Source organism: Pseudomonas sp. BIGb0381 (genome assembly GCF_024809815.1).
Taxonomy (GTDB): domain Bacteria; phylum Pseudomonadota; class Gammaproteobacteria; order Pseudomonadales; family Pseudomonadaceae; genus Aquipseudomonas.
Genome location: NZ_JANUEN010000016.1, coordinates 1 through 84,083, shown reverse-complemented (window position 1 = coordinate 84,083; position 84,083 = coordinate 1). Strand labels below are relative to the sequence as shown.

The window sequence follows — 84,083 nt, the reverse complement described above, 5'->3', positions numbered from 1 at the left end:
CCCGAACTCAGTAGTGAAACGATGCATCGCCGATGGTAGTGTGGGGTTTCCCCATGTGAGAGTAGGTCATCGTCAAGATTAAATTCCGAAACCCCTGTTTGCTAACGCAGACAGGGGTTTCGTTTATGTAGAAGTCCATGAATTTCATCGGTACGTTGCTAAAGCAACGCTCCGATACACAGAATTTCTTGACGACCATAGAGCATTGGAACCACCTGATCCCATCCCGAACTCAGTAGTGAAACGATGCATCGCCGATGGTAGTGTGGGGTTTCCCCATGTGAGAGTAGGTCATCGTCAAGATTAAATTCCAGAACCCCTGTCTGCTCATGCAGACAGGGGTTTTGTCGTTTAGAGGGTTTATAAACTTTGTAAGCGAGCAGATACGCCTACCCAGCTCCAAACATCAGGTTCATGGCGCCAGTCTATTTTTTAAAAGCGCGACACAGGTATTAATGAAAATTTGTCGCACCGTTTGAAGGGATGAAGTCTTACACCTACATCTTGTACGACAACCTTTGGTCGGCTTCCTACGTAAAAAGACGATTCGTCCCACAATTCCCTAAGTTTTCCTCCTGCTTGGCCGACAGCCTGATGAGCCATGAGTGCACCGAAATAGAGCGGCCCAAGACGCCGCCTATACCGTTACATGGAATGTTCCTCTCGGCACGCTCACCCCCTTTGGCAAAAAGAAGTCGATGAAATGAATCTCAAGTTCAGTCATAAAATTCTGTTGGCCGCGTCAGGCGTTGTGGTTCTGGCCTTCGCGTTATTCACCCTTTACAACGATTATCTGCAGCGCAGCACAATCAAACAGAATCTGGAGTCGTCTATCCAGCAATCCGGCGAGCTCACCGCCAGTAGTGTGCAGAACTGGCTCAGTGGTCGAATACTGGTGCTCGAAAGTCTGACGCAAAACGTTGCCCATCAGGGTAGCGCTGCTGATCTCCCGGGGCTGGTCGATCAACCGGCGTTCACTTCGAACTTCCAGTTCACCTACGTTGGTCAAACCAACGGTGTGTTCACCCAGCGCCCGGACGCAAAAATGCCTGACGGCTACGACCCTCGTCAGCGTCCCTGGTACAAGCAAGCCGTGGCTGCCGATAAACCCATGCTCACGCCGCCCTATATGGCCGCCGTAGGTGGGCAGATCGTAACTATCGCTATGCCGGTGAAAAAGAACGGTGAGTTGCTCGGTGTGGTCGGCGGAGACCTGAGCCTGCAAACTCTGGTGAAAATCATCAATTCGGTGGACTTCGGCGGCATCGGCCATGCGTTTCTGGTCAGCGGAGACGGCCAAGTCATCGTAAGTCCTGACGAAGACCAGGTGATGAAAAACCTCAAGGACATCTACCCAGGCACTAACGTCCGTATTGAGAAAGTTAATCAGGACGTAGTTCTCAAGGGCCAGGATCGCATTCTGTCGTTCACGCCTATCAGTGGCTTGCCCGGTGCAGATTGGTATATCGGCCTGTCGATTGATAAAGACAAAGCCTACGCACCGCTGGGTAAATTCCGTACGTCTGCATTGATCGCCATGCTGATCGCCGTAGTCGCGATTGCCGTGCTGTTGAGCCTGCTGATTCAAGTGTTACTGCGGCCCTTGACTACCATGGGCATTGCCATGCAGGACATTGCCCAGGGTGAGGGCGACCTGACTCGCCGCTTGACGGTCACCAGTAAAGACGAGTTCGGTGAAGTGGGCAGCGCGTTCAACCGGTTCGTGGAGCGTATCCACGCCTCGATTTCCGAAGTGTCTTCTGCAACACGTCAGGTGCATGACCTGTCTCAGCGTGTGATGGCATCATCCAACGCCTCGATCATCGGCTCTGATGAGCAAAGCGCACGCACCAACAGCGTGGCCGCCGCAATCAACGAACTGGGGGCTGCCACCCAGGAAATCGCGCGTAACGCCGCCGATGCTTCACAGCACGCCAGCGGTGCCAGCGAGCAGGCCGATGATGGGCGTAAAGTGGTCGAGCAAACCATCCTGGCAATGTCGGAGCTGTCGCAGAAGATCAGCCTGTCCTGCACTCAGATCGAAACCCTGAACGCCAGCACCGACAATATCGGCCACATCCTTGATGTGATCAAAGGTATCTCCCAGCAAACCAACCTGCTGGCACTGAACGCTGCGATCGAAGCAGCACGTGCCGGGGAAGCCGGACGCGGGTTTGCCGTGGTCGCCGACGAGGTGCGTAACCTGGCTCACCGTACCCAGGAGTCGGCTGAGGAGATTCATAAAATGATCACTTCCCTGCAAGTGGGTTCGCGTGAGGCAGTGACCACCATGAATGCCAGCCAGACCTCCAGCGAGGAAAGTGTCCAGGTTGCCAACCAGGCCGGTGAGCGCCTGGTCAGCGTAACGCAGCGAATTGTCGAGATCGACGGCATGAACCAATCCGTCGCTGCGGCCACCGAGGAACAAACTGCCGTGGTGGAAACCCTCAACGTCGACATCAACCAGATCAACCTGCTGAACCAGCAGGGCGTGACCAACCTCAACGAAACCCTGAAAGACTGCGATGCGTTGTCGCAACAGGCCAATCGGTTGAAGCAGCTGGTCGACAGCTTCAAGATCTGACCCGCTGAGTGTACGAGTAGGAGCGAGCCGTTTCGCTCCTACCGCTTACCCAGCAAGCGGCGGACATTGTCCAGCGCGCTGTCGGCGAAGCCCTGCACAAACTGTTCAAATCCCACCTGTGCCGTGTCCAGGGGGTCGGCAATGATGGTCCAGGTTGCTCTGGAGCAGTGCGCTCCAACCGCTTCTACTTTGATCGACGCCCACAACCTGGCCACGCCCAGGGTGTTGTAGATCATGGTCCAGGTCATGTGCATCGCGCGCTCTTCCCGGCTATTGAGCTGTTCTACGACGCGGTTGCCATCGCGGAAAAATTTCGTGCGTAAAGCGCCCACTCCGTTGCCGGTCATTTCGATATGCGTCAAGGAAGGGATGAACGCATCGAAGCCTGCAAACTGCCCCACTAGGTTCCACAGGCGGGAAGCATGGCAGTCGATCACCACAGAGGACATTATCGGCTGGCCGTTCGGGTTATGAATTAACGTATCGGGTTGCAGCGGTTTCATGAAGTTGTCCTGAATCGGTTCAAAGAAAGCCGATGGCCTTGAGGTAGTTGCAGCCTTTACTCAGCAGTGCCGGGTCTTTTTCGGGGTATTGCTCACCCATCTGCTGAACGCCGCGTCGCGCGTTGTCATGGAGGATCATCGAGGTGTCACCGATGTCTTCATCCAGTCGATCAAGGTAAAACCCGAGTACACCAAACATCGCATTGTCCTGGCTCACCGTTCGCAGCGTCTGCTGCCAATACGCAGTACTGACCCGCTCGAACCTGTGGCCCGCCCGGTTGAATGCATCCAGGTAGTGCTCCCAGCTCAGTGGTTGTGGGTTGTGCAGGTTGAATACGCTTCTATCGGCTTGAAAGCGATTGCAGTGGAACGCAATGAAGCGAGCCAGAAAGTCCACGGGCATCAGGTCGAAATTCAGATCCAGCCTCGGCAGCATGCCCAACTGCAGCGACCCCTTGAGCATCAACATCAGGCGATTCTTCTGTGGCTGGCAGACTCCGTTATGGCTGTTGAAGCTGATATTTCCAGGGCGATGGATGTTCACCCAAGCTCCTTGCTCAACTGCACGTCCCAGGACCCGCTCGGCTACCCACTTGGAGAGGTTGTAGCCATTTCGGATGTACAGGGGCAGGGTGTCTGCCGCCGGAGCTTCGAGCACATGCCCCATCGTGCCGATGCTGCTGGCGGCCGACAACGTCGAGACAAAGTTGAAGACTTTTTTGCAGCGGGTTTCGCACAGGCGCAGGCATTCGAATATGGGGTCGACGTTGTCTCTGGCCAGTGAGGCGTAGTCCATTACGTGGTTGACCCTTGCTGCGTTATGCACCAGCGCGCCAAAGTCTGCGGCGAGTGCGTCATACGCGTCACAGGCCAAACCCAATCGCGGCCGGCTGATATCGGCGGCAAATACTCGTACCCGGCTCAAGTCCAGATGTTCCAGTTGGTAGTCACGCAACGCCTGGGTAAAACGAGCCATCGCAGGATTCCCCGGCAAGTCACGCACCAGGCACGCGACCTCGCTGGCACCGGCGTTCAACAACGCCTCGACAATATGGACGCCGACGAAACTGTTGGCCCCCGTCACGATCACCTTGTGCGGATTGCCTGCGCGGTCCCCTTGCAACGGATTGATCATCCACTCCCGTTGAGCGTCCATGACCGCTTGGGCAGAGGATGCGTCGGGCAGTTCACCATCCTCCATCAGTGTTGCGAGCGTACGGATAGTCGGTACTTCAATGAAATGGCTCAACGCGAAACTACGGCCAAATTGCTCGCGAACACGCAACAACAGTGTCGACAGCAAAATCGAATGGCCGCCCAGTGCGAAGAAGCTTTCATCGATGGGCAACTGGCTGGTGGGCAAGCTCAGCAGCTCACCCCAAAGGTCGCTCAATCGCGCTTGAAGTGGCGTGTGCGCAGCGCGGGGAGTGGCCTGCAAAATGGGGTGGAAGGGGCGCGACAGCAGCCCCTTGCGGTCGACTTTGCCGTTGTTGCTGTGCGGCATGGCTGGCAGTTCCACCCAGAAACCAGGTTGCATGTAGTTCGGTAGCCACTGGCGCGCATGCTGCTGCAAGGCCACCAGCGTAGCGTTGGGTTCGGGCTGGGCGACAAAGGCGCAGATCCTGCTTTCATGGTCGATCACCACGGCCAGCTCACGATACAGCCTGCTGCTGCGCAGGCATTGTTCAATCTCCCGAGGGTCGACCCGAAAGCCGCGGATCTTTACCTGATCGTCGCGACGCCCTCCCAGCACAATGCCTTCGGCGGTCCACTGCGCCAAGTCGCCGCTGCGGTAGGCCCGCAGCGTTTGGCCGCCTGGCACCAGCAGTTCGACGAACGGGTTGTCAGCCTGCCGCGGCGCATTCACATATCCCAGGCTCACTCCGGGCCCGACGATGTACAGCTCGCCCATCACCTGCTCGTCCACCGGTTGCAGATCGTCATCGAGGATCAGCACCTGGCTATTGGCGATGGGGTGGCCGACATTACGATTATTGTCATCGGGGTCGAACGTCCGGTGCGTAATCAGTACTGTGGTTTCGGTGGGGCCATAGAGGTTGTGCAACTGACACTGTCCTGCCAGACGCTCGATTACATGGGGTTCGCAGGCATCGCCACCGGTGAGCAGATGCGTCACGCCCAGGGGGGGATCCAGCGGCAGGATATTGAGCAGCGCAGGCGGCAGGAAGGCATGAGTGACACGCTGTCGGCGGAGCAATTCCACCAGTTGTCCAGGGTCGTGTCGCTGTTCCTCGCTGGGTACGATCAACTCGGCGCCGGCAATCAGGGCGGGGAAGATTTCGATCAGTGACGAGTCGAAACCCAAGGGCGAAAATTGCAGGACGTGGCTCCGTTCATCTAGCGTTATGCACGACCCGAACCAGGCCGTGAAATGTGCCAGGTTGCCTTGGCTGAGCAGCACACCCTTGGGCTGGCCCGTACTACCCGATGTATAGAGCACCATGCACGGTATATGCGCGCAGGGGCGATTGTGCATCAACGAGGATGCTGAGTTGGCGTTGAGCGGCTCGACTGCGCTGACATCCAGAGAAATGAAACGCTCCCGTAATGGATGCTGGCCTGCATCCAGCAATACGCTCGCCCCGGCGTTTTCGAGCATGGCCCGGTGGCGTTGGGCGGGCTGATCAGGTCCCAGTGGCAGGTACACCGCACCACTGCCCAGTACGGCAAGAATGCTGGCATACAATTCCATGGATTTTTCCAGGCATACACCGATCACCGGTGGCGCCTCAAGCGCCTCCAGCAGCGGGCGCAATCGCTGCTGAATCGCCATGGCCCGCAGGTGTAGTTGGCGGTAGGTCACGGTGTGCCCCGCCATGTTCAGCGCCGGCCGGTCGGCGAACAGATTAAGGCTGGCCTGCACCCGCTTGATCACCGGCACCTGGGCTTCCCGGATCAGATCGGGGTCTGCCGTGCGATTGAATCGATGCATGAATGCCAACGGCTCTAGCCCGTGCAAATCGTGCTCGGGCCAGTCAGTGGCAACCGCGCTCCTAGAGAGATACTCGGGGTCACGTGAGAAGCCACTGACGAGTAGCGCGACCCAATCCACCAGCGCAGTTGTTGCCTGCTGACGCAGACGCTGGCCGTTACCACTGGGCTCCTCGGCAATGCCCAGCGCGGCAAACAAACGCCGGTCATGGTCATAGGCGCGCAATTGCAGCGTGGGTAACCCGCTGCTGGTTAACGGGCCCATCCCCAGGCGCAGGCATATACAGGTGGTTTCGCCCAGGTCATCCGGCAACGGCAGGCTACCGTCTTCAATCCACAGGTCGGTGGCCTCATCCCCCGACACATGGCCGTACTGTTCCAGTATTAGCCTGATTTCGCCAAGTGCCTTGCTTGTGCCGCACCAGCCGATGGTCAGGCACCTCATGGCGACACCGACAGGTAGTCGTTCAGCACCTGCCCCACACTCGGCGTTTGCAGCAAGCCGCTGTGTTGCAGGAAGCCCATGATATTGCTCATCAACGGGTGCTGGCGGGTGATGGGGAACGCCAGCGCTGATATTTCATCGCGCAGCACACCGCGCAGGCGCTCGCTGATGTCGAGGTGTTCGATCAGGTGCAGGTCGAAGTTTTTCTGCAGGTCGTTGGTCAGATAGTGCGCCAGGAATGTTGGCAGTACCTGGGCGATGCTGTCACGGTCGTCCGGGCTCGCGGCTTGCCAGTAGATGCGCACCAGCCGCGTCCAGAACTGCGCGTGGCGACCTTCGTCAAACAGGTGGTCGTCCATCAAACCTCGTATGGAGGCCTTGACACTGCGGTCCTTGGAAAACGCTGCTACATCGTGGGTCACGGTGTTTTCGGCGATGGCTACGCCAATCAGCTCTACTGCATCGCTCAGGTGTGTCGGAGCCTGCGCCTGCGCCGCCGGCAGCGCACGACTCAGTTCGATATGCCCGGGGAGGTCGAGCGGTTGTATGCCCGTCATTGCGACAGTCTGTTGCATGAAATCCAGGGCCACCAAGGCGTGGTAGTCCTCGTCCACCACAACCGTCATCGCATCAACGCGACAGGCGAGGGGGAAGGGCAGCGAGAAGCGATTCTTGGCAATGCTGCGCGCGGTCTTGTCGACGATTTCGGTTTCGAAAATAACCACGTCGTGGATGAATTTGTAGAAGCTCTGCACCAGCACGAAGTCGCGCCACTGCGGGCAATGTTCCATGAAGGTCTCGCTGAGTACCAAGGGCTGACGGCACAGTGGGTAGATCAGCTTGTCATCGTCTTCCAGCAAGCGGCGAGGGCGGGTTCGGATGGTTGCGCGGCGTTCCCAGTCGTCGGCGATGGTGGTGTAGCCAGCCGTATTCATGGGTGCACCTCTTGCAGTGCGGCCTGCACCTCGTCCCAGAACGTGATACGGCTTTCTACGGCGGCAAGGGCTGCGTCGTGGGCCTGCTGCGGATAAGTCGGGTTGGCACCCACCAGGCGTTCGAGCAACTGCTCTGCTGCTCGCCCATGATGCTCAGTGTCCACCTCAATGTGGCGCTCGAAGTAACCACACAAGGCGGATGCCTGGCGGTGGATGAGCGTGTCGGGCTGCAGGAGGTGTTCGAACATACTTGGGATGACGCGCTCACGCCCATGAAGGAATGCGGCTGCTACGCAATGTGTAGGGGCTTCCAGCGCCATCCGCAGCGTGTCACTGACGAAGCGCGCTGCGCCAGCAGGAACATCGGCCATGCGCAGGGCAGTGCTTGCTTCCACGCCTTGGTGCTGCAGTGCAATGAAACGGTGTATCGCCGAGGTGCTGGCGCCGACTTCGACCATGGCTTCCAGGTACCACTCGAAGTGGCTGCAATGGCCTTGCCTGGGGTGAGAGTCTGATTCTTCGCCCAGCACAATCTCATTGATCAGGCGTGCAGCTTGCGGGTCGGCCGGTGGCAGCCAGGGTAGGCGAGTGCAGGTCAGGTCCTGTTGCAGGCGTTTGGTGAGCGTCATGAAGTCCCAGACAGCGAAAACATGGTGTTCCATGAATAGTTGTAACTTTTCCAACGAACTTATTTCCAGAAATAACGGATGGCTGCACAACAGCCGTTTTCTTTGTTCCAGCAAAGGTTGGTACATGGTTGATGCCTATAAGTTATTGCGTCTGCCGCTAAAACAGCATTGGACTTTTGTATGCGGCAAGAAGATAAAAAGATGTAAACCAGGCTTTGCGCGCACGAGCGCTCACGCAAGTGGGGCTGCACGGTCGATTTGAGTGTCTGGTCTAGTAAGGAAAGATAATAAGCGGGCTAAACAAATTGGCGAGTATATGAATGCATTAGATGTTTTTCTAAATAATATAAGCTGTCGGCAACTTACTTTATAAGAGTGGGAAGTTTCTTCTGCGCGGGGCGCCACCGGTCAGGTAGGGAACCCCGCGGCGCTCGGCGGGCAAGATAAGAGACCTGACACCTTATTAGAGAGTCTTCGCTCCGCTGGCATCCAGGTTATTGAGATAGGTTGTGATCACTTCCATCCCGCGCATCAAGTGATTACGCAGTGTCAGGATACTTTCCTGGACTTTCTTTTGTGCCACAAGGTTCAGCAGTTCGCGGTGGTCTTCCTGGGATGTCTCGCCCAGCCCCATCGCCTCAAGGTTGAAACGCAGGAAGCGCTCCTCCTCGTTCAACCCGTGTTCCACCAACTTGAGCAGCCGCTGGTTGGGAGCCTTGCTATACAGGGTCATGTGAAACAGGCGATTGAGACGGCCAATCTCTGTGTAGTCTTTTTCCTGTTCCAGGGCACAGATGAACGTGTCTGCCTCGGCGATATCGGCTTCGGTCAGCAAGGGAATCGACAAGCGCAGGGCTTCAGACTCCAGCAACATTCGCAGCTCATAGGTTTCAGCCGAATTGTCTTCGATCAACGGTGCAACCACGGCGCCCTTGTGGGTGACCACGTGCAGCAGCGACTGGGCCTCCAACTGGCGCAAGGCTTCACGCACCGGCATGCGGCTGACCCCGAACAGGCTGGCCAGCTCCTGCTGACGCATGGCGGTACCGCAGGGCAAGCGGCCATCAAGGATGGCATTGCGCAAGGTTTCTTCAATCACGGAGCGAGCAAGATGGGCGGGAATAGGACCGCTGACCTTGATGCTGTTCAAAGGATTCGGCTTCTGCGTCACGGTTACGCTATCGTCCTTATTAAAATAGTGGTGGCTAATTGGATCCAATGCACACTAGAGGCTGCCCATAAGCTTGTCAAACCAGCACAGTTTCGGCTTGTAAGCGTTTCAACGCGTGATTCCGGCGGCCCACATGCAGGCTTTGCGGGGTCTGACGCGCCAGTGCCATGTTGCGACATTCCCCTATATCGATATTCTTTAACGGTATTTAAATTGCCGTTCTTATATCTATAAAGTCACTCTCCTGACTGATCGGGAGTGACCTCATGTCCGCCACCTCTACTGTTCCAACAGCGGCCCTCTGCGCCCAAGCATTCGAGATTCGACCACTGCCTGGCAGCGTGGGTGCCGAAATCATCGGCCTGGACTTGTCCCGCCCGGTCAACGATCAGGATTTCGCCCGCATTCACCGCGCGCACCTGAACCATCACGTCGTAGTGTTCCGCGACCAGCGCATCACCCCCGAACAACAGATCGCCTTCAGTCGCCGCTTTGGCGTACTGCAAATCCACGTGCTCAAACAATTCCTGCTGGCCAACCACCCGGAAATCCTGATCGTCTCCAATATCATCGAAAACGGCCAATCCATCGGCCTGGGTGACGCAGGCAAATTCTGGCACTCGGACCTGTCCTATAAAGAGCTGCCGAGCCTGGGCTCGATGCTCCACGCCCAGGAGCTGCCGTCCGAAGGCGGCGATACCCTGTTCGCCGACATGCACAAAGCCTGGGATCAACTGCCCGAGCACCTGCGTAAAGCCGTTGAAGGCCGCAGTGCCGCGCACTCTTATACCGCGCGCTACAGCGAAACCAAATTCGAAGGCAACTGGCGGCCGACGTTGACGCCCGAGCAGCTTGCCCAAGTCGCGGAAGTGGTTCACCCCATCGTGCGCACCCACCCGGAAAACGGCCGCAAGGCGCTGTTCGTCAGTGAAGGCTTCACCACCCGCATCGTCGGCCTGCCGGAAGACGAAAGCCGCGACCTGCTGGCCCAGCTCTACGCCCACAGCGTGCTGCCGCAGAACATCTACCGCCACCAATGGCAGCCCCACGACCTGGTGTTCTGGGACAACCGCTCGCTGATCCACCTGGCCGCCGGTTGCCCGAGCCATCTGCGCCGCAAGCTCTTTCGCACCACCATCCAGGGCGACGCGCCTTTCTGATTCGGAGCATGACCATGTCCAGGAACATTCCATTCGCACGGCTGCCCGCGACTGTCGGCCTGAGTGTCAGCCTGTTGGCCGGCAGCCTGCTCGCGCCGACGTCCGCGCAAGCCGAAGGCGAGATCCGCATCGCCGAACAGTTCGGCATCGTCTACCTGCTGCTTAACGTGGTGCGCGACCAGAACCTGATCGAAAAATATGGCAAGCAGGAAGGCCTCGACATCAAGGTCGATTGGACCCAGCTGTCCGGCGGCGCCGCGGTCAACGACGCACTGCTCTCCGGTTCTATCGACATCGCCGGTGCCGGCGTCGGCCCGCTGCTGACCATCTGGGACCGCACCCACGGCAAGCAGAACGTCAAGGCCGTGGCCTCCCTGGGCAACTTCCCCTACTACCTGGTGAGTAACAATCCCAAGGTCAAGACCATTGCCGACTTCACCGACAAGGACCGTATCGCCGTGCCGGCGGTGGGCGTGTCGGTACAGTCGCGCTTCCTGCAATATGCCGCCGCCAAGCAATGGGGCGACAAGGAATTCAATCGCCTCGACAAGTACACCGTCGCTGTCCCGCACCCGGATGCCACCGCTGCCCTGATCGCTGGTGGCACCGAACTGACCGGGCACTTTTCCAACCCGCCATTCCAGGACCAGGCCCTGGCCAACCCTAACGTGCATGTGGTGCTGAACACCTACGACCTGCTGGGGCCGAACTCGCCAACGGTACTGTTTTCCACCGAAAGATTCCGCAACGACAACCCGAAAACCTACAAGGCGTTTGTCGAGGCGTTGACCGAAGCCGCGCAGTTCGCCCAGAACGATAAAGGCGCTGCGGCCGACACTTACATCCGTGTCACCAAGGCCAGGATCGACCGCGCCGAGTTGCTGAAAATCATCGACAACCCGCAGTTCGAATTCAGCGTCACGCCGAAAAACACCTACCCGCTGGCGGAGTTCCTCTACCGCGTCGGCGCCATCAAAAACAAGCCTGAATCGTGGAAGGACTACTTCTTCCAGGACGCCAAGCCCCTGCAAGGAAGTTGAGATGAACGCCCCCTTGCAAGGCCACACGGCCAGCAACCTGCACACCCGCTTGCCATTGCTGGCGATGGATAACGTCAGCCTGGAATACCGCACACCGGAGCGCGTGGTGCGGGCCACTCATCAAGTCAGCTTCGAGATCGACCCGGCGGATCGCTACGTGTTGCTCGGCCCATCGGGTTGCGGCAAATCCACACTGCTCAAGTCCATTGCCGGGTTTATCAAACCTTGCGAAGGCGAGATCCGCCTGCTGGGGCAAAAGGTCGAACAGCCGGGCCCCGATCGCATCGTGGTGTTCCAGGAGTTCGACCAGTTGCCGCCGTGGAAAACCGTCAAACAGAACGTGATGTTCCCGCTGCTGGCGTCGAAAACCTTACCGCGTCCCGAAGCCGAAGAGCGGGCACTGCACTACCTCGACAAAGTCGGTCTCACCGCCTTTGCCGACGCTTACCCGCACACGCTTTCCGGCGGTATGAAAGCCCGCGTGGCCATCGCCCGCGCCCTGGCCATGCAGCCGAAAATCCTGCTGATGGATGAGCCCTTCGCCGCCCTCGACGCCCTGACCCGGCGCAAGATGCAGGAAGAATTGCTGCTGCTCTGGGAAGAGGTGCGCTTCACCCTGCTATTCGTCACCCACTCCATCGAAGAAGCGCTGGTGGTGGGCAATCGCATCCTGTTGCTGTCGCCGCACCCGGGGCGCGTGCGCGCGGAAATCCACAGCCATCAATACGACCTGCACAGCCTCGGTGGCGTGGAGTTCCAGGCGTCGGCGCGGCGGATTCATCGCCTGCTGTTCGATGAAGCGCCCGAGGCCGAACGTGAGTTGGGTTTCGCCGATATCCGCATCGCTTACTAAGGGGACAACCCAATGCGCCAGGAATACGAAATTGCCCTTGAGCCGCTGCTCAGCGTCCCCGTTGAACGCGAACTGCCCCTGCGCCAACGCCTGTGGCAACAAGGCTGGCTGCGCAAGGGTCTGATCCTGATCGTGCTCGCGATCCTTTGGGAAGCCGTCGCGCGCTACCAGAACAACGACCTGCTGCTGCCGAGTTTCCTGCAGACCTTTCACGCGCTCTACGACGGCCTGCTCAGTGGCGAACTGCTGAGCAAGGTGAGCATCTCGCTGGTGGTGCTGATCAAGGGCTACCTGATCGGCATCGTGCTGGCGTTTGCCCTGACCACCCTCGCGGTGTCGACGCAACTGGGCCGTGACCTGCTGAGCACCCTGACCTCAATGTTCAACCCACTGCCGGCCATCGCTTTATTGCCGTTGGCGCTGCTGTGGTTTGGCCTGGGCCAGAACAGCCTGATCTTCGTGCTGGTGCATTCGGTGTTGTGGGCGCTGGCGCTCAACACGTATTCGGGGTTTCTCGGCGTGTCCGAAACCCTGCGCATGGCCGGCCGCAACTATGGCCTCAACGGCATGCGTTTCGTGGTGTTCATCCTGATCCCGGCGGCACTGCCGTCGATCCTCGCCGGCCTGAAAATCGGCTGGGCCTTCGCCTGGCGCACACTGATCGCCGCCGAGCTGGTATTCGGTGCGACCAGCGGCAAGGGCGGTCTGGGCTGGTACATCTTCCAGAACCGCAATGAGCTGTACACCGACAAGGTATTCGCCGGGTTGGCGGTGGTGATCCTGATCGGCCTGCTGGTGGAGAACCTGGTGTTCGACACCTTCGAGCGGCTCACCGTGAAGCGTTGGGGCATGCAGCGCTGATACACCCATCCTGCTACGATTGCGGCCAGCTCACTCCCGACTGATCATGAGTGCTTGGCATGCAACTACCCGACATGAACCTGCTGGTCGCCCTCGACGCCCTGCTCGACGAGGGCAGCGTGGTGGGCGCCGCGCGGCGGATGAACCTCAGCCCGGCGGCCATGAGCCGTACCCTCACACGTATTCGAGAAGCGGTGGGCGATCCGATCCTGGTACGCGCCGGTCGCGGGCTGGTACCCACGCCCAAGGCCTTGCAGTTGCAGAGCCAGGTGCGCAACGTGGTGGAGCAGGCGGCGTTGTTGTTTCGCTCGGCGGATCAGGTTGACCTGAGCACCCTGCGCCGTCGCTTCAGCGTGCGCGCCAATGACTTTTTCATCGGCGTGTATGGTGGACGCCTGTTCGACACCATGGAGCGCATGGCGCCGTTGTGCGAGCTGTGTTTCGTACCCGAAGGCGACACCGATGATGAAGCCCTGCGCGAGGGGCGGCTGGATCTACGGGTGAGCAACACTATGCCGGTCACCCCGGAAGTGAAGGTGCAGAACCTGTTTTCCACCACCTTCGTGGGCCTCGCGCGCGAGGACCATCCGTTGTTTGACGAAGAGATCACCGCAGCGCGCTTCGCCAGCTATTCCCATATAAGCATCTCGCGGCGTGGCATCGCCCGTGGCCCGATCGACACTGCACTGAATGCTCAGGGCCTGGAGCGACGCGTGGCGATGATTGCCCCGGGCTTTCACGGTGCGATGTTCATGTTGCCCGACTCCGACCTGATTCTGCCGGTGCCCAAAGAGGCGCTCTACAGCGCCAATCGCCTGAAGCTGCCACTGCGCGCGTTTGCGTTGCCGATCTCGCTGCCGACGTTGGTATTGGCCCAATCCTGGCACCCGCGCTTCGACAAAGACCCGGCTCATAGGTGGTTGCGCGAGACGATGCGTGAGAGCTGCCACGCCACCTGGCTGGAAGCCCAACCAACCTGATTTACAAGCCATGCACGGTCAAAATGTGGGAGGGGGCTTGCTCCCGATTGCTGTGTGCCAGACCCAGATTTTCTATCTAATCCACCGCAATCGGGAGCAAGCCCCCTCCCACAAGGGTTCTATAGTGAATCCAGGATTGTGTCTGGCGCACTTATACCCTGCCAACATGTAACTTTTTGTCATGCATGTGCCTGATTAAACTGCTCGGGTATTTCTAATTCCGAGTTACCTGTTCATGACTTTCCTCGCTGCCCCCACCCTTGCGGCTGCAGCCAAACCCACCGCTATCACCCCGCCTGTATTTGGCTCGCGCATCATCATCGGCCTGGTCGGCGTGTTGCTGGCGGTACTGGTGTCCGGTCTCAACGAGATGGTCACCAAGGTGGCCCTCGCGGATATTCGCGGTGCGCTGTACATCGGTTTTGACGAAGGCACCTGGCTGGTCGCTGCGTACACGGCCACCTCCGTGTCGGCCATGGCCTTTGCGCCCTGGTGCTCGGTGACGTTTTCCCTGCGGCGCTTCACCCTGTGCGCCATCGGCCTGTTCACCGTGCTTGGCATCCTTTGCCCGTTTGCGCCGAACTACGAAAGCCTGCTGTTGCTGCGTACCGTCCAAGGCCTGGCGGGCGGCGCCTTGCCGCCGATGCTGATGACCGTGGCGCTGCGCTTCCTGCCGGCCAACGTCAAGCTGTATGGCCTGGCCGGCTACGCGCTTACCGCCACGTTCGGGCCGAGCCTCGGCACGCCGTTGGCGGCGCTGTGGACTGAATATGTCGGCTGGCAGTGGGCGTTCTGGCAGATCGTCGGGCCGTGTCTGCTGGCGATGGCCGCCGTGGCTTACGGCTTGCCGCAAGACCCGCTGCGCCTGGAGCGCTTCAAGCAGTTCAACTGGCGCGGCCTGCTGCTGGGGTTTCCGGCGATCTGCATGCTGGTGATCGGCATTCTGCAGGGCAATCGCCTGGACTGGTTCGAGTCGGGCCTGATCACTTTCCTGCTGTGCGGCGGCAGCGTGCTGCTGGTGCTGTTCATGTTCAATGAATGGTCGCACCCGATGCCGTTTTTCAAGTTGCAGATGCTCGGCCTGCGTAACCTGGCGTTTGCCCTGATCGTGCTGGCAGGCGTGCTGATGGTGCTGACCTCGGTGATCATCATCCCCTCGAGTTTCCTCGCTCAGGTCCAGGGTTATCGCCCCCTGCAAACCGCGCCGGTGATGCTGCTGATGGCGCTGCCGCAATTGATCGCGCTGCCTCTGGTGGCTGCGTTGTGCAACCTGCGTTGGGTCGATTGCCGCTGGGTACTGGGGATCGGGCTGGGGATGTTGGTGCTGTGCTGCGTGGGCAGTGCGCACCTGACCTCGGCGTGGATTCGCGACGATTTCTACGGCCTGTACCTGCTGCAAATCTTCGGGCAGCCCATGGCCGTTTTGCCGCTGCTGATGCTCTCCACCGGCAGCATCCAACCGGCGGATGGGCCGTTCGCCTCGGCCTGGTTCAACACCGTCAAAGGCCTGGCCGCTGTTGTTGCCACCGGTGTACTGGATGCGCTGACCACCCAGCGCCTGCACTTTCACTCGACCATGCTGGTGGACCGCCTGGGCAACTCGCCGGCGGCCGACGGCGATGCGCCGGGCTTGGCCCACCGCCTGCACGAGCAGGCCGTGGTGCTGACTTCTTCGGATCTTTATTACGTCATGGCTGCTGTCGCGGTGGCGTTGATCCTGCTGATTTTCTGGATGCCCACGCGGATTTTTCCGCCTCGCGCACCGACCTAGCCACAAGGACTTCCCATGAAACGCAAAGACAAAATTGCCGTCTCCGTTATCGCCGTGTTTGCCGTCGGCGTGCTGGTGTACCTGGTCGCGCCCGACCTGTTGGGCAACAAGCGCCAGGCCACCAACGACGCCTTCGTCGCCGCCGACTTCACCCTGGTGGCGCCGCGTGTGGCGGGCTTTATCAAGGAAGTGCTGGTGGAAGACAACCAGCGCGTCAAGGCCGGGCAACTGCTTGCGCTGATCGACGACCGTGATTTTCGCGCCGCCGCCCAGGCCGCCGACGCCGACACCCTGGTCGCCCAGGCCCAGCTGAAAAACGCCACCGCGACCCTGGAGCGCCAAACCTCGGTGATCGCCCAGGCCCAGGCCACCGTGGCGGTAGACCGTGCCGAAGTCGCCTTCGCCGAACACGAACTGAACCGCTACAACCACCTCGCCGGCGTGGGCGCGGGCACCGTGCAGAACGCCCAGCAAGCCAAGACCCGCATCGACCAGGCCACCGCGCGCCTGGCCAACGCAACGGCGGTGTTGGCGGCCGAGCGCAAGCAGGTGGAAATCCTCACGGCCCAGCGCGATGCCGCCGAAGCTGGGCTCAAGCGTGCCCAGGCCGCGTTGGAAATGGCCAGCTATCAGCTGTCCTATACGCGCATCGTCGCGCCAGTGGATGGGATGGTCGGTGAGCGCGCGGTGCGGGTGGGGGCCTATGTGACGCCGGGCAGCAAGATCCTCGCGGTGGTGCCGTTGGCCGAGGCCTACGTGGTCGCCAATTTCCAGGAAACCCAGCTGTCCCATATGCACGCCGGCCAGGCCGTGCAGGTGCGGGTCGACAGCCTCGACGGGGAGCTGCTCAACGGCCACCTGGAGAGCCTTGCGCCCGCCACGGGTGTGACCTTCGCGTCGGTCAAGCCGGATAACGCAACCGGCAACTTCACCAAGGTGGTGCAGCGTATCCCGGTGAAGATTGTCCTCGAACCCAACCAGCCGCTGACCGAGCGCCTGCGGGTCGGCATGTCGGTCGAGGCCAGCGTCGACACCCAGCCGGTCGCGCAGCAGCGTGAAGTGGCCCAGCAATGAAACACCTCGCCTGGCTCACCCTGAGCGTTATCAGCCTGAGCGCCTGCACCGTGGGCCCGGATTTTCAGCGCCCGCACACCTCGCAAGCCACGCAATGGAGCGAACCTCAGGGTCGACAAGCCGCCAGCCGCGCTGTCAGCGAGCCGCTGCAAGAGCGCTGGTGGGACGTGTTCCACGATGAGCAACTGTCGGCGCTCACACGCCGCGCGCTCAGCGATAACCTCGACCTGAAACTGGCCAGCAGCCGCCTGCAACAAAGCCGCGCCGTGCGCCAGGTGACCACCGCCGAGCGCTATCCCACTGTCGACGCCACGGGTGCCTACCAGCGCAAACGCAACAGCGGCAAAGGCTTGAACGACCCCTCCGGCGAAAACGGCCGTTCCGCGTTCAACCAGTGGGACGCGGGCTTCTCGGCGTCCTGGGAGCTGGACTTCTGGGGGCGGGTCAAACGCGAAACCGAAGCCGCCGACGCCACCCTGCAAGTCGCGGAAAACGACCGCCGCGCCGTGCTGTTGTCGGTACTGGCCGAGACCGCCCAGGACTACATCCAACTGCGCGGCGTGCAAAATACCCGCGCGGTGACCGAGCAAAACCTCGACGTCGCCCGCCACAGCCTCAAGCTCTCGCAACTGCGCCTGGCCGACGGCGTGGCCACAGACCTGGACGTCGCCGAAGCCGCCGCCCAGGTCGCCGCCATCGAAGCGCGCCTGCCGGATCTGCAGCAACGCCAGGACCAGTTGATCAATGCCCTCAGCCTGCTGATGGGCGAGCCACCTCAAGCCCTGCACGCGCAATTGTCCAAGGATGCTGCCGTGCCGCAGACCCAACGCCAGGTCGCCATCGGCCTGCCGTCGGAACTCGCCGAGCGCCGCCCCGACATCCGCCAGGCCGAAGCGCGCCTGCACGCCGCCACCGCCAGCATCGGCGTGGCCAAGGGCGACTTTTACCCGCGCATCACCTTGTCCGGCAGCCTCGGCTCCCAGGCCATGCAACTGTCGGATTTCGGCTCCTGGGGCTCTCGCGCGTTTGCCTTCGGCCCGCAAGTGAGCCTGCCGCTGTTCAATGGCGGCCGCCTGCAAGGCATGCTGAACCTGCGCGAAGCCCAGCAACAGGAAGCGGCCCTGGCCTACCAGCAAACTGTGCTGCGCGCCTGGCATGAAATCGACGACCAATTGACCCGCTACAACGCCAGCCAACTGCGCCGCGACAGCCTCGCCGAAGCCGTGCGCCAGAACCAGATCGCCCTGACCACCGCGCAGCACCAGTACGTCGAAGGCGTGGTGGATTTCGTCAACGTGCTCACCGTGCAAAGTGCGCTGCTGGCCACGCAGGAGCAGTGGGTGGAGAGTTCTACCGGCGTGTCGTTGGCGATGGTGGGGCTGTACAAGGCGTTGGGGGGAGGGTGGGAGTCGGTGTATCCGCTGGCAGAGGTTCGGCGCTGAAATTGGAGCAGAAGTCGCTGTGAAGCAGCGAGAGAAACCCAGTGCTACTTCTAAGACTGCAATAGCATGAAGGTAACATCATCTTCCGTTGAGCAATTTTCGAGGGTTTGCCCTGCGATAGCCTTGAACTGGTCTGCGGCTGAAAGCTCGGCCCAGAACCCATCGGTAGCCAAGATCCATGTTGTACCTTGGGTGATCTGCATGGATTGAATATGAGGCTCATGGGCCCGTCGGTGGCTCATGCAGTTGAGCAGCGTTTTGCGCGCGGGGCTGCTGGCGATGAATGAATGGCTCAGATCACCTTTCCAGTTGGGGCCGCAATGAGGTGGGCTCAGCCAGTTCATGCTTTGATCTGTCTCCAGGTAACCCAGACAGCAGTCACCGGCGTGAATGGAGATGGCCGTTTGGCCAACCACCAGCATTACGAGATAGCTGGTGGAGGCAAATGGAAAGTCTGGGCATATATTCGAGTGCACTTCGTCCAGTGAAGTAAGTACCCGTTTCAGGGTGTGATCGGGACAAGACACGACAGAAGGTTGCGCGCCGGAAAAGCACTCAAGCAGATGGTGGCTCAAGGCTCTCGCTAATTGCCCGCTACCTGGTTTTGAGGTGCCGTCGGCAATCACGTAGAGGTACGCACCTGAGTTCTGTGTGGAACCGCTTGCATCGCGATTTTCTGTTCTATGAGTTCCTTTGCGACTGAGGCTCGCGTGCAGGATCAAGCGGCCACTCCCAGCTTAATCAATGCCTTCAGGCGTCCGTAAATCAACGCCTCACGATCGTGATCTTGAGCGGTGCTTTGGATTACGTCGTGAAACGCGGATAGCGACAGTAATGCGGTGAATTGTTCGCTCACGAACTGCCGCAGGTCGATGGGTGCACACTTCCTCTTCAATGAGTTCTTCCCTGCCGTCCAATAGCGCGATGATGTCTTCTATGTCGTTGGACATCAGCACATCGCCACGACCGCGACCCTATAAGCCTGCAGTTTTGCGGCGAGAAACCACGGTGCGGCAAATACCTTGATGAGCGTTCCGTTGGGTAGTGTGTAGTCGACGGCATTTTCCAATCCGCCGATGAACCAAGTATTGGCAAAGCCCAATACCTTCTGCTCGGTGGGCATAAAATCGACTTTCAGATTGCCCAGTCGTAAACGACAGGTTACCGAGTCTTGGCCGGTATTTTTGAAGCCTCGGTGTTTCAGCGTTTCTTCCAGGCGATACCAGTCAGTGGTGCCGGCCAGGTGAATGACCAAATCAACATCATCCGTGCCGCGAATCGATTCCAGGGTGTATTCATCGGTGATAAGCAAAACGGTGGTGCAACCGCCGACGAAGGCGACTTGCGTGCGCAACTCTTCGCCCAACGCCTCAGCAACCTCCTCAAGCATTTGCAGCATCATTGTTCTGTTGGACGTCACAGGATCCACTCCCGCAGCATGGCATCGGCCACTTTGGCTTCGCGAGGGCCCCCGATGCGGATGGCGTCAACGAGGGCCAGGAAATGATAAAGAAGCTCATCTTTCTTCACCGCGCCAGGAACCGTTTTATACAACGGTGTGATTTCCTGACCTTTGCTTTTTCCGTATGCGTCCGGCCAGACGGGAATGAGGTCGCCGCCGCTCATCACTTTTCCCGCCAAGACTGGTGCGGCGAAGGCTGTCGGAATACCGCGAACGATAGGGCCTGGTTTAACCGGGAAAATATAGCGGATGCCGTACGTGACCAAATCAAGCAGTGCCTTGCTTCTTACCAAAGGAATTCCGTCGGTGTGGCTCGTATAGATCAAGCCAATTTCCCTGCAACGATTCAGGGATGAGGAAACCTCTGTTTTGCTTAGGCCCAACGCTGAGGACAGCGCTCTCACAGAATAGGTTTGTGAGCTGTGTCCTTCAAAGTCTTCGTCTACTCCATCCCAGCCCCGCCAGTCATCAATTGACGAAAGTTGAACAGTTTCGAAGTTTTGAATGTAATCCGGAAGATTTTGAAACCCGAGGCTCGCGCTCTCTTTTTCCACAGAGAACACTCGTTTTTTTACGCGCTCCCCTTTGGCCTGTAGTTCCAGGCTGATCAGTTTGAACAGGATGACGATGTCTTGACTTTTCATGGGGCTCCAAAAGCGAGTGTCCTCTGTCCGCGGACAGAGGACACTTTCTTGCACAGGGTTGACACTCATGTCAACGGTTTTGCAAAAACACCACATACCCCCGAAACCACTCACTCTCCTGCAAATACCCCGGCTCCTCCCACTCCCCGCCCTGAATCAAACCGATTTTGAACGGCAGCCCCATCCGGTTCATCCGTGGCAGATACGCCGCGTAATCCGGAATGCTCTGGCGGCCCTGATACGTCTGTACCACCACTTCATCTACCACGCCCTTAAGCTGGGCGATGGCGGTGGGGTCGGCGTTGCTGCTCCAGTCCATCAGGCCGGTGATGCTCAGTTTCAGATCGGCCGGCAGGCGCTGGCGCAGGTCGCGCAGGAAGTCGGCGTACTCGTGCAGGTATTGGGTGCGGGCGTCGAAGTCGAGCTGGATGCCGACCACCGGGTTGCCTGCATCGCGCCAGCGTTGTACCTGGCCGAGCAGTTGGGTGTAGACCTGTTCGGGCCAGTGCAGGGTGTGGGCGCGGTAGACCACCCAGACCTCGCCTCGGGTGAGGCGCGGCACGCTGATGCCTTGGGCGATCAGTTGCACACCACGCTGGGGCGCGCGGCGGGTGGCGTTGATCTGGCCCTGGAGGATGTACAAGGTCTTGGCCTGCTTGAGTACCGGCTGCGGAGTGACGCCGCTCCACAGCCAGAAGGCGTCATAGTCGCGGGCATCGACGGCACCGAATGCCGGGCTTGCCAGCAACAGCACGCCCAGCCACAGGTGTTTCACCAGTAGTACTGCAGCGATTTGCCCCACTGGGTGTCGGCGAAACCACTTTTCAGTTGGCGGAACCAGGCTTTGCGCACGGCGGGCTCGACGTCCTGGCCGCCGCAGCTGTTGTAGCCGGCCGGCGCGTAGCAGTTGATGGCGCGGAACAAGGCGTAGGCCTTGTCGTTTTTTGGCGCCTTGGCGTTGGCGATGACCTGCTTGTAACCGTCGAGCCGCGAGAAGGTTTCACCCTTGAAGTCCGATGCGCTGCTGCCCAGGCTGCCGGCGGCACGGGCTTGTTCCAGGGGCATGCCGTCCAGGCCGTTGCGCAGGATGAATTCGCCGAAGCAGTTCAGGGCCTGGGGGTTCTTCGCGTCGGTCTGCAAGGTCGCGGCGGTTTGCGCGATGCTCGGGCAGGCGTAGCCGGATTCGGCCTTGTCGCCGTTCCACTGGAACAGCTTAAGCGTCTGGCTGGCGCTGTAGACATAACCCAGGCTGGTGCCCAGCTTGTCCTCGGGGGCCTGGGCCGGCAGTTGCTTGAGGTCCTCGGCGAACGTGGCGAACTGGCCGTGCAGCAGGTCTTTGTAGAGCAGCACGAATTGCGCCGTCTGGCGCTCTAACGGATCGCTGGCCTGGGCGATCTGCTGGCGCAGCAATTCAGGCCCGGCGACGTTGCGCAGCAGGATGTAGCGCACTTGTTTGGCGCTGATCGGCGAATCGCTGGCGAACACCTTGGCCAACTGGCCGCTGCGCTCGTAGTTCATGGCCAGGGCCAACTCCAACTGGTCGCGTTGCAGCGGCAGTTTTGCCAGTGGCAACAGTTGCAGCCACAGGGCCTCGGCGCCTTTCCAGTCCTGCTTGGCTTCCAGTGCCAGGGCGCGCAGGGTCTGTTGGCTGAAGGCAAAATAGTTCAGGTTCGACGGCACGCTCTGCGGCAACTGCTTCAAGGCGGCGTCCGGTTGATGCTCGATGTACAGCGCGCACACGGCCAGCAAGTACTCATAGAGCTCTGGCTCGCTGGCGAACACGGCCTTTTGCTTCTCAAGGTCTGCGCGGCTGATGGCCGGCTGGTTGCCGCCGCGCATCACCATCAGGTCGCTGACGAGCTGGATCATCGGGGTCTTGACGGCATCGCTGTTGACCATCAACAGCTTGAGGTCAGCTTCTTCTACCAGCTGATCCTCAGACACATTGCGCTGCTCGTCGGTGGCCGTCAGTGCCCAGGCGAACGCGTCGGCGAGCTGGGTGTTGTCGTCGGCCAGCCAGTACACCCGGCGCAGCAGACCGTGGGCCGAGGCCGCGTACTCGCCCTGTGGATAAGCCTTCAGGTAGGCGTTGAAGCCCTGTTCGGCCGTGGCCAGTGCGGGCTTATCCACACGGTCCAGGTGCGGCATGCCGTCTTCGTCATAGGTGTCGGCCTGGGCCTGGTTGAGCGCTGTGCGGGCGGTCATGTACAGCGCGGTTTCCTTCAGCCACGGCGACTGGGCACTGCCGACGCCAGCAAAGCCTTGCGCGGCCTCGGCGAAGCGGCCGCTGTAGAAATCGGCGGCGGCTTGCAGGTAGGTGCGAAACGGTTGGCCGTCAGCTGACTGGATCTGCTGCGCCTCGGCGATCACCGGGCCATCCCAGGTGCAGGTGGTGAGCAGTTGCAGCCGCGCCTTCGCCAGCAGCGTGCGCTCGGCCGCCGGCATATCGGCCTTGACCACTTGGCGGATAAACGCCGTGGCGCTGTCATCGTCGTTGCTGCGGCAGCGGCTGCCTTCGCCATTGAGGAACGCTTCGCCGGCGGTTTTGTACGCCTCGCGCTTGATGCCCAGGGGCGTCAGCAGGGTGTCCAGCTCAGCGGTAGGCGAATCGTCCGAGTCGGGCTCAGTCTCGGCGCTGGAGGCAGCGGCCAGGCGATACACCGGGAACGGCACCGGGCCGAAACCCTGGGCCAGGTCATCTTCGCTCAACGCCTTGGGCGCCAACGGCGCGGCCTTTTTGTCGGCCAGCAACAGGCGCAGGTTGACCCGGCTGTCATTGCCTGGGCTCAGGAACGGCACGTTGTTGCAAGGGTCCAGGCTGTCACGCGAGACACGCCAGTCGGGGTAGCACGAATCGTCGGAACTGGCCTGGGCCTGCTGGGAAATACCGGCCAGCAGGGCCAGTGCCACGGGAGAGAGAAAACCGATGCGCATGACGTGTCCTTGATCCTGGGTCCTTGGAGGGCGGCAATCATAGCTCGAACGATAAAAGTTCTGGGGTGAAGGCCTACACAAAAAACGGAATTCTCCGGTTATGGTGAGTGGCAATTTAACTGCACTGACCTAGACTGCCGGCTACCACAGGGAGTAGTGATGTATGGAGCAGTTGCGTAGCTGGGCGTTGGGTTTTTCCTGTCTGTTGGGTGTGGCGCAGATGGCTATGGCAGAGGAGCCGTTGCTGGACCATTCCCCGCCGTCAGTCGATGCTGGGACCGCTGGCGAGGCCCGTGGCGTATTGCGCGCCCGCGACCAGGCGATGCTGGCCAGCGAATTGTCCGGACGCATCGTCGACTTACCGTTCAGCGAAGGCGAGTCATTCAAGAAGGGTGACACCCTGGCGCGCTTCGATTGTTCGGCCTACCAGGCCCAGCTCAACGCCGCATCGGCGGCCAGCCGCGGTGCCGGTGAAGAGCTGGCCCATAACAAGCAATTGGCTGCACTGAATTCCGTCGGGCGTTTCGAGGTGGCCCGCGCCGAAGCCAAGCTCACCGAAACCCAGGCCCAGTCTCAGGTCTACCAGGTGCAGGTCAAGCGCTGCAGCGTATTGGCACCGTATGACGGCCAGGTGGTGCAGCGCAAAGTCCAGCGTTATGAAAGCGTTTCGGCCGGCGCGCCGCTGCTGGAAATCGTCGATAACCGCAGCCTGGAAATCCACCTGCTGGTGCCGTCTCGCTGGATGGGTAAGCTCAAGCCCGGCCAGACCTTCAGCTTTACCCCGGATGAAACCGGCCAGGCATTCAACGCCACCGTCAAACGTCTCGGCGCACGCATCGATGAAGGTAGCCAGACGCTCTTGCTGGTTGCCAGTGTGACCAATGCCACCGGATTGATGGCGGGCATGAGCGGTACTGCCCACTTCGCGCAACTGCAATGAACGCCCCGATGCCGGGCAATACCGAGCGGGTATTCGCCCAGTTTTTGGCGCTTGAGCACCAGACTCGTGCCGCCCGAACCACCGAGCAGTTGGCCTACAGCCTGGTCAACGACGGCCAGCCGTTGTTCGGCTATCGCCATGCGGCGCTGCTGATCGCCGGCAAAGTGCGGGCGGTGACGGCGGTGAGCAGTGTCGACCCGAATGCGCCGTTTGTGGCTTTTGTCGAGCAGGCTGTGGCGCAATTACACAAGCAGGCGCTGAGCCAGGCCGCACGGGTGGTACAGGCCGAGCAATTGAGCGCCCAGGTGCAGGCCGACTGGCAAAGCCTGTCCGCCGGCCATGTGTTCTGGCTGCCCTTGATTGACCCGCAAGGCCGTGTGTTCGGTGGTTTGTGGCTGGCGCGGGACATCCCGTGGAACCCTGCCGAGCAGGTGTTGCTGGCGCAGTGGGGCGATACCTGCAGCCATGCCTGGCTCGCCCTGCAACCGCGCCAGCCGTGGCGGCTGCGCCTGATCCGCAAGCGCCAGGTGCTGGTCGGGGTTGCGCTGTTGCTCACGCTGCTGATCCCGGTGCGCCAATCGGTATTGGCGCCGGCCGAAGTGGTGCCGCTGGCCGGGCAGGTGGTGGCAGCGCCATTGGACGGGGTGATTGCCGAATTCCTGGTCAAGCCCAACCAGGTCGTCAAGACCGGCGACCTACTGCTGCGCTTTGAAAGCACCACCCTCACGGCTCAGGCCGATGTGGCGGCGCGCGCCCTGGGCGTGGCCGAAGCGGAACTCAAAGCCAATGCCCAACGTGCCTTTGCCGATCCCGAATCCAGTTCGCGCATCGACCTGCTGGCCGCGCGGGTCGAGCAAAAACGTGCCGAACGTGACTATGCCCGCGAGTTGCTCAAGCGCAGCGAAGTGCGCGCCGAACGCGACGGTATCGCGGTATTCGCCGACGCCGAACGCTGGACCGGCAAACCGGTGCAGACCGGCGAGCGCCTGTTGCAGATCGCCGACCCCGCCCAGGCTGAGTTGCGCATTGAGCTGGCGGTGGGCGATGCGATTGCGCTGGAGCCGAACGCCGAGGTCGCGCTGTTCCTCGACAGCGACCCGTTGCAGCGCCATCTCGCCACCCTGCAACGCGCCGCCTACGAGGCCCAGCCCACTCCGGGCGGGCAACTGGCCTATCGTCTGGACGCGCAGTTCGATGAAGCGCCGCCGCGTATTGGCCTGCGCGGTACCGCGAAGATCTTTGGCGAACGTGCGCCGCTGGCCCTGTACCTGTTGCGCCGACCGCTGGCGGGCCTGCGCCAGAGTGTGGGCCTGTGACGAGCCTGCCCAAGCTGCGCGAGGACCTGCAACTGTCCAGCGCCGGCGCCGCCCTGGATGGTTCGCCGCGCTGGACCCTGGCCGACCCGGTACGCGGGCGCTATTTCAAGCTCGGCGCGACCGCCATCCGCCTGTTGCGCCACTGGGCATTGGGCGACCCGGAAAAAGTCCTGCAAGCCGCCAACTGTGAGCCGGGCCTGCCCTTGGGTGGCAGCGAGGTGGATGAGTTGCTGAGTTTTCTGCGCGCCCACGACCTGATCGCCGCCCTCGACCCCGAACAACGGGCCAGCTACCTGTCTAAAGCCGCCGCGCAGAAAAAAAGCCTGGGGAAAGTCCTGCTGCACCAATACCTGTTTTTCCGCATCCCGCTGTGGCGTCCGGACGCTTTTCTCAACCGGGTATGGCCGTGGCTGGCGCGCTTCGGGCCGGGTCTGTTGCGCTATGGTTTGCCGATCATCCTGGGGCTCGGCGTGTTTCTGGTCGCGCGGGATTGGCAGCGGTTCCTGGCGACCTTCCCGCACCTGTTCAGCCTGGGGGGCGCCCTGGCCTTTGGCACCGCGTTGTTTTTCGCCAAGCTGTGCCATGAGTTCGGCCATGCGTTCATGGCCAAGCGCGCCGGCTGCCGGGTACAGAGCATGGGCGTGGCGTTCATGGTGATGCTGCCGATGTTCTACACCGATGTGAGCGACGCCTGGCGCGTCAATGATCGCCGCTCTCGCCTGATGATCGGCGCGGGCGGGGTGATGGCCGAGTTGTTGCTGGCCTGTGTTGCCCTGCTGGCCTGGTCGCTGTTGCCGGACGGTCCCGCCCGTACGGCGGCGTTTATGTTGGCCAGTGCCACATGGCTGACCACCTTGGCGATCAACCTCAACCCGTTCATGCGCTTTGATGGTTACTTTTTGATCAGCGACTTATGGGGTGTCGATAACCTGCAAGGCCGCGCCTTCGCCCTGTGCCGCTGGCGCCTACGTGAGTGGCTGTTCGGCTACAGCGAGCCGGCGCCGGAGCCCTGGTCGCCGACGATGCAGCGACGCCTGCTGTGGTGGGGCTACCTGGCGTGGTTGTGGCGAGCGGCGTTGTTCCTGGGGATCGCCTTGGCGGTGTACCACCTGTTTTTCAAATTACTCGGGATCTTCCTGATGCTGGTGGAGTTGGTGTGGTTCATCTTCCTGCCGATCTTCAAGGAATGGCGCGAATGGTGGAGCCGGCGCAGCCAGGCCTATGCACCGCGGGTGCTGCTGACCGGCCTGGGGTTACTGTTGATCCTGCTGGCGCTGGTGGTGCCATGGCGCAGCGCCGTGGAACTGCCGACGATGCTCGAGGCGGGACGCGCCAGTGCGCTGCATGCGCCGGTGGCGGCGCGGGTCAAGGGGCTGAAGGTCGTCGATGGGCAAGCGGTGACCCAGGGCCAGGTGCTGATTGAGCTGGAATCCCCCGACCTCGATGCGCGGCAAAGTATCGTGCGCCGCGAAGTGGAGATCCTGCAGTTGCAGATGCGCCGCCAGGCAGGGCGCATCGAAACGGCGGCGGACGCAGGCATCAACGACCAGCGACTGTCCCAGGCGCTGGCCGAGTACCGTGGCCTGGCCGCCCAGCGTGAGCGCCTGCTGTTGCGGGCGCCCCATGCGGGCATCGTGCGCGATGTGCTGCCGCAGTTGAGCGTGGGCCGCTGGCTGTCCCCCAAGGATGCACTGGCGCGGGTGGTGGAAGATGGCGCACGCCTGCGCGGCTATGTGGCCGAAGCCGAGTTGTGGCGCGTGGCGCCGGGGGCGACCGGGCGTTTTATCGCCGATGATCCGATGCACGCCGCCATCGCTGTGGAATTGACCGACATCGACGCCAATGGCGTGGCCTACCTGGATCAAGAGGCGCTGACCTCCGACCACCATGGGCCGATCGCCGTGCGCCGTGACGAAAACCAACGCCCGGAGCCGGTACAGGCCCAATACGGCGCTCGCTTGAAGAGTGTGCAACCGATCCCGACACCCCATCAGCCGCTGCGCGGTGTGGTGGTGTTGCAAGGGCGCAGCGAGTCGGTGCTGGGTGTGGCCTGGCGACGGGCCGCAGCACTGGGCGTTAGGGAAAGCGGGTTCTGACAGGAGTTGAACGCGATGTTAAACAAGGAAGGCGCTTTGGCGCAGGGCCTCTCGGTGCGCCCGTCACGCAGTACCGACGAGCCGTTTTTGCACAGGCTTTACCGCTCGGCACGCGCGGACTTGCAGTGGATCGATGGTGAGCAGGCCCTGGTGGAAGAGGTGATCGCCCAGCAGTTTCAGGTTCAGGAGCGCGGCATGGGCGAGCACTTTCCGGGTGCGCTGCATTACGTGATCGAGAAACTCGATACCCCCATCGGCGCCTTGAGTGCCGACTTCGGGCCTAATGAGATCCGCGTGTTGTACCTGGCGTTTATCCCCGCCGCCCGAGGCCGGGGCTTTGGCCGGGCAGTGCTGCAGGGCGTGCAGCAAGCCGCACAACAGGTGTGTTGCCCGGTGGCCACGGTGGTCTGGGCGAGTAACCCCCACGCGCGCCAGCATTACCTGGCGCTGGGGTTCCGGGTGGAGGAAGAGACGCCTGCCGCTCAGCGCTTGGTGTGGTACCCGTCTCAGTTGAACACGATGCAGAAATAACCGCGCTGCGCGTCACGGCCCATGGCGGGCTCGCGGGACACAAACACGTGTTCCAGGCAGGTGTCCGTCAGTGGCAAACGGCACAGGCCATCGACGAAGTCGGTAGGTTCCAGGCTGTTGAGCAACACACTGAACGCCCCGCGAGGGCTGCCCGGCATGCTCGCTTGCGGCGCATCGTCCAAGCGCTGGATCTGGATCGGCAGCGCCGAACCATCGGGCAGGTACAGCACGCTCGTACGATTCAGCAACGGCCGAAAATGCTCAGGGGTGACCAGGTTCAACATAGGGAGCTCCGCGTCAGAAGGGCCGAGGCCTGCAAGCCTCGGCCACGTGCAGGTGTCAGCTGCGTGATGGAAAGATCCCGTTCAGGGCAATGCTGAAGTTGATCGCCAGGAACGGATTCATCGACCCCATGGGCAGGCCTTGGCCCGTGGGCGCGATGGTTCCCGTCACCGTGGAGGCGACGCCCTTGAGCGGTACCGGGTTGACACCCTGTTGGTCGGAGTAGATCGAGGCACTGCCCGGTCCTGTGCCGGAAGCACCGATAAACGCGTTGGTGGCGGTGGGCACGTTCACTGGGTTGCTGGTGACGCTGGTCAGTTGCACCGAGGTGCTGATGGCGAGGGTCGTTGCATCGTGGGTGTGGGCGGGCAGGTTGGCCAGGGTGGCCGTGATGCTTTCGGTGCCGGCGAATTCGCCCATGACCCGCGGCGACAGCGCTGTACCGTTGCCTTGGCCGATAGGTAGCCGACCTTGCAGGTCAGGCAGCTTGAACGTTTGCACGCCATCGCCGCCGTAGGTGACGCCTATCAGGGCGAACAGCGTTTGGAACTGGCTGAGTGAAAGGGTCTGACCGGCGCACAAGGCCCAGTCTCGTGGGGCGAAATTAAACGCGAAGGGTTGGATGGTGCCGATGAATACTTCCATGAATCGTTCATCCTTGTGTGGGCTTTACGGGGGTGTGACGCCAATCGACCGGGCGTCACCGCAGAGCGTAGACGCCGCTTTTGTTCGCTGCCTGCTGCTTTCGAAACAGCGAGCGAATCGGAGGCTTTTGACCTAGAGTGGCGACTGTTTGTGCATGCACGGGTTTTGCCTTGGAAACAAGCAATGGCAAGGGAATTGAGGTGCGACGGTCTGTGGTAGAGCAAGACGAAAAGGTTGCGGCCGTTGCCGCTTACAACGGCGCTTGGGCAGGTGCCGGATGGCTGAGCCGGCTATGGTGGTTTCCGATTCTGGCGCTGGCCATGGCCCTGCGTTTTTATGGCCTGACGGCGGCGGCGATCTGGGGCGACGAAGGCTCCAGCCTGCTGCTGAGCGAATACGCCGTGGGCGACCTGTGGTTTCACGCCGCGCACGATGTGCATCCACCCCTGTATTTTTTCATGCTGCGTGGCTGGATCGAACTGTTTGGCGACGGGATCTGGTCCATACGCAGCATGAGTGCGATGCCCGGCGTGGTGGTTGTGGGGCTTGGCGTCTGGCTGACACGCCAGCTGTCGACCCAGCGTGCCGCCGTATTGGCCGGCGTACTGCTGGCGCTGATGCCCACGGCGGTGCGCTACAGCCAGGAAGTGCGGATGTATTCGCTGCTTGGCGTGTGGCTGCTGGCCGCCACGCTGGCGCTGGTGTATTGGGTGCGTCAGCCCGAACGCAGTCGCTGCCTGGTGGCCTATGTGTTGCTGATGGCCGCCGGTTTCTACACCCACTACTTCACCGCGTTGTGCGTGCTGGTGCATTGGGCGTGGCTGGGCGTGCTGTGCACGTCCCAGCGGCCTGGCGAGCGCTTGATTCTGCGTCGGCAGTGGTGGCTGGCCAACGTGACCATCGTGCTGTTGTACCTGCCTTGGCTGCCGAACCTGCTGGGCCTGGTGCAGCATGTCGATGAACTCAAGGTGGGCGGCGATGTAGGCTGGGAAGAACCGGTCAGCCTGCTCTCCGTGCCGTCGATGATCTGGCAGTTCCTGCTCCAGGATGAGGGACTGGGCATTTGGGCGCCGCTGTTCTGGCTGTTCCCGTTGCTGCTGCTGGGCGTGGTCGGTGTTACGGCCTGGCGTGATCGCGAGCGTTATCGTCCGGCCAGCCTGTTGGCGCTGTTCTTCCTGTTGCCGCTGTTACTGGTCTACGGCGTGTCGTTTATCTCCCCGGTGTTTATCGAGCGTTACCTCACCGTATACGCCCTGGGGTTGCCGATTCTGGTGGCGATAGCCATCGACCGCTTGCCCTCGCGCCTGTCTTTGCCGGGTGCGGCGTTGTTCGTGCTGTTGGTCGGTGTGGAACTGCTGGGGTTGAAGAATAACTTTACGGTGGATGAACATGACCAGTTCAACGGGCCAGTGGAGTTCGTCAATCGCAACTACCAGGAAGACGACCGCATCGTCCTCAGCGACATGCTGTGGTACCTCAGCTACGTGTATTACGACCAGACCGACGCCCAGTTGCAGCTCTACACCCCGCCCAAGGCCGATGGCACGCCAACCCGGCCGAATGCCTACGGCTTTGGCACCCTGGTGGACCAGGACGGTGGGCGCATCTACCTCGACCGCTTGTCGGATTTGCCGGCCGATACCCGGCGTGTCTGGCTGATCAGCAGCAACGAACAACCGGACGAATTTGCGCCGCTGCCGGCGGATTGGCGACTGATCAGCCAACAAGACGGCGGCGGGGCGAGGGCGCGTCTCTACGTGCTATGCCGAGGGCCAGCGCCCTTGCGCCCGGAAGGTTGCCGCTAATACCTATTCGTTATGAAAGGAATGTCAAAATAGTGGCAACTGCGTCCTAGTGGTGCGTGCAATCCTCAGCTACTCTTCGACGACAAATGGATGTTGTCCTACAAAGTGGTGAACGGATGCAGTATCACTTTATCTCGGGTTTGCCGCGTTCCGGCTCGACCCTGCTTTCTGCGATCCTGCTGCAGAACCCGCGTTTCCACGCCGGCATGAGCAGCCCGGTGAGCCCTTTGTTCAACGGGGTTCTGGCGCAATGCAGCGCTGGCAGCGAGTTCGGCTCGGTGATCGATGCCATCACTCGCCGCCGTTTGTTGCGCGGTTTGTTCGACGCTTATTACGCGGATAAAACCTCCACCCCGGTGGTGTTCGACACCAACCGCCAGTGGTGTGCGCGGATGCCCGCACTGCATGACCTATTCCCCCAGGCCAAGGTAATCGCCTGTGTGCGCAACGTGGCGTGGGTCTTGGACAGCCTTGAACGCCTGTTCCGCGCCAATCCGTTCGAGAACACCAAACTGTTCAACGACGATGACGAGCGCAACACCGTCTACAGCCGTTGCGAAACCCTGGCCCAGCGCAATCGCTTGGTGGGCTTTGCCTGGACGGCGCTCAAAGAGGCTTATTACGGCGAGAACGCCGAGTCGTTGCTGATCGTCGATTACGACTTGTTGAGCCAGGCCCCGGAGCGCGTGATGCGGCTGGTGTATGAGTTCATCGGTGAAGCGTGGTTCGAACATGATTTCAACCACCTGACCTACGACGCGCCGGCCTTTGACCAGGCGCTGGGGCTTACCGGCCTGCACAAGGTCAAGCCCAAGGTCGCCCCACAAGCCCGGCGAACCCTGTTACCGCCGGACCTGTTTGAAAAGTATGCCGCATTGTCGTTCTGGCGCGATGGGTCTGCCAGTGCGGCCAATGTCATTCGTATGAAAACCGACGCCGCGATCAACTGATTGCGGCTTTTCTTTTTTTGCGTGTTCAAAGCGTTCGAGTTCAGGTGATCGTCATGTGGTGGAGCAAAGGCAAATCGCGGGTAACCGAGGGTGCACACGCCCTGGCATCGCCAATGATCATGTTCCTGGAGCCGCGAATGCTGTTCGACGGTGCGGTGGCGGCAACCGTGGCCGATGCCGCGCAGCCGGATGCCCAGCCCACGGCCGAGGCGGTCAAGACCCCCACGGCGGATCAGCCGGCGGACACTCACGCGCCCCAGGGCCAGGTCGATGCGACCCACGCGGCGGTGCCGGGCAAAAGCGTGCTGTTCGTCGACTCCCGAGTCAAGGATTCCGCCAGCCTGCTCGAGGGCGTGGCGCCCGGTACCCAGGTGATACAACTGGATGCGACCAAGGACGGTTTGCAGCAGATCGCCGATTACCTGGACAGCCACCAGGGCGTCAGCTCGGTGCAGATCATCGCCCACGGTAACGCCGGCGATTTGTGGCTTGGCAACAGTTACCTGTCGGCGGATAACGTCCAGACCCGCAGCGAGGTACTGGCGCAGATCGGCCAGGACATGAACGTCGGTGGCGACATCCTGATCTATGGCTGCTACACCGCCGAAGGCGAGCGTGGCTTGAGCCTGGTCGATTCATTAGCGCAGTTGACCGGCCGCGACGTGGCGGGGTCAAACGACCGCACCGGCCTGGGTGGCGACTGGGACCTGGAAATCGCCACAGGCAATATCGAAAGTGCCAACGTGTTGTCGGCCAGCGCCATGAGCGAGTATCAATGGGGCCTGGCCACTTGGACCGCCACCAACAATTTCAATAGCGGCGTGGGCTCCCTGCGCGCCGCCTTGGCGTCTGCACAGAACGGCGACATCGTCACCTTCAATGCCGGCATGACCATCGGGCTGACGTCGGTGCTGGTGGTCGATAAAAACATCACCATCGACGGTGACCTCAATAACGACAACGTTGCTGACGTGACCCTCGACGGCCAGTACCGCACCCAGATCATGAACGTGACGTCCGGCACCACGGCCACGCTTGATGGCCTGGTGATTACCCGGGGGATGAAGGCGGGCGATGGCGGTAACGGCGGTGATGGTGCGCTGGTGTCCCAGGGCGGCGGTATTTACAACGCCGGCACCTTGACCCTGAAAAACGTCACGGTGACCGCCAACGCCGCTTCGGGCGGTGGCGGCGGTGGGGGTGTAACGCCGCAGTACGCCGGCGGCGGCGGTGGTGGTGGTGGCGCGATCACCGGAGGTACCGGTGGCAGGGGGGGCGATACGCTCAACTCCACGGGCTCCAACGGCTCGGCGGGGCAAGGCGGTGCAGGCGGTGGCTTCTTCAACATCGGCGGGCGTGGCGGTTCCACCACCGGTGGTGCGGGCGGCGCGGCGTATCCGGGCTACAGCACCGGTTCGGCTGGCGGTAGCGCGGTCAGTGGCGGATTGTCCATTGGCGGCGGCGGCGGCGGTGACGGGTACAACGACATCGGCGGCGCTGGCGGCGGCGCGGTGGGGGGGATCTACAACGACACCGGCGCGACCCTGCGGATCATCGGCAACACGGTCATCTCCAACAACGTCGGCGCGGGCGGCGGCGGTGGCGGTGGCGGCGCGGGTGGTGGCTACTTGCAAGCGGGCGGAGCGGGCGGCGTCGGTGTCGGTGCCATCTGGAACAAAGGTTCGATCCTGATGACCGCAGCCAACTTCGCTGCCCTGGCCGGCAGCGTCAGCAACGTCGGCGGCAGTGGCGTGGGGGGCACAAGTGCGGGCACTGCGGGTGTTTCGCCTGCGTCGGTGGCCAACATCTACAGTGATGGCGGCACCCTCGACACCAACTATGTGCCGGACGAGACGCCACCCACAGCGACCGTCGTGGTCGCCAATACCAGCCTGAACTCCGGCGGTACGTCGTTGGTGACCATCACCTTCTCCGAAGCCGTGACCGGCCTCACTGCGGCAGACCTGACGGTGCAGAACGGCAGCGTCGGCACCTTGACCACTGGCGACGGCGGAATTACTTGGACGGGAACGTTGACCGCGGCCAGCAATATCGCCGACACCACCAATATCATCACGCTGAACAACACTGGCGTGGCCGACCTGGCCGGTAACGCCGGCGTGGGCACCACCGACTCGAACAATTATGTGGTCAACGATACCGTGGCGCCGACCGCATCCATCGTGATCGCCGACACGGCCCTCAGGATCGGTGAAACCAGCCTGGTGACCATTACCTTCAGCGAAGCGGTGAGCGGTTTCACCACCGCCGACCTGACCGTGGCCAATGGCTCTCTCACGGGCCTGAGCAGCAGTGACGGTGGTATCACCTGGACGGCCACGCTGACGCCGGACGCGGTGATCACCGATGCGACGAATCTCGTTGTCCTCAATAACACGGGTGTGTCGGACCTCAATGGCAACGCTGGCGTGGGGACCACCAACTCCAACAACTACGCCATCGACACACAACGCCCCACCGCCACTGTCGTGGTGAGCGACACCGCGCTGCGCATCGGTGAAACCTCCGGGGTGACCATCACCTTCACCGAGGCCGTGAGTGGTTTCACCCTCGCCGACCTGAGCGTTGCCAATGGCGTGTTGAGTGGGCTGAGCAGCAGCGATGGCGGCATTACCTGGACCGCGACGCTCACCCCGAGCGCCAGCACCAGCGACATCACCAACCTGATCACCCTGGACAACACCGGCTTGAGTGACCTGGCGGGCAATACCGGCAGTGGCACCACCGACTCCAATAACTATGCCGTCGATACTCTGCGCCCGACCGCCACCATCGTGGTGGCCGACAACGCCTTGAGCATCGGCGAAACGTCCCTGGTCACGATTACCTTCAGTGAGGCGGTGACCGGTTTCACCCTGGCCGACCTGACCGTTGCCAATGGCGTATTGAGCGGGCTGAGCAGCAGCGATGGCGGCATCACCTGGACCGCGACGCTCACCCCAAGCGTCAGCACCAGCGATGCCACCAACCTGATCGTCCTGGCCAATACCGGTGTGGCGGACGCGGCCGGAAATGTTGGCAGTGGTACCACCAGCTCCAACAACTACGCCGTCGACACCCAGCGCCCCAGCGCTACCATTGTGGTGGCCGACAACGCTTTGAGCGTCGGCGAAACCTCGCTGGTGACCATCACCTTCAGCGAAGCGGTGACAGGTTTTACCAGCGCCGACCTGACGGTCGCCAACGGCACGCTTACCGGCCTGAGCAGCGGCGACGGCGGTATCACCTGGACCGGCACGCTCACGCCGAGCGCCAATACCAGCGATGCCAGCAACCTCATCACCCTGGACAACACTGGCGTGAGTGACGCGGCGGGCAACGCTGGCAGCGGCACCACCGACTCCAACAACTACGCCATTGATACCCTGCGCCCGACCGCGACCATTGTGGTGGCCGACAACGCGCTGAGCATCGGCGAAACGTCCTTGGTCACTATCACCTTCAACGAGGCGGTGACCGGTTTCACCCTGGCCGACCTGACCGTCGCCAACGGCAGCCTCAGCGGCTTGAGCACCAGCGACAACATCACCTACACCGCGACCTTCACCCCAAGCGTCGGCACCAGCGATGCCACTAACCTGATCACCCTCAGTAACACCGGCGTCGTGGATGGGGCGGGCAACGTCGGCAGCGGCACCACCGACTCCAACAATTATGCCGTCGACACCCAACGCCCCACCGCGACCATCGTGGTGGCTGACAACGCGTTGAGCGTCGGCGAAACCTCGCTGGTGACCATTACGTTCTCCGAGGCGGTCAACGGTTTCGACAATTCGGACCTGAGCGTGGCCAACGGCACGTTGAGCGCGGTCAGCAGCAGTGATGGTGGTGTCACCTGGACTGCCACCTTCACACCGGCCCTCGGTGTCAGCGACACGTCCAATGTGATTACCCTGAACAATACCGGCATCAATGATGCTGCGGGCAACACAGGTACCGGCACCACCAGCTCCAATAACTACCAGGTCGACACCAACGTGCCGACGGCGACCATCGTCATCGCCGATACCACGCTGAGTATTGGCGAGACATCGTTGGTCACGGTGACCTTCAACTCGGCGGTCAGCGGGTTCGACAATGCGGACCTGACCGTCAGCAACGGCACACTCGGCACCATGAGCAGCACCGACGGCGGCGTCACCTGGACCGCCACGTTCACACCGAGCTCCAGTATTTCCGACACCAGCAACGTGATCACCCTGGACAATACCGGCTTGGTCAACGGCGCAGGCAACGCAGGCGTGGGCACCACCGATTCGAACAACTACGCCGTCGACACGGTTCGGCCGACCGCGACCATCGTCGTGGCCGACACCGTCATTGCCGTCGGCGAGACCTCACTGGTGACCATTACCTTCAGCGAGGCCGTGACGGCGTTCACCAGTGCTGACCTGACCGTCGCCAACGGTGTGGTTTCGGGGCTGAGCAGCAGTGACGGCGGCATCACCTGGACGGCGGCCTTTACGCCGACCAATGGCGTCACCGACACCAGCAACGTCATCACGCTTAACAGTGGAAGCGTCGTTGACTTGGCCGGCAACGCCAACGTTGGCACCACCGATTCCAACAATTACGCGCTGGATACCCAGCGCCCAACCGCAACGATCGTGCTGGCCGATTCCAACCTGAGTGTCGGCGAAACCTCGTTGGTGACCATTACCTTCAGCGAGGCCGTGAGCGGTTTCAGCAACGATGACCTCAGCGTTGCCAACGGTACCCTGAGCACTGTCAGCAGCAGCGACGGCGGCGTGACCTGGACCGCAGTCTTCACCCCGACCCTCGGTGTGCGGGACACCACCAACCTGATTACCCTGGACAACACCGGCGTGAGTGACGCGGCGGGCAATACCGGAACCGGTACCACCGATGGCGCCAACTACAGCATCGATACGCAGGTGCCGACGGCAACCATCGTGGTCGCCGATACATCGCTGAACATCGGTGAAGCCTCGCTGGTAACCATCACCTTCAGCGAAGCGGTGAGCGGTTTCGACAACAGCGACCTGGCCGTCAGCAATGGCACGCTGAGCAACGTGTCGTCCTCCGACGGCGGCATCACCTGGACGGCCATGTTCACGCCGAGCGCGAGTATTTCCGATGCCAGCAACGTGATCACGTTGGACAATGCCGGCGTGAGCAATGTCTCCGGCAACGCAGGTGTCGCCACCACCGACTCCAACAATTTCACGATAGACACCCAGCGCCCAACCGCGACGATCTCCGTGGCTGACAACAACCTGGGCATCGGGCAGACCACCACGGTGACCATCGGCTTCAGTGAAGCGGTCAGCGGTTTTGATCTGTCGGACCTGAGCGTGGCCAATGCTGTGTTGTCCAACCTGGCCAGCAGCGATGGCGGTAAAACCTGGACCGCCACCTTGACGCCGACGGCGGCCATCAGCGATGCCACCAACCTGATCGTAATGGATACCAGTCTGGTGAATGATGCAGCGGGTAACGTCGGCAGCGGAATCGTAATTTCCAACAACTTTGCGATTGATGGGGAGCGGCCTACTGCGACCATCAGCCTAGCTGACCCCAGCCTGACAGTTGGCCAGACCACCACCGTGACCTTCACCTTCAGCGAGAAAGTCACCGGTTTCGACCTGGATGACCTCAGCGTCGCCAACGGCACCTTGTCCAATCTGGCCACCAGCGATGGCGGCAAGACCTGGACCGCGACCCTGACGCCGACGGCGAATATCAACGACCCGAGTAATTTCATCACCCTCGACACCAGCCTGGTGGCTGACCTGGCTGGCAACGCCGGCAGCGGTTTTGCCAACTCCGATAACTTCGGGGTCAACACCCTTGCACTGACCGGCGACCCGCTGTTTCGCGTCACCGACCCGGTTGCGCCCCAGGACGCGCCGAACCCGCCGTTGCAGCCCATCATTTTCGGCCGCCCAAGTGGCGACCTGGGTTCACCCATCGGCTTCCCGCCGCTGTTTGAACAACGTGAAATGGGCGCAGGCCTGCCGCCGATCGGCCGTATTTTCATCAACGACGGCGCCTCGTCACCCAGCTATATCGCCCAGGTGTTCAGTACCGATGGCAGTGGCGACGGCAGCGGCAGTGGTTTCCTCGGCTTCGGCGCTGGCGACGGCGGGGTGTTTGGCTCAAGCACGTTGTCGGGCCTGTTCAACCGCGACACCGGTGGCAACGATAGCGGCTTCAAGGCGTTCGACAGCAAGTCGATCAAGGGCGGCGGCGAGGCGGCCCAAGGCCTGCGCGGCGTCTTTGGTGCACCGACCCTTGGCCAGCAATTGCAACAGCTCGACGACAAACAACATCGCCAGGTAATCGACCTGGCCCACGCACTGCAACAGATCGGCATCAGCGAAATGCAGGCTTGAATACAACTAATTTCGAGGCAGGAACAGGGGCAGTACAAGGATGAATACACGTCATAAGGTGTTCGGCGCCAGCTTGCTGGTGCTGGCGATCAGCGGTTGCGCGGTCACCAGTAAGCCGATTGAACGCAGTGTCAGCGAGCAACGCGCCCGCAATGATCTGCAAGGCATGTACACGGGACAGGAACCCCTCAGCGGCCCGCTTACCTTGCACCAGGCCATGGCCCGCGCAGTGAAATACAACCTCGAAGGCCGCTTGAAGGTGATGGAAGAAGCCTTGGCCAAGCGCCAGTCGGACCTGTCCAGCTTTGACATGCTGCCGCGTATGGCGCTGTCCGCCGGCTACGCCGGGCGCAACAATACTAACGCCTCCAGCAGCCAGAGCGTGCTCACCGGTACCCAGTCCCTGGAACCCTCGACCTCTCAGGACCGCGACCGTCGTGTGGCAGACTTGACCATGGTGTGGAACGTCCTCGACTTCGGCGTCAGCTACATCAGTGCCAAACAGCAGGGCGACCAGCGCCTGATCATCCAGGAGCGTCGCCGCAAGGTCATCAACACCATCGTCCAGGACGTGCGCTCGGCCTATTGGCGAGCGGTGGCGGCCGAGCGTCTGCTGACCCAGATCGACAGCCTGATGGCGCGGGTCGACCAGGCCCAGACCGACAGCCAGAGCATGAGCGAGCAGCGCATCGGCGACCCGGTCCAGGCCCTTGGCTACCAGCGCTCATTGATCGAGGCCACACGCCAGTTGCAGGAACAGCGCCGCGCCTTGTCCCTGGCCAAGACCGAACTGGCAACCTTGATCAACCTGCCCATGGGCACTGACCTGAAACTGGCCACGCCGGACGATTACGTGGTGCCCCAACTCAAGGTCAACCTGGCGAGCCTGGAACAGGAAGCCCTGGCCAATCGCCCGGAATTGCGTGAGCAGGACTACCAGACCCGCATCAGTGCTGCCGAAACCCGCAAAGCCATGCTGCGCCTGCTGCCCGGCCTGGAGTTTTCCGCCGGTGGCCACTACGACAGCAACTCGTTCCTGGTGGACAACCGCTGGGCCGACTACGGCGCCAAGATCACCTGGAACCTGTTCAACGTGATCTCCGCCCCGGCCGCCATCGACGTCGCCAAGGCCGGTGAAGAAGTCGCCACTGCAAGGCGCCAGGCCATGTCCATCGCGGTACTGGCCCAGGTCTACGTGGCCAACGCCAACTTCCAGGATGCCGTGCGCCAGTTCAAGACCAACGAACAACTGGCCAATATCGACGGGCAGATCCTCACCCAGCTGCGCAACCGCCACCAGGCGGCGGGCCTGGGCGAACTCGACCTGATCCAGGGCGAGCTCAACACCCTGCAAGCCGACCTGCGCCGTGACCTGGCCTACGCCGACCTGCGCAACGCCTACGGCCAGATCTTCGCCAGCGCCGGGCTCGACCCGCTGCCGGAGCAACTGGACTCCGACCGCGTGCAAAGCATCGCCACCGCCCTGGCCAGCCGTGAATCGGCCTGGGCCGCCGGCAACATCACCGCACCGGTGCCGCGTGCCGTCGCCCAATAACCTGGTGGCGCCGACGGCGAGCATCACGCGCCGTCAACGCGAGGCGCGCAATGGCCATCGCGCAGTGGCGATCCTGCTCACCGGCTTGCCCGCCTCGGGCAAGTCGACCCTGGCCCAGGGCCTGCAGGCCGCGTTCTTCGAGCAAGGGCGCCAGAGCATCGTGCTCGACGGCGATGCCTTGCGCGTGGGACTCAACAAAGACCTGGGCTTTGCCGAGAGCGACCGCCTGGAAAACATCCGCCGCGCCAGCGAACTCGCGGCGTTGCTGGTGGACAACGGGCAGATCGTGATCCTGGCGCTGATTGCGCCCCTGGTGCAATTGCGCGAGGTCTTCGCCGAGCGCCTGGGCGCCGATTATCGGGAAGTGTGGTGCAATGCTTCGCTGGCGGTTTGTGAGCGTCGCGACCCCAAAGGTCATTACGCCCGCGCACGCCGGGGCGAACTACCGGGGTTTACCGGCATTGGTTCGCCGTACGAGCCACCGCCCCACGCGTCGCTGGAACTGGATACCGGCGTGCTGTCGGCACAGCAGGGCGTCGAGCGGTTGTTGGCCTGGTTGGCGCCTGAACTAGACTCTGGGCATTCATCTTCTTAGGAGCCCGCCATGCAATCGCCCGTGCACAGTTTGCCGTCACTGTTCAAACAGCTTGGGCTGCCGGATGACCCGGTCAGTATTGATCAGTTTGTGACCGCCCACTCGCCACTCAAGCCGGATCTGAAATTGGCAGATGCGTTTTTCTGGACGGAGAGCCAGAAAGCGTTTTTGCGCGAGGAAATTCTGGACGATGCGGATTGGGCGGAAGTGGTGGATGAGTTGAATCTGATGTTGCGGGGTGGGCGAGGGGTGTAAATGTGGGAGGGGGGCTTGCCCCCGATGGCGGTGGATCATCTAACGAATCTGTTCACTGACACTCCGCTATCGGGAGCAAGCCCCCTCCCACATTCGTCCAGCGGTGTTGCCACTGAATCGCTCCACCCATCGCTAAATTGTTTCAAAACTTGACGCATCTAGCGCCTTTCTTCATATTGATAGTTAGCAAACTAACTGTATGCGAACTATCCAGTGCCTCCATCCCTCGAACAACTCCAGATGAACCTCAGCAGCAGCATGGTGGTGGGCGCCCGTAACTGGCGCAAAATCTGCCAGAGCACGCTGGTCAGCTATGGCATCTCAGAAGCCTGCGCCGTGCCGCTGTTGATGATCGGCCGCCTGGGCGACGGGGTGCATCAGGTCAAAGTGGCCCAGGCGTCGGGGATGGAAAGCCCGTCGCTGGTGCGTCTGCTCGACCGGCTGTGCCATGACGGCTATGTGTGCCGTACCGAAGACATCCACGACCGCCGCGCCAAGGCCCTGAGCCTGACCGAGCGTGGGCGCGAGTTGGTGCAGGCGGTGGAGGTGCAACTGGTGCGCCTGCGCCGCGAAGTGCTGGCGGACCTTCCGACCGCCGATATGGAAGCCGCACTGCGCGTACTGCGGGCCTTTGAGGCGGCGACGCTTTGAACGGATTTTTTACCGGTTTTCCGCCCGCCCGTGACTGGTTCTATGGGGTTCGTACCTTCGCCGCGTCGATGATCGCGTTGTACATCGCCATGCTGATGCAAATGCCGCGTCCGTACTGGGCGATGGCTACGGTGTATATCGTCTCCAGCCCGTTTGTCGGTCCTACCAGTTCCAAGGCGTTGTACCGCGCCATCGGCACCTTGATGGGGGCGGCGGCGGCGGTGTTTTTTGTGCCGATGTTTGTGCAATCGCCGTACATCCTGGTGGTGGTGATCGCGCTGTGGACGGGCACCTTGCTGTTCCTCTCCATGCACCTGCGCACCGCCAACAACTATGCCTTGATGCTCGCCGGCTACACCTTGCCGCTGATCGCCCTGCCGGTGGTGGATAACCCGCTGGCGGTGTGGGATGTGGCCGAGGCGCGCACAGAAGAAATCTTCCTCGGCATTGCGGTCGCGGCGGTGGTGGGCGCGATGTTCTGGCCACGGCGCCTGATGCCGGTGTTCGATGGCGCGGTGGCCAAGTGGTTCAGCGACGCCCAGGTCTACAGCCAGCGCTTTCTCACCCGCAATGTGCAGCCGGAAGAAGTCAGCACCCTGCGCGGCGGCATGGTTGCCACCTTCAATACCCTTGAATTGATGATCGGCCAGCTGCCCCACGAAGGCGCGCGGCCGCAGACGGTGCGCAATACCAAGGAATTGCGCGGGCGCATGATCCACCTGCTGCCGTTGGTGGAGGAACTCGACGATGCGCTGTATGCCGTCGAACAGCGTGCGCCGCAGTTTCTAGAGCAACTGACGCCGCTGCTGGAAGCCACCCGGCAGTGGCTGGAAAACACCACCGAAAGCGCACCGCTGGAACGCTGGCGCGCCCTGCGTGACCAGGTCGACGCCCAGCAACCCCACGGCGAAGCTTTGGATGACCGCCACACGCTGCTGTTCTCCAACGCCCTCTACCGCCTCGGTGAGTGGATCGACCTGTGGCAAGACTGTCGCAGCCTGCAAGCCGCCATCCAGTGCGAAAGCCAGGACACCTGGCGTGCCGTGTACCGCCACTGGCGCCTGGGCCGGCTCACGCCGTTCCTCGACCGTGGCCTGATGTTCTACTCGGCGTTTTCCACCGTCACCGCGATCATCGTCGCTTCGGTACTGTGGATTCTGCTGGGCTGGACCGACGGCGGCAGCGCGGTGATCCTGGCAGCGGTGGCCTGTAGCTTTTTCGCCTCGATGGACGACCCGGCACCGCAGATCTATCGGTTCTTTTTCTGGACCGCCATGTCGGTGCTGTTCGCCAGCCTCTATCTGTTCCTGGTCCTGCCCAACCTGCATGATTTCCCGATGCTGGTACTGGCGTTCGCGGTGCCGTTCATCTGCATCGGCACGCTGACCGTGCAGCCACGTTTTTACCTGGGCATGCTGCTGACGCTGGTGAACACCTCGTCGTTCATCAGCATCCAGGGCGCCTACGACGCAGACTTCCTGAACTTCGCCAACGTCAACCTGGCCGGGCCCGTGGGCCTGCTGTTCGCCTTTGTGTGGACGTTGATCGCACGGCCCTTCGGCGCCGAACTGGCGGCCAAGCGCCTGACCCGTTTCAGCTGGCGCGACATCGTCGGTCTGACCGAGCCCGCTACTCTGAACGAACACCGGCACCTGGCCGCGCAAATGCTCGACCGCCTGATGCAGCACCTGCCGCGCCTGGCGTTGATCAACCAGGACACCGGCAGCGCCCTGCGCGACTTGCGCGTGGCACTCAACCTGCTCGACCTGCTGGCCTATTCGCCGCGCATCCTCGGCGTACCGCGGGTGCTGCTCAACCAAGTGGTGGAAGGTGTGGGCGGTTACTTCAAAGCCTGCCTCAAGGCGGGTGAACGCTTGCCCGCGCCCAGCGGTCTGCTGATGACCCTCGACCGCACGCGCCGCGCCCTCAACGGCCAGGGCCTGCAAGACGAAGACGATACCCGCCTGCACCTGCTGCACGCGCTGGCCGGCCTGCGCCTGGCCTTGTTGCCGGGTGTGGAATTCATTGGCGGCACGGAGATGGAAGCGCCGCTACCCGATGGAGCGCCTTTATGATCGGTGACCTGGACATCAGCGGGGTGTTCCTGCCCACGCTGCTGGTGCTGATGGGCATTACGTACGTGTTATTCCTGGTGGTTCACGGGCTGTTGACCCGCGTCCACTTCTATCGCCTGGTCTGGCACCGGGCATTGTTCAATGTGGGGCTCTACGCGCTGTTGCTGGGCGCGGTGGACTCACTCAGTCGATACCTGATGACATGAAAAAACCTTTTTTGACCATCGGCCGTGTAGTCCTGACGTTGTTGATCGTGAGCTTCGCGGTCGTCGTTGTGTGGCGCATGGTCATGTACTACATGTTTGCCCCCTGGACCCGTGACGGCCACATCCGTGCCGACATCGTGCAGATCGCGCCCGACGTGTCCGGGCTGATCCAGCGCGTCGATGTACGCGACAACCAACTGGTGACCAAGGGGCAGGTACTGTTTGCCGTGGACCAGGACCGCTTCAAGCTGGCCCTGCGCCAAGCCCAGGCCGCCGTGGCCGACCGCCAGGAAACCCTGGCCCAGGCCCAGCGCGAGTACAAGCGTAACCGTGGCCTCGGCAACCTGGTGCCCAGCGAGCAACTGGAAGAAAGCCAGTCCCGCGTTGCCCGCGCCCAGTCGGCCCTGGCCGAAGCGCAAGTGACGGTGGATTCGGCCCAACTCAACCTCGATCGCTCCGTCATCCGCAGCCCGGTGGACGGCTACGTCAACGACCGCGCGCCGCGTACCCAGGAATTCGTCACCGCCGGGCGGCCGGTGCTGTCGGTGGTGGACAGCAATTCCTTCCATATCGACGGCTACTTCGAAGAGACCAAACTCGACGGCATCCACGTCGGCATGGGCGTCGACATCCGTGTGATCGGCGACAACGCCCGTCTGCACGGCCATGTGCAGAGCATCGTCGCCGGTATCGAAGACCGCGACCGCAGCAGCGGCTCGAACCTGCTGCCCAACGTCAACCCAGCGTTCAGCTGGGTGCGCCTGGCCCAGCGGATTCCGGTGCGCATCGCCTTTGACGATGTACCGGCGGACTTCCGCATGATCGCCGGGCGTACGGCGACTGTGTCGATCATTGGCGACAAACCCAATGAGGGAGCCAAGCCATGAAGCAGCTTTGGGCAACCGCTGCGCTGGGGTTGTTGCTGTCGGCCTGCCAAGTGGTGGGGCCGGATTACAAGCTGCCGCCAACGTCTGCCGTCAACCGCGCTGACCTGCAAGGGCAGCTGGCGGGCGAGGGCAACAACGTGGTGTCGGCGCCAGTGCCGGCCGACTGGTGGAAGCTCTACAAAGACCCGCGCCTGGACGAGTTGGTGCGCCAGGCCATGGCCTCCAACACCGACCTGCGCGTGGCCGCTGCCAACTTGCAGCGCGCGCGTTATCAGACCCAACAAGCTGAATCTGCCGGCGGCTGGAGTGCCGGCGCCAAGGCCGAGGTGCAGCGCCTGCAGGAATCCGGCGAAGCGTTTTTGCAGGCGGACAAAGTGCCGGTGGACAACATCGGCAGCGTGGGCATTACCACCTCGTATCAATTCGACCTGTTCGGCACCTTGCAACGTGGCATCGAAAGCGCCCAGGCCAGCGCCGATGCGGCCCAGGCTGCGGCCGATACCGCGCGCATCACCCTGGTGGCCGATGTGGTGCGCTCCTACACCCAGGTGTGCGCGGCCAACGAAGAGCTGGCGATTGCCAACGAGTCCCTGGACCTGCAAGCCCAGAGCACCAAGCTGACTCAACGCCTGCGCGACGCGGGCCGTGGCGATGAAACCCAGGTCACCCGCTCGCAAACCCAATACAAATCCTTGCGCGCCGACATGCCGCGCTACGAAGCGGCGCGCCAGGCCGGGCTGTTCCGCCTGTCGATGCTGCTGGCCAAGCCAGTGGACCAACTGCCGGCGGGCACCGGCACCTGCGCCGAGCTGCCGCACATCGCCCAATTGTTGCCGGTGGGCGACGGCGCGGCACTGCTCAAGCGTCGCCCCGACGTGCGCCAGGCCGAACGCCAACTGGCCGCCGCCACCGCGCGTATCGGCGTGGCCACCGGCGCGTTGTACCCGGACATCGCCATCGGCGCCACGGTGGGCACCGTGGGCCTGCTCGACAACCTCGGCCAGCCGGCGACCAACCGCTGGGGCTTCGGCCCGATGATCAGCTGGACGGTGCCGACCAACGGCGCCCGTGCGCGTATCCACGAAGCCGAAGCCGCGACCCAGGGCGCCCTGGCGCATTTCGACGGCGTGGTCCTCAACGCCATCCGCGAAACCCAGACCGGCCTGGCGCAATACACCGCCGTGTTGCAACGGCGCGAGGCGCTGGCGGACGCCGAGCACTCTGCCCAAGAGGCTGCGGACCAGACCCACCGGTTCTTCCAGGCCGGCCGCGAATCGTTCCTCGCCGACCTGCAAGCCACCCGCACCTACACCGCGATGCGTGCGCAACTGGCGGCGGCGAACACTCAGGTTGCCATGAGCCAGATCGATCTGTTCCTGGCCCTGGGCGGCGGCTGGGAAAGCGGACGAACGCAAGCGTCACAGCCCGGCAAACCCTGAGCGAATGACTATGCTTTGTCAGGTGGAGCGCACTGCGGTTTGACGGGCAGGTGCTCCCCTGACACTGCTCGCGTTTGCTCATGGGGATTCCAATAATGAAAAACCCTTATGCTCCCGCTTTCTGGTGCGTGCTCTTCGCACTGGTGTTGTTATCGGCCGCGTATTTCTACGGCGTCATGCTCGCCCATCAACTCGACAAGGCCATGGTGTTTCTCGACAGCGCCTGCCTGGTGATCGGCACCCTGTCCATCGGCGTCGTCGCCTGGGCCTCTTACCAAAATCAACGGGTCAAGAAAAAACTCCTGGAACAAGGCAAGACCCGCGTAGCGATCTGGGACACCAAGGTCGCGCTGCGCCGGGTCGAAACCGTGTTCGACCGCTATTTCTGGGGCAGCTATTGGCAGCCTGGGCGCACCTTCCAGGAGGTCATGGGCGACCTTACCGGCACGCCCCTGGAAAAAAGCCTCGAAGTCCTGAAAAAACAGTGTGTATTGCTGGATCGGCAGGTCGCCGAGGGCCGGCATTGGCTCAATAACGCGCGGGAATTGTCCGACGTTGCCACGCAGATGGCCCGTGAGCGCTACCAACTGGACTTCTGCGACCCCAAGTCCGACACCCCCGGCAATGCGGTCATACACCGCGAGTTTGAGGTGCTGGTATACACCTGGACGGCACGCCTGAAGAGTTTCGACCACCAACTCGACGAGATCGAATTGGAGTACTCGTGAACCAACTGCACGCCTGACCCCTCTGAGAAAGCTGGGCCGTTCGCGGCTGCCAGTGCTAATCTTCTCCCCGTTTTCGGCGGGCTTGAGCCAACCCCAACAGGGTTCAAGGAAGACAGCCCACTTCTCACAGGATTTGATCAGGTCACTTCATGAATAAGCCAGCAGTCGTTCTTTTGGGTTTTGTTGTCGCCGTAGGCGTCGTCAGTGCAGGCGGCGCCTGGTACACCGGTAAACAGCTGGAGCCGGTGCTGCAAACCGCGATCCAGAACGCCAACAAGGAACTGCAGACGTCCATGGCCGGCGTCGATGGCACCGTGGCCCTGGAGCTGGTGTCCCTGGAGCGTGGCGTATTCAGCAGCACCGCCCATTACCGCTTGAAAGGCCAGGGTTCGGTCTTCGGCGAAGAAAACCCTAATCCGGAACTGCTGTTCGTCGACCATATCGAACACGGCCCGCTGCCGTTCTCGCGCCTGGTGACGCTCAAATGGCTGCCGGTCATGGCCACCAGTCACTACGAACTGGAAAAGAACGCCACCACCGAGAAGTGGTTCGCCGCCGCCAAAGACGTATCGCCGCTCAAGGGCGTGGCCAATATCGGCTATAGCCGTTCGGTCAACGGCAACATCGAATTGCTGCCCCTGGAGTTCAAGGACGCCGCAGCTTCGGCGAGCTTCTCTGGCGCCAACCTGAATTTCGACAGCACCGCCGAAGGCCAGAAGGTCAAGGCTGACGGCTTCATGAACAGCTTCAAGATCGCCGGGCTAGATGGCAAGGGCGAACACTTCGAAGCTGAATTGTCTGGCCTGACCATCGCCAGCAACCTGGAAAAATCCACCTTTGGCTTCTACACCGGGCAAAACACCGTTGAGCTGACCGACAGCAAGTTCACCTTCGGCCCGCAGAAAGCCGTGTTGACCGTCAAAGGCTTCGAGCAGAAAGACTCCAGCGAAACCAAGGACAACAACCTGGCCGGCCGTGTCGACTACAAGATCGACGAGATCGGTTACCAAGGCAAACCCGTGGGTTCGGCGGCCATGGCCCTGAGCATGAAGAATGTCGACATCCCGGCCATGCTGGTGCTGACCAAGCTTTACCAGGACAAGATGCAGCCGGTGCAAGCCGCCGCCGCAGCGGGCGAGCCTGCACCTGAGCTGCAACTGAACGAAGCCGAGCAGGCCCTTGCCGAAGCGAACGTCAACCAGGTACTGGCCGCCAAGCCGCAACTGGCGGTGGAAAACCTGTCCCTGAAAACCACCCATGGCGAAAGCAAGTTCAACCTGCTGGTGGACCTGGCCAAGCCGGCCTCCATGGAGTTGCCGCCGGTTGAACTGGGCAAGCAGATGATTGCATTGCTGGATGCCAACCTGACCCTGTCCAAGCCGATGATCGGTGACGTGGCTGCCCTGCAGGCGCAAATCGGTGGCGTGAGCGACCCGAAAGCCATCGAACAGCAGTCCCAAATGGCCGCCGAGATGGTCAGCGGCATGGCGGTCGGCACTCAGTTGGCGACTCTGGTCGGCAGCGACGTAGTGTCCAAGCTGCACTACGCCAACAATGAAGTGACCTTCAACGGCCAGAAGATGACCGTCGAGCAGTTCATTGGGTTTGTGATGGCCAAGGTCGGCGCGGTCAGCGGCGCTCAGTAATATTTCGCCATCGCCCCGAAGTAAATAATGTGGGAGGCCCCACTACCTTTGCGACCTAGCGCTGTCGCACAGCAAACTGGGTCTCTGTGGCGAGCGGGCTTGTCCCGCGTTGGGGTGCGAAGCGCCCCTGATGAAGGCGAATGCGCTATATCAAGCACTCCTCGCCTGGTTTTGGGGCTGCTGCGCAGCCCAACGCGGGACAAGCCCGCTCGCCACAAGGCTGGCACCCCGTTATCGCAGGCAAGTCCGCTCCCACATTCACATTTCAGGCGGGCCGCGCAATTCTGAACAATTGTTCTGAATTGGTCTTCTTCCTACTTTCCTGAGAGATAGTTCGCACAGGAAAGCTAGGCCGGGTCATTAGACGCCGGCACCCTGCGGCAACTCGCTCAGGACCACTTATCGTTACAGCTTTCCGTGTGTAAGGAAGCTCACGATATGTTGCGAAACCTACCACTCAGTGCATCAGGCCGGTTGCGACTGCTCGTCGGGGCAGCCTTATGCAGCCAATTACTGATGCCCGCCTTCGCCATGGCCGATCCGGCCTATGACGCGCTGATTATTCAGGCGCGCAACGGCAACTTCACCCCCGCCCTGACCCAATTGCGCCAGTTGTCTGCCGACCGCCAGACGCCAGGCCAGGTCAGCGATCATGTGGTGATCGCCGGTTGGGCCGGCCAGGATGCCGAAGTGTTGAAGGTGTACGAGGCCCAGGGCAAACATCGCAACCTCAGCACCCAGGCGCTTGCCACCGTCGCGCGTACCTATCGCAACCAGCAGCAATGGTCCCAGGCCGAGGCGGTCTATCGCCAGGCGTTGCTGCGTGAGCCGAATAACGTTGACCTGCAATTGGGCCTGGCCCTGACCCAGGCCGACGGCGGCAAGGCTGACGAAGCGCTAAAACGCACCCGCGCATTGGTCGCCGCCAAGCCCGATGACCCTAACCGGCGCATGGCCCTGGGGTACGCGCTGACCCGTGCCGGCTTGGACTACGACGCGCTGTTTGAATTCGACCAGGCGTTTATCCGCGCTGGCGACAAGCCTGAAGTCGCTCGCGAATACATCGTCGCCCTGCAAAAGGCTCGTCTGCCGGAAGCGGCGTTGCGCCTGTCCGCCCAGCGTCCGGGCCTGGTGGACGCGGTGACCCAGCGCCGCCTGGAAGGTGACCTCGCCGCCGAACGGGTGCGCATGGCCGAGTTCGCCACGCGCAGCGAAAAAGAACGCTATGTGATTGCCGACCGCGCCCTGGCGGACTACGACAAACTGCTCGCCCGCTGGACCCCGGACGCCACTGCCCATGACGATGTGGTGCGCTGGCGCATCGACCGCCTGGGTGCGCTCAAGGCACGGGCACGCACTGCCGAAGTGATCAGCGAGTACGAAGCCCTCACGGCCCAAGGTGTGCAGCTGCCGACGTACGCCGTGCGTTGGGTCGCAGCGGCCTACCTCGACCAGCGCCAGCCAGAAAAGGCTGCGCCGCTGTATCGCCAGGCGGTGACCGCTCCGGACGCAGACGTAGGTGATCATGTTAAAGACAGCAGCGCCCTGTTCTACGCCTTGTTGGAAAGCGACCAGGTGGAAGAGGCGCGGGCAGTCGCCAATAACCTGGCCAGCACCGAGAAGCCCCGGGTTGAACTCAAGGGCCTGCCCATCGGCAACCCTAACGATGAATGGATGGACGCCCAGCAGCTGGCAGCCCAGGCCGGTACGTATGGCGCTGACCTCAACGCCAGCGAAGAAAGCCTGGAGGCCCTGGGCAATAAAGCCCCCGGCAGCATCGGCGTACGTCTGGCCCAGGCCGAGATGTACCGTGCCCGTGACTGGCCGAGGCGCGCCGAAGATTCACTCAAGGAAACCGAAAACCAGAGCCCGCGCGACATCGGCGTGGAAATGTCCCAAGGCTTCACGGCGTTGGATTTGCAGGAGTGGCGCCAACTCGACCTGCTCACCGACGATGTCGTCGCCCGCGCGCCGGAAAATCGCCAGGTACAGCGCCTCAAACGCCTGCGCGATGTGCACGACATGGCTGAAGTCCGCGTGGAGGCCTACACCGGTAAAAGCTTCGGGGGCGGCAACGACCAGGAAGCCGGTGCGGTGTCCGGCAGCCGTGACTGGGGCATTGAAACCGTGATCTACACCCCGCCCATCGACGAAGACTGGCGCCTGTTCGCCGGTGTCGGTTATGGCACCGCCGACTTTGCCGAAGGCACTGGTCATCATCGTTGGCAACGCGTCGGCGTGGAGCGGCGTACCCGTGACATGACCCTCGAAGCCGAGGTCTCCAACCATTCCTACGGCTTTGGTTCCAAACAAGGCGCGCGGCTGTCGATTGCCCGGGACATCAACGACCACTGGCAATACGGCGGCAGCCTGGATTACCTCTCGGCCACTACTCCGTTGCGGGCGCTTAATACCGACGTCACGGCCAACGGCGGCAGTGGTTTTATCCGCTGGCGCGCCAATGAGAGCCGGGAGTGGAAACTCACAGTCAGCCCGTCCCATTTCAGCGATGGCAACGACCGGGTCGAAGCCTTGCTCACCGGCCGCGAGGGTGTCTACAGCTCGCCCAAGGTGCAAGTGGAGTTAGGCCTGGACGTCAGCGCCAGCCGCAACAGCAAGGAAGATACGTTGTACTTCAACCCCAAGTCGGACTTCGGCGTGTTGCCCACCGTCACCGTCAACCATGTGCTCTATAACCGCTACGAGACCCAGTGGAGTCAGCAGTTCCAGGTCGGTGCGGGCACCTACAGCCAGCGAGATTATTCCACCGGCGGTGTCGGCCTGATCGGCTATGGCCAACGCTTTCGCTGGAACGACGTGCTGGAAGCCGGCGCCAACCTGAGCCTGGTCAGCCGACCTTATGACGGTGAGCGCGAACGCGATCTGCGCCTGCTCGTCGACCTCACTTACCGTTTCTAGAAGAGCCTGACCATGACCCTCCTCAGCCGTTGCTTGTTGGTCCTGGGTGTATTGCTGGCCGCCGCCTGCGCCCAGCAACCCGCGCCATTCACCCCGCCCGCCGAGCGGCCGATCCTGGCCGCCGAAGCGCCGTGGCCGAAGAACCACTTTTTGGGTATTGCCTACCACGATGTCGAGGACAACGATCCCGACCAGGCAGTGGTGGCTGTGCGCACCGAACGCTTGATCGAGCAGTTGGCCTGGCTGCGGGAGAATGGGTACCAGGCGGTGAGTGTGGACCAGGTCCTTGCCGCTCGCCGGGGCGGGCCGACACTGCCGCCCAAAGCCGTCATGCTGAGCTTCGACGACGGTTATTCGAGCTTCTATACCCGCGTGATGCCGATTCTGCGGGCGTATCACTGGCCGGCGCTGCTGGCGCCAGTGGGTAGCTGGATCGATACACCGCTCAACCAACCGGTGGATTTCGCCGGTACGCCCCGGCCCCGTGGCGACTTTCTGACCTGGCAGCAGATTCGCGAAGTGTCCCAGTCCGGCCTGGTGGAAATCGCTGCCCACACCGATGCCAATCACAAAGGCATCCTGGCCAACCCCCAGGGCAACCTGGAGCCGGCCGCCACCACACGGCGCTTTGATCCGGCGACCAATCGCTACGAAACCGAGGCACAGTTCCAGGCACGGATGCGTGCCGACGTGGTCGCGATTTCCAACAAAATCCGTACGGTCACCGGCAAGGCGCCTCGGGTATGGGTATGGCCGTATGGCGCTGCCGACGGCACCTCGCTGGCGGTGGTGGGTGAGCACGGCTATGAGATGGCGCTGACCCTGGACGACGGCCTCGACGACTCGAAAAAACTGATGAACAGCCCGCGCTTCCTGGTGGATTCCGACCCGGACGGCGAGCACTTCGCGAGCAGCATTGTCTCGGTGCAGACCAAGGCCCCGCTGCGCGTACTGCATGTGGATCTGGATCACGTCTACGACCCCGATCCGGTGCAACAGGCGCATAACCTCGACGTGCTGGTGCAGCGTGTGGTGGATATGGGCTCCGTGACCGTGTTCCTGCAAGCCTACGCCGACCCCAAAGGTGACGGCCTGGTACGTTCGCTGTACTTCCCCAACCGGCACCTGCCGATGCGGGCTGACTTGTTCAACCGTGTCGCCTGGCAGTTGCACACCCGTGCCCGGGCCAGCGTGTTTGCCTGGATGCCAGTACTGAGTTTCGACCTTGATCCCAAACTGCCACGCGTCACACGCTGGGATCCGGAAACCGGCAAGGTCGGCCCTGATCCCGACCAATACCAGCGCTTGTCGCCGTTCGATCCGAAAGTGCGGCAGATGATCGGCGAGATTTACCAAGACCTGGCGAGCACCGGCAACAGTGCCATCGATGGCGTGCTGTACCACGATGACGCGCTGCTCAGCGATTTCGAAGACGCCAGCCCCGCAGCGCTCAAGGCCTATGCCGCCAATGGCCTGCCCAACAGCATCGCTGCGCTGCGCGCCGACCCGGCCATCATGCAACGCTGGACCCGTTTCAAGAGTCGCTACCTGATCGACTTCACCAACGAATTGACCGCCAAGTTCCGCGCCATCCGTGGTCCGCAGATACAAACCGCGCGCAATCTCTTCGCCGAGCCGATGCTCAACCCCGGCAGCGAAGCCTGGTTCGCACAGAACCTCGACGATTTCCTCCAGACCTACGACTGGACTGCGCCGATGGCGATGCCGCTGATGGAAGGCGAGACACTCGAGAACTCCAATGCCTGGCTGGAAAAACTGGTGGCGACGGTCAAGGCGCGCCCCGGCGCACTGGAGAAAACCGTATTTGAGCTGCAAGCCAAGGACTGGCGCACCAAGGCCGCACCCGATATCAGCGGTACGCAATTGGCCGAATGGATGAATGTGCTCAAGCGCCAGGGTGTCACGAGTTTTGGCTACTACCCGGACAACTTCCTGGAAAACTCCCCGGACTTGAAGACAGTGCGTCCGGCCCTTTCCAATCAATGGAACCCTTGACCATGTTCGACAGAATCCTGGCTATATTCGTACTCGCGCTGGTATTGGGTGTGCCCCTGGGCCTGATCTTCCTGGTCACCGGGCAGTTCCTGATGGACTTCGTGTTCTTCTATCCGCTGTTCATGTCGGCGCTGTGGATCGCCGGCGGGCTGTACTTCTGGCTGCACTGGGAGCGCCACTGGCCCTGGGAAGAAGACACCCCGGCGCCAACCCTGGCCGGCAACCCGCTGATCTCGATCATCATCCCTTGCTACAACGAAGGGGATAACGCCGCCGACACCATCCATGCGGCGCTGGGCCAGCTGTACCCGAACATCGAAGTGATTGCGGTCAACGACGGTTCCAAGGACAACACCGCCGCCGTCCTCGATGCCCTGGCGCTGGAGCATCCACGCCTGCGGGTGCTGCACCTGGCGCAGAACCAGGGCAAGGCCGTGGCCCTGCGCATGGGCGCGGTAGCCTCGCGCAGCGAATACCTGGTGTGCATCGACGGCGATGCGTTGCTGGATAAAAACGCGGCGGCCTACATGGTCGCGCCGATGCTCGACAACCCGCGCCTGGGTGCGGTCACCGGCAACCCGCGCATTCGCACACGCTCGACCTTGATCGGCCGCGTGCAGGTGGGCGAGTTCTCCTCGATCATCGGCTTGATCAAGCGCACCCAGCGCGTATTCGGGCGGATCTTCACGGTCTCGGGTGTGGTGGTGGCGTTCCGTAAAAAGGCGCTGGACCGCATCGACTACTGGAGCACCGACATGATCACCGAGGACATCGATGTCAGTTGGAAGCTGCAGCTCGATCACTGGAGCATTTTCTACGAGCCGCGTGCACTGTGCTGGATCCTGATGCCCGAGACCGTCGGCGGCCTGTGGAAACAGCGCCTGCGCTGGGCCCAGGGTGGTGCTGAAGTGTTGTTCAAAAACATCCGGGGTATCTGGCAATGGCGCCATCGCTACCTGTGGCCGCTGATGTTCGAATACTGCCTGTCCACCGGTTGGGCCTTCACCTTCCTGCTCTCGGTGATTTTCTGGGGCCTGGGTAAATTCATCGTGCTGCCACCGGCGATCACCGTGGACTCCCTGGTCCCACCGGCCTTTACCGGGCTGGTGCTGGCGATGGTGTGCCTGGTGCAGTTTGCGGTGAGCATCCTGATCGACCGCCGCTATGAGAAAGACCTGTGGAAAACCCTGTTCTGGACCGTGTGGTACCCGATGGTGTTCTGGCTGGTCAGCCTGTTCACCACCCTGGTCAGTTTCCCCAAGGTGCTGTTCAACCAGCACCAGAAGCGCGCGCGCTGGGTCAGCCCGGATCGCGGTATCAAACCTGTTGAAGAGGAGGCGTGATCATGAAACTGGTCAGAACCCGCCAAAGTACCGTGATGTGGCTCATCGATGTGTTGTTGACCCTGATGGCCTGGGCCGGGTTGGTCTGGCTGCTGGCGCGCGGGATCACCTCGATGCTGAACACCCACGGCGGCCCACGCATCGAGGCGCCGATTTTCGCGGCGCTCAACACCTTGCAGATCTACCTGTGGATCGCACTGTTCAACGCCGTGATCCTGGTCACCTGGGCACGCTACCAGCAACGCAAGGGGCGCAAGTTCGCCCAGCGGCGCGCCGAGGCCAAGGCGCTCAGCGATCAGAACCTGAACGAGAGTTTCAGCCTGGCCGAGGGCGACCTGGAGCAACTGCGCCGACCGGGTGTACTGGTGATTCACAACGACGAAGACGGCGGCGTGGCGGAAGTCAAAGCCCACGTCTCCCGCGACGTGGAAAAACAAGGATTGACCCTGGTGCCCGAGAAAAAAGACGTCAGCTAAGGACTGTAAATCCAATCCAATGTGGGAGGGGGCTTGCTCCCGATAGCGGTGGTTCAGCTAATGAATACTTGGCTGACACACCGCTATCGGGGGGCAAGCCCTCTCCCACAATTGTCTATCCACTCGACCTCGAACATGAATGTCGACAAGTGGGACCCAATTCACAAAAACGCCGCGAACTATTCGGTTCTTTTCGGTACTAACTTATCTCGGAAGAACTTAGTGGCCAAATACTGGCAGTTATAAGTTCATTCGATAAATCGCTATCAAAAGAGCTGCCGCCTGTCGGAATAGTACTTCGAGTTTCAGGCCGCCTGTATTTTTGATGATTATTTATTGTTATTAATCAACTAGTTGTGAGATTAACGAGTGCGAATGTGCAACTGGCTCAGCTTCTTGGGTTGGCGCAAGTTCAATGTTAGTTTCGCGGCCCTTGATTTTCGACGGACCGAATATGTTTTTTTTATTGCCACGGACTCGGTATTTCCTCTGCACGTTGCTGCTCGCCTATATGAGCGCAAACAGTGCCATGGCCGCTCCTACGCCCGGGGACCAGGACCTGATCCGCGACCGTCAGAATCGCCTGCTCGAAGAGCAACAGCGGCGCCTGCAGGAACTCCAGGATCTGCCCGGCAAAGCGGCCAAGCCCGAGGCCCCGGCCACGCCGGCAGATACCCGTTGCTTCCCCATCCAGGACATCGAACTCAAGGGCGCCGACAGCCTGTCCGCCGCCGACCGTACCCGCCTGCTCAAACCGTACATCGGCCAATGCCTGGGCGTTACCCAGCTCAACGAACTGCTCAAGGTCATCACCGACTACTACATCGCCAAGGGCCACGTCACCAGCCGCGCCTACCTGCCGCAGCAGGACCTTTCCAGCGGCCATCTGCAGGTGCTCGTAGTCGAAGGCAAACTGGAAGGCATCAAGGGCGCCCAGGGCAGCACGGTCACCGACCGCGAGCTGGCGATGGCGTTTCCCGGCAAGGTCGGTGAAGCGCTCAACCTGCGCGAAGTCGAACAATTGGTGGATCAACTGAGCCGCCTGCCGTCCAAACAGGCGCAAATGGAACTGACCCCCGGCACCCAGATCGGCGGCAGCGAAGTGCTGGTCAAAAACCAGCCGCAAAAACCCTGGCGCGCCAGCCTGTCGCGCAACAACGACGGCCAGAAAAGCACCGGCGAACAGCAATGGGGCGCCGGCCTTGAGTGGGACAGCCCGCTGGGCCTGGCCGATCAACTGATCCTGCGCGGTGGCCACGACGCCATCAGCGACCATCAGAAAACCTCGAAAAACAGCATGCTGTATTACAACGTGCCGTGGGGCTGGTGGAACTTCAGTTACACCTACAGTGAGAGCGAGTACCGCACGCCGGGCGACCTTGACGGCTACAAGTACAAGCAAACAGGCGACAGCCAGAACCACCAGCTCCGTGCCGAGCGCGTGGTGCATCGAGATGACGTGAGCAAGACCTCGGTCAACGTCGGCCTGACCCATCTGCGCACCAACAACTACTTCAACGACGAGCGCCTGGACGTCAGCAGCAACCGCCTCAGCGAGTTCCAGGTGGGCATCAACCACGGGCGCCGCATCGGTAGCGCCTTCGTCAACCTGGATGTCGGCATGCAGAACGGCACCGGTGCCTTTGACGCCCAAAAGGACGACCAGGAACGCATCCGCGGCAACCTCACCCCAACCCCGCGCTACCGCAAATACACCGCCACAGTGAGCTACCTGCAACCCTTCATGCTGTGGGGCGAATCGTTGAGTTTTTCCAGCCTGGCCACCGGACAGCGCAGTGAAGACGTGCTGTATCCGGCGCAACGCATGAGCCTCGGCGGCTCGTACTCGGTGCGCGGGTTCAAGGACCAGCAACTGACCGGCGACAGCGGCGGCTACTGGCGCAACGAAGTGCGCTGGGCACGCCCGGTGACCCTCGACTGGATGCGCCCCGCCTTTGCCGAATACGGCGCCAGCGTCGGCTATGACCAGGGCGTGATTCGCAACGATCGCTACAACGATGACCAGCACGGCAGGGTGTCGAGTAACTCCCTGGAGCTGTTCGCTCGCGGCAAAAACGTCAGCACCAGCGTGACCTTTGCCCACTCCCTGGAGCGACCTGGCGTGATGACCGAGCGCGAAGCGCCGATCTATTTCCGCCTGGATTTCTACCTGTAATTCAACGCCCCCAGCCTTTGAGATTTTGAATATGGACGTTCGCCCCGTTACCGCCCTGAAAACCCTGAGCCAACGCGGCCTGGCCTTGATCCTGGCCAACGCGCTGTTCTGGCAGCCACTGCTGGCCCAGGCCGAAGGGATCGTGGTCAGTGGCCCGGGCACCACGGTCGGCCAGGCGGGAAACGGCGTGCCGGTGGTGAACATCGCCACGCCTAATGGCAGCGGCCTGTCCCACAACCAGTTCAAGGACTACAACGTCGGCCCCAACGGCGTGATCCTCAACAACGCCAACAGCATTGTGCAAAGCACGCAACTGGGCGGGATCATTGTCGGCAACCCGAACCTCAAGGGCGGCGCGGCGAATGTCATCCTCAACGAAGTCAAAGGCGGTAGCCCCAGCCAATTGCGCGGCTACACCGAAGTGGCGGGCCAGTCGGCCAAGGTCATCGTCGCCAACCCTTACGGCATCAGCTGCAACGGTTGCGGCTTTATCAACACCCCCAACGTCACCCTGACCACCGGCAAGCCAATTATCGATCAGGCCGGGAAACTGAAAAGCTACCAGGTCGACGGCGGCGCCGTGACCATCGACGGCCAGGGCCTGAACGCCAGCAACGTCGACCGCTTCGAGATCATCACCCGCTCGGCCAAGATCAATGCGCAAATCAACGCGCGCCAGTTGACCGTGATTGCCGGGCGCAATGACGTCGACGCCCAAAGCCTGAAAACTACCGCGCGCGCCGACGACGGCAGCGCCAAGCCGGAACTGGCCATCGACTCGTCGGCCTTGGGCGGCATGTATGCCGGTGCGATCAAACTGGTGGGCACCGAAGCCGGTGTGGGCGTGAAGCTCGACGGCACCCTGGCGGCCAGTGGTGGTGATATTCAGCTCGACGCCAACGGCCACCTGAGCATGGCCCAGGCCGCCGCCAGCGGTGCGGTGGACATCAAGGCCGCGAGTCTGGAGACCAAGGGCGCGGTGTACGCGGGCACCACCCTCAAGGCACAGACCAAGGGCACCCTGAAAAACAGCAAGACCCTCGCCGCGCGTGACAGCATCACCCTGGCCAGCAATGGCCAGTTGACCAACAGCGGCATCGTCGAGGCCGGGGTCAACGCCGACAACACGCGCAACACCGTCGGCGACGTCAAGCTCGAGGCCCAGCACATCAGCAACACCGGCACGATGATCGCCAATCGCGAGCTCAGCGCCACCGCCAATACCCTGGACAACCAGGGCGGTACCTTGAACGCCAAACAGGTGCTGAACGTCACGGCCGGCAGCGTCGATAACCGCAACACAGGTCGACTGCTCAGCGACGGTGCACAAACCCTCAACGTCAGTGGCCTGCTGGACAACAGCCAGGGCGGCATCATCGACAGCACCGGTGCCTTCACCCTGCACGGCGATACCCTGGACAACAGCACCGGTAGCCTGACCGCCGGCGGGGCGATCACCCTGGATTTGATCGGCGACCTGATCAACCGTAACGGCAAGCTGGCCAGCGCCGGGCCGCTGCTGATCCAGCGCGCCGCGCACATCGATAACCAGAGCGGCAAACTCGCCAGCCAGGGCTTGCTGACGGTATTCGCCAACAGCATCGACAACCGTAACACCGGCACCCTGGCCGCCAACGATGGCCTGACCCTGACCACCAGCGGCCTGTTGCAAAACAGCGGCAACGGCCTGATCCATAGCGAAAACTCTGGCGTGACCATCACCGCCGGTACGCTCGACAACGACGGTGGCCGCATCGCCGCCAAAGCCGGTGATGCGCAGATCGACGCCACTGACTTCAACAACGGCAGCGGCGCGCTGTTTGCTCGGGATCGCGTGCACCTGACCGGTAAGAATGTGGATAACGGCGGCGAGATCGCCGGCAACCGGATCGACGTCAGCCTGGACGGCGCATTGACCAACCGTGGCTTGATCGAAAGCGCCACGACGCTCGATGTCGCGACCGCCAGCCTCACCAACAGCGGGCAAATGCGCGCCCTGGGTCCCAGCGGTAAAACGCGCTACGCCATCGGTGGTTTGCTCACTAACAGCGGCCGTCTGGAGACGGCCAACGACCAATTGAGCCTCGCCGCCACCACCTTCCAGAATACCGGCGGCACGGTGTTGCACGTGGGCACCGGCGCGCTCGATCTCAGCGGCATCAGCCTGGACAACGTTGGCGGCAGCCTGGTGACCCATGGCGACCTGACCCTTGAAAAATCCAGCTGGACCAACAGCACCGCGATCCAGGCAGGGCGCCTGACGGTCAATGTCGGCACCCTGAACCAGACCGCCACCGGCCAATTGCTTGGCACTCGCAGCCTGGTGGGCAACGGCCAGGATTGGACGATGGGTGGCACCGTCGCCAGCCAAGGCAGCCTCGACCTGGCGGTGGGCAACCTGCTCAACGACCACGGCCTAATCTTCAGTGGCGGCGACCTGAACCTCAAGGTCGACCGCCTGAAAAACCTCGGCGCCGCGATCTACGCCATGGGCAACCTGCGCGTCGACCGCGACGGCCAGGGCGGCCTGGCCGCCAGCATCATCAACAGCTCGGGCACCATTGAAAGCGAGCGCAACCTGATCCTGGCTGCCAGCACTATCAACAATATCCGCACCGTGCTCACCACCGAGTCGGGCATCTACAGAGCGTCCATCACCCCTACAGCGTGTATCGACGGCGTGACCGGGGGCGACTGCGAAGGCGGCAAGCAGAACCGGCCGTTCCAGATCATCCAGCGCGATCACCTCATCGTCACCAACGCCACGCCCGGCTCCGGCATCACCTCCGGCGCCAACATGCTGCTCGCCGGCGGCACCTTGCTCAACAGCAGCAGTAGCATCGCTGCCGGTGGCGCCATGACCGTGCGCGTCGACCAACTGAGCAACGTCGGCCTGGTGACCCACGACACCCAATACGACCGCATCTTCACTTCCGAGCGCGAGCGCAAGCCGGGGGGCTGGAACCGCGAGGCGGCGGCCTTCACCCAGCGCTATTCGGCGGGCAACAACATGGACGGTGTGGAAGCCGCCATGGCCGCGTTCATCGGCAAAATGGAGAGCGAAAAGACCGACCTGCGCAAAACCACCCAGCTGATGGTGCCCGACCAGAGCTACGCCGCCGTGATCCAGGCCGGTGGCAGTGTGGACGTGAGAGCCCAGGCCGGCATCGACAACAGCGTCGTGCAAGGTGGCTACACCTACGTCGGCAGCGGCGCCAACACCAAAGCGCCGGGTTACTCGACCCAGGTCACGCTCAACCCGCAATTGCCGCCGGACGTTGCCCAGCAACAGGTCAACCCGCTGGGCCTGCCCGGCTTCGACCTGCCCACCGGCCAGAACGGCCTGTTCCACCTCAACGACCGCGATGGCGCAACCGGGCTGCCCACCAGCCAGTTCGCGGCCAACCCGCACAAGTACTTGATCGAAACCAACCCGCTGCTCACCGACATGCGCAAGTTCATGAGCTCGGACTACATGCTGACCAAGCTCGGCTACGACCCCGACACCGCGCAACGTCGCCTGGGCGACGGCTTCTATGAACAACGCCTGATCCAGCAAGCCGTGCTCGCCCGCACCGGCCAGCGTTTCATCGATGGCCAGACCAGCGACGCCGACCTGTTCAAGCACCTGATGGACAACGCCATCAGCAGCAAAAGCGCGCTGAATTTGTCCGTAGGCGTGAGCCTCACCGCCGAACAAGTCGCCGCCCTGACCCACGACATCGTGTGGCTGGAAAACGCCACCGTCGCCGGCCAACAAGTGCTGGTGCCGGTGCTGTACCTCGCCCAGGCCAGCAACCGCCTGGCACCCAACGGCGCGTTGATTTCCGGCACTGACGTCAACCTGATCACCGGCAGCAACCTCAACAACGCCGGCACCTTGCGCGCTACCGGCAGCCTGCTGGCGAACGTCGGCGGCAACCTCACCAACAGTGGGTTGATGGAAGCCGGTGGGCGCCTCGACCTGCTCAGCGGCAACAACCTGACCAACCGCGCAGGCGGTGTGATCAGCGCAGGCAACGTCAACCTCGCCGCCGGCGCCGACCTGCTCAACGAACGCAGCGTCACCACCCACGAAAGCGCCAGCAACTACCGCACCGAACGCAGCGACTTCGTCGACAGCGCCGCGCGCATCGAATCGGCCAACGATTTGGCCATGCAGGCTGGCGGCAACGTCAACAACGTCGGCGGCGTGCTCAAGAGCGGTGCCGACACCACGGTCAAGGCCGTGGGCGACGTCAACATCACCGCCTCGAAAACCCTCGACAGCGGCGCCATCGGCAACCGTTCCAGCTTCACCACCATCGCCCAACAGGGCTCTGTGGTCGACGCTGGCCGCGACTTGCATGTGATCGCCGGGCGCGATATCAGCGCCATCGCCAGCCAGGTCGAAGCCAAGCGCGACGTCAACCTGATTGCCACCCGCGACCTCAACGCCATCGCGGCAGCCAACGAGCAACACTCCACGGGCAACACGAAAAAGGTCAAGAGCATCGAAGACCACGTGCAGCAAGTGTCCAGCGTCATCAAGGCCGGCGGCGACGCCACCCTGAGCGCCGGGCAGAACCTGCAACTGGTCGCCAGCCAGGTCAATGCCGGCAACGAGGCGTACCTGGTCTCCGGTAAAAACCTCGAGCTCAAAGCCGCCGAAAACCAGGACTACAGCTTCTACAGCAAGACCAAGAAAACCTCCCAGGGCAAAAAATTCCGCCTGGATGAAACCGACGTCGTGAGCAACGTTGGCAGCCTGGTCAGCGCGGGGACGAACAGCACAGTCGTCGCCGGTGCAGACCTGCTGCTGGCCGGCAGTGCCGTCACTGCCGAAAAAGGCGCCACGCAACTGGTCGCCGGCCAGGACGTGAACATCCTCGCCGTCAGTAACGCCGACAGCGCCCGCCACGAACGCAAGGAAAGCAAAAGCAGTTGGGGCGGCCTGAAGTCGAGCAAAGTCCAGGACAAAGTCGACGAAAAACGCACTACCGCCATGGGCAGCATGGTCTCCGGCGAAACCGTCACGGTCGCCGCCAAACGCGATGCCACGGTCACCGGCTCGTCCCTGGTCAGCACCGGCGACCTCGCCGTCCAGGCCGGCCGCGACCTGACCATCGACGCGGCGCAAAACACCTTCGCCCGCACCGACATGCACAAGGAAAAAAATCGCGACCTCACCGGCGTGCTGACCGGCAACAAGCTCGGTCTGGACGACATGACCGGCAACCAGAAGCTGTACATCAACAGCTCGAAGCACAACGGCACGGCCAATGAAATGACCTTGACCGGCAGCACCATTGGTTCGAGTGCGGGCAATGTGTCGTTGACGGCGGGGCGTGAGTTGAAGGTGGTGGCCAGTGATCTGGTGAGCACCAAGAACATGGAGTTGAGTGGGGCTGATGTCACCGTTACTTCGGGGATGGAGACGGCCAGTCAGACCAGTAAGGACAGTTCCAAGAGCTTGGCGGTTGGGCGCGTGATCGCGGGCACCGTGGTCGACACCGCCAACAGCATCCGCGACGCAGCCGAGGCGGCGCGCAGCTCCGACGACCCGCGCCTCAAGGCCGTGAAGATCGCCCAGGCGGCGCTGTCGATGTACAACCTGAATAACCAGGCGGGCGATCTCGCTAAACAAAGTACTGGCTTCAAGGACAAGACCGGTGGCTCTGCTGGCAACGGGTCGCTGATCAAGATCGGTACCGAACTGGCCAACACCCGTACCAAAAGCAGCAGCGAATACACGGCGCAGACCGCTCACCAGAGCAACCTCAACGCCGGGGGCAAACTGTCGATCATCGCTGCGGGCGACGCGCCGGGCACTGTGGGTGACTTGACGATTACCGGCAGTACGTTGAAAGCCGACAGCACGTTGCTGTCCGCGAAAAACAACATCCTGATGCAAAGCGCACAGAACACCACCGACCGCAAAAACGACGGTTCACGCAACAGGACCGCTATCGGTGCCAGCTTCAACATAGGCGAGCAAAACGGTTTCACCATCGACCTCGGTGCACAAACCGCCAAGAACCTTGGCTCGGGTGGCTCGGTTACCCAGGTCAACACCACGTTGGACACCGGCTCGCTGGTACTGCGCAGCGGCCAGGACACCAGCCTGATCGGCGCGCAGGTACGCGCTGAGCGTATCGATGCCAACATCGGCGGCAACCTCAACATCCTGTCGCGCCAAGACACCGAAACGTCCAAGAGCAAGCAGAACAGTGCGGGCTTCGGTGCGAGCATCTGCATTCCGCCGATCTGTTATGGCTCCCCAGTAACCGCGTCCGCGAACCTGGCGGCGTCGAAGATGAACAGCGACTACCAGGCGGTTACCGACCAGAGCGGCTTCTTTGCCGGTAAGGGTGGCTACACCATCGATGTGGCCAAAAACACCACCCTGCAAGGTGCGGTGATTGCCAGTGAAGCCACGGCCGACAAAAACCTGCTGCTCACCGATCGGCTGCTGGTCAGCGACATCAAGAATAAGAGCGAGATCAAGAGCCAATCGGCCGGCGTCAGCGTCTCCGGTTCCTACAGTAGCGGCGCGAGTACCCTCACGCCGGGTGCCTTGTATGGCATGTCGCTGAACGATTCGGACCACAGCTACACGCGCAGTGCCGTCAGCGAAGGCACGATCGTGGTGCGCAACCCTGAAGGCGCGGGTGACCTGGTCGGCCTGAACCGCGACACCGCCAACGCCAACCAGCGTCTCGACAAGCCTGATGAAAAGGCCATGCAGGAACGCATGGACCTGATCAAGAGTTCGATGGAGTTGACCAAGGGCATTGGCGATGCGATTGCTGCCGCGAAGATCAGGGACGCCGAAGACCCCACCACTGAGGCTGGCAAAGCCACGCGGCAGAAGCTAATTGAAGACGGTATCGCCAACCCGACACCGGAACAAGTCAGCCAGCGTGCTCAGAAGGACTATGGCTTAGGGAGCAGCTTCCAGAGGGCCAGCCAAGCCGTCACCGCCATTGTTCAAGCGGTCATGGGTGGCAATGTTGGCGGTGCGTTGGCAGGTGCCGCGGCGCCGTACCTGGCACAGGAGATCAAGAAAAAAACTGAAGGCGACCCTTACGCCAACCTGATGGCTCACGCAGTGCTTGGCGCGATGGTGGCGCAAGCGCAAGGAAATTCGGCGCTGGCAGGGGGCTCCGGCGCTGCGATGGGTGAGTTGATTGCCCGTCAACTTTATCCGGGCACCGCAACAAGTGACCTGACGCAAGCGCAAAAGGAAACGGTTTCCGCCTTGTCGACCTTGGCTGCGGGGGTGGGCGGAGGGCTCACTGGCGGTGATATGCTCGGTGCCTCCGCTGGCGCTCAGGCAGGACGTAATGCGGTGGAGAATAACTGGCTGAGTGAGACAGAAGCCCGCGCACTTGATAGAGAACTATCGGCCTGCAAAAACGTTAAAGGCGACTGCGGTCTAGTATTAAAAAAATATATTGAAATCAGTAATGAAAACAGTAAAAAAATGATGGGTCGTTGCATTGGCGGTGGTTTAACGTGTGTCCTACGGGAAGAGGAAATTCAGGCAAGCACCAATGCTGCGAGAGATGCCGACCCGTCACAGTTCCGCCTGAGTGAAAAATTGAAAAATCCCGAGGCTGTCGCACTGGTAAATTACCTCAATGGCTCGGACCTTAAATTTTTGAAGGAAAATATTACTGACACAGACCGAGTCATGTCAGTTGTCATCGATCCGCTCTCTTGGCCGGTAATGGTGATGGGCGGAAGTTCAATCCTTACTAACGCTTTGACCAAAGGTAAAGAACAATTGATAGCGGTGGGCGCTTCCGCAGGTATTGGTGCAGCTATCCAATATGGAACGACAGGAAAAGTGACACTGTCGGACGTGATTGGCTCTGGGGTAGTCGGCGCGATCACAGCTGGCAAAGGTTACAATCCGACGGTTACTTGGAATGCAACGGGTGGTTATTATCAAGCGGAAATGAAAGGGGAAGACCCATTTATGGGAGCTTTGTTAAGTAAGGCGGGCGCTTCTGTGGGGTTTGCCGTTGGTAATACGATCAAGGCGCCTCTTGATAAGCTGCTTAACCCGGTGTCGAAGCAGTATGAGTGGATGCCGACTGGAATATGGACTATCAGCAGGCCGGCATCGCAAAGTTCCGTTCCCTCCATATTTGGTAATCTGGGCGACTCTGTATCGTCAGGATTTTTCAATAGTGGAGCTGATTTCTATTTGAAGAAAAGAGACAACAATGAAAAAGAATGAACCTTGGTGGGTTGCTATTTATCTTCCTTGTGCCTGTGCGTTCGGTCTGTTGTTTATGTGTGTGTTCTTTCAGATTGCCGGGTATTGGTTGAGTGGTGGCGAGGACTTTATTGTGCTTATAAAAGAAAATACGCCGCTTTATTTAAAAATGGCTGGGGTTGGCTTTGTTCTAGGTTTTGTTCTGTGGTTTTTTAATGTTCGTTGACTTTTAATTTAATAAAGGTGGCTGAGTTTTTGTATAAAAGGGTGCATGAAAGGGGGCGGATTTATTTAAACGTGACGCTAGTCGGTAGTCGATTAATAAATCTGTCCCCTTTAATTCCACTTGTAAAAGTAGTGCCAAAAAAGGAGGGTTGTAATCGTGAGCGACTCAGCTTCAATTATATCGGATGTGGCAATTGATGAAGATGCGTTTGCTGATTTTATCCACTCTATAGGCGGAGTCGTTAGTATCGGAAAACGTAATCGTGGAATATTGAATTGGGACGAGGCCACTTTGTATATTTCATTACTCAACTCCGAAAAATTCATGAATTTTTATGATTCGCAAGATATTCTCAATTGGGAAAATTTGTTGGGTGCCCCTCCTAAGACAATGATCGAAATGCAGTTGGGTCATTCGAAAGGCTCGATGGAGATGTCTTTATGGTTGGCGTACGAGTTTGGCAAGAAATGGAATTGTGTTGTAGATGACGTTAATGCGGTGACGCTTAACTACTCCGAAGTCTGTGACAGGTACACAAGGTAGAGTATGAAATAGGAGAAAATAGGGGTCAGACCACGATTATTGCACCAATGTATATTGGTGGTCTGACCCCTATTTTCCCTGCAAAACTTGCGTCGCAGATAGCACAAGTTTTGGATAAACGAACCGTTAGGGTTTGGCTTGTCGTCCAAAGAAATGATTTTCAAACGTCAATGGTGGTCTAACCCCTATTTCCCACTAACTACTGGTGGCGTGAGCGTCGGACTGTCCAACGGTTCAATAGCCGTATCTTTCTTGTCAGGCTACTTGAAAGACGAGCTTCCAGAGGCTGCCACGAGTAACGCGCTAAGTATGGGGTTTGAAAAATTTTCAGTCGCGAAAGGTGTAACGCGTGAAACGCTTCGAGACTTTCTAATGCTTTAGGAACAGTGGGGGCGTGGGATAATTTGGTTGAAGGGCTCAGGGATGCTATTAAGTGTGAATAATATGATCGAAAATTTTTACAGATATAGGCATGGCATTGGCCTGGTTTTATTGCTAGGTGCGCTACTGAATGGGTTTTTACGCTTTGATGGTAGTTGGAAAATATTTTTTACTATGGTTCTGGTTCAGTTGTGGTTTGGCCAAGCGGTCTACAATTATGCGCGGGGACATAGAGTCGCTATAGCGCCGGGAGGTATGAGTAGAGATGCCAACCCGGAGTGGCGAGCGGCATTAGCCGGCTTTGCGTTATTTCTGTATGGTGTCGTCTTCTTTTTGGGGTTTTGATACCTAGTAGAAATTGAAAGATCGGGGCAGACCTCTATTTTTCATTTTCACTCGTCAAGTGATTTTTTTGCCATAAAATCAGGGGGGGTAATTATGAGTTATGAGCATAAAGCATTTATTTTTGATATTGATGGTTTCACTCGTGAGCTTAAGCCGTTGTTGGAGAGCTGTTTGCGCTCGGGAAGTATCGATCAGGTGCGGGATTTCATTGTTTCTAATAGGCAGTCTCTAGTTGATCCATATGAAGGTTTCGCGTTAGAGGATGGCTGGGAAGATATGATTGAAAGCAAGGACGTTCATCAGTATGGGGATTTCGCACTTACGAAATATTATTCGCCTACTGATGACCGAGGGCTTGGCTTATGGTGGAGTATTTCTCAAGAGCTGTTTTCTGATAAAGGTAAATTAGGCTTCTCGCCTTTTTTAGGTACGCCGTTAGGTTCGGGATCAAATTTCTTTGATCCTGGGAAAATGGGTTCTTACTTCCAGGCTCAACATGAAGTGAGCGAAAGCCTAAGTAGGGTTTTGGAGGTCGAAGGAAAAGTTTCAGATGATGCGTTTGAGGTTGTTAGAGAATTTAAAAAAATGCTTGAGCAGGCGATAGACGAAAAAAGAGGGGTGTATATAACTTTTTAAGAATCAGGGTCAGACCACCGTCACAATCCTTCGCCAGTTAACAGCGATCAAAGGTTATGTGGATTGGCGAGCCCAGCAGTAATATGCGCGGCGCCAGCATTTACATTATTAAGGATGATCAATGAAACCCGCAAAATTCTCCCTCCAGGCCTTCCTGATGGCCTGCCTCATACCCGGCTGGGGCCTGGTGTATGTAGGTCGCACGCAGTGGGGTATCCGGGTCGCAGCGTTGTTGCTCGGCGGGGTCGTGCTGATGGGTGCCTTGGGGTTGGTCACTACACCCCTTGGACTGTATGCATTCTTCGCTTTCGTCATCACGGTCAAACTGACCTCTGCCATCGTGTCCGCCGTGTTGGCTCGTCGCTATAGCGGTCCGCCCAATGTGCCGCGTAAACGCTTCCATGCTCTTTACGTCGGTGTGGTGGTGATCCTGGTGCTGACGCTGGACGTCTTTCGGGTGCCGTTGCTGGGCTTCAAAAACTATTACATTCCGTCGGGGTCGATGGCTCCGACGTTGTCGATTGGCGACTACATCATGTCGGACCTGCGGGCTGGCGATCCCAAAGTGGCGGATATCGTGGTGTATCGCTGGAATGGCACCGAGGCGGTCAAACGGGTGGCGGGAATCGGTGGTGACACTCTGGCCATCGTCCATGGCGAGTTGATCCGCAACGGTGAGAACCTGGGTTTGTTTCACGCACCGGCTGAGCGCGTCAAAAAGGACTACTCCCTTGAGTTGGCGCCACTCCAGGTAGCGCCGGGGCATGTGTACCTCTTGGGCGACAACCGTGATGTCAGCAACGACAGCCGCTTCATGGGCCAGGTTGCGCTTGATGATGTGGTGGGCAAGGTCTCCGGCATCTGGTTTTCGAATGAACGAGCGCGTATCGGGACGACGTTTCCATGAGCTTTTCGAGTATCGGCTGTCGGATCGCCCAGTGGCTGTGCCTGCTGCTGATGTGCGTCAGCGCCATCGCGTTCATCCTGGCCTGGGCCTACCTCTATCGTGATTCGTCTTGGTTGGGCACGGCCGCGGCGGGTTTCGTCTGGGGTGGGATCGGGTTGTTGTTCGCGTGTGTGTTTGAACGGTCTCGAACCGCCGCCGCCGTGCTGCGATTCATGCTGACTCGGACATCGGCGTTGCTGGTGTTTGCCGCCGGGGTGGCCTATCTGGTTGGTCTGCTGTGGGTCGGGCCGGAGCAGGACTTTATGGACGCTCAGTTAAAGGGCGCGTCGTGCGGTAAGTACACGGGCACGATTGAGAAAGGGTGGGAGCAAATCTGCGCCCGTTCACATTCAGAACAGCCACAAACGCCATGAGGTTAAAGCCACCGCGTATGGACGCGAGCGGGCATGTACAACGTGTGCCGGCCTCAATGACATCTCTTCGACTTTTGGATAAATGACTGTATGAGCGAATCAGTATCGGCCGCAGGCACCTGGAATCTCGCCAGCCCAGGCAAGCGCCTGCTCGGCTATTTCATCGATATGGCCGTGGTGCTTTTCCTGCTGTTTTTGAACCGAAACCTGGACTACGCCTATTTCTATCTGGGCTCTGCAGGAGGCCCGGCATTGTTTGATGCCCTCCACTATGTGCTGCTGTTTTCAGCCTTCGGGTACTACTTGTTTTGCGATGCCTTGCCCAATGGCCAGAGCTTGGGCAAGCGGGTATGCGGCACGGCCGTGGTGGGTTACCCGTACCCCACGAACTGCACGCTGTTCCAGTCGTTCCTGCGCAATTTTCCGAAGCTGCTGTTCAGTGTGTTGGACGGTCTTTTTGTACTGTTCGGCCTGCGTCGTCGCTTGGGCGATATGTTGGCCAAGACGATCGTCATCAATACCTGAGCAGGGCGGCCTGGGCGGGCCGCCCGCACCCTGCAAACACTCACGCAATGTGATCGACTACACAACTTTCCGACACAATCCTGAACCTTTTCATACATTTGAAGGTCATTACCGCGCCCACCCACGCGCGGTAGGGCTGCATGGACTGCAGCGTTTTCAAAAGCATTAAGGATTGATGTGAGCGTTTTTCCCCTTACTCCCTTGTTCGCCACTGCCTCTCGCGGTGCGAATGGTCGTGCCTGCGTATCAGCCATGTGCGACGGGGGATGCATCCGGATCCCTTGATCCCTTCACTCGATACACCTACTGCCGCCGGGCTGTTGGCGGCTTTGACCTGTAGTTCATGGAGTCAGAAATGAAGCGTAAGCAGTTTCAGAAAAGCCTGTTGGCAATCATGGTCGGCGCAATCAGCACGCAGGTGCTGGCGGTGGAAGTTGACCTCGGGGCAGGCAAAACCCAGTTCGTCAGCGAGAATTACAACGAGTCGCTGATCCTCACCGGGCAGACCACTCAGGTCACCACCCCGACCAATTCGCCCCCTGCCGGGCTGGGTGTCGCCGATACCCACATCCAGGGTTCGTTGATCAACCGCGCTGACATCACGCTGAATGCCGACGGCTACACTGTGCGAGGCTTTGCCCTGGACCCGATGTTCTGGACCGGCCCGCCCAACCTCAGCCCAGGCTCTGTCACCGGTGACGTGGTACAGGCCGGCAATATCCTGATGAACAACGGTGGCGATGAGGGGCTTGAGATCGGCAGGACCACCATCGGTGGCAGCGTGATCAACTCCGGCACCATCATTTCGACGGCACCGTCGGCGCCCGCACCGCCACCTTTCTATATCGGCGGGGGCGAGGGGATTTACCTGCACGGCACCACCATCGGCGGCGATGTGTCCAACACCGGTCTGATCGATATGGCCGGCGAAGGCGCGATTGGCATCGTGCTGGATCGCGACAACAACACCCCCACCACCATCGGCGGCAAGATCCTCAACTCCGGCACTATCAAGGCCACGGGTGAAGGCGCTTGGGGCATCGAAGTGGAAACGGATACCAGCCCGCTGCGTATCGAAAACAGCGGCTTGATTTCTGCCAACGGCAATGACGCCCAAGGCATATTTTTTTATAACGGCACCATCGATTACATCCTCAACACCGGCACGCTTGAGGCCAAGGGTACCAACGCCAATGCCTTCCAGTTCCTGGAGGCAACCTTTGCCCAGAACAGTGCGAGCGGTTCGCGCGGCATCGTCAACCGAGGCACAATCACCGCCGATGGCACGGCGATCCTGGTCGGTCCCGACCAAACCTCGCCGTTCGAAATCAACCAGCAAGCCGGCGAAATTCGCAGCAATTCCGGCACCGCCATCGATGCGCGCAACCTGGCAACCTTGAACTGGACCGGCGGCAACATCATCGGTGATGTGCTCAACCTGAGCGCCGTGAATATCGACGGCCAGGCCGGTTTCACCGGTAATCGCATCATCGCACCGGTGTCGGTCAACTCGGGTTCGCTGAACCTCTCGGCCCCTGGCACCGCCATTACCGGCAACCTCAATGTGGCCAATGGCGCCGGCATTGATATGCACCTGTCCGACAGCGTTGTGCCCACCACGCCGTACCTGACCGTCAACGGCGCCGCCAACTTCGCCCAGGGGTCAAAGCTGACCGTGAGCGCCAACCCAGGCGACTTCGCCAGCACCAATAACGGCACCGAATACACCCTGCTGCAAGCCACCAGCGTGCAAGACAACGGCCTGTCCGTGGCCAGTTCTTCCTCTCTGCTCGACGTGCTCAGTTACTCGGCCGATGCGCAGACGGTGAAGACCGTGGTGGCGGTCAAGGCCGACCAGCAAGTCCAGGCGGATCTCGCTGGCGTGGGCGCCACCAGCGCGGCGGTCACGGCGGTCAACACCTTCAAGAACGGTGTGTTGAGTAACCTCAGCGCGGACGATCAAGTCTTCCAGGCCCTGGCCAACGCCGGCACTGCAGAGCAACTGGCGCGGATCGGCGATCAGCTCAAGCCGGACGTCAACCGTGGCGCCCTCGACGTGGCGTTGTCGGGGCAAACCGTGGTCAACGGCGCGATCTTCAATCGCCTCACCGACCAGCGTGAAAGCCACCAGGTCGGCGGCGTGTGGGTGCAGGGCCTGAGCAGCAACATGGACCAGGACGGTCGCGGCGGTGACAACGGTTACTCGGCCAACAGCAGCGGCATGGCGGTGGGTGTGGATGGTCGTGTGAACGACACCACCATCCTGGGCGTGGCGTACAGCTACCTCAATTCCAATATCCATTCCGACCTGGGCAACAAGACCGACGTCGAAGGTCACGCGCTGTCGCTGTATGGCAACTGGTCGCTGCAAAACTGGTTTGTCGACGGCAGCCTCAGCTACGGCCACAACCAGAACGACAGCAAGCGTCATATCGCCGGCACCACGGCCAAGGGCAGTTACGACAGCAATGTGTTGTCGGCCAGCGTGATCGGCGGCTACAGCTTCAAGCCGTCGCAAGCGGTGGTGATTGAGCCGCGTGTGGCCGCGCGTTACTCCAACGTGCGCATGGATGGCTACGACGAGAAAGGCTCTTCGGCGGCACTGAGCACCGGTTCGCAGCGTTATGAAGTGGGTGAGCTGGGCGCGGGCCTGCGCCTGGCCGGCAACCTGCCGATGGGTGCCGGCAGCTTGCAGCCGGAAGCGACGTTGATGGCCTATCACGACCTGATGGGTGATCGCGTGGCGCAAACCTCCAGCTTCGTGGCCGGTGGTTCAGCGTTTACCGTGACCGGTGCGTCGGTGGCCCGTGACAGCTACGAAGCCAGCGTGGGCGTGAACTACCAGGTGTCGGACTTCAGCGTCGGCGCCAGCTACACCCGCCAGGCGCGCAGTGGTTTTGATGCCGATGGCGTGATGCTAAAAGCGCGGTACGCGTTCTAAGCCCCGTCAAGGAGGTCCGCTGTAAGTGTTGCGTGCGACAGCGCTAAATCTGCGACTTAGCGCTGTCGCTCAGTAACTTGAACCCTGTGGCAAGCCCGCTTGCTACAATTAGCGCCGTTCACACAGCAGCCGGGTTATAGCAACTTGCGCTGCACCGCTTCATCCAGCGTACTGCGCGTCAGCGCCTCGACCACTTCCCGCGTGTCGCTCTGGAACGGGATGCCCACGATCAGCACCAGGTGCACCCACGTGCGCACCGATTCGCTCTTTTTGACGCGGCCCAGTTCCTTGCCATCCTTGTCCTTGAACACCGTCTCCAGGGTAAAGATGTTCTTTGCCGTGGTGGGGATGACGAAGAACGTGAAGCCGGTGAGGAACGCCGAGACCGGGCTGTACTCTTCGTTGTTGTGCAGCGTCGCGTCGACGTAGATGTCTGAGTCGACCTTATCGGTGCTCACCCGCGAAAAACGCTGGGAGTCGCGATAAGAATCGGCCACGGCCTTTTCCCACAGCACCACCGGTGCGCCGACTGCTGCGTTGCCCGGGCCGCCGTTGACGTGGTTCTGCGCCGTGGTGCGCACGTACGCCGTAGGCTTTTGCGCCGGGGCGTTGGCGGTCGGTGGCCAGGTCTGTACGGCGGGCAATTCGTGCTGCGAGTAAGACACGCAGCCGGTCAGCAGGACAGCGGCGAGTACCAGGCTGTGTTTGATCAATCCTTTCATGCATCACTCCTTGAAATTACGGTTTAGCCAGGTTGGCGGTGACGGTGTCGAGCAGTTGCCCGACCAGTTTGGTCAGCTGTTGGCCGCCCATCGACGGTGCCCAATATTGGCCGCTGTAAAGCCCGACGTTGTGTTCGAATTTGATCGAATCCTTGGCCTTGGCCAGTTCCTTGCCGTTGCGGTCGACGATCACCAGGTCGCCGGCCACCTCGAAGCTGTCCACGTAGATCGGGCCGTTGACCCAGATCCAGATAGTCAGCGTCAGCAGCGCGCCAGGCACGTACGCCGGGTGCGGCGCGCGATGGCCCTTGAGGGCGGTCATGTTGAATTTAAGTGTCACGTCCTGCTCGCCCAGGCGTACCGGATACTCGGTGACCTGCTTGAAGTAACCCCCGGTGCGCACGTACTGGGTGATCTGGGCGGTCAAGGAGCTGCTGATGGCGGCCTTGTTGGCTTCGTTGACATCGGCGGCGCTCACCGTCACATCGGCGATTTGCGCGCTGCGCGGGCTGCTGACAGCGACCGGGTGGAGCGGGGCGGCGATGGGGCCGGTGACGGTGTAGGAAACGCAGCCGGTCATCGACAGCGCGGCGACCAGGACTGTCGCCCGAAGCAGAGTGTTAAGCACGCAATATCCCTATAAGTGAGCAAGCCAAGTTACTGTTTCGACCCGTATCCGCATAACTTTAGGGAATGTGCGCCACCGCACGGCATCCGACGAAACACCTTGAGAAGCGCCCTCAACCCCGTAAAATGCCGCGATTGTTTAAAGCACGATACTTTTCAGGGATGAATTCAGACATGCGCGCGTTTGCCGTATTCCTCTGCGTCTGCCTACTGGCGGGCTGCGCCTCCAAGCCGGAGTACTACATCTCGCCGGCGCCGGTTACGATTCCGAAGACTGCTACTTACTGGCTCGAGACCTTCAACGTTGAGGTGAAGGGCAAGAGTAAGCACTTCATGTCGGATGACAAAGTTCGCCAGGAGCTCGGCGTCGATCTGGTAAACCGCTTGCTCAAAGCCAAGCGTTACGCAACCAGTAAAGACAGCGCCGATTATTTGCTGGATGTCGACGTCGTCTATGTGCGCCATATCATCGACTCCAATGGTGGTTTTTCGAACCTGTTGATTGACGACGGCACCATCCTGCAAAGCATCGATTTTGGCTACAAGGTCAAGGTCAAGAAAGCCGGTGCCGAGGTGCTGCACTTCGCCCAGAACCACCCCAGCCTGGAGCCCAGCAACTGGCGAGGCCAGCCGCAACAATGGAGGACCCTTGCCGGCGTTGTAACCAACAGCGGTAACTCCAGTGTCGAGCGGTACTTCACTAGTGGGCTAAGCGACTTCATCGTCGACGACCTGCGCGATATTCCGTCTCGCTAGCGTCGGCTGCCATACCCGATTCCCCCCCATTTAGGAGCACCCTGTGAACACACTGTCCAAAATCCTGCTGTCGGGCCTCACCGCCGCAGCGCTGTTGACCGTGGCCGGTTGCGCCACGGAGAGCAACCGCGCCATGCCGGTGGAACAAGTCGCCAGCGCCAACGTCGCCTATTCCGGCGTGCGTGTGCCCATCGCCGTGGGCAAGTTCGACAACCGCTCCAGCTACATGCGCGGCATCTTCTCCGACGGCGTCGACCGCCTCGGTGGCCAGGCCAAGACCATCTTGATCACCCACCTGCAGCAGACCAACCGCTTCAGCGTGCTGGACCGCGACAACATGGGTGAAATCTCCCAGGAAGCCGCGATCAAAGGCACCGCGCAGAAGCTCAAGGGCGCGGACTACGTAGTGACCGGCGACGTGACCGAGTTCGGTCGCAAAGAGACCGGCGACCGCCAGTTGTTCGGCATCCTCGGCCGTGGCAAAACCCAGGTGGCCTACGCCAAAGTCGCACTGAACATCGTCAACATCAGCACCTCCGAAGTGGTGTATTCCACCCAGGGCGCCGGTGAATACGCGCTGTCCAACCGTGAAGTGGTCGGCTTCGGCGGCACCGCCAGCTACGACTCCACCCTCAATGGCAAGGTCCTGGACCTGGCCATGCGCGAAGCCATCAACCGCTTGGTCGACGGCATCAACGCCGGTGCCTGGAACCCACGCAACTGATCAGCAACCTCTCAAGGAGCAGTACACGGATGAGCAAGGCAGTGAAGTTGGCGCTGATGCTGACAGCAATCGCGGCGGTCGCCGGGTGCCAGACGGCGCCCCAACCCCTGTATCAATGGGAAAGCTACCAGCCGCAGGTTTACGAGTACTTCAAGGGCGAGCCCAAGGAAGCGCAGGTCGAGGCGCTGGAGCGTGATCTGCAAAAGATCAACGCCAGCGGCCGCAAGGCGCCGCCGGGTTACCACGCGCACCTGGGCATGCTGTACCTGAGCATGGGCAAGGACGACCAGATGGTGCAGGAATTCCGCACCGAGAAGGCGCTGTTTCCCGAGTCTGCTTCGTACATGGACTTCCTGCTGAAAAACGCCAAGACCGGAGTGGCCACTAAATGAGCCTGTTAAAACTCACCGGCGCCTTGCTGGCCCTGGCTTTGCTCGGCGGTTGCGCAGCCCCCAAGACCATTGACTACACGGCGTACAAGCAGGCGCGGCCCAAGTCGATCCTGGTACTGCCGCCGATCAACGAGTCGCCGGAAGTGCAGGCCTCGTACAGCCTGGTCTCGCAAGTGACCTACCCGCTGGCCGAAGCCGGCTACTACGTGCTGCCAATTGCCCTGGTGGACGAAACCTTCCGCCAGAACGGCCTGACCACCGCCAACGATATCCAGGGCGTGCCACCGGCCAAGCTGCATGACATCTTCGGCGCGGACGCTGCGCTGTACATCACCGTCAGCGAGTACGGCACCAAGTACATGCTGATCTCCAGCGACACCGCAGTGACGGCCTCGGCCAAACTGGTGGACCTGCGCACCGGCACCACCCTGTGGACCGGTTCGGCGCGTGCCTCCAGCGAGGAAGGTAACAACAACAGCGGCGGCCTGATCGGCATGCTGATCACGGCGGCGGTCAAGCAAGTGATCAACAGCTCCACCGATGCGGCGCACCCGATTGCCGGCATCACCAGCGCACGCCTGCTGTCGCCGGGCCAACGCGCGGGGATCCTGTACGGCCCGCGTAACCCGAAGTACGGCACGGATTGATATCCGGGTTCTGAGAACACCACGGTCCAAATGTGGGAGGGGGCTTGCCCCCGATAGCGGTAGATCAGTCAGTACATGTTTGACTGACCCACCGCCATCGGGGGCAAGCCCCCTCCCACATTTGAATGTCTGTGTTATTTGAATCAGGGTTAACCCGAACATCCCGCACCCTGCGTCTGACCTTGTGAACGGATCATTCATTCACGAGGTTCAGCCCATGTCCCGTCCCCTGCTTTTCCTGCGTCCTGCCGCCCAAGGCTTTGCCGTCACCATGGTGGTGGCGCTGGCCGGTTGTGGGCTGTCTTCGTCCCCCGAGTTGGCCAAACCGGCCGAGCCCGTCGCCGAGTTGCAACGCGCGTCACCCCAGGGCGCCTTGGTCAAACGCATGGCAATGCCCGCGCCAATGCGCATGCAGGAATCAGCGGCGATGGACTACCGCAGTGAGCCCCGCGAGCAATACGCCAACCTGCCGGACAACCCGGTGCATCGCGTGGCTGAAGCGCCGGTTTCCACCTTCAGTGTGGATGTCGACACGGGCAGCTACGCCAACGTCAGACGCTTCCTCAACCAAGGCAGCCTGCCGCCCGAGGGTGCTGTGCGACTGGAGGAAATGGTCAACTACTTCCCCTACCACTACGCCTTGCCCACCGACGGCTCACCGTTTGGCGTGACCACCGAAGTCGCCGCCACACCGTGGAACCCGCACACCCAACTGCTGCGCATCGGCATCAAGGCGTCCGACCGCGCCGTGGCGGACCTGGCGCCGGCCAACCTGGTGTTCCTGGTGGACGTGTCCGGCTCCATGGATCGCCGCGAAGGCTTGCCGTTGGTGCAAAGCACCCTGAAATTGCTGGTGGACCAGTTGCGTGATCAGGACCGGGTTGCGTTGGTGGTGTATGCCGGTGAGTCCCGCGTGGTGCTCAAGCCTACGTCGGGTCGCGACAAGGCCAAGATCCGCAATGCCATTGATCAACTCACCGCCGGCGGGTCCACGGCAGGCGCATCCGGCATCGAACTGGCCTACCAGATGGCCCGCGAAGGCTTTATCGACAAGGGCATCAACCGCATCCTGCTGGCCACCGACGGTGACTTCAATGTGGGCGTCAGCGACTTCGACAGCCTCAAGCAAATGGCCGCCCGGCAGCGTAAAAGCGGCGTGTCCCTGACCACCCTCGGCTTCGGTGTGGATAACTACAACGAACACCTGATGGAACAACTGGCCGATGCCGGCGATGGCAATTACGCCTATATCGACAACCTGCGCGAAGCCCGCAAGGTGCTGGTGGACCAGCTCAGTTCGACCCTCGCCGTGGTGGCGCGGGATGTGAAATTGCAGGTGGAGTTCAATCCGGCACTGGTCAGCGAGTATCGACTGCTGGGCTATGAAAATCGCGCCCTCAAGCGTGAAGATTTCAACAACGACAAAGTCGATGCCGGCGAGATTGGCGCAGGGCATACCGTGACCGCGCTGTATGAAATTGTGCCGAAGGGCGAGAAGGGCTGGTTGGAACCATTGCGCTACACCCGCGTGCCCGCCGCTGAAGGCGGTGCCAATGAGCTGGCGATGTTACGTGTGCGCTACAAGCCTGCCACGGGCGGTGATAGCCGCTTGATCGAACGGCCCATCAGCAAGGAAGTCACCCAGGCCAGCGACGACCTGCGCTTCTCGGCGGCGGTGGCCGCCTTCGCCCAACAGCTCAAGGGCGATGGCCGTTACACTGGCAGCATGAGTTTGAAGGACACTGCCGCACTGGCCCGTTCGGCCCGGGGCGATGACCCCTTTGGTTTGCGCAACGAGTTCGTGCAACTGGTAGAGCTGACCCAAAGCCTCAAACCTTGATCTCGACCACGACACGGATCAAATGTGGGAGGGGCTTGCCCCCGATGGCAGTGACCAGTCAATACATCTGTTACTGATGCACCGCCATCGGGAGCAAGCCCCCTCCCACACATGAACAGCGTTAAATTTATAAAAGGAGTTCGCCCCCTACATGGCTGTTCCAGATGACCCACCCAGCGACGAATCGCTGCTGGCCCGTTACCGAACCGGTGACGCCGCCGCGTTCGAAGCCTTGTACGCGCGGCATCGCCAAGGCCTCTACCGCTTCCTCGTGTCCCTGAGCAACAAGGCTGAACTGGCCGAGGAAATCTACCAGGAGACCTGGCTCAGCCTGATCCGCAGCAGCACCCAGCCGCAAGGCCGGGCGAGCTTTCGTACATGGCTGTTCCAGATTGCTCGCAACCGCCTGATCGACCATTGGCGCAAGCACGGCATCCACAACCCGCTGCACGACAGCTACGATGAGCAACTGCACGCCCAGGCCGACGACAGCGCCGGCCCTGAGCAACAACTGAGCCTGAGCCGCGACCAGGCGCGCCTCGACGCCGCCCTGCAAGACTTGCCCGAAGACCAGCGCGAAGTCTTCCTGCTGCGCCTGCACGGCGACCTCGAAGTGCCGCAAATCGCCGCCCTCACCGGCGCCCCGCTGGAAACCGTAAAAAGCCGCCTGCGTTACGCCCAGCAGAAACTGCGCCGCCTGCTGGCCGAGGAGATACTCGCATGACCGACTCCCGACACACTCCCGACTCCGACGACGTGCTGATCCAGCATTACCGTCAACACAGCACCGGCGAGCCGCCCGCGTCCCTCGATGCCTTCATCCTAAACGCCGCCCGCCGCGAAGCCCCGGTGCCGCCCCCGAGCCTGTGGCAACGCTGGCTGCAAGCCTGCCAACGTCCGCGCTGGCAAATGGCATTCGCCACCGTGGCCGGCTTGGCGCTGATGATCGGCGTGGTCACGCGCTCGCCAGTGCCGCAACCCGAAATCTCCACCGCGACCTTCTCCGCTATGCACGAAGAAGCCGCCCGCCCGGCGCCGCAAGCGTTGTCCGCACCGGCGCCGATGGCGCGCATCGCCGCCGCGCCCAAGGCTGAAAGTGCGCCGGTTCAGGCTGAAATTGCAGGTTCGATGGCTGATGAATCGAGCGCCAGACTCAGCAAGCGCGCGCCGTCAGCGTTGCCGTCGCTGGAGCAAGAGTTACAGGCGATAGTGCGCTTGCGTGAAGCGGGTCAAAGCAAAGCTGCGGATGAAAAACTGTTGGCGTTGCACGCACGTTTCCCCGAGGAAGACCTGCCGGCGCGGCTGGAGGCGTTGCGTAAGCATTGACCACAAAAGACAGAACGGGCCACAGGTTACCGGTGGCCCCGCGTTCAACGCCGCGCATCAAAAGCCATGCGCACCGCCAGACCTGCCAGCACCGTCCCCATCAACCAGCGCTGCACCAGCTGCCATACCGGCTTGGCCGCCAGAAACGTCGCGATGGAACCGGCCATGATGGCGATCACCGCATTGACGCTCACACTGATCATGATTTGGGTAAAGCCCAGCACGATGGATTGCGTCAGCACGCTGCCGTGGCCGGTGGGGGTGATGAATTGGGGCAGCAATGACAGGTACATCACCGCCACTTTCGGGTTCAACAGGTTGGTCACAAAACCCATCATGAACAGCTTGCGGGGACCGTCCCTGGGCAAGTCGCGCACATGAAACGCCGAGCGCCCGCCGGGCTTGACCGCTTGCCAGGCCAGGTACAACAGGTAGAGCGCACCGCCGAGCCTGAGCGCGTCATACGCATACGGCACCGCCATCAGCAACGCGGTAATACCCAGCGCCGCGCACAGCATATACACGACGAAACCCAGTGCCACGCCGCCCAGGGAAATCAACCCGGCCAGCGGCCCCTGGCAGATCGACCGCGAAATCAGGTAGATCATGTTCGGGCCGGGCGTCAGCACCATGCCAAGGGAAATCAGACCATACGCCAGCAGGCTCGACAGTTCGGGCATGGGTTAACTCCTGTAGGTTGAGCGCGTCGTTGCGCAGGTTGAATGCGCTTGATGGTAGGGCGGGAGAAAGGCGCGCGTTAGATACAGATCGGCTGACAAAACGTCATACAGGGGGCTTGCACTCATACCAACCTGTGGCGAGCGGGCTTGCCCCGCGTTGGGTTGCGCAGCAGCCCCAAGACCAGGCGCAGAGGAGTGCCTGATACACCGCATTCGTCTTCATCAGGGGCGCTTCGCACCCCAACGCGGGGCAAGCCCGCTCGCCACAGGTTACTGTTTACCCTTTCTACTTCTTAACTGACTGACATTAGGGCTTGCGCTGAGACGCAACGTCTCACGGTCTCGTCGCTACCGCACACGATCTGGCATGGCGCGTCTCGTTTGACCTCGATGCCGGCCATCCTTGAGGTTCCATTCGGCGGCTCTAAGAAAGGGGTATCCAGACGTTTTTGCGCAACTGGCACCGGCCTTGCTCTTGCCCCTTGCAACCCACCCGGTGCGCCAGTGCCAACCGTTTCAAGGAGACTTCGCTATGAGCCTTTCGAGCAACTCGCAACGCAGCATGCGTGCCGCTGTCTGGCACGGTCGCAACGACATCCGCGTCGAAGACGTGCCGCTGCCCGTCTCGCCGCCTGCCGGTTGGGTGCAGATCCGCGTGCAATGGTGCGGCATTTGCGGCTCCGATCTGCATGAGTACGTGGCCGGCCCGGTGTTCATTCCGGTCGACGCCCCGCACCCGCTGACCGGGATAAAGGGCCAGTGCATTCTCGGTCATGAGTTTTGTGGCGAGATCGTCGAACTCGGTGCCGGCGTGGAGGGTTTCAGCGTCGGCGAGCCGGTGGCGGCCGATGCCTGCCAGCATTGCGGCACGTGCTACTACTGCACCCACGGGCTCTACAACATTTGCGAGAACCTGGCCTTCACCGGCCTGATGAACAACGGCGCCTTCGCCGAACTGGTCAACGTGCCCGCCAACCTGCTGTACAAGCTACCGGCGAACTTCCCCGCTGAAGCCGGTGCACTGATCGAGCCTCTGGCCGTCGGCATGCACGCGGTGAAAAAAGCCGGAAGCCTGCTCGGGCAAAACGTCGTGGTGGTCGGTGCCGGCACCATCGGCCTGTGCACCATCATGTGCGCCAAGGCGGCGGGCGCGGCGCAGGTGATCGCGCTGGAAATGTCCGGCGCGCGCAAGGCCAAGGCCAGGGAAGTGGGGGCGACCCATGTGCTCGATCCCAACGAATGCGATGCCCTGGCCGAAGTACGCCGCCTCACCGGCGGGCTCGGCGCGGATGTCAGTTTCGAATGCATCGGCAACAAACACACGGCCAAACTCGCCATCGACCTGATCCGCAAGGCCGGCAAGTGCGTACTGGTGGGCATCTTCGAAGAGCCCAGTGAATTCAACTTCTTCGAGCTGGTGGCCACGGAAAAACAGGTGCTCGGCGCACTGGCCTATAACGGGGAATTCGCCGACGTGATCGCGTTTATCGCGGATGGGCGGCTGGACATCTCGCCACTGGTGACGGGGCGCATTCAGCTGGAGGAAATCGTGGGGCAGGGTTTTGAGGAACTGGTTAAAAACAAGGAACACAATGTGAAGATCATTGTGTCGCCTGCCAGGGTCTGACGCGCACGCTCACCGCCGCAGTCTTTGCCCCACTCCTGACTCCCCAAGCAAGCAGAGAAGGGGAGTGGGGCGCGTGTGGGCTCGACTGAAAAGCTCGGTCCGTCGAGATCACCGTGAGGTCCTGCGTGAGCGTGAAGTGGCGATGACCGCCCCCGTAATGATCAACACCGCGGGGATCATCAGGATCGGCTTGGCCTCGCTTTGCCCCACGGCAATCAGCAGCAGCGTGGAGAACAGCGGCGCCAGGTAAGACAGGGCGCCCAGCATCGATAGATTTCCGTGCTTGGTCGCGTGGTCCCAGGCGAAAAAAGCCAGGCCTACCGGGCCCAGCCCCAGGGCAATGATCGCCGCCCACTGGCCCGGCTCAGGCCGCACCGTGGTTTCGAAAGCCAAGTGGCAGAGCCCCCCGGCCACAGCCACCAGCCCACAGATTCCCCCGATGATGCTGCTCGGAACATGGCTGAACCGCCGGTTGAACACCGAATAAATCGCCCAGACCCAGGCACACGCAAAGGCTGCGGCGTAACCGATAACCGGCATCGACGCACCGTCACTCCGGGCCCGCAGCTGCATGATGAAGGCCGTCCCCGCCAAGCCGAGCAAGGCGCCCAACAGCTGGCGCTTGCGCAGCGACTCGCCGGTGGCAAAGCTCGACAGCAGCACGATCAGCAGCGGCCACAGGTAGGCAATCAGGCTGGCTTCAGCCGCAGGCGCGGCCTTCAGGGCAAAGAAATACAACGCGTGATAGACAAAGATGCCGGCAAATCCCGTCGTCCACACAGACCAGGGCTGGCGCCAACTGCTGAACCCTGCTGCGCCACGCAGCCCCAGCACGCACAGGCTGGCCACGAACGCGACCGCGAAGCTCGACGCCAGCAACTGAAAGGCCGGGATCCCGGCGGTCAACGTGGTCAGAAGCGCCAGGCACGCCCACAAAAACACGGCAATCACCCCGATCAGCGTCGCACTGGCGGCGCCCTTGGCAAGGGTGATGGATGGGTTGGAAGTGCTCATGCAAGCCCCGTCTGCGGATAATCCCCAAGCGCGAACAATAGAAAGGTCGAGAGAGCGAGTATTGATCAGGCCCGCCAAAGAATTGTTCGGGACTGCTGTTTTTTCAGGGGGCGCGCCCTTGTTTACGCACCACGGCCGGCGTCAGATGGCGGGCTTTCTTCAGGGCATGGGTTAACGCACTCTGGTCGGCGTACCCGGCGCGATGCGCAATATCAATGATCGACAAAGACGTTTCGCGCAACAGGTCAATGGCCAGATTCAGGCGCAAGTTCGCGATATGTGAGAACGGCGTTGTGTTCAGGTGCTGCCCAAACAGCACATACAAACGCCGCTCACTCGTGCCCGCATAACGCGCAATATCATGCGCCGTCAGGGCCGTGCCCAAGTGCTGCTCAATGTAGGCCAACGCGCGAGCAAGAATGAACTGGCCGGGATCGCTCCGCGCAACCTCGGGCTGCAATAACGAACACAACAGCAACCGACTCCAGGACTCGGCCATCGCGAGCGAGCCGACCAACCGTGGCCCGTTGCTGCTGGCGTAATCGAGCAAATGCCGTATATCGGGCCGGACCGCAAAAAAGCGCTTGTCGTTGAGTGGGTCAAATGACGCAACCGCGCCCTGCTGCGCTTCGCCACCGTCGGTCGAAACGTCCAGCACCAGGAAACGGTTATGAGGGTTGGCCAGAAACGTATGCCTGGCCCCGGCAGAAATCACCACCCCCTGACTCGCATCGACCTTGCCACCTCGTCCGTCGACCTCAATCTCCATCGACCCGGATTGGGGGAGTACGACTTGATGAAAGTCATGCTGGTGAAGCTCAACCTGGCCGGAGTAAGAGCGCAATGAGAGGGAGAGCAATTGGGGGGTGGGGGTGCTCATCCGTGAGTCTCCGGGGGTGAGGGGGGTATCGTATGTCAGCGGTCTGTTTGGATGCCAGAGTGTATCTGGGGGCATTCGTTGGGGGGGGGAAGACAGCGGTAAACCGTTAGAAACAAGAAAGCCCGCACGGGGCGGGCTTCTTGGGGTGTTTTGTAGACTGTCTGAGACAGCCCGAGAGCCGGCGCCGTTTGAACCTAGGGGTGAAGTTCTCGTTTTTAAAGGGTTTGGTCGTCTGTGTCTTTCTAAGGGATACGCCTGGGGATACACGGCGCCGGCTGCTATGTACGGGACAACCACATGGGTTACAAAAAAGTGCATTCACATAGGTGACACTTTGATTGAAACATAGCCGTTCTTTGCATCCCTGGCATTGACG

65 protein-coding genes and 1 rRNA gene are annotated in these 84,083 nt (G+C 61.1%); 49 read left to right on the top strand and 17 right to left on the bottom strand.

Features of this window, described 5'->3' with window-relative positions:
* Positions 1–187: 187 nt before the first annotated feature.
* Both rrf and M2397_RS28360 read left to right on the top strand, forming a co-directional pair.
* A 5S ribosomal RNA gene (gene rrf / locus M2397_RS28365) occupies positions 188–303 on the top strand.
* Positions 304–703: 400 nt separating this feature from the next.
* Entirely contained in the window at positions 704–2,584 is a 1,881-nt protein-coding gene (locus M2397_RS28360; RefSeq protein ID WP_027608051.1) for a methyl-accepting chemotaxis protein, read from the top strand.
* A gap of 38 nt (positions 2,585–2,622) precedes the next feature.
* On the opposite strand, the gene M2397_RS28355 is transcribed toward M2397_RS28360, so the two are convergent.
* The 5 genes from M2397_RS28355 to M2397_RS28335 all read right to left on the bottom strand — a co-directional run bounded on the left by M2397_RS28355 (position 2,623) and on the right by M2397_RS28335 (position 9,219).
* A complete protein-coding gene (locus M2397_RS28355) occupies positions 2,623–3,087 on the bottom strand; it encodes an SRPBCC family protein (RefSeq protein ID WP_259244891.1) in 465 nt (154 codons plus the stop codon).
* Between the two features lie 19 nt (positions 3,088–3,106).
* Complete coding sequence (locus M2397_RS28350; protein ID WP_259244890.1) at positions 3,107–6,484, bottom strand: amino acid adenylation domain-containing protein; 3,378 nt, start codon at positions 6,482–6,484, stop codon at positions 3,107–3,109.
* Positions 6,481–7,419, bottom strand: a complete 939-nt coding sequence (locus M2397_RS28345; RefSeq protein ID WP_259244889.1) for a diiron oxygenase — start codon at positions 7,417–7,419, stop codon at positions 6,481–6,483. The genes M2397_RS28350 and M2397_RS28345 overlap by 4 nt, the downstream gene beginning before the upstream one ends.
* Positions 7,416–8,174, bottom strand: coding sequence for a DUF3050 domain-containing protein (locus M2397_RS28340; protein WP_259244888.1), 759 nt, complete (start codon positions 8,172–8,174; stop codon positions 7,416–7,418). The genes M2397_RS28345 and M2397_RS28340 overlap by 4 nt, the downstream gene beginning before the upstream one ends.
* A gap of 337 nt (positions 8,175–8,511) precedes the next feature.
* Positions 8,512–9,219 carry a GntR family transcriptional regulator gene (locus tag M2397_RS28335; protein ID WP_131700471.1) on the bottom strand — a complete coding sequence of 236 codons (708 nt, stop codon included), beginning with the start codon at positions 9,217–9,219 and terminating at the stop codon, positions 8,512–8,514.
* A gap of 266 nt (positions 9,220–9,485) precedes the next feature.
* On the opposite strand from M2397_RS28335, the gene M2397_RS28330 reads away from it, so the two are divergent.
* The 8 genes from M2397_RS28330 (at position 9,486) to M2397_RS28295 (ending at position 18,400) form a co-directional block, all read left to right on the top strand.
* Positions 9,486–10,379, top strand: a complete 894-nt coding sequence (locus tag M2397_RS28330) for a TauD/TfdA family dioxygenase (protein WP_167657016.1) — start codon at positions 9,486–9,488, stop codon at positions 10,377–10,379.
* Positions 10,380–10,393: 14 nt separating this feature from the next.
* On the top strand, positions 10,394–11,419 hold the full coding sequence (locus tag M2397_RS28325; protein WP_259244887.1) for an ABC transporter substrate-binding protein: 1,026 nt from the start codon (positions 10,394–10,396) through the stop codon (positions 11,417–11,419).
* A gap of 1 nt (position 11,420) precedes the next feature.
* Positions 11,421–12,272, top strand: a complete 852-nt coding sequence (locus M2397_RS28320; protein ID WP_259244886.1) for an ABC transporter ATP-binding protein — start codon at positions 11,421–11,423, stop codon at positions 12,270–12,272.
* A gap of 12 nt (positions 12,273–12,284) precedes the next feature.
* Positions 12,285–13,133: an ABC transporter permease gene (locus M2397_RS28315; protein WP_145335682.1), complete on the top strand. Its 849-nt coding sequence runs from the start codon at positions 12,285–12,287 to the stop codon at positions 13,131–13,133.
* 59 nt (positions 13,134–13,192) lie between these two features.
* Positions 13,193–14,113: a LysR family transcriptional regulator gene (locus tag M2397_RS28310; protein ID WP_145335684.1), complete on the top strand. Its 921-nt coding sequence runs from the start codon at positions 13,193–13,195 to the stop codon at positions 14,111–14,113.
* 235 nt (positions 14,114–14,348) lie between these two features.
* Positions 14,349–15,884, top strand: coding sequence for an MFS transporter (locus M2397_RS28305; protein ID WP_259244885.1), 1,536 nt, complete (start codon positions 14,349–14,351; stop codon positions 15,882–15,884).
* 15 nt (positions 15,885–15,899) lie between these two features.
* The gene (locus M2397_RS28300) at positions 15,900–16,958 is read left to right on the top strand and encodes an HlyD family secretion protein (protein WP_259244884.1); all 1,059 of its coding nucleotides are present in this window, start codon (positions 15,900–15,902) and stop codon (positions 16,956–16,958) included.
* Complete coding sequence (locus M2397_RS28295) at positions 16,955–18,400, top strand: efflux transporter outer membrane subunit (protein ID WP_131700479.1); 1,446 nt, start codon at positions 16,955–16,957, stop codon at positions 18,398–18,400. Before M2397_RS28300 ends, M2397_RS28295 begins: the two co-directional genes overlap by 4 nt.
* A gap of 50 nt (positions 18,401–18,450) precedes the next feature.
* Here M2397_RS28295 and M2397_RS28290 read toward each other — a convergent pair whose 3' ends face one another.
* From M2397_RS28290 to M2397_RS28270, 5 genes are all read right to left on the bottom strand, one after another.
* Entirely contained in the window at positions 18,451–19,122 is a 672-nt protein-coding gene (locus tag M2397_RS28290) for a protein phosphatase 2C domain-containing protein (RefSeq protein WP_259244883.1), read from the bottom strand.
* Between the two features lie 227 nt (positions 19,123–19,349).
* Positions 19,350–19,799: a hypothetical protein gene (locus tag M2397_RS28285; RefSeq protein ID WP_259244882.1), complete on the bottom strand. Its 450-nt coding sequence runs from the start codon at positions 19,797–19,799 to the stop codon at positions 19,350–19,352.
* A 17-nt stretch (positions 19,800–19,816) separates the two neighbouring features.
* The gene (locus M2397_RS28280; protein ID WP_131700481.1) at positions 19,817–20,506 is read right to left on the bottom strand and encodes a hypothetical protein; all 690 of its coding nucleotides are present in this window, start codon (positions 20,504–20,506) and stop codon (positions 19,817–19,819) included.
* 70 nt (positions 20,507–20,576) lie between these two features.
* Positions 20,577–21,281 (bottom strand): DUF3142 domain-containing protein, encoded by a 705-nt coding sequence (locus M2397_RS28275; protein ID WP_259244881.1) that lies wholly within the window; start codon positions 21,279–21,281, stop codon positions 20,577–20,579.
* On the bottom strand, positions 21,278–23,440 hold the full coding sequence (locus tag M2397_RS28270) for an outer membrane assembly lipoprotein YfiO (protein WP_259244880.1): 2,163 nt from the start codon (positions 23,438–23,440) through the stop codon (positions 21,278–21,280). The genes M2397_RS28275 and M2397_RS28270 overlap by 4 nt, the downstream gene beginning before the upstream one ends.
* 220 nt (positions 23,441–23,660) lie before the next feature.
* Between M2397_RS28270 and M2397_RS28265 the strand changes: the two genes are divergently transcribed.
* Genes M2397_RS28265 through M2397_RS28250 form a run of 4 tightly spaced genes read left to right on the top strand, consistent with a single transcriptional unit; the run spans position 23,661 to position 28,323 of the window.
* Complete coding sequence (locus tag M2397_RS28265; RefSeq protein WP_371920971.1) at positions 23,661–24,380, top strand: efflux RND transporter periplasmic adaptor subunit; 720 nt, start codon at positions 23,661–23,663, stop codon at positions 24,378–24,380.
* Positions 24,377–25,696, top strand: coding sequence for an efflux RND transporter periplasmic adaptor subunit (locus M2397_RS28260; protein ID WP_259244879.1), 1,320 nt, complete (start codon positions 24,377–24,379; stop codon positions 25,694–25,696). The genes M2397_RS28265 and M2397_RS28260 overlap by 4 nt, the downstream gene beginning before the upstream one ends.
* Positions 25,693–27,792, top strand: a complete 2,100-nt coding sequence (locus M2397_RS28255) for an HlyD family efflux transporter periplasmic adaptor subunit (RefSeq protein WP_259244878.1) — start codon at positions 25,693–25,695, stop codon at positions 27,790–27,792. Before M2397_RS28260 ends, M2397_RS28255 begins: the two co-directional genes overlap by 4 nt.
* A gap of 15 nt (positions 27,793–27,807) precedes the next feature.
* Positions 27,808–28,323 (top strand): GNAT family N-acetyltransferase, encoded by a 516-nt coding sequence (locus tag M2397_RS28250; RefSeq protein WP_259244877.1) that lies wholly within the window; start codon positions 27,808–27,810, stop codon positions 28,321–28,323.
* Here the strand turns inward: M2397_RS28250 and M2397_RS28245 are convergent.
* Positions 28,299–28,607 (bottom strand): hypothetical protein, encoded by a 309-nt coding sequence (locus tag M2397_RS28245; protein ID WP_131700488.1) that lies wholly within the window; start codon positions 28,605–28,607, stop codon positions 28,299–28,301. The genes M2397_RS28250 and M2397_RS28245 overlap by 25 nt on opposite strands.
* A gap of 55 nt (positions 28,608–28,662) precedes the next feature.
* Positions 28,663–29,250 (bottom strand): phage tail protein, encoded by a 588-nt coding sequence (locus tag M2397_RS28240; RefSeq protein ID WP_131700489.1) that lies wholly within the window; start codon positions 29,248–29,250, stop codon positions 28,663–28,665.
* 200 nt (positions 29,251–29,450) lie between these two features.
* Here M2397_RS28240 and M2397_RS28235 point away from each other — a divergent pair, with 200 nt between their 5' ends.
* The 27 genes from M2397_RS28235 to M2397_RS28105 all read left to right on the top strand — a co-directional run bounded on the left by M2397_RS28235 (position 29,451) and on the right by M2397_RS28105 (position 72,472).
* Complete coding sequence (locus M2397_RS28235; protein ID WP_259244876.1) at positions 29,451–31,055, top strand: glycosyltransferase family 39 protein; 1,605 nt, start codon at positions 29,451–29,453, stop codon at positions 31,053–31,055.
* A 116-nt stretch (positions 31,056–31,171) separates the two neighbouring features.
* The gene (locus M2397_RS28230; protein ID WP_131700491.1) at positions 31,172–32,005 is read left to right on the top strand and encodes a sulfotransferase; all 834 of its coding nucleotides are present in this window, start codon (positions 31,172–31,174) and stop codon (positions 32,003–32,005) included.
* A 53-nt stretch (positions 32,006–32,058) separates the two neighbouring features.
* Positions 32,059–38,382, top strand: coding sequence for an Ig-like domain-containing protein (locus M2397_RS28225; protein WP_259244875.1), 6,324 nt, complete (start codon positions 32,059–32,061; stop codon positions 38,380–38,382).
* Between the two features lie 40 nt (positions 38,383–38,422).
* Positions 38,423–39,937 carry a TolC family protein gene (locus M2397_RS28220; RefSeq protein ID WP_167657005.1) on the top strand — a complete coding sequence of 505 codons (1,515 nt, stop codon included), beginning with the start codon at positions 38,423–38,425 and terminating at the stop codon, positions 39,935–39,937.
* Entirely contained in the window at positions 39,921–40,532 is a 612-nt protein-coding gene (gene cysC, locus M2397_RS28215; protein WP_131700494.1) for an adenylyl-sulfate kinase, read from the top strand. Before M2397_RS28220 ends, cysC begins: the two co-directional genes overlap by 17 nt.
* Before the next feature lie 9 nt (positions 40,533–40,541).
* Positions 40,542–40,787: a DUF2789 domain-containing protein gene (locus M2397_RS28210; protein WP_184745680.1), complete on the top strand. Its 246-nt coding sequence runs from the start codon at positions 40,542–40,544 to the stop codon at positions 40,785–40,787.
* 240 nt (positions 40,788–41,027) lie between these two features.
* Positions 41,028–41,438 carry a MarR family winged helix-turn-helix transcriptional regulator gene (locus M2397_RS28205; protein WP_065941015.1) on the top strand — a complete coding sequence of 137 codons (411 nt, stop codon included), beginning with the start codon at positions 41,028–41,030 and terminating at the stop codon, positions 41,436–41,438.
* Positions 41,435–43,513, top strand: coding sequence for an FUSC family protein (locus M2397_RS28200; RefSeq protein ID WP_259244874.1), 2,079 nt, complete (start codon positions 41,435–41,437; stop codon positions 43,511–43,513). The genes M2397_RS28205 and M2397_RS28200 overlap by 4 nt, the downstream gene beginning before the upstream one ends.
* Entirely contained in the window at positions 43,510–43,719 is a 210-nt protein-coding gene (locus tag M2397_RS28195; RefSeq protein ID WP_012721577.1) for a DUF1656 domain-containing protein, read from the top strand. Before M2397_RS28200 ends, M2397_RS28195 begins: the two co-directional genes overlap by 4 nt.
* Positions 43,716–44,606, top strand: a complete 891-nt coding sequence (locus M2397_RS28190; protein ID WP_090401202.1) for an efflux RND transporter periplasmic adaptor subunit — start codon at positions 43,716–43,718, stop codon at positions 44,604–44,606. Before M2397_RS28195 ends, M2397_RS28190 begins: the two co-directional genes overlap by 4 nt.
* Positions 44,603–46,045, top strand: a complete 1,443-nt coding sequence (locus M2397_RS28185) for an efflux transporter outer membrane subunit (RefSeq protein ID WP_259244873.1) — start codon at positions 44,603–44,605, stop codon at positions 46,043–46,045. The genes M2397_RS28190 and M2397_RS28185 overlap by 4 nt, the downstream gene beginning before the upstream one ends.
* Positions 46,046–46,140: 95 nt before the next feature.
* Entirely contained in the window at positions 46,141–46,773 is a 633-nt protein-coding gene (locus tag M2397_RS28180) for an NADH:ubiquinone oxidoreductase subunit N (RefSeq protein WP_131700499.1), read from the top strand.
* 149 nt (positions 46,774–46,922) lie between these two features.
* Positions 46,923–48,419, top strand: coding sequence for a YdgA family protein (locus M2397_RS28175; protein ID WP_131700500.1), 1,497 nt, complete (start codon positions 46,923–46,925; stop codon positions 48,417–48,419).
* A 438-nt stretch (positions 48,420–48,857) separates the two neighbouring features.
* Positions 48,858–51,338 carry a poly-beta-1,6 N-acetyl-D-glucosamine export porin PgaA gene (gene pgaA / locus M2397_RS28170; RefSeq protein WP_259244872.1) on the top strand — a complete coding sequence of 827 codons (2,481 nt, stop codon included), beginning with the start codon at positions 48,858–48,860 and terminating at the stop codon, positions 51,336–51,338.
* Between the two features lie 12 nt (positions 51,339–51,350).
* On the top strand, positions 51,351–53,354 hold the full coding sequence (gene pgaB, locus M2397_RS28165; RefSeq protein ID WP_131700502.1) for a poly-beta-1,6-N-acetyl-D-glucosamine N-deacetylase PgaB: 2,004 nt from the start codon (positions 51,351–51,353) through the stop codon (positions 53,352–53,354).
* A 2-nt stretch (positions 53,355–53,356) separates the two neighbouring features.
* A complete protein-coding gene (pgaC, locus tag M2397_RS28160) occupies positions 53,357–54,697 on the top strand; it encodes a poly-beta-1,6-N-acetyl-D-glucosamine synthase (protein ID WP_131700503.1) in 1,341 nt (446 codons plus the stop codon).
* Positions 54,698–54,699: 2 nt separating this feature from the next.
* Entirely contained in the window at positions 54,700–55,173 is a 474-nt protein-coding gene (gene pgaD / locus M2397_RS28155; protein WP_131700504.1) for a poly-beta-1,6-N-acetyl-D-glucosamine biosynthesis protein PgaD, read from the top strand.
* 454 nt (positions 55,174–55,627) lie between these two features.
* Positions 55,628–57,349, top strand: coding sequence for a ShlB/FhaC/HecB family hemolysin secretion/activation protein (locus M2397_RS28150; protein ID WP_131700505.1), 1,722 nt, complete (start codon positions 55,628–55,630; stop codon positions 57,347–57,349).
* A 31-nt stretch (positions 57,350–57,380) separates the two neighbouring features.
* Entirely contained in the window at positions 57,381–65,576 is an 8,196-nt protein-coding gene (locus M2397_RS28145) for a hemagglutinin repeat-containing protein (RefSeq protein WP_259244871.1), read from the top strand.
* A complete protein-coding gene (locus M2397_RS28140; protein WP_139238009.1) occupies positions 65,563–65,781 on the top strand; it encodes a hypothetical protein in 219 nt (72 codons plus the stop codon). Before M2397_RS28145 ends, M2397_RS28140 begins: the two co-directional genes overlap by 14 nt.
* 156 nt (positions 65,782–65,937) lie before the next feature.
* On the top strand, positions 65,938–66,324 hold the full coding sequence (locus M2397_RS28135) for a hypothetical protein (protein ID WP_259244870.1): 387 nt from the start codon (positions 65,938–65,940) through the stop codon (positions 66,322–66,324).
* Positions 66,325–66,759: 435 nt separating this feature from the next.
* The gene (locus M2397_RS28130) at positions 66,760–67,050 is read left to right on the top strand and encodes a hypothetical protein (protein WP_259244869.1); all 291 of its coding nucleotides are present in this window, start codon (positions 66,760–66,762) and stop codon (positions 67,048–67,050) included.
* Positions 67,051–67,143: 93 nt separating this feature from the next.
* On the top strand, positions 67,144–67,686 hold the full coding sequence (locus tag M2397_RS28125) for a hypothetical protein (protein ID WP_259244868.1): 543 nt from the start codon (positions 67,144–67,146) through the stop codon (positions 67,684–67,686).
* Between the two features lie 121 nt (positions 67,687–67,807).
* On the top strand, positions 67,808–68,593 hold the full coding sequence (lepB, locus tag M2397_RS28120) for a signal peptidase I (protein ID WP_259244867.1): 786 nt from the start codon (positions 67,808–67,810) through the stop codon (positions 68,591–68,593).
* Positions 68,590–69,006: a hypothetical protein gene (locus tag M2397_RS28115; protein ID WP_184745666.1), complete on the top strand. Its 417-nt coding sequence runs from the start codon at positions 68,590–68,592 to the stop codon at positions 69,004–69,006. The genes lepB and M2397_RS28115 overlap by 4 nt, the downstream gene beginning before the upstream one ends.
* Before the next feature lie 90 nt (positions 69,007–69,096).
* Positions 69,097–69,531 (top strand): RDD family protein, encoded by a 435-nt coding sequence (locus M2397_RS28110; protein ID WP_131697036.1) that lies wholly within the window; start codon positions 69,097–69,099, stop codon positions 69,529–69,531.
* A 355-nt stretch (positions 69,532–69,886) separates the two neighbouring features.
* Positions 69,887–72,472: an autotransporter outer membrane beta-barrel domain-containing protein gene (locus M2397_RS28105; protein ID WP_259244866.1), complete on the top strand. Its 2,586-nt coding sequence runs from the start codon at positions 69,887–69,889 to the stop codon at positions 72,470–72,472.
* A gap of 134 nt (positions 72,473–72,606) precedes the next feature.
* On the opposite strand, the gene M2397_RS28100 is transcribed toward M2397_RS28105, so the two are convergent.
* Positions 72,607–73,194 carry a hypothetical protein gene (locus M2397_RS28100; RefSeq protein ID WP_090401186.1) on the bottom strand — a complete coding sequence of 196 codons (588 nt, stop codon included), beginning with the start codon at positions 73,192–73,194 and terminating at the stop codon, positions 72,607–72,609.
* 16 nt (positions 73,195–73,210) lie between these two features.
* The gene (locus tag M2397_RS28095; protein WP_259244865.1) at positions 73,211–73,822 is read right to left on the bottom strand and encodes a hypothetical protein; all 612 of its coding nucleotides are present in this window, start codon (positions 73,820–73,822) and stop codon (positions 73,211–73,213) included.
* A 173-nt stretch (positions 73,823–73,995) separates the two neighbouring features.
* Between M2397_RS28095 and M2397_RS28090 the strand changes: the two genes are divergently transcribed.
* The 7 genes from M2397_RS28090 (at position 73,996) to M2397_RS28060 (ending at position 79,506) form a co-directional block, all read left to right on the top strand.
* Entirely contained in the window at positions 73,996–74,577 is a 582-nt protein-coding gene (locus tag M2397_RS28090; protein ID WP_259244892.1) for a hypothetical protein, read from the top strand.
* 43 nt (positions 74,578–74,620) lie between these two features.
* On the top strand, positions 74,621–75,301 hold the full coding sequence (locus tag M2397_RS28085) for a CsgG/HfaB family protein (RefSeq protein WP_027608087.1): 681 nt from the start codon (positions 74,621–74,623) through the stop codon (positions 75,299–75,301).
* Between the two features lie 29 nt (positions 75,302–75,330).
* Positions 75,331–75,693 carry a DUF4810 domain-containing protein gene (locus tag M2397_RS28080; RefSeq protein WP_145335732.1) on the top strand — a complete coding sequence of 121 codons (363 nt, stop codon included), beginning with the start codon at positions 75,331–75,333 and terminating at the stop codon, positions 75,691–75,693.
* Positions 75,690–76,340, top strand: a complete 651-nt coding sequence (locus M2397_RS28075; RefSeq protein ID WP_131697032.1) for a DUF799 domain-containing protein — start codon at positions 75,690–75,692, stop codon at positions 76,338–76,340. Before M2397_RS28080 ends, M2397_RS28075 begins: the two co-directional genes overlap by 4 nt.
* 217 nt (positions 76,341–76,557) lie before the next feature.
* Positions 76,558–78,180 carry a VWA domain-containing protein gene (locus M2397_RS28070; RefSeq protein ID WP_259244864.1) on the top strand — a complete coding sequence of 541 codons (1,623 nt, stop codon included), beginning with the start codon at positions 76,558–76,560 and terminating at the stop codon, positions 78,178–78,180.
* A 151-nt stretch (positions 78,181–78,331) separates the two neighbouring features.
* A complete protein-coding gene (locus tag M2397_RS28065; protein WP_145335737.1) occupies positions 78,332–78,904 on the top strand; it encodes an RNA polymerase sigma factor in 573 nt (190 codons plus the stop codon).
* Entirely contained in the window at positions 78,901–79,506 is a 606-nt protein-coding gene (locus M2397_RS28060) for a hypothetical protein (RefSeq protein WP_259244863.1), read from the top strand. The genes M2397_RS28065 and M2397_RS28060 overlap by 4 nt, the downstream gene beginning before the upstream one ends.
* 44 nt (positions 79,507–79,550) lie before the next feature.
* On the opposite strand, the gene M2397_RS28055 is transcribed toward M2397_RS28060, so the two are convergent.
* On the bottom strand, positions 79,551–80,186 hold the full coding sequence (locus M2397_RS28055) for a LysE family translocator (RefSeq protein WP_053135452.1): 636 nt from the start codon (positions 80,184–80,186) through the stop codon (positions 79,551–79,553).
* Positions 80,187–80,748: 562 nt separating this feature from the next.
* Here M2397_RS28055 and M2397_RS28050 point away from each other — a divergent pair.
* Complete coding sequence (locus tag M2397_RS28050; protein ID WP_237683137.1) at positions 80,749–81,813, top strand: 2,3-butanediol dehydrogenase; 1,065 nt, start codon at positions 80,749–80,751, stop codon at positions 81,811–81,813.
* A gap of 108 nt (positions 81,814–81,921) precedes the next feature.
* Here M2397_RS28050 and M2397_RS28045 read toward each other — a convergent pair whose 3' ends face one another.
* Both M2397_RS28045 and M2397_RS28040 read right to left on the bottom strand, forming a co-directional pair.
* Positions 81,922–82,827: a DMT family transporter gene (locus M2397_RS28045; RefSeq protein WP_259244862.1), complete on the bottom strand. Its 906-nt coding sequence runs from the start codon at positions 82,825–82,827 to the stop codon at positions 81,922–81,924.
* A gap of 103 nt (positions 82,828–82,930) precedes the next feature.
* Positions 82,931–83,707, bottom strand: coding sequence for an AraC family transcriptional regulator (locus M2397_RS28040; RefSeq protein ID WP_259244861.1), 777 nt, complete (start codon positions 83,705–83,707; stop codon positions 82,931–82,933).
* Between the last annotated feature and the right edge of the window lie 376 nt (positions 83,708–84,083).

What these genes read in the sequence shown, in the direction of transcription:
- M2397_RS28360 (WP_027608051.1), top strand. Translation starts at nt 704, where the DNA reads ATGAATCTCAAGTTCAGTCATAAAATTCTGTTGGCCGCGTCAGGCGTT.
- M2397_RS28355 (WP_259244891.1), bottom strand. Translation starts at nt 3,087, where the DNA reads ATGAAACCGCTGCAACCCGATACGTTAATTCATAACCCGAACGGCCAG.
- M2397_RS28350 (WP_259244890.1), bottom strand. Translation starts at nt 6,484, where the DNA reads ATGAGGTGCCTGACCATCGGCTGGTGCGGCACAAGCAAGGCACTTGGC.
- M2397_RS28345 (WP_259244889.1), bottom strand. Translation starts at nt 7,419, where the DNA reads ATGAATACGGCTGGCTACACCACCATCGCCGACGACTGGGAACGCCGC.
- M2397_RS28340 (WP_259244888.1), bottom strand. Translation starts at nt 8,174, where the DNA reads ATGTACCAACCTTTGCTGGAACAAAGAAAACGGCTGTTGTGCAGCCAT.
- M2397_RS28330 (WP_167657016.1), top strand. Translation starts at nt 9,486, where the DNA reads ATGTCCGCCACCTCTACTGTTCCAACAGCGGCCCTCTGCGCCCAAGCA.
- M2397_RS28325 (WP_259244887.1), top strand. Translation starts at nt 10,394, where the DNA reads ATGTCCAGGAACATTCCATTCGCACGGCTGCCCGCGACTGTCGGCCTG.
- M2397_RS28320 (WP_259244886.1), top strand. Translation starts at nt 11,421, where the DNA reads ATGAACGCCCCCTTGCAAGGCCACACGGCCAGCAACCTGCACACCCGC.
- M2397_RS28315 (WP_145335682.1), top strand. Translation starts at nt 12,285, where the DNA reads ATGCGCCAGGAATACGAAATTGCCCTTGAGCCGCTGCTCAGCGTCCCC.
- M2397_RS28310 (WP_145335684.1), top strand. Translation starts at nt 13,193, where the DNA reads ATGCAACTACCCGACATGAACCTGCTGGTCGCCCTCGACGCCCTGCTC.
- M2397_RS28305 (WP_259244885.1), top strand. Translation starts at nt 14,349, where the DNA reads ATGACTTTCCTCGCTGCCCCCACCCTTGCGGCTGCAGCCAAACCCACC.
- M2397_RS28300 (WP_259244884.1), top strand. Translation starts at nt 15,900, where the DNA reads ATGAAACGCAAAGACAAAATTGCCGTCTCCGTTATCGCCGTGTTTGCC.
- M2397_RS28295 (WP_131700479.1), top strand. Translation starts at nt 16,955, where the DNA reads ATGAAACACCTCGCCTGGCTCACCCTGAGCGTTATCAGCCTGAGCGCC.
- M2397_RS28285 (WP_259244882.1), bottom strand. Translation starts at nt 19,799, where the DNA reads ATGCTGCAAATGCTTGAGGAGGTTGCTGAGGCGTTGGGCGAAGAGTTG.
- M2397_RS28280 (WP_131700481.1), bottom strand. Translation starts at nt 20,506, where the DNA reads ATGAAAAGTCAAGACATCGTCATCCTGTTCAAACTGATCAGCCTGGAA.
- M2397_RS28270 (WP_259244880.1), bottom strand. Translation starts at nt 23,440, where the DNA reads ATGCGCATCGGTTTTCTCTCTCCCGTGGCACTGGCCCTGCTGGCCGGT.
- M2397_RS28265 (WP_371920971.1), top strand. Translation starts at nt 23,661, where the DNA reads ATGGCTATGGCAGAGGAGCCGTTGCTGGACCATTCCCCGCCGTCAGTC.
- M2397_RS28260 (WP_259244879.1), top strand. Translation starts at nt 24,377, where the DNA reads ATGAACGCCCCGATGCCGGGCAATACCGAGCGGGTATTCGCCCAGTTT.
- M2397_RS28250 (WP_259244877.1), top strand. Translation starts at nt 27,808, where the DNA reads ATGTTAAACAAGGAAGGCGCTTTGGCGCAGGGCCTCTCGGTGCGCCCG.
- M2397_RS28245 (WP_131700488.1), bottom strand. Translation starts at nt 28,607, where the DNA reads ATGTTGAACCTGGTCACCCCTGAGCATTTTCGGCCGTTGCTGAATCGT.
- M2397_RS28240 (WP_131700489.1), bottom strand. Translation starts at nt 29,250, where the DNA reads ATGGAAGTATTCATCGGCACCATCCAACCCTTCGCGTTTAATTTCGCC.
- M2397_RS28230 (WP_131700491.1), top strand. Translation starts at nt 31,172, where the DNA reads ATGCAGTATCACTTTATCTCGGGTTTGCCGCGTTCCGGCTCGACCCTG.
- M2397_RS28225 (WP_259244875.1), top strand. Translation starts at nt 32,059, where the DNA reads ATGTGGTGGAGCAAAGGCAAATCGCGGGTAACCGAGGGTGCACACGCC.
- M2397_RS28220 (WP_167657005.1), top strand. Translation starts at nt 38,423, where the DNA reads ATGAATACACGTCATAAGGTGTTCGGCGCCAGCTTGCTGGTGCTGGCG.
- M2397_RS28210 (WP_184745680.1), top strand. Translation starts at nt 40,542, where the DNA reads ATGCAATCGCCCGTGCACAGTTTGCCGTCACTGTTCAAACAGCTTGGG.
- M2397_RS28205 (WP_065941015.1), top strand. Translation starts at nt 41,028, where the DNA reads ATGAACCTCAGCAGCAGCATGGTGGTGGGCGCCCGTAACTGGCGCAAA.
- M2397_RS28195 (WP_012721577.1), top strand. Translation starts at nt 43,510, where the DNA reads ATGATCGGTGACCTGGACATCAGCGGGGTGTTCCTGCCCACGCTGCTG.
- M2397_RS28190 (WP_090401202.1), top strand. Translation starts at nt 43,716, where the DNA reads ATGAAAAAACCTTTTTTGACCATCGGCCGTGTAGTCCTGACGTTGTTG.
- M2397_RS28185 (WP_259244873.1), top strand. Translation starts at nt 44,603, where the DNA reads ATGAAGCAGCTTTGGGCAACCGCTGCGCTGGGGTTGTTGCTGTCGGCC.
- M2397_RS28180 (WP_131700499.1), top strand. Translation starts at nt 46,141, where the DNA reads ATGAAAAACCCTTATGCTCCCGCTTTCTGGTGCGTGCTCTTCGCACTG.
- M2397_RS28175 (WP_131700500.1), top strand. Translation starts at nt 46,923, where the DNA reads ATGAATAAGCCAGCAGTCGTTCTTTTGGGTTTTGTTGTCGCCGTAGGC.
- pgaA (WP_259244872.1), top strand. Translation starts at nt 48,858, where the DNA reads ATGTTGCGAAACCTACCACTCAGTGCATCAGGCCGGTTGCGACTGCTC.
- pgaB (WP_131700502.1), top strand. Translation starts at nt 51,351, where the DNA reads ATGACCCTCCTCAGCCGTTGCTTGTTGGTCCTGGGTGTATTGCTGGCC.
- pgaC (WP_131700503.1), top strand. Translation starts at nt 53,357, where the DNA reads ATGTTCGACAGAATCCTGGCTATATTCGTACTCGCGCTGGTATTGGGT.
- pgaD (WP_131700504.1), top strand. Translation starts at nt 54,700, where the DNA reads ATGAAACTGGTCAGAACCCGCCAAAGTACCGTGATGTGGCTCATCGAT.
- M2397_RS28150 (WP_131700505.1), top strand. Translation starts at nt 55,628, where the DNA reads ATGTTTTTTTTATTGCCACGGACTCGGTATTTCCTCTGCACGTTGCTG.
- M2397_RS28145 (WP_259244871.1), top strand. Translation starts at nt 57,381, where the DNA reads ATGGACGTTCGCCCCGTTACCGCCCTGAAAACCCTGAGCCAACGCGGC.
- M2397_RS28140 (WP_139238009.1), top strand. Translation starts at nt 65,563, where the DNA reads ATGAAAAAGAATGAACCTTGGTGGGTTGCTATTTATCTTCCTTGTGCC.
- M2397_RS28125 (WP_259244868.1), top strand. Translation starts at nt 67,144, where the DNA reads ATGAGTTATGAGCATAAAGCATTTATTTTTGATATTGATGGTTTCACT.
- lepB (WP_259244867.1), top strand. Translation starts at nt 67,808, where the DNA reads ATGAAACCCGCAAAATTCTCCCTCCAGGCCTTCCTGATGGCCTGCCTC.
- M2397_RS28115 (WP_184745666.1), top strand. Translation starts at nt 68,590, where the DNA reads ATGAGCTTTTCGAGTATCGGCTGTCGGATCGCCCAGTGGCTGTGCCTG.
- M2397_RS28110 (WP_131697036.1), top strand. Translation starts at nt 69,097, where the DNA reads ATGAGCGAATCAGTATCGGCCGCAGGCACCTGGAATCTCGCCAGCCCA.
- M2397_RS28105 (WP_259244866.1), top strand. Translation starts at nt 69,887, where the DNA reads ATGAAGCGTAAGCAGTTTCAGAAAAGCCTGTTGGCAATCATGGTCGGC.
- M2397_RS28100 (WP_090401186.1), bottom strand. Translation starts at nt 73,194, where the DNA reads ATGAAAGGATTGATCAAACACAGCCTGGTACTCGCCGCTGTCCTGCTG.
- M2397_RS28090 (WP_259244892.1), top strand. Translation starts at nt 73,996, where the DNA reads ATGCGCGCGTTTGCCGTATTCCTCTGCGTCTGCCTACTGGCGGGCTGC.
- M2397_RS28080 (WP_145335732.1), top strand. Translation starts at nt 75,331, where the DNA reads ATGAGCAAGGCAGTGAAGTTGGCGCTGATGCTGACAGCAATCGCGGCG.
- M2397_RS28075 (WP_131697032.1), top strand. Translation starts at nt 75,690, where the DNA reads ATGAGCCTGTTAAAACTCACCGGCGCCTTGCTGGCCCTGGCTTTGCTC.
- M2397_RS28070 (WP_259244864.1), top strand. Translation starts at nt 76,558, where the DNA reads ATGTCCCGTCCCCTGCTTTTCCTGCGTCCTGCCGCCCAAGGCTTTGCC.
- M2397_RS28065 (WP_145335737.1), top strand. Translation starts at nt 78,332, where the DNA reads ATGGCTGTTCCAGATGACCCACCCAGCGACGAATCGCTGCTGGCCCGT.
- M2397_RS28060 (WP_259244863.1), top strand. Translation starts at nt 78,901, where the DNA reads ATGACCGACTCCCGACACACTCCCGACTCCGACGACGTGCTGATCCAG.
- M2397_RS28055 (WP_053135452.1), bottom strand. Translation starts at nt 80,186, where the DNA reads ATGCCCGAACTGTCGAGCCTGCTGGCGTATGGTCTGATTTCCCTTGGC.
- M2397_RS28050 (WP_237683137.1), top strand. Translation starts at nt 80,749, where the DNA reads ATGCGTGCCGCTGTCTGGCACGGTCGCAACGACATCCGCGTCGAAGAC.
- M2397_RS28045 (WP_259244862.1), bottom strand. Translation starts at nt 82,827, where the DNA reads ATGAGCACTTCCAACCCATCCATCACCCTTGCCAAGGGCGCCGCCAGT.
- M2397_RS28040 (WP_259244861.1), bottom strand. Translation starts at nt 83,707, where the DNA reads ATGAGCACCCCCACCCCCCAATTGCTCTCCCTCTCATTGCGCTCTTAC.